Origin of the sequence: Lentzea albidocapillata subsp. violacea (genome assembly GCF_900100275.1) — a bacterium.
Lineage (GTDB): Bacteria > Actinomycetota > Actinomycetes > Mycobacteriales > Pseudonocardiaceae > Lentzea > Lentzea violacea.
This window is the reverse complement of the sequence record NZ_FNET01000003.1, coordinates 224,227-335,697: the sequence shown is the minus strand read 5'-3', so window position 1 is coordinate 335,697 and position 111,471 is coordinate 224,227. Positions and strand designations below refer to the sequence as shown.

120 protein-coding genes (2 of these 120 cut by a window edge) are annotated in these 111,471 nt (G+C 68.8%); 50 read left to right on the top strand and 70 right to left on the bottom strand.

The genetic code is table 11. The annotated features are described in order from the left end of the window. The 3 genes from hutH to BLR21_RS09560 all read right to left on the bottom strand — a co-directional run. Positions 1-310: the start of a histidine ammonia-lyase gene (gene hutH, locus BLR21_RS09570; RefSeq protein WP_090005437.1), read on the bottom strand. It extends 1,199 nt beyond the left edge of the window; the window shows 310 of its 1,509 coding nt (coding positions 1-310); it begins with the start codon at positions 308-310; its stop codon lies beyond the left edge, outside the window. 77 nt (positions 311-387) lie between these two features. Further along, entirely contained in the window at positions 388-1,299 is a 912-nt protein-coding gene (locus BLR21_RS09565; RefSeq protein ID WP_090005436.1) for a hypothetical protein, read from the bottom strand. Next, a complete protein-coding gene (locus tag BLR21_RS09560) occupies positions 1,296-1,823 on the bottom strand; it encodes a SigE family RNA polymerase sigma factor (RefSeq protein ID WP_090005435.1) in 528 nt (175 codons plus the stop codon). The genes BLR21_RS09565 and BLR21_RS09560 overlap by 4 nt, the downstream gene beginning before the upstream one ends. Positions 1,824-1,936: 113 nt before the next feature. Between BLR21_RS09560 and BLR21_RS09555 the strand changes: the two genes are divergently transcribed. From BLR21_RS09555 to BLR21_RS09545, 3 genes are read left to right on the top strand one after another with little or no spacing between them, the layout of a single operon-like run. Further along, positions 1,937-2,722 (top strand): IclR family transcriptional regulator, encoded by a 786-nt coding sequence (locus BLR21_RS09555; RefSeq protein WP_090005434.1) that lies wholly within the window; start codon positions 1,937-1,939, stop codon positions 2,720-2,722. Positions 2,723-2,758: 36 nt separating this feature from the next. After that, positions 2,759-3,178 (top strand): MarR family winged helix-turn-helix transcriptional regulator, encoded by a 420-nt coding sequence (locus tag BLR21_RS09550; protein WP_090005433.1) that lies wholly within the window; start codon positions 2,759-2,761, stop codon positions 3,176-3,178. Positions 3,179-3,188: 10 nt separating this feature from the next. Beyond that, positions 3,189-4,025: a haloalkane dehalogenase gene (locus BLR21_RS09545; RefSeq protein WP_090005432.1), complete on the top strand. Its 837-nt coding sequence runs from the start codon at positions 3,189-3,191 to the stop codon at positions 4,023-4,025. A 26-nt stretch (positions 4,026-4,051) separates the two neighbouring features. On the opposite strand, the gene BLR21_RS09540 is transcribed toward BLR21_RS09545, so the two are convergent. The 4 genes from BLR21_RS09540 to BLR21_RS09525 are packed head-to-tail and all read right to left on the bottom strand — an operon-like array spanning position 4,052 to position 7,331. Then, positions 4,052-4,948 (bottom strand): ABC transporter substrate-binding protein, encoded by an 897-nt coding sequence (locus tag BLR21_RS09540; protein WP_090005431.1) that lies wholly within the window; start codon positions 4,946-4,948, stop codon positions 4,052-4,054. Continuing rightward, a complete protein-coding gene (locus tag BLR21_RS09535; protein WP_090005430.1) occupies positions 4,945-5,607 on the bottom strand; it encodes an ABC transporter permease in 663 nt (220 codons plus the stop codon). The genes BLR21_RS09540 and BLR21_RS09535 overlap by 4 nt, the downstream gene beginning before the upstream one ends. A 6-nt stretch (positions 5,608-5,613) precedes the next feature. Then, positions 5,614-6,252, bottom strand: coding sequence for an ABC transporter permease (locus BLR21_RS09530; RefSeq protein WP_090005429.1), 639 nt, complete (start codon positions 6,250-6,252; stop codon positions 5,614-5,616). Next, positions 6,249-7,331: an ABC transporter ATP-binding protein gene (locus BLR21_RS09525; protein ID WP_090005630.1), complete on the bottom strand. Its 1,083-nt coding sequence runs from the start codon at positions 7,329-7,331 to the stop codon at positions 6,249-6,251. The genes BLR21_RS09530 and BLR21_RS09525 overlap by 4 nt, the downstream gene beginning before the upstream one ends. 132 nt (positions 7,332-7,463) lie before the next feature. On the opposite strand from BLR21_RS09525, the gene BLR21_RS09520 reads away from it, so the two are divergent. Continuing rightward, positions 7,464-9,014, top strand: a complete 1,551-nt coding sequence (locus tag BLR21_RS09520) for a bis-aminopropyl spermidine synthase family protein (protein ID WP_090005428.1) — start codon at positions 7,464-7,466, stop codon at positions 9,012-9,014. On the opposite strand, the gene BLR21_RS09515 is transcribed toward BLR21_RS09520, so the two are convergent. Further along, entirely contained in the window at positions 8,976-12,074 is a 3,099-nt protein-coding gene (locus tag BLR21_RS09515; RefSeq protein WP_090005427.1) for a bifunctional diguanylate cyclase/phosphodiesterase, read from the bottom strand. The genes BLR21_RS09520 and BLR21_RS09515 overlap by 39 nt on opposite strands. Before the next feature lie 302 nt (positions 12,075-12,376). Further along, positions 12,377-13,573 carry an NAD(P)-dependent malic enzyme gene (locus tag BLR21_RS09510; RefSeq protein ID WP_420843865.1) on the bottom strand — a complete coding sequence of 399 codons (1,197 nt, stop codon included), beginning with the start codon at positions 13,571-13,573 and terminating at the stop codon, positions 12,377-12,379. A 332-nt stretch (positions 13,574-13,905) separates the two neighbouring features. On the opposite strand from BLR21_RS09510, the gene BLR21_RS09505 reads away from it, so the two are divergent. Continuing rightward, positions 13,906-14,505 carry a dTDP-4-dehydrorhamnose 3,5-epimerase family protein gene (locus tag BLR21_RS09505; RefSeq protein ID WP_090005426.1) on the top strand — a complete coding sequence of 200 codons (600 nt, stop codon included), beginning with the start codon at positions 13,906-13,908 and terminating at the stop codon, positions 14,503-14,505. On the opposite strand, the gene BLR21_RS09500 is transcribed toward BLR21_RS09505, so the two are convergent. Further along, complete coding sequence (locus BLR21_RS09500) at positions 14,495-14,770, bottom strand: S24 family peptidase (RefSeq protein WP_256334605.1); 276 nt, start codon at positions 14,768-14,770, stop codon at positions 14,495-14,497. The genes BLR21_RS09505 and BLR21_RS09500 overlap by 11 nt on opposite strands. Before the next feature lie 102 nt (positions 14,771-14,872). Here BLR21_RS09500 and sodN point away from each other — a divergent pair, with 102 nt between their 5' ends. After that, the gene (sodN, locus tag BLR21_RS09495; RefSeq protein ID WP_030476597.1) at positions 14,873-15,280 is read left to right on the top strand and encodes a superoxide dismutase, Ni; all 408 of its coding nucleotides are present in this window, start codon (positions 14,873-14,875) and stop codon (positions 15,278-15,280) included. 480 nt (positions 15,281-15,760) lie between these two features. Here sodN and BLR21_RS09490 read toward each other — a convergent pair whose 3' ends face one another. Both BLR21_RS09490 and BLR21_RS42380 read right to left on the bottom strand, forming a co-directional pair. After that, positions 15,761-18,421: an alpha/beta hydrolase family protein gene (locus BLR21_RS09490; protein ID WP_218130818.1), complete on the bottom strand. Its 2,661-nt coding sequence runs from the start codon at positions 18,419-18,421 to the stop codon at positions 15,761-15,763. Positions 18,422-18,697: 276 nt separating this feature from the next. After that, complete coding sequence (locus BLR21_RS42380) at positions 18,698-18,862, bottom strand: hypothetical protein (protein ID WP_176929549.1); 165 nt, start codon at positions 18,860-18,862, stop codon at positions 18,698-18,700. Positions 18,863-18,930: 68 nt separating this feature from the next. Here BLR21_RS42380 and BLR21_RS09485 point away from each other — a divergent pair, with 68 nt between their 5' ends. From BLR21_RS09485 to BLR21_RS09475, 3 genes are all read left to right on the top strand, one after another. Next, the gene (locus BLR21_RS09485; protein ID WP_090005425.1) at positions 18,931-19,527 is read left to right on the top strand and encodes a histidine phosphatase family protein; all 597 of its coding nucleotides are present in this window, start codon (positions 18,931-18,933) and stop codon (positions 19,525-19,527) included. Then, entirely contained in the window at positions 19,527-20,000 is a 474-nt protein-coding gene (locus BLR21_RS09480; protein ID WP_090005424.1) for a GNAT family N-acetyltransferase, read from the top strand. Before BLR21_RS09485 ends, BLR21_RS09480 begins: the two co-directional genes overlap by 1 nt. 126 nt (positions 20,001-20,126) lie before the next feature. Further along, positions 20,127-20,555 (top strand): DUF5684 domain-containing protein, encoded by a 429-nt coding sequence (locus BLR21_RS09475; protein WP_218130817.1) that lies wholly within the window; start codon positions 20,127-20,129, stop codon positions 20,553-20,555. A gap of 54 nt (positions 20,556-20,609) precedes the next feature. Here BLR21_RS09475 and BLR21_RS09470 read toward each other — a convergent pair whose 3' ends face one another. The 4 genes from BLR21_RS09470 to BLR21_RS43640 all read right to left on the bottom strand — a co-directional run bounded on the left by BLR21_RS09470 (position 20,610) and on the right by BLR21_RS43640 (position 22,556). Beyond that, positions 20,610-21,179, bottom strand: coding sequence for a hypothetical protein (locus tag BLR21_RS09470; protein ID WP_090005423.1), 570 nt, complete (start codon positions 21,177-21,179; stop codon positions 20,610-20,612). 33 nt (positions 21,180-21,212) lie between these two features. Continuing rightward, entirely contained in the window at positions 21,213-21,788 is a 576-nt protein-coding gene (locus tag BLR21_RS09465) for a hypothetical protein (RefSeq protein WP_143027667.1), read from the bottom strand. A 118-nt stretch (positions 21,789-21,906) separates the two neighbouring features. Further along, positions 21,907-22,275 (bottom strand): hypothetical protein, encoded by a 369-nt coding sequence (locus BLR21_RS41615; protein WP_143027666.1) that lies wholly within the window; start codon positions 22,273-22,275, stop codon positions 21,907-21,909. A gap of 134 nt (positions 22,276-22,409) precedes the next feature. Continuing rightward, on the bottom strand, positions 22,410-22,556 hold the full coding sequence (locus BLR21_RS43640) for a hypothetical protein (RefSeq protein ID WP_256334583.1): 147 nt from the start codon (positions 22,554-22,556) through the stop codon (positions 22,410-22,412). On the opposite strand from BLR21_RS43640, the gene BLR21_RS09460 reads away from it, so the two are divergent. Then, the gene (locus tag BLR21_RS09460) at positions 22,507-23,298 is read left to right on the top strand and encodes a glycosyl hydrolase family 28 protein (RefSeq protein ID WP_256334604.1); all 792 of its coding nucleotides are present in this window, start codon (positions 22,507-22,509) and stop codon (positions 23,296-23,298) included. The genes BLR21_RS43640 and BLR21_RS09460 overlap by 50 nt on opposite strands. A 109-nt stretch (positions 23,299-23,407) precedes the next feature. Here the strand turns inward: BLR21_RS09460 and BLR21_RS09455 are convergent, their stop codons facing one another. The 3 genes from BLR21_RS09455 to BLR21_RS09445 all read right to left on the bottom strand — a co-directional run bounded on the left by BLR21_RS09455 (position 23,408) and on the right by BLR21_RS09445 (position 25,576). Further along, a complete protein-coding gene (locus BLR21_RS09455) occupies positions 23,408-24,220 on the bottom strand; it encodes an SAM-dependent methyltransferase (RefSeq protein ID WP_256334582.1) in 813 nt (270 codons plus the stop codon). 142 nt (positions 24,221-24,362) lie between these two features. Then, a complete protein-coding gene (locus tag BLR21_RS09450) occupies positions 24,363-25,073 on the bottom strand; it encodes a S1 family peptidase (RefSeq protein ID WP_090005420.1) in 711 nt (236 codons plus the stop codon). Between the two features lie 83 nt (positions 25,074-25,156). Further along, entirely contained in the window at positions 25,157-25,576 is a 420-nt protein-coding gene (locus BLR21_RS09445) for a hypothetical protein (RefSeq protein ID WP_090005419.1), read from the bottom strand. Positions 25,577-25,827: 251 nt separating this feature from the next. Between BLR21_RS09445 and BLR21_RS09440 the strand changes: the two genes are divergently transcribed. Then, complete coding sequence (locus BLR21_RS09440; protein ID WP_090005418.1) at positions 25,828-26,763, top strand: diacylglycerol/lipid kinase family protein; 936 nt, start codon at positions 25,828-25,830, stop codon at positions 26,761-26,763. Positions 26,764-27,008: 245 nt separating this feature from the next. Continuing rightward, positions 27,009-27,263 (top strand): WhiB family transcriptional regulator, encoded by a 255-nt coding sequence (locus BLR21_RS09435; RefSeq protein WP_015104912.1) that lies wholly within the window; start codon positions 27,009-27,011, stop codon positions 27,261-27,263. Between the two features lie 141 nt (positions 27,264-27,404). Here the strand turns inward: BLR21_RS09435 and BLR21_RS09430 are convergent, their stop codons facing one another. Continuing rightward, complete coding sequence (locus BLR21_RS09430) at positions 27,405-28,883, bottom strand: PAS domain-containing sensor histidine kinase (protein WP_090005624.1); 1,479 nt, start codon at positions 28,881-28,883, stop codon at positions 27,405-27,407. A gap of 55 nt (positions 28,884-28,938) precedes the next feature. On the opposite strand from BLR21_RS09430, the gene BLR21_RS44645 reads away from it, so the two are divergent. Continuing rightward, positions 28,939-29,013 carry a 50S ribosomal protein bL37 gene (locus BLR21_RS44645; protein ID WP_369809028.1) on the top strand — a complete coding sequence of 25 codons (75 nt, stop codon included), beginning with the start codon at positions 28,939-28,941 and terminating at the stop codon, positions 29,011-29,013. Positions 29,014-29,086: 73 nt separating this feature from the next. On the opposite strand, the gene rsrA is transcribed toward BLR21_RS44645, so the two are convergent. Together rsrA and BLR21_RS09420 are read right to left on the bottom strand one after the other, a co-directional pair. Beyond that, positions 29,087-29,347 (bottom strand): mycothiol system anti-sigma-R factor, encoded by a 261-nt coding sequence (gene rsrA, locus BLR21_RS09425; protein WP_030476587.1) that lies wholly within the window; start codon positions 29,345-29,347, stop codon positions 29,087-29,089. Further along, a complete protein-coding gene (locus BLR21_RS09420) occupies positions 29,344-30,018 on the bottom strand; it encodes a sigma-70 family RNA polymerase sigma factor (protein WP_256334581.1) in 675 nt (224 codons plus the stop codon). Before BLR21_RS09420 ends, rsrA begins: the two co-directional genes overlap by 4 nt. 50 nt (positions 30,019-30,068) lie before the next feature. Between BLR21_RS09420 and ybaK the strand changes: the two genes are divergently transcribed. After that, the gene (gene ybaK, locus BLR21_RS09415) at positions 30,069-30,545 is read left to right on the top strand and encodes a Cys-tRNA(Pro) deacylase (RefSeq protein WP_090005416.1); all 477 of its coding nucleotides are present in this window, start codon (positions 30,069-30,071) and stop codon (positions 30,543-30,545) included. 7 nt (positions 30,546-30,552) lie between these two features. On the opposite strand, the gene BLR21_RS09410 is transcribed toward ybaK, so the two are convergent. From BLR21_RS09410 to BLR21_RS09400, 3 genes are read right to left on the bottom strand one after another with little or no spacing between them, the layout of a single operon-like run. Further along, entirely contained in the window at positions 30,553-31,095 is a 543-nt protein-coding gene (locus BLR21_RS09410) for a DinB family protein (RefSeq protein WP_090005623.1), read from the bottom strand. Between the two features lie 10 nt (positions 31,096-31,105). After that, positions 31,106-31,717 carry an alpha/beta hydrolase family protein gene (locus BLR21_RS09405; RefSeq protein ID WP_030476582.1) on the bottom strand — a complete coding sequence of 204 codons (612 nt, stop codon included), beginning with the start codon at positions 31,715-31,717 and terminating at the stop codon, positions 31,106-31,108. After that, positions 31,714-32,442 (bottom strand): SOS response-associated peptidase, encoded by a 729-nt coding sequence (locus tag BLR21_RS09400; protein ID WP_090005415.1) that lies wholly within the window; start codon positions 32,440-32,442, stop codon positions 31,714-31,716. Before BLR21_RS09400 ends, BLR21_RS09405 begins: the two co-directional genes overlap by 4 nt. 84 nt (positions 32,443-32,526) lie before the next feature. Here BLR21_RS09400 and aroA point away from each other — a divergent pair, with 84 nt between their 5' ends. From aroA to BLR21_RS09385, 3 genes are read left to right on the top strand one after another with little or no spacing between them, the layout of a single operon-like run. Next, the gene (gene aroA, locus BLR21_RS09395; RefSeq protein WP_090005414.1) at positions 32,527-33,795 is read left to right on the top strand and encodes a 3-phosphoshikimate 1-carboxyvinyltransferase; all 1,269 of its coding nucleotides are present in this window, start codon (positions 32,527-32,529) and stop codon (positions 33,793-33,795) included. A 2-nt stretch (positions 33,796-33,797) separates the two neighbouring features. After that, a complete protein-coding gene (gene rsgA, locus BLR21_RS09390; RefSeq protein ID WP_090005413.1) occupies positions 33,798-34,802 on the top strand; it encodes a ribosome small subunit-dependent GTPase A in 1,005 nt (334 codons plus the stop codon). Further along, the gene (locus tag BLR21_RS09385; protein WP_143027665.1) at positions 34,799-35,254 is read left to right on the top strand and encodes a hypothetical protein; all 456 of its coding nucleotides are present in this window, start codon (positions 34,799-34,801) and stop codon (positions 35,252-35,254) included. Before rsgA ends, BLR21_RS09385 begins: the two co-directional genes overlap by 4 nt. Positions 35,255-35,257: 3 nt before the next feature. On the opposite strand, the gene pruA is transcribed toward BLR21_RS09385, so the two are convergent. Further along, the gene (pruA, locus tag BLR21_RS09380) at positions 35,258-36,886 is read right to left on the bottom strand and encodes an L-glutamate gamma-semialdehyde dehydrogenase (protein ID WP_090005411.1); all 1,629 of its coding nucleotides are present in this window, start codon (positions 36,884-36,886) and stop codon (positions 35,258-35,260) included. Between the two features lie 87 nt (positions 36,887-36,973). On the opposite strand from pruA, the gene BLR21_RS09375 reads away from it, so the two are divergent. Together BLR21_RS09375 and BLR21_RS09370 are read left to right on the top strand one after the other, a co-directional pair. Further along, positions 36,974-37,309 (top strand): VOC family protein, encoded by a 336-nt coding sequence (locus BLR21_RS09375; protein ID WP_420843871.1) that lies wholly within the window; start codon positions 36,974-36,976, stop codon positions 37,307-37,309. Beyond that, complete coding sequence (locus tag BLR21_RS09370) at positions 37,309-38,133, top strand: GNAT family N-acetyltransferase (RefSeq protein ID WP_090005622.1); 825 nt, start codon at positions 37,309-37,311, stop codon at positions 38,131-38,133. Before BLR21_RS09375 ends, BLR21_RS09370 begins: the two co-directional genes overlap by 1 nt. Here BLR21_RS09370 and BLR21_RS09365 read toward each other — a convergent pair. The 3 genes from BLR21_RS09365 to BLR21_RS09355 are packed head-to-tail and all read right to left on the bottom strand — an operon-like array spanning position 38,130 to position 40,685. Beyond that, positions 38,130-38,621 (bottom strand): DUF6912 family protein, encoded by a 492-nt coding sequence (locus BLR21_RS09365; protein ID WP_090005410.1) that lies wholly within the window; start codon positions 38,619-38,621, stop codon positions 38,130-38,132. The two genes, BLR21_RS09370 and BLR21_RS09365, sit on opposite strands and share 4 nt — an antisense overlap. Beyond that, positions 38,618-40,009 (bottom strand): WS/DGAT/MGAT family O-acyltransferase, encoded by a 1,392-nt coding sequence (locus BLR21_RS09360; RefSeq protein ID WP_090005409.1) that lies wholly within the window; start codon positions 40,007-40,009, stop codon positions 38,618-38,620. The genes BLR21_RS09365 and BLR21_RS09360 overlap by 4 nt, the downstream gene beginning before the upstream one ends. A gap of 10 nt (positions 40,010-40,019) precedes the next feature. After that, positions 40,020-40,685: a phosphotransferase gene (locus BLR21_RS09355; protein ID WP_090005408.1), complete on the bottom strand. Its 666-nt coding sequence runs from the start codon at positions 40,683-40,685 to the stop codon at positions 40,020-40,022. Between the two features lie 105 nt (positions 40,686-40,790). Here BLR21_RS09355 and BLR21_RS09350 point away from each other — a divergent pair, with 105 nt between their 5' ends. Continuing rightward, positions 40,791-41,537 (top strand): TrmH family RNA methyltransferase, encoded by a 747-nt coding sequence (locus BLR21_RS09350; RefSeq protein WP_090005407.1) that lies wholly within the window; start codon positions 40,791-40,793, stop codon positions 41,535-41,537. On the opposite strand, the gene BLR21_RS09345 is transcribed toward BLR21_RS09350, so the two are convergent. Beyond that, on the bottom strand, positions 41,538-41,837 hold the full coding sequence (locus BLR21_RS09345) for a hypothetical protein (RefSeq protein ID WP_090005406.1): 300 nt from the start codon (positions 41,835-41,837) through the stop codon (positions 41,538-41,540). It lies immediately after the preceding gene. An 84-nt stretch (positions 41,838-41,921) separates the two neighbouring features. After that, positions 41,922-42,332 (bottom strand): HAD-IA family hydrolase, encoded by a 411-nt coding sequence (locus BLR21_RS09340; protein WP_090005405.1) that lies wholly within the window; start codon positions 42,330-42,332, stop codon positions 41,922-41,924. 69 nt (positions 42,333-42,401) lie between these two features. On the opposite strand from BLR21_RS09340, the gene BLR21_RS09335 reads away from it, so the two are divergent. After that, complete coding sequence (locus tag BLR21_RS09335; protein ID WP_143027664.1) at positions 42,402-42,809, top strand: Rv3235 family protein; 408 nt, start codon at positions 42,402-42,404, stop codon at positions 42,807-42,809. Between the two features lie 205 nt (positions 42,810-43,014). Here BLR21_RS09335 and secA read toward each other — a convergent pair whose 3' ends face one another. Further along, entirely contained in the window at positions 43,015-45,960 is a 2,946-nt protein-coding gene (secA, locus tag BLR21_RS09330) for a preprotein translocase subunit SecA (RefSeq protein ID WP_090005403.1), read from the bottom strand. 364 nt (positions 45,961-46,324) lie between these two features. Continuing rightward, positions 46,325-46,990 (bottom strand): ribosome hibernation-promoting factor, HPF/YfiA family, encoded by a 666-nt coding sequence (gene hpf, locus BLR21_RS09325; RefSeq protein ID WP_090005402.1) that lies wholly within the window; start codon positions 46,988-46,990, stop codon positions 46,325-46,327. 954 nt (positions 46,991-47,944) lie between these two features. Between hpf and BLR21_RS09320 the strand changes: the two genes are divergently transcribed. Then, positions 47,945-48,562, top strand: coding sequence for a ComF family protein (locus tag BLR21_RS09320; protein ID WP_090005401.1), 618 nt, complete (start codon positions 47,945-47,947; stop codon positions 48,560-48,562). Positions 48,563-49,096: 534 nt separating this feature from the next. Here BLR21_RS09320 and BLR21_RS09315 read toward each other — a convergent pair. The 5 genes from BLR21_RS09315 to BLR21_RS09295 form a co-directional block, all read right to left on the bottom strand. Continuing rightward, complete coding sequence (locus BLR21_RS09315; RefSeq protein WP_090005400.1) at positions 49,097-50,836, bottom strand: LpqB family beta-propeller domain-containing protein; 1,740 nt, start codon at positions 50,834-50,836, stop codon at positions 49,097-49,099. Continuing rightward, on the bottom strand, positions 50,833-52,587 hold the full coding sequence (mtrB, locus tag BLR21_RS09310) for an MtrAB system histidine kinase MtrB (protein WP_090005399.1): 1,755 nt from the start codon (positions 52,585-52,587) through the stop codon (positions 50,833-50,835). The genes BLR21_RS09315 and mtrB overlap by 4 nt, the downstream gene beginning before the upstream one ends. Before the next feature lie 10 nt (positions 52,588-52,597). Next, positions 52,598-53,275, bottom strand: coding sequence for an MtrAB system response regulator MtrA (gene mtrA / locus BLR21_RS09305; protein ID WP_030471262.1), 678 nt, complete (start codon positions 53,273-53,275; stop codon positions 52,598-52,600). Between the two features lie 185 nt (positions 53,276-53,460). Continuing rightward, a complete protein-coding gene (locus BLR21_RS09300) occupies positions 53,461-54,291 on the bottom strand; it encodes an SAM-dependent methyltransferase (RefSeq protein ID WP_256334580.1) in 831 nt (276 codons plus the stop codon). 75 nt (positions 54,292-54,366) lie between these two features. After that, positions 54,367-55,011, bottom strand: a complete 645-nt coding sequence (locus BLR21_RS09295; RefSeq protein ID WP_090005398.1) for a dTMP kinase — start codon at positions 55,009-55,011, stop codon at positions 54,367-54,369. 142 nt (positions 55,012-55,153) lie between these two features. On the opposite strand from BLR21_RS09295, the gene BLR21_RS09290 reads away from it, so the two are divergent. Beyond that, positions 55,154-56,122, top strand: a complete 969-nt coding sequence (locus BLR21_RS09290; RefSeq protein WP_090005397.1) for a hypothetical protein — start codon at positions 55,154-55,156, stop codon at positions 56,120-56,122. 124 nt (positions 56,123-56,246) lie between these two features. Here BLR21_RS09290 and BLR21_RS09285 read toward each other — a convergent pair whose 3' ends face one another. Next, positions 56,247-58,289: a TerD family protein gene (locus tag BLR21_RS09285; protein ID WP_090005396.1), complete on the bottom strand. Its 2,043-nt coding sequence runs from the start codon at positions 58,287-58,289 to the stop codon at positions 56,247-56,249. An 85-nt stretch (positions 58,290-58,374) separates the two neighbouring features. Here BLR21_RS09285 and BLR21_RS09280 point away from each other — a divergent pair, with 85 nt between their 5' ends. Both BLR21_RS09280 and BLR21_RS09275 read left to right on the top strand, forming a co-directional pair. Next, on the top strand, positions 58,375-59,229 hold the full coding sequence (locus BLR21_RS09280) for a DUF5753 domain-containing protein (protein ID WP_090005395.1): 855 nt from the start codon (positions 58,375-58,377) through the stop codon (positions 59,227-59,229). Continuing rightward, positions 59,204-59,380, top strand: coding sequence for a DUF397 domain-containing protein (locus tag BLR21_RS09275; protein ID WP_256334579.1), 177 nt, complete (start codon positions 59,204-59,206; stop codon positions 59,378-59,380). The genes BLR21_RS09280 and BLR21_RS09275 overlap by 26 nt, the downstream gene beginning before the upstream one ends. Here the strand turns inward: BLR21_RS09275 and BLR21_RS09270 are convergent. From BLR21_RS09270 to ahcY, 4 genes are all read right to left on the bottom strand, one after another. Further along, complete coding sequence (locus tag BLR21_RS09270; protein WP_090005393.1) at positions 59,364-59,789, bottom strand: Imm1 family immunity protein; 426 nt, start codon at positions 59,787-59,789, stop codon at positions 59,364-59,366. The two genes, BLR21_RS09275 and BLR21_RS09270, sit on opposite strands and share 17 nt — an antisense overlap. Continuing rightward, the gene (locus BLR21_RS09265; RefSeq protein ID WP_176929548.1) at positions 59,786-60,463 is read right to left on the bottom strand and encodes a DddA-like double-stranded DNA deaminase toxin; all 678 of its coding nucleotides are present in this window, start codon (positions 60,461-60,463) and stop codon (positions 59,786-59,788) included. Before BLR21_RS09265 ends, BLR21_RS09270 begins: the two co-directional genes overlap by 4 nt. Before the next feature lie 72 nt (positions 60,464-60,535). Beyond that, positions 60,536-61,003: a hypothetical protein gene (locus BLR21_RS09260; RefSeq protein WP_090005391.1), complete on the bottom strand. Its 468-nt coding sequence runs from the start codon at positions 61,001-61,003 to the stop codon at positions 60,536-60,538. Positions 61,004-61,051: 48 nt separating this feature from the next. Next, a complete protein-coding gene (gene ahcY / locus BLR21_RS09255) occupies positions 61,052-62,515 on the bottom strand; it encodes an adenosylhomocysteinase (RefSeq protein ID WP_090005390.1) in 1,464 nt (487 codons plus the stop codon). 98 nt (positions 62,516-62,613) lie between these two features. Between ahcY and BLR21_RS09250 the strand changes: the two genes are divergently transcribed. Continuing rightward, on the top strand, positions 62,614-65,019 hold the full coding sequence (locus BLR21_RS09250; RefSeq protein WP_090005389.1) for a hypothetical protein: 2,406 nt from the start codon (positions 62,614-62,616) through the stop codon (positions 65,017-65,019). A 10-nt stretch (positions 65,020-65,029) separates the two neighbouring features. Continuing rightward, entirely contained in the window at positions 65,030-65,554 is a 525-nt protein-coding gene (locus BLR21_RS09245; protein ID WP_090005388.1) for a GNAT family N-acetyltransferase, read from the top strand. Here BLR21_RS09245 and BLR21_RS09240 read toward each other — a convergent pair. Next, positions 65,547-66,125, bottom strand: a complete 579-nt coding sequence (locus tag BLR21_RS09240; protein ID WP_256334578.1) for a TetR/AcrR family transcriptional regulator — start codon at positions 66,123-66,125, stop codon at positions 65,547-65,549. The two genes, BLR21_RS09245 and BLR21_RS09240, sit on opposite strands and share 8 nt — an antisense overlap. A 77-nt stretch (positions 66,126-66,202) precedes the next feature. Here BLR21_RS09240 and BLR21_RS09235 point away from each other — a divergent pair, with 77 nt between their 5' ends. Both BLR21_RS09235 and BLR21_RS09230 read left to right on the top strand, forming a co-directional pair. Continuing rightward, positions 66,203-66,682, top strand: coding sequence for a DUF2975 domain-containing protein (locus BLR21_RS09235; protein WP_090005386.1), 480 nt, complete (start codon positions 66,203-66,205; stop codon positions 66,680-66,682). Beyond that, positions 66,682-66,900: a helix-turn-helix domain-containing protein gene (locus BLR21_RS09230; RefSeq protein WP_030476549.1), complete on the top strand. Its 219-nt coding sequence runs from the start codon at positions 66,682-66,684 to the stop codon at positions 66,898-66,900. The genes BLR21_RS09235 and BLR21_RS09230 overlap by 1 nt, the downstream gene beginning before the upstream one ends. Here the strand turns inward: BLR21_RS09230 and BLR21_RS09225 are convergent. After that, positions 66,897-68,132 carry a glutamate mutase L gene (locus BLR21_RS09225; protein ID WP_256334577.1) on the bottom strand — a complete coding sequence of 412 codons (1,236 nt, stop codon included), beginning with the start codon at positions 68,130-68,132 and terminating at the stop codon, positions 66,897-66,899. The two genes, BLR21_RS09230 and BLR21_RS09225, sit on opposite strands and share 4 nt — an antisense overlap. 17 nt (positions 68,133-68,149) lie before the next feature. Here BLR21_RS09225 and BLR21_RS09220 point away from each other — a divergent pair, with 17 nt between their 5' ends. Beyond that, positions 68,150-68,755 (top strand): hypothetical protein, encoded by a 606-nt coding sequence (locus BLR21_RS09220; RefSeq protein ID WP_090005384.1) that lies wholly within the window; start codon positions 68,150-68,152, stop codon positions 68,753-68,755. Here BLR21_RS09220 and BLR21_RS09215 read toward each other — a convergent pair. The 8 genes from BLR21_RS09215 to BLR21_RS09180 form a co-directional block, all read right to left on the bottom strand. Next, positions 68,752-69,207 (bottom strand): MarR family winged helix-turn-helix transcriptional regulator, encoded by a 456-nt coding sequence (locus BLR21_RS09215; protein ID WP_090005383.1) that lies wholly within the window; start codon positions 69,205-69,207, stop codon positions 68,752-68,754. The genes BLR21_RS09220 and BLR21_RS09215 overlap by 4 nt on opposite strands. 25 nt (positions 69,208-69,232) lie before the next feature. Beyond that, complete coding sequence (locus tag BLR21_RS09210) at positions 69,233-70,768, bottom strand: amino acid permease (RefSeq protein ID WP_090005620.1); 1,536 nt, start codon at positions 70,766-70,768, stop codon at positions 69,233-69,235. Positions 70,769-71,618: 850 nt separating this feature from the next. Next, a complete protein-coding gene (locus tag BLR21_RS09205) occupies positions 71,619-72,542 on the bottom strand; it encodes a cation diffusion facilitator family transporter (protein WP_090005382.1) in 924 nt (307 codons plus the stop codon). A 47-nt stretch (positions 72,543-72,589) separates the two neighbouring features. Beyond that, positions 72,590-73,804: a mannose-6-phosphate isomerase, class I gene (gene manA, locus BLR21_RS09200; protein WP_090005381.1), complete on the bottom strand. Its 1,215-nt coding sequence runs from the start codon at positions 73,802-73,804 to the stop codon at positions 72,590-72,592. Positions 73,805-73,823: 19 nt separating this feature from the next. Continuing rightward, positions 73,824-74,888, bottom strand: a complete 1,065-nt coding sequence (locus BLR21_RS09195) for a hypothetical protein (RefSeq protein ID WP_090005380.1) — start codon at positions 74,886-74,888, stop codon at positions 73,824-73,826. 5 nt (positions 74,889-74,893) lie between these two features. Continuing rightward, entirely contained in the window at positions 74,894-75,094 is a 201-nt protein-coding gene (locus BLR21_RS09190) for a Trm112 family protein (RefSeq protein WP_030476541.1), read from the bottom strand. Between the two features lie 10 nt (positions 75,095-75,104). Continuing rightward, complete coding sequence (locus tag BLR21_RS09185) at positions 75,105-76,457, bottom strand: phosphomannomutase/phosphoglucomutase (protein WP_090005619.1); 1,353 nt, start codon at positions 76,455-76,457, stop codon at positions 75,105-75,107. 82 nt (positions 76,458-76,539) lie between these two features. After that, entirely contained in the window at positions 76,540-76,899 is a 360-nt protein-coding gene (locus tag BLR21_RS09180) for a DUF3499 domain-containing protein (RefSeq protein ID WP_189154299.1), read from the bottom strand. A gap of 93 nt (positions 76,900-76,992) precedes the next feature. Here BLR21_RS09180 and BLR21_RS09175 point away from each other — a divergent pair, with 93 nt between their 5' ends. After that, entirely contained in the window at positions 76,993-77,436 is a 444-nt protein-coding gene (locus BLR21_RS09175; RefSeq protein ID WP_030476538.1) for a metallopeptidase family protein, read from the top strand. Between the two features lie 8 nt (positions 77,437-77,444). Here BLR21_RS09175 and BLR21_RS09170 read toward each other — a convergent pair whose 3' ends face one another. Both BLR21_RS09170 and BLR21_RS42375 read right to left on the bottom strand, forming a co-directional pair. Beyond that, the gene (locus tag BLR21_RS09170) at positions 77,445-80,618 is read right to left on the bottom strand and encodes a glycosyltransferase family 2 protein (RefSeq protein ID WP_090005379.1); all 3,174 of its coding nucleotides are present in this window, start codon (positions 80,616-80,618) and stop codon (positions 77,445-77,447) included. A 39-nt stretch (positions 80,619-80,657) separates the two neighbouring features. After that, a complete protein-coding gene (locus tag BLR21_RS42375; protein WP_051769582.1) occupies positions 80,658-80,963 on the bottom strand; it encodes a WhiB family transcriptional regulator in 306 nt (101 codons plus the stop codon). Between the two features lie 245 nt (positions 80,964-81,208). Between BLR21_RS42375 and BLR21_RS09160 the strand changes: the two genes are divergently transcribed. The 4 genes from BLR21_RS09160 to BLR21_RS09145 are packed head-to-tail and all read left to right on the top strand — an operon-like array spanning position 81,209 to position 84,814. Then, positions 81,209-81,964 (top strand): site-2 protease family protein, encoded by a 756-nt coding sequence (locus tag BLR21_RS09160; protein WP_090005377.1) that lies wholly within the window; start codon positions 81,209-81,211, stop codon positions 81,962-81,964. Between the two features lie 33 nt (positions 81,965-81,997). Beyond that, complete coding sequence (cofD, locus tag BLR21_RS09155) at positions 81,998-82,975, top strand: 2-phospho-L-lactate transferase (protein ID WP_090005376.1); 978 nt, start codon at positions 81,998-82,000, stop codon at positions 82,973-82,975. Further along, positions 82,968-84,290 (top strand): coenzyme F420-0:L-glutamate ligase, encoded by a 1,323-nt coding sequence (locus BLR21_RS09150; protein WP_090005375.1) that lies wholly within the window; start codon positions 82,968-82,970, stop codon positions 84,288-84,290. The genes cofD and BLR21_RS09150 overlap by 8 nt, the downstream gene beginning before the upstream one ends. Next, positions 84,287-84,814, top strand: coding sequence for an NUDIX hydrolase (locus tag BLR21_RS09145; RefSeq protein WP_030476532.1), 528 nt, complete (start codon positions 84,287-84,289; stop codon positions 84,812-84,814). The genes BLR21_RS09150 and BLR21_RS09145 overlap by 4 nt, the downstream gene beginning before the upstream one ends. On the opposite strand, the gene BLR21_RS09140 is transcribed toward BLR21_RS09145, so the two are convergent. Then, a complete protein-coding gene (locus tag BLR21_RS09140; protein ID WP_090005374.1) occupies positions 84,811-85,692 on the bottom strand; it encodes a DNA-3-methyladenine glycosylase family protein in 882 nt (293 codons plus the stop codon). The genes BLR21_RS09145 and BLR21_RS09140 overlap by 4 nt on opposite strands. After that, positions 85,685-86,752 (bottom strand): mannose-1-phosphate guanylyltransferase, encoded by a 1,068-nt coding sequence (gene manB, locus BLR21_RS09135; protein ID WP_090005373.1) that lies wholly within the window; start codon positions 86,750-86,752, stop codon positions 85,685-85,687. The genes BLR21_RS09140 and manB overlap by 8 nt, the downstream gene beginning before the upstream one ends. Positions 86,753-86,853: 101 nt before the next feature. Between manB and BLR21_RS09130 the strand changes: the two genes are divergently transcribed. Continuing rightward, positions 86,854-87,240: a hypothetical protein gene (locus tag BLR21_RS09130; protein WP_090005372.1), complete on the top strand. Its 387-nt coding sequence runs from the start codon at positions 86,854-86,856 to the stop codon at positions 87,238-87,240. 6 nt (positions 87,241-87,246) lie between these two features. Here the strand turns inward: BLR21_RS09130 and BLR21_RS09125 are convergent, their stop codons facing one another. From BLR21_RS09125 to BLR21_RS09115, 3 genes are all read right to left on the bottom strand, one after another. After that, positions 87,247-88,101: a glycosyltransferase family 2 protein gene (locus BLR21_RS09125; protein ID WP_176929546.1), complete on the bottom strand. Its 855-nt coding sequence runs from the start codon at positions 88,099-88,101 to the stop codon at positions 87,247-87,249. 21 nt (positions 88,102-88,122) lie between these two features. Next, a complete protein-coding gene (locus BLR21_RS09120) occupies positions 88,123-89,250 on the bottom strand; it encodes a glycosyltransferase family 4 protein (protein WP_090005618.1) in 1,128 nt (375 codons plus the stop codon). Between the two features lie 80 nt (positions 89,251-89,330). Beyond that, the gene (locus BLR21_RS09115) at positions 89,331-90,302 is read right to left on the bottom strand and encodes a glycosyltransferase family 4 protein (protein ID WP_090005370.1); all 972 of its coding nucleotides are present in this window, start codon (positions 90,300-90,302) and stop codon (positions 89,331-89,333) included. 20 nt (positions 90,303-90,322) lie between these two features. Here BLR21_RS09115 and BLR21_RS09110 point away from each other — a divergent pair, with 20 nt between their 5' ends. Genes BLR21_RS09110 through BLR21_RS09095 form a run of 4 tightly spaced genes read left to right on the top strand, consistent with a single transcriptional unit; the run spans position 90,323 to position 95,431 of the window. Next, complete coding sequence (locus BLR21_RS09110) at positions 90,323-91,225, top strand: glycosyltransferase family 2 protein (RefSeq protein WP_256334576.1); 903 nt, start codon at positions 90,323-90,325, stop codon at positions 91,223-91,225. A gap of 57 nt (positions 91,226-91,282) precedes the next feature. Beyond that, positions 91,283-91,834: a hypothetical protein gene (locus tag BLR21_RS09105; RefSeq protein ID WP_090005369.1), complete on the top strand. Its 552-nt coding sequence runs from the start codon at positions 91,283-91,285 to the stop codon at positions 91,832-91,834. Between the two features lie 3 nt (positions 91,835-91,837). Then, entirely contained in the window at positions 91,838-94,324 is a 2,487-nt protein-coding gene (locus BLR21_RS09100; RefSeq protein WP_256334575.1) for a glycosyltransferase, read from the top strand. Next, positions 94,325-95,431 carry a glycosyltransferase family 4 protein gene (locus BLR21_RS09095; RefSeq protein ID WP_176929545.1) on the top strand — a complete coding sequence of 369 codons (1,107 nt, stop codon included), beginning with the start codon at positions 94,325-94,327 and terminating at the stop codon, positions 95,429-95,431. Positions 95,432-95,668: 237 nt separating this feature from the next. On the opposite strand, the gene rfbD is transcribed toward BLR21_RS09095, so the two are convergent. Both rfbD and rfbB read right to left on the bottom strand, forming a co-directional pair. Continuing rightward, on the bottom strand, positions 95,669-96,517 hold the full coding sequence (rfbD, locus tag BLR21_RS09090) for a dTDP-4-dehydrorhamnose reductase (protein WP_090005366.1): 849 nt from the start codon (positions 96,515-96,517) through the stop codon (positions 95,669-95,671). Between the two features lie 4 nt (positions 96,518-96,521). After that, positions 96,522-97,508: a dTDP-glucose 4,6-dehydratase gene (gene rfbB, locus BLR21_RS09085; protein WP_090005365.1), complete on the bottom strand. Its 987-nt coding sequence runs from the start codon at positions 97,506-97,508 to the stop codon at positions 96,522-96,524. Between the two features lie 108 nt (positions 97,509-97,616). Between rfbB and BLR21_RS09080 the strand changes: the two genes are divergently transcribed. The 3 genes from BLR21_RS09080 to BLR21_RS09070 all read left to right on the top strand — a co-directional run bounded on the left by BLR21_RS09080 (position 97,617) and on the right by BLR21_RS09070 (position 101,126). Further along, a complete protein-coding gene (locus BLR21_RS09080; RefSeq protein WP_256334574.1) occupies positions 97,617-99,173 on the top strand; it encodes an LCP family protein in 1,557 nt (518 codons plus the stop codon). 120 nt (positions 99,174-99,293) lie between these two features. Further along, the gene (locus tag BLR21_RS09075) at positions 99,294-100,430 is read left to right on the top strand and encodes an LCP family protein (protein ID WP_256334573.1); all 1,137 of its coding nucleotides are present in this window, start codon (positions 99,294-99,296) and stop codon (positions 100,428-100,430) included. Positions 100,431-100,439: 9 nt separating this feature from the next. Then, positions 100,440-101,126, top strand: coding sequence for a TIGR03089 family protein (locus tag BLR21_RS09070; RefSeq protein WP_090005362.1), 687 nt, complete (start codon positions 100,440-100,442; stop codon positions 101,124-101,126). On the opposite strand, the gene BLR21_RS09065 is transcribed toward BLR21_RS09070, so the two are convergent. Further along, positions 101,107-101,523 carry a DoxX family protein gene (locus BLR21_RS09065; RefSeq protein ID WP_090005361.1) on the bottom strand — a complete coding sequence of 139 codons (417 nt, stop codon included), beginning with the start codon at positions 101,521-101,523 and terminating at the stop codon, positions 101,107-101,109. The two genes, BLR21_RS09070 and BLR21_RS09065, sit on opposite strands and share 20 nt — an antisense overlap. Positions 101,524-101,684: 161 nt before the next feature. On the opposite strand from BLR21_RS09065, the gene BLR21_RS09060 reads away from it, so the two are divergent. Both BLR21_RS09060 and BLR21_RS09055 read left to right on the top strand, forming a co-directional pair. Continuing rightward, positions 101,685-102,191, top strand: a complete 507-nt coding sequence (locus tag BLR21_RS09060; protein ID WP_090005360.1) for a hypothetical protein — start codon at positions 101,685-101,687, stop codon at positions 102,189-102,191. 162 nt (positions 102,192-102,353) lie between these two features. Beyond that, positions 102,354-102,539: a hypothetical protein gene (locus BLR21_RS09055; RefSeq protein WP_090005359.1), complete on the top strand. Its 186-nt coding sequence runs from the start codon at positions 102,354-102,356 to the stop codon at positions 102,537-102,539. Between the two features lie 45 nt (positions 102,540-102,584). On the opposite strand, the gene BLR21_RS09050 is transcribed toward BLR21_RS09055, so the two are convergent. Together BLR21_RS09050 and BLR21_RS09045 are read right to left on the bottom strand one after the other, a co-directional pair. Further along, positions 102,585-103,358 carry an META domain-containing protein gene (locus BLR21_RS09050; protein WP_090005358.1) on the bottom strand — a complete coding sequence of 258 codons (774 nt, stop codon included), beginning with the start codon at positions 103,356-103,358 and terminating at the stop codon, positions 102,585-102,587. A gap of 8 nt (positions 103,359-103,366) precedes the next feature. Then, complete coding sequence (locus BLR21_RS09045) at positions 103,367-104,128, bottom strand: META domain-containing protein (RefSeq protein ID WP_090005357.1); 762 nt, start codon at positions 104,126-104,128, stop codon at positions 103,367-103,369. Positions 104,129-104,252: 124 nt separating this feature from the next. On the opposite strand from BLR21_RS09045, the gene BLR21_RS09040 reads away from it, so the two are divergent. The 5 genes from BLR21_RS09040 to BLR21_RS09020 all read left to right on the top strand — a co-directional run bounded on the left by BLR21_RS09040 (position 104,253) and on the right by BLR21_RS09020 (position 107,074). Next, positions 104,253-104,579 (top strand): ArsR/SmtB family transcription factor, encoded by a 327-nt coding sequence (locus BLR21_RS09040; protein WP_090005356.1) that lies wholly within the window; start codon positions 104,253-104,255, stop codon positions 104,577-104,579. After that, the gene (locus BLR21_RS09035) at positions 104,576-105,055 is read left to right on the top strand and encodes an SRPBCC family protein (protein ID WP_090005355.1); all 480 of its coding nucleotides are present in this window, start codon (positions 104,576-104,578) and stop codon (positions 105,053-105,055) included. Before BLR21_RS09040 ends, BLR21_RS09035 begins: the two co-directional genes overlap by 4 nt. A gap of 91 nt (positions 105,056-105,146) precedes the next feature. Beyond that, complete coding sequence (locus BLR21_RS09030; RefSeq protein WP_090005354.1) at positions 105,147-105,503, top strand: hypothetical protein; 357 nt, start codon at positions 105,147-105,149, stop codon at positions 105,501-105,503. Between the two features lie 107 nt (positions 105,504-105,610). Further along, positions 105,611-106,375 (top strand): GntR family transcriptional regulator, encoded by a 765-nt coding sequence (locus BLR21_RS09025; RefSeq protein ID WP_090005353.1) that lies wholly within the window; start codon positions 105,611-105,613, stop codon positions 106,373-106,375. A 3-nt stretch (positions 106,376-106,378) separates the two neighbouring features. Then, positions 106,379-107,074, top strand: coding sequence for a hypothetical protein (locus BLR21_RS09020; protein ID WP_090005352.1), 696 nt, complete (start codon positions 106,379-106,381; stop codon positions 107,072-107,074). Here BLR21_RS09020 and BLR21_RS09015 read toward each other — a convergent pair. From BLR21_RS09015 to BLR21_RS08995, 5 genes are all read right to left on the bottom strand, one after another. Further along, positions 107,064-108,227: an acyl-CoA dehydrogenase gene (locus BLR21_RS09015; protein WP_090005351.1), complete on the bottom strand. Its 1,164-nt coding sequence runs from the start codon at positions 108,225-108,227 to the stop codon at positions 107,064-107,066. The two genes, BLR21_RS09020 and BLR21_RS09015, sit on opposite strands and share 11 nt — an antisense overlap. Before the next feature lie 78 nt (positions 108,228-108,305). Further along, the gene (gene purE / locus BLR21_RS09010; RefSeq protein WP_256334572.1) at positions 108,306-108,794 is read right to left on the bottom strand and encodes a 5-(carboxyamino)imidazole ribonucleotide mutase; all 489 of its coding nucleotides are present in this window, start codon (positions 108,792-108,794) and stop codon (positions 108,306-108,308) included. Then, positions 108,791-109,978: a 5-(carboxyamino)imidazole ribonucleotide synthase gene (locus BLR21_RS09005; protein ID WP_090005350.1), complete on the bottom strand. Its 1,188-nt coding sequence runs from the start codon at positions 109,976-109,978 to the stop codon at positions 108,791-108,793. Before BLR21_RS09005 ends, purE begins: the two co-directional genes overlap by 4 nt. A 62-nt stretch (positions 109,979-110,040) precedes the next feature. Beyond that, a complete protein-coding gene (locus BLR21_RS09000; RefSeq protein WP_090005349.1) occupies positions 110,041-111,099 on the bottom strand; it encodes a hypothetical protein in 1,059 nt (352 codons plus the stop codon). Continuing rightward, positions 111,096-111,471 carry the final stretch of an ATP-binding cassette domain-containing protein gene (locus BLR21_RS08995; protein WP_090005348.1) on the bottom strand. Its footprint extends 419 nt past the window's final position, so the window shows 376 of its 795 coding nt (coding positions 420-795); its start codon lies off the right edge, out of view; it ends in the stop codon at positions 111,096-111,098. Before BLR21_RS08995 ends, BLR21_RS09000 begins: the two co-directional genes overlap by 4 nt.

Genomic DNA, 111,471 nt, shown 5'->3' with positions numbered 1-111,471 from the left:
GCAGCATCAGCGCCCGCACGACCTCGCGTTCGACCTCGGGACCGGAACCGGCGGCGTGCGAGCGGATCAGCGACCGCTGCAGCTGGGCACGGCGGTCCGGCGGGATGTGCCGGACGGCGAGCGCGCCGAATCCGGTCGAGACGCCGTAGGTGGGGCGTTCGGCCGTGGCGAGCTGTTCGATGTGGCCGCGGGCGGTGGTGACCGCCTCGCGGGCCGCCGCGGTGATCTCCACCGGGGCGCCGTCGCGGGCGACGGCATGAACGTCCTCGAGGGTCAGAGGCTTCGGACCCAGCTCCACCGGTTGTCGCATGAAGACATCACAGCGCTCCGGGGCCGGATCAGCGACCCCGGAGCGCCCGATGGTGTCTGGAACCCCAGACAGGCTGTCTAGAGGCCCTTGCCGATCCAGCCCGTGTCCGGCCCGCCGGCGATCTCGACCTTGTTCACCAGCTCGATCAGCTCGTCGGACCAGGCGCTGGAGGTCGCCGAGATCCACAGGCCGCCGTCCTGAACCGCCACGGTGTTGCCGTTGCGCACGCCCTGCTTGCCGCGCACGGTCAGCGCCTCGTTCGGCGCGGGCAGCTCCGGCCTGTCCGTCGCCACCTGCACGGAGATCGAGTTCCTGCCCAGCGACGAGTGCCACCTGTCCGGCGCGGTGCCGCGCACGAGCTCGGCGTACCTGCCTTCGAGCTTGAACGGCGGCTCGTGGGTGATCTTGGCGTCGGCTCGCACCGACTCGGCCACGCGCAGAGCGACCTCACGTGCGTCGCTCGCCCCGCTCATGGTCACCTCCAGGACGTCCTGCGCCTTCCAGACGACGGTTGCGGCGTCCCCCCTGACCTGCACCCACGCCTCCAGGCCGCGGACATTGGCCGACTCCCACCCGTGGGTGTCCGGCATCCCCCCGAGCGCTCTGATCACGAGGCTCGGATTGCTGTAGGGCGTAGCGCCCGCGGGACCCCATACCCTGGTGGGCGACACGTTCGTGGCGCGAAGGCTCTCGACGAACCCGGACGGCAACCAGTGCGGTGCGTACTTGAACGCGACGCTCTTGCCGTTGTCCTGCACGAGCGCCGCGGCGGCGTCGTTGGCGTTCGGCGGCGTGTACCTGTCGCTGGCGATGACGCCCGCGAAGATCAGGGTGACGACCGCGGCCATGCCGGCCGTGGCGATCAGGAAGATGTTGTTCCGCTGCCTCTTCCGCTTGCGCCGCAGGGCGTTGAGCGTCGGGCCCGGATGCGGAGTGCGTTCGGCCAGCCGGCCGAGTGCCTCCTTGATGAGCTGTTCGGTGTCGTTCACGACAGGCCCTCCCCTATCCGCAACCCGACACCAGCGGGTTCCGGCGTGTGGTCCAGGCGGAGTGTGGCCAGCGCACGCGAGATGTGGCTGCGCACGGTTCCCTCGGCACAACCGAGCATCTGTGCGATCTCCGAGTCCTCGTAGTTCTCGTAGTAGCGGAGCACGACTGCGGCCCGCTGTTTGCGGGGCAGCTTCGCGATCCGCTGCAACATTGCTTCCCGCTCGTCGTAGTGGTGCGTCTTGTCGCCGACGGGCGGGGTGACGGACTCGAGCGTCGTCATGCAGAGAGCGACGTCCTTCGCGGCCCTGCGTCTGCGCCACGAGAGGTACTCGTTGGTCACCATGCGCTTGACGTAGGCGTTCGGGAGGTCGACTGAACCGATGCGGTCCCACTTCTGCTGCGCGCGCAGCAGCACTTCCTGGACCACGTCCTGGGCCAGGTGCGGGTCGCACGTGAGCACGGTGGCGTAGCGCAGCAACGGGGTCACCTGTGCTGCCACGAAGTCATCGAAACTCGGTGTCAATCCCGACCCCCTTCAAAACCGTCACGCCCCTCTAACGCACCTCAGGCCTGTTCTGTTGAGTGTGCCCTGATGTCGTAACGGCGTGGGGTGCATCACGTGGGAAAATCACGGTTGTGGGCAGCAGCAGTGACGTTCCCGCGCTGCGGCGAGGGTTGGCGGTCCTCCGGCTGCTGGCGGGCAGACCGGGGCCCGTCTCCGCGGCGTCGGTCGCGCGCGAGCTGAATCTGCCCAGGTCCACGACCTACCACCTGCTGGCGGAGCTGACCGAGGCCGGCTTCGCGACGCACTTCCCCGAGGAGAAGCGCTACGGCCTGGGCGTCGCGGCGTTCGAGCTCGGCTCCGCCTACCTGCGCCACGATCCGCTGGAACGCCTGGCCCGCCCGCTGCTGCGCAAGCTCGCCGACCGGATGGAGAAGGTCGCGCACCTGGGCGTCCTGCACGGCGCCGAGGCCCTGTACCTCGTCCGCGAGCAGCCACGGCAGCCGCAGTCGATCGTGTCCGACGTCGGCGTCCGGCTGCCCGCCCACCTGACGGCCTCGGGCCGAGCGATGCTGGCGAACCTGCCTCCGGCACAGGTCAGGGCGTTGCTGCCGTCGGTGGCCTCGTTCGTCGACCGCACCGGCCGCGGCCCGCACAACCTGCCGGCGCTGCGCCGGCTGCTGACGCTGGAACGGCGGCAGGGCTGGTCGGTCGAGGACGGGTTCGTGACGGCCGGGTTCGCCTCGGTGGCCGCGCCGGTGTTCGACCACGGCGAACGGCCGATCGCGGCCATCACGCTGACGTTCCGGCACGTCTGCGACACGCCGTGCGGTCAGACGTGGCCGGACATGGCCAAGGAAGTACTCAAGGCGGCCGAGGAACTGACCGTGCGGATCGGTGGGCACGCGGCTTCAGGATAGTAGCCATGTATATAGTAGCCATGTACCGTATCTGCCATGAGCAGTGCGGAACCGACACCCGGGCACCTCGTGTGGCGTCTGGCGATGAAGTGGCGGACGGCCGTTGACCGCGCGTTGGACCCTCTCGGGCTGACGCACGCGCAGTACGTCGTGCTGTCGTCGTTGCTGGCTCTGGACCGGCCGTCCCAACGCGAACTGGCCGATCACACAGGCCTGGAAGCGTTGTACATCTCGAAGCTGGCGCGCTCGCTGGAGGCGTCGGGATTCATCTCGCGCACACGGGACGCCGTCGACACACGGACCGTGCGGCTTGCTCTGACCCCACACGGCCTCTCCACGGTCGAACCTGCCGTCGAGCTGGTCCGTTCACTGCTGGACCGCCTGCTGGAGCCGCTGGGCGACCGGACCGACGCGCTGTCCCGTGACCTGACCGCACTGCTGGCCGTTCCCCTCTGAGGAGCCCCCGATGCCCGCTGTTCCCGTCCTCGACTCCTCGATGCACTACCTGGAGTCCGGCTCGGCGCCGTACGTGTTCCTGCACGGCAACCCGGGCTCGTCCCACTCCTGGCGCAACGTGCTGCCGGAACTGGGTGGCCTGGCACCCGACCTGATCGGCATGGGCCGCTCCGGCAAGCCGGACATCGCGTACTCGTTCGCCGACCACGCCCGCTACCTCGACGCGTGGTTCGACGCCCTCGAACTGGACCGCGTGGTGCTGGTTGGCCACGACTGGGGCGGCGCGCTCGCGTTCGACTGGGCCGCCCGGCATCCCTCGCGCGTGGCCGGCATCGCGTTCTTCGAGACGATCGTGAAGCCGATGACCGGCTCCGAACTTCCCCTGCCCGCACAGGAACGGGTGCGCCGCTTCCGCACACCGGGACTGGGCGAGGAACTGGTGCTGTCCGGCGACGGGTTCGTGCGGCAGGCGTTCACCGGTGGTGTCCGCACACCGGTGTCCGAGGAGGACATGGCGGCCTACCTGACGCCGTTCCCCGACGCCGCGAGCCGCCGGCCGGTGCTGGCCTGGGCGCGGCAGATGCCGTTCGACGGCGAACCCGCCGAACTGGTGCCGCGGATCGAGTCCTACGGCGAGTGGCTCGGCACGTCCGAGGTGCCGAAGCTGCTGGTGACGTTCGAGAACTCGCCGACGTTGCTCATCGGGCCGCGGCTTCAGGCCTGGTGCTCGGAGAACATCGCCGCGCTGGACGTGGTGGCCGTGGGCGAGGCCGGGCATCACGCTCAGGAGGACCGGCCGAAGGAGATCGCGGCCGCCATCGCGACATGGGCCGGCCGGCGGCTCTGAGAGCCGCCGGCCGGTCGTTCGTCAGGTCAGATGCCCGCGGAGGCGAGCCACTCCTTGGCGACCTTCTCCGGTTCCGGCTTGTCCGGCGCCGAGAGCTTCTGGTTCAGCTCCAGCAGGATCTTCGTGTCGAGCTTCTTCGAGATGGCGTTGAGGGTGTCGCGGACCTGCTGCGACGCCTTCTTCTCGTTGATGAGCGGCACCACGTTCTGCGCGGCGAAGACGTTCTTCGGGTCTTCCAGCACCACGAACTCGTTGGCCTTGATGGCCGCGTCCGTCGTGAACAGGTCGGCCGCCTGCACCGTGTTGTCCTTCAGGCCGGCAACGGTCAGCGGGCCGCCGACGTCGAGGGACTTGAACTCCTTGAACTCGCAGGCGTACTTGGCCTTCAGGCCCGGCAGGCCGTCCGCGCGGTTCTGGAACTCCGGCGGGCCGCCGAAGACCATGTCCTTGCAGTACGGCACGAGGTCGTCGATCGACTTCAGGCTGTACTGGGCCGCGATCTGCTTCGTGACGACGACCGCGTCCTTGTCCTCGGCGGACGACTTGTCGAGCACGATGAGGTTCTGCGGCAGCGCCTTCTTCAGCGCCGCGTACACCTCGTCGGAGCCGACTTCCTGCGCCTCCTTGTTGATGTACTTGAGAAGTACGCCGGTGTACTCCGGGATCAGGTCGATCGAGCCGTCCTGCACGCCCTTGTAGTACAGCTCCCGGTTGCCGATGTTGAGCTTCTTGGACACCTTGACGCCCTTGGCGGCCAACGCTTCCGCGTAGATCTCCGCGAGCAGGCGCGACTCGGGGAAGTTGCCCGAACCCACGACGATGGTGTCCGTCGGGGCCGGGTTGTCGGCGCCGCCCGTCAGCGGGTCACCACCGCACGCCGACAGAAGCATCACGGCAGCGACAGCCGTGGCGATGCGCTTCATTTCTTTCCTCCGGTTCCCACTGGACGCAGTCCTGGCGAGACCGTCAGCCTTTGCAGGCCGGCGAACCCCAGGTCGACGAGTACGGCGAGCAGTGCCACGAGCACCGCGCCGGCGAGCATCTGTCCGAAATCCTGCAGGGCGAGGCCGTCGAAGACGAACCTGCCCAGGCCACCGGCGCCGGTGTAGGCGGCGATGGTGGCGGTCGCGACCACTTGCAGTGCGGCGCCGCGGAAACCGCCGTAGATCAACGGAAGCGCGTTCGGGATCTCCACCTGGAGCAGCACGCCCGACTCCCGCATGCCGACGCCCCTCGCGGCGTCGACCGTAGCCGGGTCGACCGCGCGGACGCCGGCGTACGTGCCCGCCATGATCGGCGGGATCGCCAGCAGCACCAGCGCGACGTACACCGGGAAGTCACCGAGGCCCGCCCACAGCACGACGAGGATCAGCACCGCCGTGGTCGGCAACGCCCGCAGGGCGTTCGAGAGTCCGACGATCACGAACCCGCCCTTGCCGGTGTGCCCGACGAACGCGCCGAGCGGGATCGCGATCAGCGCCGCGATCACCATCGTCAGCAGTGTGTAGCCGAGGTGTTCCAGCAACCGCAGTGGAATCCCGGTCGAGCCGGACCAGTGCGCGGGATCGAAGAGCCAGCCCATCTCAGCTCACCTCCCCGCCCGTGCCCACGGCGTGAGCAGCCGTCCGATCAGCAACAGCAGTCCGTCCGCGAGCACCGCCAGCACGACCGTGCCGATCAGGCCCGCGAGGACCTTCGGGGTGTTGTCCGTCTGGTAGCCCTCGGTGAAGAGCTGGCCGTAGCCGCCGAGCCCGACGAGCGCGCCCACGCTCACCATGCTGATGTTCGACACGGTCGCGACCCGCAGGCCCGCGATCGTGACCGGCAGTGCCAGCGGGAAGTCGACGGTGAGGAAGCGCCGCAACGGCCGGAACCCCATCGCGTTCGCCGCGGCGATCACGTTGCCCGGCACCGCGGCCAGCGCGTCCGCGACCGAGCGCAACATCAGCGCGACGGTGTAGACCACCAGCGGCACGATGACGTTGATCTCGTCGAGGATCTTCACGCCGAGCAGCACCGGCGTGATCACGATCAGCGCGATGGACGGGATCGTGAACAGGACGTTGGCCAGCGGGAAGAGGACCGCGCGGGTCGTCTGCGACCGGTTCGCCCACCACCCGAGGGGGATCGAGAGCACGAAACCGATCAGCACCGGCACGACGGAGAGCCGGAGGTGCACCTCGGTGACTTCCCAGAACCTTTCCCAGTTCTCGAAAATCCAGGTCACTTCGGGACCTCACCCGCCGCGCGGGCCTTCGCGAGCGCCTGGATCACGTCGCCGGCCTGGACCACGCCCGTGACCGCACCGGCGCCGTCGACGACCACGCCGAGCGCGGACGGCGAACTGAGCGCCGCGTCGAGCGCGCCGCGCAACGTCGTGCCGTCGTAGAGCGAGCCGCCGGAGATCAGGTCCTGCTCCCTGACCTCGACCTCACCGTCCACACCGGACAACCAGCCCTTCGGCCGGTTCTCCTCGTCGACGACGAGGGTCCAGTCGGTGACGGTGATGCGCTCGCCGAGCTTCGCGGTGTCGATGGGGTGCACCGGCACGTCCGCGTGCAGGAACGTGAGGGTGCGGTAGCCGCGGTCCCGTCCGACGAACGAGGCCACGAAGTCGTTGGCGGGAGCGGCCAGCAGCTCGGTCGGCCGCGCGTACTGCGCGAGGTGCCCGCCCGTCTGGAACACCGCGACGCGCTCGCCGAGCTTGAGCGCCTCGTCGATGTCGTGCGTGACGAACACGATCGTCTTGTCCAGTTCCGCTTGCAGGCGAAGGAGTTCGTTCTGCAGGTCCTCGCGCACGACCGGGTCGACGGCGCTGAACGGTTCGTCCATCAACAGCACCGGCGGGTCGGCCGCGAGCGCGCGGGCGACACCCACGCGTTGCTGCTGGCCGCCGGAGAGCTGCGCCGGGTAGCGCTTGCCGAAGTTCGCGTCGAGCCCGACGATCTCCAGCAACTCCGCCGCACGCGTGCGGGCCTTGCGTTTGTCCCAACCGGACAGAAGAGGGACGGTCGCGATGTTGTCGAGCACGGTCCGGTGCGGGAAGAGGCCCGCCTGCTGGATCACGTAGCCGATGCCGCGCCTGAGGGTGGGCGGGTCGACGGTCAGGACGTCCTTGCCGTCCACCAGGATCGTGCCCGACGTGGGGTCGATCATGCGGTTGACCATGCGCAGGGACGTCGTCTTGCCACAGCCGGAAGGACCGACGAACACCGTGATGGTGCCCGCCTCGACCGTGAGGTCGAGCTCGTCGACAGCGATGGTCCCGTCCTCGAACCGCTTGGTTACGGCCCGGAACTCGATCACCCTTCGGATCCCTCCGGTCGCGACGACCACCCCGATTGGGCCGCCCTGGATGTAGATCCCAACGACCTTAACTCGTTCGGCGTACCCCGGCACAGCGTTCCACCATGTGACGGGCCGTATGGTTTACCGCTTGTGACGATCGATCAGGTCCGGCAGTTGGTAGCGGAGCGCGGCGTGCACGCCCGCAAGCTCCGCGAAGTGTTGTCCCTGCTCAGTGAGGACTGGCACCCGCTGGCAGAACTCGTGCGCCTGCCCGCTGTGCCCCGCCGCACCGTTCAGGACCTGCTCAAGGCCCTCGGCGACGACGCCGAATCTTCAGGCGATCGTTACCGCATCGCTCCCGGCCTGGTCGCCTCGTACCGGTCGGCCTTCGGTGTTTCGGGTGTCCGAGACCACACGGACGTGCTGCGCCAGATCCTCGTGGACATCGCCGACGTCCCGCCGCCTTTGTCCTCGTTGGACCACGTCCAGGCGACGGCCGAGACGGCGCTGAACCGCGCGGTGTGGCTGGACTCGGCGTACGACCTGACGGGCAGGCGCCTGCTGTGCCTGGGCGACCACGACCTGACGTCGCTGGCCGTCGCCGCGGTCAACCCGCACGTGTCGATCACGGTCGTGGACCTGGACGAGCGCCTGCTGGAGTTCATCGACTCGCGGGCCGCCGCACGCGGGCTCGACATTCGAACGTTGCACTGCGACATGCGTTTCGGTCTGCCCGCCTCGGTTCTCGAGTCGTTCGACCTCGTTTTCAGCGACCCGCCCTACTCGCCGGAGGGCATGGGGCTGTTCGCCGGCCGCGGCATCGAGGCGTTGGAGGACATCGCTTCGGGACGTCTGCTGCTCGCGTACGGCTTCTCGGACCGCACGCCGGCCCTGGGCCTGAAGGTGCAGCAGGAACTGCAGAAGCTCGGCCTGGTGTTCGAGGCGATCCTGCCCGCGTTCCACCGCTTCGACGGCGCGCAGGCCATCGGCTCGGCCGCCGACCTCTACGTGTGCCGTCCCACGGGACGTCGCACGGTGTCCGGTGGCACGCGGATCTACACGCACGGCGCGCAGTCCGTGGAGTCGTCCGGCCCGTCGCAGGAAGCTTTGTCCGCGTTGTCGGACCTCGCTCCCCGCCCGGAGTCCTCCCCGCCGCCGAAGCCGCGTCCGGCGGGCTGGGCCGAACCGGTCGGCAAGGGTGCGGCCTCCCTGGCCGTCGACCTGTCGGCGGACCCCGGCCCGTGGCTGCTGCGCACGCTCCTCGCCTCGTCGCCCGCACGGCTGGCCTGCCTCGTGCCGAACAACCACCCGGCGGTGTCGTCGGAGGCCGGGCAGAAGGAACTGCGGGAACTGGTGGCGACCAGGTTCAAGTTGAAGTTCCTGCGCAACAACCCAGATGGCAAAACCACGATCGTCGTCGCCGATCAGGTGCTGACCGGAACGCTGTCGCTGGGCGAGCGCGCGGTCCGCGAGGTCCTGATGAAGGCGCACGGCAAGCTGCGCAACAGCTGGCGTGAGGCGTTGATCACCGCGTCGCAGGGCGTGCTGACCAAGAAGCAGGCATCGGAGATCATCGACAACGCCCCGGTGGGGCAGGACGACCTCGAACTGCGGTTGATCGACCTGCCCAAGCACCGGATCGCGGCACTGCTGCCGGAGATCTCAGCCAGCGCGGGGTATGTGGAGCGGCCCGAGAGCTAGCACCGCGCGGAACTCCTTGGGCGGCACCGGACGCGAGAACAGCCAGCCCTGGTAGGCATCCACGCCGACACCGCGCAGGACGTGGAACTGGGTGGCGGTCTCCACGCCCTCCGCGACGCACTTGCGACCCATCGCGCGGGCCATGTCCACGACGGCGCGGGCGACGGCGAAGTCCGAGGAGTCGTTGCCCACGCCCGAAACGAAGCGCCGGTCCACCTTGATGATCTGGGCCGGCAGGTCCTTCAGGCGGGCCAGTGACGAGTAGCCGGTGCCGAAGTCGTCGACGGCGAACTGCACGCCGCGCTTCACCAGTTCGTCCATCGACTGGCGGACCCGGGACGGCAGGTCGACGAACGCCGTCTCGACCAGTTCCAGCACCACGCGTTCCCACGGGACGCCGGACTCCATGATCGCGGTCGACACGATGTCGACGAACTCCGGATCGCCCGGCACCAGGCCGGCGAGGTTCACGGCGACCGACACCGGGCGGCCGTCGGGCGCGGGCCAGGTCGCGGCCTCCTTCAACGCCGTCCGCAGCACCCAGCGGTCGAGTTCGCGCATCAGGTCGCCCTGCTCGGCGACCGGCAGGAACACGTCCGGCGGCAGCAGTCCGCGATCGGGGTGCGGCCAGCGCACCAGTGCCTCCGCGGTCAGGATGGCGCCGTCGACGCCCACGACGGGCTGGTAGTGCAGCGCCAGGCCGTCGTTCTGCAGGGCCTCGCGCAGCTGGCCTTCGAGGTGCACCTGGCGGTCCGCGGACGCGATCAACGCGGCCGAGGCCAGCGAGACCCGTCCGGCGCCGGCGCGCTTCGCCTCGAACATCGCGGCGTCGGCGAACCTGAGCAGGTCGGCGCCGTTGGCGCGGGATCCGTTCGGCACGGCCGCGCCGATCGAGGCCGAGACCCGGACCAGCTGGCCGTGCACCGGCACCGCGGTCCTCAGCAGCGACGCGACCCGCGTCGCCAGAGCGTCGACGCCACCCACGGCGTCGAGGTCCTCGGCGATGATCACGTACTCGTCACCGGACAGCCGGGCCGCGGTGCAGCCGTCCGGCAGACCGCCTTCCAGGCGTCGTGCCAGGGCGACCAGGAGCTCGTCGCCCGCGTCGTGGCCGAGGGAGTCGTTGACGCGCTTGAAGTTGTCGATGTCGCAGAAGAGGACGGCGACCTTGGAGCGGCCGGGACCCTCCAGCAGCTTGGCGAGGATCTCCTTCACCAGCGCGCGGTTCGGGAGGCCGGTCAGTTCGTCGTGGGTGGCCTGGTGGCGCAACGCCTCGGCGGCGCGGCGGCGTTCGGTGATGTCCAGGAACACGATCAGCCAGAAGCGGCGGCCGTCGTCCTGCACGGACAGCGCGATGTGCAGCTCGCAGTAGACCTTCTCGCCGTCCGGGCGGACGAGGATGCGCTGCGGGATCTTCTGCGTGCGCTCGGCGGCCCACTGCAGGCCGGGCGAGGTGTCCTCGGGATGGGTGAGCTGTTCGGCGGTCATGCCGCGCAGCTGCTCCAGTTCCATGCCGAGCAGGTCGCACAGCGCGTCGTTGGCGTCGACCAGGCGCTCGCCCTCGTCGAACAGGCCGATGCCCACCGGCGTCACGGACACGAGGTCGGTGAACCGCTGCGAGGAACGCTTCATGCGCGTCTCGGCGGCACGTTGTTCGGTGACGTCCTGGGCGGTGCCGACAGCGAGCTGCTTGCCGTGCGGGTCGTGGACGATCATGCCGTGGCAGCGGAAGATCCGCATCGAGCCGTCGTGGCGCACCACCCGGTGTTCGCACTGCACGGCGACCTCGTCGACGGCCAGCTGGCGCCACAGGTCGTCGACCCAGCCGCGGTCCTCGGGGTGCACGAGTCCGAGGTAGGTCTCGTAGTTGCCCACGGCTTCGCCCGGGATGCCGAAGAGCTCGCTCAACATGTCCGACCACACGACGGCGCCGGTCGCCGGGTTCCACTCCCACATGCCCAGGCGCGCGGCCTGCTGCGCGTCGGCCAGCCTTCGGCGGTCCTCGCGCATCTGGCGTTCCAGCGCACGCGCCTCGGTGACGTCCTGGATCGTGCCGTGGTAGCGCTCGATGCGGCCGGACGGCGCGATCTCCGCGCGGGCGCGGCACATGTAGACGCGCTCGCCGACCTCGCTGCGGACCTCGACCTCGACCGGTTCGCCGTCGCTCGCATGCAGCAACGAGTGGCGGATCGCCTTGACGGCCTCGCGGTCGTCCGGGTGCACGCCGCTGAGCAGGTCGTCGTCCGGGTGCATGCCCAGCTCGGCGTACATCTCCATCAGCACTTCGCTGCGGTGCACGGCGCGCGTGCCCGTCTCGTACGCCCAGCTGCCGATGCGGGCGATGCGCTGCGCCTCCAGCAGCCGCGCCCGTTCCTGGGCGAGGTCGGTGGCCGCGCGCTTCGACTCGGTCATGTCGCGGATGTAGCCGGTGATCTTGTCCAGGGCGCCGGCGTCGTCCAGCCTCGCCTCGGCGACGCCGCGGATCCACCGCAGCTGGCCGTCCGGGCGCACGATCCGGTACTCGATGTCGATCGGGTCGCCGGTGATCTCGCGACCGTGCCAGTACGTCTCCACCATCCCGTAGTCGTCCGGGTGCACGACGTCGAGAACGGCCTGCGCGCCCGGCACGACGGTGCCGCGTTCGAGACCGAGGAGCTCGTAGTGCGTGTCCGACCAGACGGTCAGGCCGGTCCGGGGGTCGAACTCCCACGAGCCCAGGTTCGCGACCCGCTGCACCTTGCGCAGCCGGCGCTGTTCGTCGCGCAGCGCGTCCGCGACGGAGGCCAGGTCGGAGACGTCGATCAGCAGGACGGCCTGCAGGCCCGTGCCGGGAACGGCGTGCCGGGCGACGCGCACCGGCAGTTCGGTGCCGTCCGCGCGCAGCAGTCGCAGGTCGGCGGAGTTGCCGAGGAGCAGGTCACCGAGTGCGTGCCCGACGAGGTCGTCGGCGCCCTGCGCGACCGCGAGCTCCACGGCGGCGGGGTTCGCCTGCATGACGACACCCTTGGCGTCGACGAGCAACGACGGTGCGTCGGGCAGGGTCAGGCCGTCCAGTGTCATCGGAGGTTTCCTGTTCTCCGAGACAGCCGTCCGTGCACGGCCGTTCACCACCGTCGCGCGTCCCACCCACTTGGGCACCGGCCCACCCTCTCCCGCATCCACCGCCCGCGGCAATTCAGGTGGGCACGACAACGGCACCCGAACGGCGGCAAACACGAACCCTCTCCTCGGGTGAACACCCGAGGAGAGGGACGGTAGCGCTTCAGAGCGTCATCGCCCACCCCTGCACGGGTTAACGAAAAACCACGTTCGTGGTTCCGGTACCCGTGCACTTGCAAAAGGGTGGCGAACAAACGGGTGGATCAGGCGACTCCGTCGGCCTTCGCGGCCACGGCGACAGCCGCCGCGACCTCGGGTCCGACGCGCGGGTCCAATGCCGAGGGCACAATTCGGTCTGGACCCAAATCATCCTTCGCGACCGCGAGAATGGCATCCGCGGCGGCGAGTTTCATGCCTTCCGTGATCCGTCGCGCGCCCGCGTCGAGAGCCCCACGAAAAATGCCGGGGAACGCGAGCACGTTGTTGATCTGGTTCGGGAAGTCGCTGCGGCCGGTGGCCACGATCGCGGCGTGCCGGGCGGCGACCTCCGGGTGCACCTCGGGGTCCGGGTTCGACAGCGCGAAGACGATCGAGCCGCTCGCCATGCTCGCGATCAGGTCCTCGGAGACCTTGGAGGACGAGACGCCGATGAAGACGTCCGCGCCCCGCAGCGCCACGTCGATGCCCCCGTCGAGGTCACTGGAGTTCGTGACAGCGGCGATCTCCTCCTTGACCGGGTTGAGACCGGCCCGGCCCGTGCGGACGATGCCGCGCGAGTCGAGCAGCGTGATGTCGCCGGCACCGGCGGCGATGAGGATCTTGGCGATCGCGATGCCCGCGGCGCCCGCACCGGAGATGACCACCCGCTGGTCACCGATGTCCTTGCCGAGCACCGTGTTCGCGCCGTTGAGCGCGGCGAGCGACACGACGGCCGTACCGTGCTGGTCGTCGTGCATGACCGGGCAGTCGAGCGCCTCGATCAGCTTCCGCTCCAGCTCGAAGCAGCGCGGCGCGGAGACGTCCTCGAGATTGACCGCGCCGAACGACGGGCGCAGCCGCACGAGCGTCTCGACGATCTCGTCCACGTCCGTCGTGTTGAGCACGAGCGGGATGGAGTCGAGGCCGCCGAACGTCTTGAACAGCGCGGACTTGCCCTCCATGACGGGCAGCGACGCGCTCGGGCCGATGTCGCCGAGACCGAGCACCGCGGTGCCGTCGCTGACGACGGCGACCAGGCGGTGCGCCCACGTGTACTTCGCGGCCAGCGAGGGGTCCTGCGCGATGGCCTTGCTCACTCGTGCGACACCAGGTGTGTACGCGATGGACAGCGCCTTCGGGTCAGCGAGCGAGGCGGTCGCGCCGACCTCGAGCTTCCCGCCCAGGTGCGCGTTGAAGATCTCGTCGTCCGTCAACTGCGTCGGATCGGAGTTCTCGGTGCGGGCTTCGTTCACTGCTGTCACGGCGTCCCTCCTGCGGTGCGGGCGGCGTAGTGGCCCAACATGGGCTCATCACCAAACGGCGCACCGGCCCAGCGTTGTCACGCCGGGTACACGGGGCCTGGAAACTCGGTCGTGCCCTCCGACGAGTTGCGTCGGAGAACCGCCCGAGGGCTGCGGGTGACGGGAAGTGTGGCAGGGTCGCGCGTTGCTGTCTGCGGCGGGGATCACACTTTTTCCGCAGGTCAGAGGGCATGTAGCAAGACGTCCGTCCGGTTTTCTGCACCGACCGGTCGGTTTCTGCAGGCAGGAAGCACCCGATCGGTCAAGAAAAATTGACGCCTTAGAGTGACGCCATGCAGGCGAGTTCGCTGAAAATTGACGGCGCGTTCGAGTTCACCCCTCGGACATTTCCCGACGACCGCGGCGTGTTCGTCTCGCCGTACCAGGAGGCCGCCTTCGTGGAGGCGGTCGGGCACCCGTTCCGGGTCGCCCAGACCAACCACAGCGTCTCCCGGGCGGGGACGATCCGCGGCATCCACTACGCGGACGTGCCGCCGTCCCAGGCGAAGTACGTCTTCTGCCCGCGCGGCTCGTTCATCGACGTGATCGTGGACATCCGCGTCGGCTCCCCCACCTTCGGCCAGTGGGACGCCGTCCTGGTGAACGCCGAGAAGTGCAACGCGGTCTACCTCGCCGAGGGCCTGGGCCACGCGATGATCGCTCTCGAAGACGACACGACGATGAACTACCTCTGCTCCACCGTCTACACCCCGTCCGGCGAACACGGCCTGACGCCACTCGACCCGGCGCTCGACCTGCCGTGGCCACGCGAGCTCGAGTTCCAGCTGTCGGAGAAGGACACCTCGGCCCCCACCCTGGCCGAGGCCTACGAAGCCGGCGTGCTGCCCCGCTACGAGGACTGCCTGACCCTGTACGCGTCCCTCAAAGCCTGAAACCCGGCCTCGGCCATAGTCGAGCTTTGACGACTCCGAGCACCTCCGCAGGTCCGAGGTGTTCGGAGTCCGTGCTCGCGAACGGGTTGTCTCCCACCACGTGCCACCCCCCGTCCACTTCGTGGGAGGCACGCTTCACCGACAGCTGGCCAGGCCGACTCGCCCACCGAACCAGCACAACCTGCCCAGGCCTGGGCACCGCACCCCACCTGACCAGCACAATGTCGTCGTCGCGCAGGGCAGGAGCCATCGACGGACCCCGCACGAGCACGGTGGAGAGACGCGGTCTCAACGATCACCCTTCGATCGGCCGGAGTAAGGTCCTACCTGTCGGAGCATCCACTGTTTTTTCATTCTGGGAGGAACGATGCGACTCGTGTCGCGCATTCTCCGCCCGCGCGTCGAAGCCACCGCGCACTGCGACCTGCCGTGCGGTGTCTACGACCCGGCGCAGGCCCGCATCGAGGCCGAGTCGGTCAAGGCGGTCCAGGAGAAGTACCAGGCCAACGAGGACCCGGAGTTCCGGGAGCGCGCTGTCCTGATCAAGGAGCAGCGCAGCGAGCTCGTCAAGCACCACCTGTGGGTGCTGTGGACGGACTACTTCAAGCCGCCGCACTTCGAGAAGTACCCCGAACTGCACGACCTGTTCAACCGCGCCACCAAGGCCGCGGGTGCGAGCGGCACGAAGGGGTCCATGGACCCGGCTTCGGGCCAGGCGCTGCTCGACCTGATCGCGCAGATCGACAAGATCTTCTGGGAGACCAAGCAGGGCTGAGCCCCGCAACGGTTTCGCTGAACGGCGCCGCACCCAGCAGGGGCGGCGCCGTTCGTCGTTCATTCAGCCCGCTCGGGTTCGCACAATCTGTCCTTCGCGCACACAAACGCGAAGCCGCAGGCGAGCCGTCCTTACCAAACGGGCCAGGCGGTGGGGTCCCATCACGAGTCGCGCCATAGCTCTTGCTGCATGCAAGGAGGGGTGTCAAGCGGACACGCTTTTCGTCCGCTTGACACCCCTCCTTGCATGTGGCCCGCTCTTGGTGCGGCTCGTGATGGGACCCCACCGCCAACGCAACCCTCAAAGCAACGCGCAGCCGCCCAGCTCAACAGGCGTGCCATCTACCTACGTGCGGCGCTACCCCCTGATCAGATTGCCGGGGGTCTGGGGGCAGCGCCCCCAGGGGAAGCACGCAAGGCGACCAGGCCGCCCCCAACCCGACCACCCACAAGAGTCGCGGCAGACAAACCAACCACCCACTTACGCCGCCTCCCCGACCTTGCCGATCACCTCGAAATCCGTCCCGGTGGGCGAGATGCCCTCGAACTTCAGCCTGACCTGCTCCTCACCCTCGGTCTCAGCGTCGGCCACGGTAGGCACCTCAAACTCGACCGAGGTCTCGCCCGCGCGAATGAACGCGTAGAACCCAAGCTGAGTAGCAGACAACGGCCGCGAAGGCAGCGCCTCCTCACCCGAGTTCCGCAGGAGCCACTCCGCATCAACGTCCGTTGTGGACAGTTCAGTCCCAGAGGCAGGCACCACCGGCACCCCGCCAAGCGTGACCGGCGAGTCGACCGGTTCGGACAGGGTCAGCCTCCACTTCAGCGCACCGCCCTCCACCACGCTGTCCGCGACAGGAGTGACCGTCACCTCAGGCGCGGCGTCGTCGTTGCGCACCAGCAGCCCACCGGTCGCAGAACCGACCACTGCGTTGGAGATCGCCAGCACCGACACGGGATGGCGGACGTCGCCGCTCCACTTCGTGTTGCCGGTGTAGGTCACCGGCACCTCGGCGCGGTGCTCGCCCGGCTTGAGCGTCACGAGCCTGGTCGCGGGCTTGTTGCCCGGCTCGTTGTAGAAGAGCCTGATCACGCGGGTGCCGTTGCCGGTCGCGGTGACGACGATGTTGTGGGTCTGCGTGCCTGAGTCGCCCTCGTCGACGGCCGTGACGACGGCGTCGACACGGGCCAGGCGGGTGGGAACCACCGGGACGAGCCCCTTGTCCCAGCCATAGGCGTCGATCAGCCACGCCTCACCGGCCGCAGACGAGGGAACCAGTTCCAGCGAAGCGACGCGGCCTACGCCCGAGGGCAGCGGGACGCGGACTTCCTGTGCCCACAACGAACTCGTGCGGTCCGAGCCGGGTAGACCGGTCACCGAGACGGAGCCGAGCTCGCGCTTCTGTCCACTGTGGTCGGTCACGGAGACCCCGAAGCGGGTGGCCGCGGCGTTCGGCGGGACGGCCAGGCGGAGTGCCAGGTCGCGCGAGCCGTTCAGCGACACCGGCGCGGAAGGCGTGATCACCCCGGCCTGACCGGCGGCTGACCACTTCAGCGCGACCGACAGGCGTTCGGGCTGCGCCACCGCACCGCGGAAGCCGACGAAGTGTGGCGAACGCGTGGTGCTGCAGGCGGCAGCGGCGTCACGGGACGTCTGCTGGCAGATCCGCGCGCTGCCGGACACCTGCGTGGCACCGTCCGGCACCACGAACGGCCTGCGGTCGCCACCGATGGCGTGCGAGAGGACGCGGGCCGGGTCGGCGGACGGCGCGCGGACGCCGGAGCCGTCCAGCAGTGGCAGCACGGACTCGTCGCGGCCGAGGAACAGGCGCGCGGACGCCGCGACGTAGGTGGCACCCATGGCCTGCTGCTGGTCTGCGGTCAGGCGGGTGGGGGCGCCGGGCGTGCACAGCGGGTCCGGCTGCTGGCCTGGCCAGAAGTCGTCGAACGCCGGCGCCTGCGCCTGGCCGGGAGTCCACTCGCTGTTGAAGTAGTTGTGGTTCGCGCCGACCATGTAGAGCGCGCTGTGCAACGCGTCGCCACGGCTCAGGCCGCGCGTCTGGTCCACGAAGATCTGGCCCTGCAGGTCGGACACGTCACCGTCACAACCGGGCAGGAACGTCACCGAGGGAACGTCCGGTGCCGGGTTGTGACCGAAGATCGTGGGGCCGATCAGCACGTCACCGCGGATGTTCCAGCGCACCGGGCCGCTGAACCCGGTGTCGCCGGGCGGCGGGGTGAGGCTGTCGGTGGCGGCGCGGTTGACGCCCTCGCCACCACGGGAGTGGCCCACCAGCAGCACCTTCGTCATGTCGGCGGCCGGTGCGGACTGCACGGCTGCGGGCACGGTGCCCCGGCCGGAGGACCAGTCCGCCCACTTCGCCAGGTGGTGGCGCACCAGCGACGAACGCCCCTGCGCACCCGCGTCGGCGGTCATCGCGTCCTGGGCGTTGACACCGTTGGCGGAGATCGACACCGTCAGATATCCCTGCGACGCCAGCAACTGCTGCGCCTTCAGGTATCCCTGGTGGCTCGGCACGGCCGTGGAACCACTGGGACACGGCCAGCTCATCAGGATCCTGTTCGGATCGGACTTGCTGTAGCAGGTGAAGTGCCTGCCGTGCAGGAAGAGCACGAGCGGCCGCTTGCCCGGCGCACCCTTGGGCGCGACGACGACGGCCTCCATCTCGATCGGCGCCGCGTACTCGGGCAGCTTGATCGGGTCGAGCGCGTACTCGCCGGTGCCGGTGGCGTACGGCCCCGGCGTGCCGGGATCCACGTCCGCCGGTGGCTGCGACGCCGGCAGTTCGGGCACGGACAGCCCGGCCGCCGGCGGCTGCACCACGTCCAGGCGTTTGCCGGCCGACCGCACCTGGAGCGCGGCGGGGTCGGTCAGGGCGGCCTTCAAGGTGAAGGTCCGCAGGTTCGCCGACTCCTGGGCACGCCCCAGGAACCGGTCGCCCTCCCAGAACTCCACGCCCGCGTCGAGCAACGGCATGGGCGTGGAGGTGGTCCACCGGATCACGTCTCCGGAGACGGTCCAGTCGGGCGAGGAAGGTGGTTCCGGCGCGGCCGACGCGGGGAGCGCCGGTAGTACTGCGGCCAGCAGAACAGGTATCAGAAAAGCGACTGTGCGACGCATGTGCGGGTCCCCCTCAAAAAGGACGATCCACTCCGTTCTAGCCATGTCGCACAACACACGGCACGCAATTTCGCCCGGAATCCGCCAATCAAAACGACAACCATCCGGGAGTATTACGCCATTCAGCCCAAGATCGGGCTTTCGTCGTCTTCCGGCTGGAAGACGGTGTCCAGGTCGAGCAGGCGGTCCCGCAGCACGCCCGCATTTCGAGCACACCCGAAATGCGATCGACGTTCGGCTCTCGGGATTTCCGCGCGAATCACGCCCGGTGCAGCCTCACCGCCTTCTGGTGTCCGTGTCGCGCTCGTTCTGGCTCAGCTTGTTCCACGTCGAGGTGAGCTCCGTGCGGATGCGTGCGACGCGAACCCCGAAGGCCTCGCGGATCTCCTGGGCGTCGACCTCGTCGTCGGGGGCGCCGTGGTGGGGGTGCTCGGCGGTCATGGCGCGCTGGGTACCTCGAAGGAGGACTCCCCCAAACGTGCTCCCCGTCACTCCCTAGGATCGAACAGGTGAGCACCCACCTCTACCTGCTGCGGCACGGCCAGACCGAGTGGTCCGAAAGCGGCAGGCACACGGGACGCACTGACATCGAGCTGACGCCCGAGGGCGAGCAGCAAGCACGCCGCGCGGGCGCCACGCTCGCACGGCTCAGAGGCACCGACCAGGCACCCGCACTCGTGCTGACGAGTCCCCGGCAGCGCGCCACCAGGACGGCCGCACTGGCCGGGCTGGAGGTCAGCGCGACGACCGAGGACCTGGCCGAGTGGGACTACGGCGACTACGAGGGCATCACCACGCCGCAGATCCGCGAGCGCGTGGCCGGCTGGACGGTGTGGTCGCACCCGATGCCGAACGGCGAGACGCACGCCGAGGTGCAGGACCGGGCGCGCAAGGTACTCGGCGAGGTGCGCAAGATCCTGACCGGCGGCGACGTCGTGCTGGTCGGCCACGGGCACTTCAGCCGCGTGCTGATCGCGGCGTGGCTCGGCCTCGCGCCGGACCAGGGCGTCCACTTCGGACTGGACCCGGCCGGCATCTGCCAGCTGGGCGACGAGCGGGGCGACCCGCAGGTGCGCAGGCTCAACGTGCCCGCGTGGGAGATGTGATGATCCGGCGGGTCGAACCGCGTGACGTCGACGCGGCCGTGGGCCTGGTCCACGAACTGGCGCTGTACGAGAAGGCGCCCGAGCAGTGCCACCTCACCGCGGAACAGCTGCACACCGCACTGTTCAACGAGAGCCCCGCGCTGTTCGGCCATGTGGCCGAAGTGGACGGTGAGGTCGTCGGCATCGCGTTGTGGTTCCTCAACTTCTCGACGTGGGACGGCGTGCACGGCATCTATCTCGAAGACCTCTACGTCACGCCGGACCAGCGCGGCAACGGTCTGGGCAAGCAGCTCCTGGAAGCGCTTGCCCAGGAGTGCGTCGCGAAGGGGTACACCCGCCTGCAGTGGTGGGTGCTGAACTGGAACGAGCCCAGCATCGGCTTCTACAGGTCGCTGGGCGCCGTGCCGATGGACGAGTGGACGACGATGCGCGTCGCGGAGGAAGCCCTGGTCAGGCTCGGCTCTGCACGCTGAAGGTTGACGGAAGGTCTCAAAAGGCTCACGAAACGGTTATTCCACACAGGACGGGTCCACGACCCTGGCAGCGTCCCCGCACGCCGATCCCCCGGCACAAAGCAAGCGTGGAAAGAAGGAAAGACCGTGGACCCGTCACAGCAGCCGACTCTCACCGAGGCCGACACCGCCGCACTGCTCGGCACGCTCGCCTTCGTCGGCATCATCAGCCTCGTCATCGTCGTCGCGGCCATCGTCGTCATGTGGAAGACCTTCGCGAAGGCCGGCCAGCCGGGCTGGGCCGCGATCGTCCCGATCTACAACCTCTACGTGATGACGCAGATCGGCGGCCGTCCGGCCTGGTGGACCGTCCTGCTGCTGATCCCCGGCGTGAACGTCGTGGTGCTCGCGATCCTGTCGATCGACATCGCGAAGTCCTTCGGCAAGGACGCCGTCTTCGGCATCGTGGGCCTGTGGCTGTTCAGCATCGTCGGCTACGCGATCCTCGGCTTCGGCAACGCGCAGTACCGCGGCCCGGCCGCGCTCGCGGGCCAGCAGGCCGCCTACACGGGCTGAGCAAGATCACGAAGGCCGGTCCGCGAAGTCACCCTGGACTCCGCGGACCGGCCTTCAGCTCATCCAATCAAGCCAAGGAGCCGCCGGGGTACGGGGCACTGTCACCAGCTCGACATCGCAGTCCGATCCCGCTGCCAGCACCACCGTCACGACGACGTCCCCGTGCTCGACCACGAGCCCCTGACGATCGCCGATCCCCAACGCCACACAGCCCACACGCACGCCGTCGATCCGTAGCTCAGCCGGACGCGCCACAGCGGCGTCGGCCACGGCGCGGGCGTCGTCCGCGACTTGCCGTTGTTCGTCGGCCGAACCCGTGTCGGCCGCGTTCGCAAAAAAATACGAAAAGGCACTGCGCAACAGGCTGAGTGGATCACGATCGACCATCCGCGATTCCACCGGACGATGAGTGCGCACGAGCGCCATCCGATTCATCTCGGACCCGACTTGATCCAGGTACTCGGCGTCCACCGTCCACGGCGTTCCGTCGACACTGCCTGTGCCGATCATGCAGACCGAGCCCACCTCAGGACGCGCCAGCACGAGAACGGGGCGGCCGAACTCGGCGAATACCTGAGGCAGGCCCGGAAAGCGGAATTGCTTCCCGGGCTCTGCGTAATCCATGAAACCTACTTTACCAGCGTGCGCAAGCGCTGCTTATGCGGAAATCCACCCGCTGTCCCTCGGACCGCCGGAGTAGCACCACGCCCCGTTGTTCATCTGCACCTTGCTCGCAGTGGGCGTGACTTGCGCGTCGACCGTGCCGACGGCCATTCCCGGCAGATCGCGACTGTCCTGCCAGTGCGTGGAGCCGGGGCCAGGCCGAGGCCCCCAGTCCTGCGAGCTGACACCAGCTGTGTCGATCACGGTGATGTGCCATTCGAAGGCAACCACCGGCAGGATCACGTCCCACGAGGTCTCGAGGCGTGCCACGCGCCGGCCGATACCGTTTACCCGCACCCACGAGTTCCCGCAGTCGCCGTAGAGGCGTCCGCCGTTCTGGCTTTGGGTGCCGACCTCGCCCAGCTTGACCGAGTACTGCCTGCCCTGCTCGTCGGTGCGGATCTCGTACCCGTTCGCCTTGGCGACCTCGGGGTCGAATCCGCCGATCCTCATTCCGACCGAGTAGGTCACCGTCGAACCCTCCGACGCGGACGCGGCCGTCGTCAGACCCAGAACAGAAAGAAATGCCATCGCAGCCGTCGTCGCCGCAATTAATGATCTACCGGACATGTCATCTCCATTAAGTCGAGACAATCACATGCCGACGCACGAAGGGAAGCCCCTAGGATCCAGCGAGTCGACTCAATCAATAGCCCCCCAACCGCCGACGAATTCACCTTGCCAGCAGCTAAACCCGCGCGCACACCGCCAAATGGCGGACACCTTCTTCCAGAACAATCGAATCGGCCTCGCAATGTTCAACTGTTCCGGTCACGCCAGAAACAGATGAGCACCGTCGCCACAGGTCACGAGCCGCGGCCAGATCACACTCCACATCCCCTTTACTTCCGACGCCGACATTCACTAAAATTCCTTCTGAAAAGCTTTTCAGAACTTCAGACGCCGAGCAGCCCGTTCGTCGCACCAGTGTGGGCGTGGCACCGGTGGGCGTGGCGAAGGCGGCCAGCTCCAACGTCAGGACTACGGCGCGAAAAGGCGACGGCAAGGCGATCGACTCGGTCGCCATCGACAGGGCCATCACAGCCGGCAACGGCACCCGTCGAAGTTCCGCCGGGCACATACCTCTCACGCTCGATCCACCTCAAGAGCAACGTCACCATCAACATCCAGCAGGCCGCCCGGATCGTGGCGTCCGGCAGCGGCATCGACGCACCGGTGCCCAACCCCCGCCTACCGCAGGTACCAGGACTTCGGACACAGCCACTTCCGCAACGCCCTGCTGTGGAGTGAGAACGTCGAGAACATCAGCTTCACCGGCAAGGGCGTCATCGACGGCGCCAACAAGCTGGAGACCGGCGAGAACATCCCGGCGGGCAAGGGCGACAAGATGCTATCGCTCAAGTTCTGCAAGAACGTCAACATCACCGACGTGACCTTCAGGGAAGCCGGTCACTTCGCGATCATCACCAACGGCTGCAACGGGATGAAGCTCAATCGCATCACCGTCGACACCCCGGACGACCGCGACGGCATCAACTTCATCAACAGCTCCAACATCGAGTTGTCGAACTCCACCGTCATCTCCAGCGACGACGCGGTGGCGTTCAAGAGCGACTACGCCACCGAGAAGACGTTCCTGAGCGAGAACAACATCGTCCGCGACTCCACCATCCAGTCGACGGAGAACAACGCCGTCCAGTTCGGCTCGGAGACCTGCGGCAGCTTCAGGAACATCCAGTTCCGCAACCTCAAGATCACCGGCGCCTCGAAGGCCGGCCTCGGCATGGTGTCGATGGACGGCGCGGTCATCGAGGACGTCCTCCACGACAACATCCAGCTCACCAGGACCGCCTCACCGATCTATCTTCACGTCGCCAACGCGGCAGCCGCCGCACAGCTCGCCCACCGGCAAGATCCGGAACATCACCTATCGGAACATCACCGGCCGAACCTGACCGCGCCTCGCGACATCCCCGGCGACGCCGAGTACGCGTCGACCGTCTCCGGCCGGTCCAACTCGAAGATCACCGGTCTGACGTTCGAGAACGTGAAGCTGACGGTTCCGGGCGGCCGGCCATCACCACGGGCAGCGTGCAGAACATCTCGCTCAACGGCGTGAAGGTGGAACGCGGCACCGGTGCGAACGACCTGCAATGGCGTAGGAGCAGCGAAACTTCGGTGACCGATAGCACGACCACGAGCGGTCAAGCGCTGCGGGCGAAGAACAGCTAGACCATCCCGACGGCGCCGTACGTCGACGCGTCGGCGGCGGCGGACATACCGGGAAGTTCGCCGTCCGCCCGCCAGTGGGCAGCGAGCACCAGGCCGGGCTCCAGCAGTTTCAGGCCGCAGAGGAACTCCTCCACGTCCTGCTTGGACCGCGGCACGAGCGTCGACCCCATGTCGTCCCCGAGGCTGACCAGCCGGGCGACGAGCTCGGGCTCCACGTCCTTCGTGAGGTGGGTCAAAGCCAGGATGCTGCCTTCGGACAGCGCGGCCTGGTAGCGCGCGATGACGCCTGCGGGCTCGTCGGTGACGTACGGCAGGACGCCGATCATCAGCACTGCAGCCGGCTGGGTGAAGTCGATGAGGCGGCGCGTTTCCGGGTGCCGCAGCACGGCGCCGACGTCGCAGATGTCGGACTGCACGATGGCGGCGTTGAGGTTGTCGCGCAGCATCGTGCGTGCGTGGGCCACGGTCACCGGGTCGCTGTCGACGTAGACGACGTTGCACGACGGGTCGAGCGACTGGGCGACCTCGTGGACGTTGCCGGCGGTCGGGATGCCGCTGCCCAGGTCGAGGAACTGGCGGATGCCGTACTCCTCGACGCACAGGCGCACCACGCGGCGGGAGAAGGACCTGATCGTGCGCGCCATCTCGGCGACGGGAAACCTTTTGATGATCTCCTCGGCCACCACGCGGTCGACCGCGAAGTTGTGCGCTCCGCCGAGGTAGTAGTCGAACAGACGAGCCACATTCGGGCGTTCGGAATCGCCTTTTGTCACCCGCTGCGGGCCGTCCTGCACTGGGCACCTCACCATGCTCCCGAGCGGCGCGAACGCTGGAGGCACGGTAACTGGCTACTCCGTTCGTGTCCATCCACCATTAGTGGTCACGTAGGGTGATGGCCCCCGGCCGGAGCCGGGGGCCATCGCAGGGTTACCGCTGGTCAGTCAGGGTTGGTCACACTCCCGCGTGCTGGGTGATCCAGCTGCGGTAGGGGCCGTGGTTGACGCTGGTGTAGTTGGAACGCGTGGAACGGTCCGACGTCGAGGCGACGCCGACCTGGCGGCCGTTGGCGAACATCGGACCGCCGGAGTCACCGCCGGCCGCGATGCCGTCGACCCTGGTCACCGAGATGGCGACGCCACCGCGGTAGTCCTTGCCGTTGGTGCTCGTGACGCGCGTGTTCGCGACCTTCAGGTAGCGCGACTGGCAGTTGATCTCCGGCTGGTTCGTGCACGTGGCACCCCAGCCGTAGAGCTGCACGGTCTGGTTGGTCCTGACCTGCGCGACGAGCGGGGCGAACGGGCCGGACATCGCCGGCGAGACCCTGGCCAGCGCCAGGTCCGCCGACGGGTGCTTGATGATCCGGTTCGCGGTGACCATCTGGCCACCGGAGTGCTGGTCCAGGCTGCCCGCCCGGAACGTGTACGTGGCACTGCGGGCCACGCAGTGCTCCGCCGTCAGGATCCAGTTGGGGGCGATCTTCGTGGCGGAGCAGTTCTCCCGTCCGTTGGCGAACAGGCGCGCCGCGTACGGGAAGTTCTGCGCGTAGCTGCCGCCGATGATCATCGGCGACATGTCCGGGTTCTCCGGAGCGGCCGTGGCGGTGGCAGGGGCGAGGGAGAGAGCCGTCAGGACGGCGCCCGCGATCGCAATGGTGAAACGCATGGTTGGTCACCTCGGTGAGTGCAGGGAGTGGTTAAGCAACCACCCACAGCTTCACCCGGCCGTGTGACTGTGACCACCCTCCGTTAGTCGGCTTTGTCGCCTTCCGATACGTCGTCCAGGCCCAACGCCCACTTGCGCCCGTCGCGGGTGAACAGGAACACCAGCACGACGACGCAGTAGATCCCGCCCAGCGAACCGAGCAGCGGCTGCTCCGAAGGCCCGTACGCGTACCAGGCACAGCCGATCAGCAGCAGCTGCGTGACGATGACGGGCGTGCGGGCGCCGTGGTGCCCGCGGAACAACATGACCGTCGCCAGGAGCGCTCCGCCGAACCAGATCACGAGCACACCGGCGGCACCGAGGATCGGGCCGGCGGGCGTTGATCCCCCGATCACCCGGATGACGAGCGCGACGGCCAGCGCGATGCCGCCCAGGGCCTGCACGAAGGTGAGCGCGGACGCGATGCGCACCGCGCGCGGCGGCGCCTGGATCCGAGTGGTCACGGGAGACCTTTCATCACGTTCTGTACTGGTCACGGATCGTAGGCCACCCGGTTGGAGGGCTCTCCGAGCACGTCCCACGGAGGAAGATCAAGGGGCCTTCAGCGAGCCGGCGGTCGTCCGGGGTGCACTCGGCTGCGAGGTGAACGCGGTGCTGACGGAGGGGAGATTTACGCCACTTTCGTGAGGCTGTAGCCACCCTGAGGGAGGACATGCGAGCCGCGGATGGTCACGCATTGTCTTACTCTCAAGTAGTGCGCGCTCTTCTCGTGGTGAACCCGCAGGCGACTACAACGACGCCGGCGGGTCGTGACGTATTGGCGCACGCACTCGCCAGCGACGTGAAGCTGGAGGTCATCGAGACCTCCTACCGCGGTCATGCGGCGGACGCCGCCCACCAGGCCGCGGCGGACGGGTTCGACCTGGTCATCGCCCACGGCGGCGACGGCACGGTCAACGAGGTGGTCAACGGCATCCTGCGCGACGGCCCCCGCCCCGAGAAGCCGATGCTGGGCGTCGTGCCCGGCGGTTCGGCCAACGTCTTCGCGGGCGCGCTCGGCATTCCGCGCGACCCCGTCGAGGCCACGCACGTCCTGCTGCAGTCGATCGAGCACGGCACCAGGCGTCGCATCGGACTCGGCCAGGTCTTCGCGGACGTCATCGAGAACGGCCGCTGGTTCACGTTCAACGCGGGCATGGGCCTCGACGCCGATGTCGTCGCCGCGGTGGAACGCAAGCGCGCCAAGGGCCACAACGCCAGTCCCGCTCTCTATTTGAGCGTCGCCCTCAAGGCTTATGCGCAGAACGTGCGCAAGCCGCAGCACTTCACCGTCGAGGTGCCGGACGAGGCGCCGTTCGACGACGTCGGCATGGTGTTCGTGTCGAACACCGACCCGTGGACGTACTTCGGTGACCGGGCGATCCAGCTCAACCCCAGCACGTCGTTCGACGGCGGCCTCGGCCTGAGTGCGTTGAGGACGTTGCGGGTGCCCACGGTCGGGCGCTACGTGGCCCAGGTCCTGGCGACGGGGAATCCGAAGAGCGGGAATCTCGTTCGGCGTGATGACGTGGGTTATGTCAGAGTGAAGTGCGAGGAGCCCGCGAACCTCCAGGTGGACGGAGATTTCCTCGGCACGACCACGGCGGTGGAGTTCCGTGCGGTCGCCGATGCATTGACTGTTGCCGTATAAGGACCTTGACAGTCCGTGATCGGTTCGTGACCGTCTCGGTATCCAGCCGGGATGTACTGCGGTCGAGTGACAGCAGAGCGTGAAACCCCAGGTGAACGCTGTCGATCTTTTGGGTGAGTTCACTCACCGGGTCAGTGGTTACCCCTTGACATCCCAGCCGTTCGTGAAAGCATTCACAAGCACCCCAAACCGACCGCTGACAACCGGCGTGCCTTTGTGCGCGCCTAGGCTGAGGAGTAGTTCCAATGGACTGGCGCCACCGCGCGATCTGCCGCGACGAGGACCCCGAGCTGTTCTTCCCCGTTGGGAACAGTGGTCCCGCGCTGCTTCAGATCGCCGAGGCGAAGACCGTCTGCCGCCGCTGCCCCGTCGTCTCCGACTGCCTCGCGTGGGCACTCGAGAGCGGCCAGGACGCCGGCGTGTGGGGCGGGATGAGCGAAGACGAGCGCCGCGCCCTCAAGCGCCGCAACGCCCGCACGCGGGCCCGCAGCAACGCCTGACCAGGCAGTTAGCCGCGAACAAGCTCTACGGAAAAAGCCCGACACCGTGCCAGGTGTCGGGCTTTTTCTTTTGTTTGCACACCCTCCCGCATGACCACGTGAGACCGCTGAGGCTGGTCGTCACGTGTGCACGGCGTTAGTTTAGCGCCGCCCTCTGAGCGGCACGCGCAGGACCGCCTCTGTACCGCCTCGGGGCCTTCGCCGCAAGCTCAAAGAGCCTCTCAGTTCGGAATCGACAAGGGTCCGAACGATCTGCAGACCGAGCCGATCGGTGCGTTCCAGGGAGAAACCCTGCGGAAGGCCCTTGCCGTCGTCGGTGATCGTCACGTCGAGCCATTTCGCGGACCGCTCGGAGTGCACGACGACCTCTCCGCGCTGGCCAGGGGCGTAGGCGTGCTCGAAGGCGTTCTGGACGAGCTCGGTCAGCACCATCACCAGCGGGGTGGCGATCTCGGCCGGCACGATGCCGAACCCACCCTCACGGCGCACGCTGACCTGCGTCTCGGTGACCGCCACGTCGCTCATCATCGGGATGACCTTGTCGACCACGTCGTCGAGGTCGACCCGCTCGTCGACGCTCATCGACAACGTCTCGTGAACCAGTGCGATCGAGGTCACACGGCGAACGGACTCGGCCAGTGCCTCCTTCGCCTCAGGGTTGCTCAACCTGCGGCTTTGCAGCCTCAGCAGGGCCGCGACGGTCTGCAGGTTGTTCTTCACGCGGTGGTGGATCTCGCGGATCGTGGCGTCCTTGGACATCAACGCGCGGTCGCGGCGGCGCACCTCGGTGACGTCGCGGCACAGCACGATGGCGCCCGCGGCCTGTCCCCGTGGCCTAAGGGGCAAAGAACGGAACAGCACCGCGGCGCCACGGCGTGATTCGGCCTCCATCCGCATCGACGGCTGGCCGTCCAGCGCCTGCCTGATGCGCTGAGCGACCTCGGTGGCGTCGAACGGGTCGCCGATGAGGCTGCGCGTCAACGGCGCCAGGTGCACGCCCACGAGGTCCGACGCGTGCCCCATGCGGTGGTAGGCCGACAGCGCGTTCGGCGAGGCGAACACGACCGCACCGGACGGATCGAGCCTGATCAGGCCGTCGCCGACGCGCGGACTGGTGTGCACGTCCGGCGAGGGTTCGGGCGCGGGGAAGGTGCCGTCCGCGATCATCTGGCACAGGTCGGCCGCACTGCCGAGGTACGAGATCTCCAACGGCGACGGCACGCGCGGCACCGCCAGGTTGGTGCTGCGGCTCAGCACCGCGATGACCTCCCTGCCCAGTCGTACGGGGATGGTCTCGCGCCGCACCGGCACGCCCAGGTGCCAGCGCGGGTCCTCCTCGCGGCAGATCCGCGACTCGTCGATGGCCCGGCGCAGCTGCGGATGGTCCTCCGTGTCGACCTCACTGCCGACGACGTCCTCCGGGTGAGCCGTGGGCGCCGTCGTGGGACGGGCCTGCGCGACGCAGAGGAACCTGTCGTCTTCGAGCGGGACCCACATGACGAAGTCCGCGAACGACAGGTCGGAGAGGAGTTGCCACTCCGCGACGACCAGCTGGAGGTGGTCGACGGCGGCGCCGGAGAGCTTGGTGTGCTCGGCCAGCAGGTCCGTGAGCGTGCTCAGAACTCCTCCATGAGAAACTGGTCGATGAAGCAAGTTCTGATCCTAGGAGACTCCCATGTCGAAGCGTGCTCGCAAGCGCCGCGACCGCAAAAAGGGCGGCGCCAACCGAGGCAAGCGCCCCAACGCCTGAGTGCTGCGAAAGGCCCTGGACACCACCACGGTGACCAGGGCCTTTTGTCTTGCTGGGGTCTTGCTGAGGACGTTCAGTCCTCGGCGCGGATCTCCACGATCGTGGCTCGGATGCGCGCCTTCAGATCGGCGGGCGCGTAGTCTCCGCCACACTTGCGGGCCAGCAGCGCCTTGAGGTGCTCCTCCAGCCCGAACTGTTCCAGGCACGGATGGCACTCGTCGAGGTGCGTCTGCAGTGCCGCGCGCCGGCCCTGGTCGCATTCCTGGTCCAGGAACAGCCAGACCTCGGACAGCACCTCCGAGCAGTCGGTGTCGTGGGGTTCGCCGCAGTTCATGACGCGCCTCCGTTGCTACCGTTGCCGCCTCGGAGGAAACCGCGGTCGCGGGCGACGTCCGCCAGCATGTCGCGGAGCTGGCGACGGCCCCGGTGCAACCGGGACATCACCGTGCCGATCGGGGTGCCCATGATGTCTGCGATCTCCTTGTACGCGAAGCCTTCGACATCGGCGAGGTAGACCGCGATCCGGAACTCCTCCGGCAACCGCTGCAATGCTTCCTTGACGTCGCTGTCGGGCAGGTTGTCGAGTGCCTCGACCTCGGCGCTGCGCAGCCCGGACGAGGTGTGGCTCTCCGCCCGCGCCAGCTGCCAGTCCGTGATCTCGTCGGTCGGCTGCTGGATCGGCTGGCGCTGCTTCTTGCGGTAGCCGTTGATGTAGGTGTTCGTCAGGATCCGGTACAGCCAGGCCTTGAGGTTCGTGCCCTCCGAGAAGGACGCGAACGCCGAGTAGGCCTTGAGGAACGTCTCCTGCACCAGGTCCTCGGCGTCCGCCGGATTGCGCGTCATGCGCAGGGCAGCCGAGTAGAGCTGGTCGAGCATGGGCATCGCGTCGCGCTCGAAACGTGCAGCGCGCTCCGCCGTCGTCTCTGTCGTGCCGGTGGCGGGCACCGCGCTCCCTTCCCACAGGTTCTGGGTCGGGGCTGACTTTACGCGTGACCGCTCAAGCATGTTCGTTGCCACGTTCTCGGTAACAACCGAGGTGCTGGTAGTAATTCCGCATGGCCGGACGTGGGACCCCCGCCACAGCGCTGCTGGACAAGCAGCGGGTGGCGCACACCTTGCACTCGTACGAGCACGACCCCCGCCACGAGTCCTACGGGCTGGAGGCGGCCGAGGCGCTCGGACTGGTGCCGGAGCGTGTCTTCAAGACGCTCGTGGCCGAGGTGGACGGCAAGCTCGCGGTCGGCGTCGTGCCGGTGACGGTGCAGCTCGACCTGAAGGGTCTCGCCGCCGCGCTGAAGGGCAAGAAAGCGAAGATGGCCGTTGTCGCCGACGCCGAGCGCGCAACCGGTTATGTCGCCGGAGGTATTTCACCTCTTGGCCAGAAAAAGCGGCTGCCGGTGGTGGTCGACGAGTCGGCCCTGCAGTTCGGCACGGTGTTCTGCAGCGCCGGCAGGCGTGGCCTCGAGGTCGAGATCACGCCTGCCGACCTGGTGCAACTCACCGGAGCGGTGGTCGCGAAGATCAGCTCCTAGCTCAACGCTATTCGCCCGTCTGGCCGTCGATCGCTTCCCTGATCAGATCGGCGTGACCGTTGTGGCGGGAGTACTCCTCGATCATGTGGGTGAGGATCCACCGCAGACTGGGGACGCGTCCGTCACGCCACGGCGCTCGCTTCGCCGGTTGGCTCAGGTCGCCGCGCCTGAGTGCCTCGATGAGGTCCTTCCGGGCGTCGTCGACAGCGCGCAGCCACAACGCACGCAACTGCTCCGGGGTGTCGTCGGCAGCCGAGCACCAGTCCCAGTCGTTGTCGGCCTTCCAGTCGACGCTCGCCCACGGTTCCAGCGGCTCACGGTCGTGCAGGACGACGCGGAACCACTGCTGCTCCACGTAGGCGAGATGCTTGACCATCCCGCCCAGGGTCATCGTGGACTTCGCGGCGGTCGCGTTGAACTGCTCCGCCGTGAGGCCCTCGATCTTCCACATGAGGGTGGCGCGGTGGAACTCGAGGAAGCCTTTGAGGGTGGCGAGCTCGTCGCCGCCCATCGGTGGTTCTGGCCTGCCCTGCTCATCGAAGACCGTCATGCGCCGCACGTTAGTCCAAGGGACGCAGCACCCGGTCCATCCACTCACCGACATAGCGGCCGACGTCCGCGACCGACGCCTTCAGCGAGTGGTCGCCCTTGAGCAGCACGACCTCACGGTGGTGGGCGTGGCCGGGCTGGCCGAACGGGTCGTTCTCGCCCTGCACGACCAGCGTGGCGACCTCGACGCCGTCCAGCTCGGCCATCCGCGACTTCTCCGGCTTGCCCGGCGGGTGCACCGGGAACGCCAGGCACAGCACCGCCACGGCCTGGCCCTCGACCGAGGTCCGGCAGGCCACGCGCGCGCCCGACGACCGGCCCCCGAACACCAGGGGCAGGCCGTCGAACCAGCGTTCGCCCAGGTCCTCGACCACCGACAGCCACGCCGTGTCGAGCTGGCCGGCCGGCGCCGGGGCACGACGGCCCGCGACGCGGTAGGGCTGTTCGATCAACGCCACGTGCACGCCGACGGAGTTCGCGGCGCGGCACGCGGCGACCAGGTCCGGGGCCTCGACGCCGCCGCCGGCGCCGTGGCCCAGGAGCAGTGCCGCACGCGGTTCGTGGGCACAGTGCAGTGAGGCCCGCGCGGGACCGTGCGGCGTGTCCACCAACAGCGTGGTCATGACAGCTCGAACAACGTGGGTGAGGGCTTCTCGTCTTCGGTGAGCGAGACGCGGTCCATCAGGGACGGCCCGTTGTTCTTCACGCTGTTCACCTCGGTCGACACCGGGCGCAGCTCGAGCGCCTCGACGATCGACGGGTCGGGGGCCAGCAGTTCTGAAGGGTCCAGCGACGTCGGGTCGAGCCACGCCGACCATCGGTCCTGAGGCAGCAGCAACGGCATGCGGTGGTGCACCTCGGTCATCGCGCCGATGGCGTCGGTGGTGAGCACAGCGCACGTCACGGTCGGAACGTCGTCCTTCCACCACACGGACCACAGGCCCGCCATCGCCAGCGACGTGTCGTCCCCGAGCGTGATGAAGTACGGCTGCTTGCGCCCCTCGCCCGGCTGCCACTCGTACCAACCGGTGGCGGGGATGATGCAGCGCCGCTTGATCGCCGACTGCTTGTACGCGGGCTTGGTCAGCACGCTCTCGGCGCGAGCGTTGATCATCTTGGCCGCGCCGGAGAGGTCCTTGGCCCAGTGCGGGACGAGACCCCAGCGCATGACGCGGATGCTGCGTTCCAGCTCCTCGTCCTCGGACTGCCGCTCGACCACGGCCATGACCCGCTTGGTGGGAGCGATGTTGTAGTCGGCCCCCGGTGCCTCGTCGCCGGTCCCGTCCACCGCGTCGAACTCGGCCGCAAGCAGCGCCGGGTCCTTGGTGGAGGCGTACCTACCACACAAATCCGATCACCTCCGAAGTCCCAATTGTCCCACGACCGGAACACCTGTGCGAGCTTGCCGGGGCCGATGCGGGATCATCTGTGCATGACTCAGCACTGGTCAGCCCCCAGCGCGTCCGGCCCAGTCCACTCGACGGTGCCGGTGCCCGGCTCGAAGTCGATCACGAACCGCGTTCTGGTCCTCGCGGCACTGGCCGACGGACCGTCCACGGTCCACGCGCCGCTGCGCAGCCGCGACACGGTGCTGATGACGGCCGCGCTCGCGTCGCTGGGTGTCGGCATCACCGATCGCGAGGACGGCGGCTGGGACGTGCTGCCCGGTCTGCTGCGCGGGCCGGCGGAGGTCGACTGCGGTCTCGCGGGCACGGTCATGCGCTTCCTGCCGCCCGCCGCCGCGCTGGCCGAGGGCGAGATCAGGTTCGACGGCGACCCGCACGCGCGGACGCGGCCGATGAGCACCGTGCTGGGTGCGCTGCGGTCGCTGGGCGTCGAGATCGACGGCGACGCGCTGCCGTTCACGTTGCACGGCACGGGATCGGTGCCCGGTGGCGAGGTGACGATCGACGCGTCGGGCTCGTCGCAGTTCGTGTCCGGGCTGCTGCTGTCCGCCGCCCGGTTCGACAAGGGCGTCACGATCCGGCACGACGGCAGGCCCGTGCCCTCGTTGCCGCACATCGACATGACGGTCGAGACGCTGCGGTCGGTCGGTGTCGGGGTGGACACGAGCGTGCCGAACGTGTGGCGCGTCGAGCCCGGTGTGATCAGGGCACGCACGTGGCACGTGGAGCCGGACCTGTCGAACGCGACGGTCTTCCTCGCGGCGGCCGCGGTGACCGGTGGCGAGGTGACGATCCCGCACTGGCCCGCCGTCACGACCCAGCCCGGCGACGCGGTGCGCGGCATCCTGGAACGCATGGGCTGTGCGGTCGAGGTGTCGGAGCGCGGCCTGACCGTGCGGGGCCCGGCGAAGCTGTCCGGTGTGGACATCGACCTGCGGGACGAGAGCGAGCTCACCCCGACCGTCGCCGCGCTCGCGGCGCTGGCCGAGGGCCGCACGACCATCCGGGGCGTGGCACACATCCGCGGCCACGAGACCGACCGGATCGCCGCGCTCGTCAACGAGATCAACGCGGTCGGCGGCAACGCGACCGAGACCGAGGACGGCCTGGTCATCGATCCCGCTCCGCTGCACGGCGGCGTGTGGAAGGCCTACGCGGACCACCGGATGGCGACGGCGGGGGCGATCATCGGGCTGGTGGTGCCGGGCATGTCGGTCGACGACATCGGCAGCACCACCAAGACGATCCCCGACTTCCCAGGCATGTGGGACGCCATGCTCACCGGGGGCGCGTAGAAGTGAGCAAGCGGGACTGGCGCAAACTCGACGAGTCCGACGTGCGCGTGCGCCCCGGCAAGGGGACGCGCCCACGCAGCAAGAGGCGGCCGGAACACGCCGACGCCGAGACCGCCATGGTCATCGGCGTGGACCGGGGCCGCTGGACGTGCGCGATGGAGTCCGGCGCCGTCGTCACGGCGATGCGCGCACGCGAACTGGGCCGCACCCCCGTAGTGGTCGGCGACCAGGTCGGCATCGTCGGCGACACGTCGGGCCAGCCGGACACGCTGGCCCGCATCGTGCGCGTCGAGGAGCGGACCTCGGTACTGCGCCGGACCGCGGACGACACCGACCCGTTCGAACGGGTAGTCGTCGCGAACGCGTCCCAGCTCATCATGGTCGTCGCGCTGGCGGATCCCCCGCCACGCACGGGTTTCATCGACCGCTGCCTGGTCGCCGCGTATGCAGGCGGCCTGGAACCGGTGCTGTGCCTGACGAAGTCGGACCTTGCCTCGCCGGACTCGCTGCTGGCGCTGTACACCGAACTCGACGTGCCGGTGGTCGTGACACGCTCCGACGAGGAGCCCGCCGAACTGCGCGCCCGGCTGACGAACACGGTGTCGTGCCTCATCGGCCACTCGGGCGTCGGCAAGTCCACTTTGGTCAACAAGCTCGTGCCGGACGCGAACCGCGCGGTGGGCGTGGTGTCCGGCGTCGGCAAGGGCCGGCACACCTCCACCCAGGCCGTCGCCCTGTGGCTGCCCGAGGGCGGCTGGGTCGTGGACACGCCGGGCATCCGCTCGTTCGGCCTCGCGCACATCACGCCGGACGACATCGTGAAGGCCTTCCCGGACTTCGCCGAGGCCGCCGAGGAGTGCCCGCCCGGCTGCGGCCACCTGGGCTCGCCCGAGGACCCCGGCTGCATGCTGGACGAACTGGTGCCGGACGCGCCGGGCCGGTTGACGTCGTTGCGGCGGTTGCTCGCGTCCCGTGCCGGTATGGACGACTACACGGACGGATCATGAGCATGCGCTGGACGTTGCCCCTGCTGGTCGCTCTCGCCGCGTGCTCGGCCCCGGAGGAACCCAAGGCACCGGCGTTCGCGGAGGTCGATCCCTGCTCGCTGCTCGCGTCCGGGGACGCGGGGCAGATGAACGGGTCTCCCACCAGGAGCGAGCGGGCGTGCGACTACCCGTTCGACTCGCTGACCGTCCGCCTCACGCTGCTGACCGCGAAGTACGCGGACGAGTCGCAGAAGCTGCTGGCCGACGGCGGCTACGGCGGGGTGATCGACGACCGTCCGCTCACGCGCAGGTGCGTCGACTCCTCGGGCGAGGTGACGTGCGACGCCGTGGTCGAGGTGCGGGACGGGCAGCTCATCGGGTTGAAGGTCCTGCAGCGCAACCACGACCTCAACCTGGTCGGGCAGGTCACGCAGGGGCTGGCGGCGACGGCGCTGGAAAGGTTGCCGAAATGACCGCTACCCCATGTGCGGGTACCGGTGGTCCGTCTGCGGCACCAGGGTCTCCTTGATGGCGCGCGGGCTCGTCCACCGCTGCAGGTTGTAGATCGAACCCGCCTTGTCGTTGGTGCCGGAACCGCGCGACCCGCCGAACGGCTGCTGCCCGACGACGGCGCCGGTCGGTTTGTCGTTGACGTAGAAATTGCCCGCGGCGAACCGCAACGCCCGGTGTGCCTGGTCGATGGCCGCCCGGTCGCGCGCGAAGATCGCGCCGGTCAGCGCGTACGGCGTCGCGGTGTCGATGGTCTCCATGATCTTCGGGAAGTCCTGGTCCTCGTAGACGTGCACGGCGAGGATCGGGCCGAAGTACTCGGTCGTGAAGATGTCGTGGCGCGGGTCGGTGCCGAGCAGGACGGTCGGGTCGACGAAGTAGCCCACGGAGTCGTCGCACGAGCCGCCGGCGAGCACCTCGACCGAGGTGGAGGCGGACGCCATCAGCAACGCCTCCTTGTGCTTGGCGAACGCGCGGTGGTCGATCACCGCTCCGCCGAACACCGACAGGTCCGTGACATCGCCGTAGGACAACGACTTCGTGACGTCGAGCAGCTGGTCGCGCACGCCGCCCTCCCACAACGACCGCGCGATGTACGAACGCGAGGCCGCTGAACACTTCTGGCCCTGGTACTCGAAAGCACCGCGCACCAGCCCGGTGACGAGCGCCTGGGGATCGGCGGAAGCGTGTGCCAGCACGAAGTCCTTGCCGCCGGTCTCGCCGACGACGCGCGGGTAGGCGCGGTAGTTGTCGAGGTTGCCCGCCATGGTCTGCCACAGCGCCTTGAACGTGCGGGTGGAGCCGGTGAAGTGCAGGCCGGCGAAGAACCTGTCCCGCAACGCGACCTGGCTCAACGCCTGGCCGTCGCCGGTCACGAGGTTGATCACGCCCGGCGGCAGGCCCGCTTCCTCGAGCAGTCGCATGGTGAAGTGCGCGGCGAGCTGCTGTGTCGGCGACGGCTTCCACAGCACCGCGTTGCCCATCAGGGCGGGCGCCAGCGGCAGGTTGCCCGCGATGGCGGTGAAGTTGAACGGCGTGATCGCCACGACGAAGCCGTCGAGCGGCCGGTGGTCCATCCGGTTCCACACGCCCGGCGACGAGACCGGCTGCTCTTCGAGGATGCGGCGGCCGAAGTGGACGTTGAAGCGCAGGAAGTCGATGAGCTCGCACGCCGCGTCGATCTCGGCCTGCTGCACGGACTTCGACTGGCCGAGGATCGTGGCGGCGTTGAGGGTGTCGCGCCACGGCCCCGCGAGCAGGTCGGCCGCCCGCAGCAGTACCGCGGCCCGTTCGTCGAACGGCAGCTCCTGCCAGCCCGGTGCGGCGTGCTGGGCGGCGCGCATGGCATCGGCGACGTCGGAGTTCGTTGCCTGCGCCGTCACGCCGAGAACGTGCCTGTGGTCGTGCGGCTGGACCACGTCGATGCGGTCGCCACCGCCCATCCGCTGCTCACCGCTGATGGTCATCATCAGCTCGTGCGTGGTGCCTTCGAGCTCCGCGATGCGTGCCTGCAGGCTGGCCCGTTCGGCGCTACCGGGTGCATAGGTGCGCACGGGCTCGTTGACCGGTTCGGGTGCAGACGTGACGGCGTCCATTCCCCCATCGTGGCACGCGGTAGTAGGGTCCGTCGGGTGGCGCGGGTGACTGGCATCGGCGGGGTTTTCCTGCGTTCAAGGGATCCTGTGCGCTTGGCCGCCTGGTATCGCGACAACCTGGGCGTGCCGATGAGCGAGAAGGGCACCGTCACCTTCCACTGGCTCGACACGGCGACGAACGAGTACCCCGGCACGACGACGATGGCGTTGTTCGCGCAGGACACGCAGTACATCGGCGAGCCCCACCAGCGCACCATGCTGAACCTGCGCGTGGACGACCTGGCGTCGTTGATGGCCAAGCTGAAGGCACGCGGCGTCGAGGTCCTGCCCGACACCGAGGATTCCGAGTTCGGCATGTTCGGGTGGTGTGTCGACCCCGAGGGCAACCGGATCGAGCTGTGGGAACCCGCGGAGGGAATGTGATGCTGGACGAGGCCGTGCACGCCCTGCGTGAGTGGCAGCACGACGACCTGCCGTTCCAGCTGCACCCCGGGGATCTGGGCTGGTACTGGCGTTTCGGGGCCGAAGCGACGGCCGCGGCGGTGCGGACCTGGCGCAGCGACGGGCGGATCGTCGCCGTCGGGCTGCTGGACGGCGCCGACCTGCTGCGGTTCACGATCGCGCCGGACGCCCGTGCCGACGAGGACCTGGCGCGGCGGCTGGCCGACGACATCTGCACTCCCGAACGCGGCGTCCTCCCCGCCGGGACGGTGTACGTCGAATCCCCGCGGGGCACGCGGTTCCAGGAGTTGATGTTCAAGCGCGGCTGGCAGTCCGACGAGCCGTGGACGCCGTTGCGTCGTGATCTCGGCGCGCCCGTGGCTGATCCGGGTGTGCGGATCGAGGTCATCGGGGCTGATCAGGCGGCTGTGCACGCGGGCGTGATCAGGGCGTCGTTCGAGAAGTCGACGTTCACCGAGGAGCGCTGGCACGCGATGGCCGCCGGTTCGCCGTACGCCGACGCCCGCTGCCTGGTCGCGTTCGACGGAGAAGACGCGGCCGCGGCGGTGACGGTGTGGTCGGCCGGTCCCGGCAGGCCGGGATTGATCGAACCGATGGGTGTGCACCACGACCATCGGGGCAAGGGTTTCGGCAGGGCGATCACCGTCGGCGCGGCGTCAGCGCTGCGAGAACTCGGCTCGTCGAGCGCGCTCGTCTGCACGCCGAGCTCCAACGCGGGCGCCGTCGCCACCTACCGGGCAGCGGGGTTCGACCAGCTGCCCGAGGTGCACGACCAGCGGCGCTAGAGGAGTTCCAGGACGAACGGGAGCTCCTGCGCCGCGTACCAGGCCAGTTCGTGGTCCTCGGCGCTGCCCAGGGCGAACTCCGCGTCCGGGTCGCCCAGGTCCGCCGCGTCGATGACGTCCACGGCCGCGCGCACGTCCTCCTCGGCCTCGGCCGTGTCGAGGTGCACGGCGGCGACGTCCTTCAGGGTGAACGAACCGCCGACCTTCACGACCGAGAAGTCGAGGTCCGGGCGCAACGTCACGTCGTCCATGTCCACCGCGAGCACCGCGCGCCGCGGCTCGGCCTTCTCGTCGGCCGCCAGCAGCCGCAGGGAGGCACGGGCGGCGTCGAGCATCGCCGCGTACTCCAGCTCCTCCGTGTCGCCCGCCGCGTAGGACTCGCGCAACGCCGGCGTCAGCGCGAACGCCGTGCCGGTGATCGGAGCCAGTTCGCCGCTGTCGACGAACGTGCGCAGCATCGGCACCGTGGCCGGGATGTAGACCCTCATGCGCTCGCCGTCCCCATCAGTTCCTCCACCGACTCCTCGACCATGGTCGCGAGAACGTCCACATCGGACATGGCGTCGCGGTCGCCGTTCAAACCGAAGTACACACCGCCGTCGTACGACGTCACCCCGATGGCCAGCGCCTGGTTCTTGGCGAGCGGGACGACCGGGAAGATCTCGGTCATTCTCGCCCCCGCCGCGTACAGCGGCACCTGCGGGCCGGGAACGTTGGTGACGATGACGTTGAACAGCCGGCGGCTGAACGAGCTGGCGGCCCGTGCGCCGAGCGCGTGCAACGTCGGCGGGGCGAAGCCGGAGACCTTCACCAGCGCGTCGGCGGCGACGGACTGGCCGGACTCCTGGTGCGCGCGCATCGCGTGGCTCACGTGGTGCAGGCGGACGACCGGGTTCGGCTCGCCGACCGGGAGGTCGACCAGGTACGCGCTCACGTTGTTGCCCGAGTCCGGGTCGGCCTCACGGACGCTCAGCGGGGCCATCGCGCGGATCGTGGTACTGCCGGTGACGTTCTCGCCGCGGCTGAGCAGCCAGTTGCGCAGGGCGCCGCTCAGGGCCGCGAGCACCACGTCGTTGACCGTGCCGCCGTGCTGCTTGCGGATGGCGCGCAGGTCGTCGAGCTGGGCACGCGCGACGGCGAACCGGCGCTGCGGCGACGTGATGCGGACGTTCAGCGGGGAGCCCGGTGCCGGCGTGGCGGCGGTGCGGACGGCCGAGGCGAGCACGCCGAACGCGTTGAAGACCTTCTCGACCGTGTTGAAGGTGTCGAGGGCGGCGCTGCGCACGTTCTCCACGAGCTCGCCGGGGCTGTGCACGATGTCGGTGACCGCGTCGGCCACGAGCTGCAGCGAACCGGGCTCGGGCTGCGGCATCCAGAGGTTCTCGATGTTGGTGCGCGGCGTCGGCGAGACGTCCAGCATGACCTGGCCGATCTCCAGCGACGCGATGCCGTCGATCATGGCCTGGTGGGTCTTGGTGATGACCGCGGTCTGGTTCTTCTCCAGGCCCTCGACCAGGTAGATCTCCCACAGCGGGCGGGAGTGGTCGAGCGGGCGCGACATCAGGCGCGCGATCAGGTCGTGCAGCTGCGTCTCGTTGCCCGGCTTGGGCAGGGCGCTCCGGCGAACGTGGTAGGTGACGTCGAAGTCCGGGTCGTCGACCCACACGGGGCGTGCGATGCGTCCGGGGACGTGCACGACCTTCTGCCGGTAGCGCGGCACGAGGCTGAGGCGTTGCTCGATGAGGTCAACGAGCTTGTCGTAGTCGAAGCCGGCCTTGGGCCGCCGGAACACCGCCACTCCGCCGACGTGCATCGGCGTCTTGGCGTCCTCCAGGTACAGGAACGAGGCGTCCAGCGCTGACAGGCGGTCCGGCATGCACCCCAGCCTAGTGGCGTCCGCGGTCCATCAGCTTCTGAAGTGCGGCGCGTTCGCGCGGATCGCGGTCGTGCCGCTCCAGCCGGATGCGCGCGGCCTCCGGAATCGCGTCCCTCGCCTCCGGGTCGACGTTGGCCATGAACGAGCGGAGGAACCGCCAGCGCGTGAGCTTCATGACCGGCGCGAGGTGGGCGACGGCGAGCGACACCCAGCTCAGTGCGACGTCGAGCCTGCGGTCGCCCTTGGTGGCGCTCGCCCAGTCCAGGACCACGGGCCCTTCCGGGCCGAGCACGACGTTGCCGGGGTGCAGGTCGAGGTGCAGCAGATTTCCCTCGCCGCTGAGGAAGCCGGGCGCCGGGATGACGTCGAGGCGGTGGTGCAGGTCCGCGAGCTCCTCGCCGAGGCTGCCCGCGAGCCACGGCTTGCGGCCGATCTCCTCGGACATCCGCGGGCCGGGCACGTACTGCATGACCAGTTCGTCTTCCGTGGCCTCGTGCACGCGCGGGACGGGGATGCCGTAGCCACTCAGGTACAGCATCATCTCGGCCTCGCGCCGCAGGTCACGGCCTGTGCGCGTGCGTTTGACGAGCAGCCCGTCGGACCGGATGAACACATCCGAGTCCTGACCGCTCGCGAGATGCTGACGTTGCGCGACGCTGCGCATACCTGACGTCATGTGACGATCATCATCGATATGATCCAAAGCACAAGGGCCGAACGGCTCTAGTGGAGCTCTTCACCCGTTTGAGCCCGCTGTGCCCGCCTCTGTCACCCTCTTCCCGTGGAGATCTCGCCCAAGGACCGCTTCGTCACCGTCTACGGCCGCAAGCCAGTGCTGGAGGCGCTGGACGACCCGGCGCTCACGGTCGACAAGGTGGTGCTCGCCGACACGGCCCGAGGCCCGGCCGCGCGCGAGATCCTCGACGCGGCCCGTACGCGTGGCGTCGCCGTGCAGCGGGCGACCGCGCAGCGCGTGAAGGTGCTGGCCGGCAACGGCAAGCAGGACCAGGGCGTGCTCGCCGACGTGGTCGCGCCGCGCATGAAGCCGTTGGCGCTGGCCCTGGAAGAGGGTTCGCTGCGGTCCGTGCTCGTGCTGGACGGCATCACGACCCCCGCGAACGTGGGCATGATCCTGCGCACCGCGACCGCCGCGGGCATCGACGGCATCGTCGTGCCCCGCCGGGGCGTCGCCTCGATCGACCCGCTCGTGGTGAAGGCCTCCGCCGGAGTGGCTTTCCGCGCGCCTGTTCTGCGCTGCGGCACCTCGGCGGAGGCCTCGGCATTGTTGCGCGCGTCCGGCTATTCGCTCCACGCGCTCGATTCCCACGCGCCCGACACGATTTATTCCGCTTCTTTCCCGCAGCGCGCGGCTTTCGTACTGGGCAGCGAAACGTCCGGAATCACCGAGGGCGTGCGTCCGCACATCACGTCCTGGCTGTCGATTCCGATGGCGGCGGGCGTGGAATCCCTGAACGTCGCGTCAGCGGCGGCCGTGCTCTGCTTCGAGCTGGTGCGCCGGGCTCAGTGATCAAAGCCAGTCGACGTGGTACCCGTTGACCCGCGGGTACCCCAGCAGTGACGTGCACTCCGCCACCGAGGGCTCGCCCCTGACCCGGCCGATCGTCCCGTACTGGTCCCAGACCCCGAGCCCGTTCGTGCAGTGCGCGACGGCCCGGAACCGCCCCGGCCGGCCTTCGTCACAGAAGACCTCGATGGTGCGCCCGTCCCTCAGATAGTCCTCGTAGCAGCCGCGTTCCTGCGCCTGAGCGGGTGATGCAATTGCCGTGGCTGCAATGGCGACCGCAACACAAGCGACAATTCTTCGCATTTTCTCCCCTATTCAATCGACTACCGGCGAATTCAACGCTAGTGCCTGGCCGAAAAAGGGGCAATGACGCGCCGGGGTGAACCCTCAATCGCGGAGTGCGATCGCTAGCAGGATTTCCAGCTCCTCGAGGGTGGACCGTGTCGACCGATGGTGGACACCGACCATGCCCGCCTTGGCGGCCCCCCGGACGTTGACCGCGAGGTCGTCGACGAAGACGCACTCCTCCGGCTTCACGTTCAGCCTGGTCGCCGTGAGCAGGTAGATCTCGGTGTCCGGCTTGACGAGCCCGACCTCGCCGGAGATGACCGCGGCGTCCAGCACCGCGGTCAGCGCGCCGGGCGGCTGCCACCAACCGTCCGCATTGGACAGCAGGGCGGTCTTGAGTCCGTGCTGCCTGGCCTTGCGCAGGGCGGTGAGCAGCGGCGGTTCGGCGGGGTTGTCCTCGCCGGGGTCGGTCAGGACGCCGCCGTAGTCGAGCACCAGGGCTTTCAGCATGGTGGCGACCGTAACCCCACTTTCGGGTGTTCGGTGTCCTGATCTGGTTGCCGGCGCGCCAGGTCAACCATGCCCCCAGTTGTCCGCCGCCTGCCCGCCTACGAACCTCCGGTCGGAGGCCACGCCCGGATCCCCCTGCCCCGGCCGCGCCCGGTGTGGGTCCCGGTGCCGGAGCCACCGTCCCCCGCGCTGGACGCCGCACGGCTGCTCTCGGCGGTGCTGGAGGTGCTGGACGGACGGCGTCCTGCCCGGTTGTTGCGGGAGATCGCGGTGCCCGTACTGGCGGCCCGGCTCGGCGGGTCGGTCCGGGCCCGGACCACGCGGATGGTGCGGCCGCCTCGTGTCTGCCATCCGTCGCGGCTGGTGGCGGAGATGTCGGTGACCCTGCGGCGGGAGGGGCGGGTGCTGGCGGCGGCCGGTCGGGCCGAGCACGCCGGCGGGAGGTGGTGGTTCACGTCGTTCACGGTGCTGGAGTGAAGCGCCGCCGTGGAAGCCGCGCTGGCCCGTGGGCCGCGCTTCCGGCGTATGCGCGGTGGTGGGGCTGCGCTTCGCGGAGCGCGCGCCCTGCTCGCGGGTTGGGGGCTCCGCTTCGCGGAGCGCGCGCCCTGCCCGCGGGTTCCGCCGCCCCAAACGCCGCGTGGGCCGCGTTCCCGGAGGAACGCGGCCCACGTGCGGTGGGGTGTCAGCCCTTCTTGCGGTTGTTCTTCGCCGCCTGGCGGGCCGCCTCGCGGCGCTCCTTGCGGGTGCCGCCCTGCTGGCCGGCCGCGCCGCCCGTCTCGCCGTGCTCGTCGACGCCGCCGTCCTCGGCCGGGCCGCTGTAGCTCAGGTTCTGCTGGCCGGGGCCGCCGAGGCCCTTGCCGCGCAGGGCGGGCGGGATGGCGTTGCCGCTGGCCAGCTGGGCCATGGCCGGGCCTGCGGGGGCGTCGGGCTCCCGCTGGGCCTGCTGCTGGGCGGCCGCCGCGGCGCGGGCACGGGCGCGTGCGCCGCCGCCTCCGCCGTTGCCCGACACCTGCGGGAGGGCCTGCGGGGCCGCGCCCAGGGTCACGGGGACCTCGGGCTCGGCGGGCTCCGGCTCCGCTGCTTCGACCTGGAGGTTGAAGAGGAAGCCGACGGTCTCCTCGCGCAACGCGTCGAGCATCGCGTTGAACATCTCGAAGCCCTCGCGCTGGTACTCGATGAGGGGGTCGCGCTGCGCCATCGCGCGCAGGCCGATGCCCTCCTTCAAGTAGTCCATCTCGTACAGGTGCTCACGCCACTTGCGGTCCAGGACGGACAGCAGGACGCGACGCTCCAGTTCGCGCATGGCACCTTCGCCGACGCGGCCCTCGATGTCGGTCTCGCGGGCGCGGTAGGCGTCCATCGCGTCGTTCACCAGGAGGTCGCGCAGGTACTCGCGCGTGACGTCCTCGTCGGACTCGAGGATCTCCTTCGGGTCCAGCGAGATCGGGTAGAGGGTCTTGAGGGCGGTCCAGAGCTTCTCGAAGTCCCAGTCCTCGGCGTAACCGTCGGCCGTGGCGCCGTTGACGTACTCCTCGACGACGCTCTCGATCATGTGCTCGACCTGGTCGCGGAGGTCCTCTCCGGCGAGAACGCGGTGGCGCTCGGCGTAGATCACCGTGCGCTGGCGGTTCATGACCTCGTCGTACTTGAGGACGTTCTTGCGGATCTCGAAGTTCTGCTGCTCGACCTGGGTCTGCGCGCTGCGGATGGCGCGGGTGACCATCTTGTGCTCGATCGGCACGTCGTCCGGCACGTTCAGGCGCGTCATGACCATCTCGACCATGGCGGCGTTGAAGCGGCGCATCAGTTCGTCCTGCAGGGACAGGTAGAAGCGCGACTCACCGGGGTCGCCCTGACGGCCGGTGCGGCCGCGGAGCTGGTTGTCGATGCGGCGCGACTCGTGGCGCTCGGTGCCGAGCACGTAGAGACCGCCGGCCTCGCGGACCTCGTCGGCCTCCGCCTTGCCCTGGGTCGTCAGTTCCTCGACGACCTTGGCCCACTCGGTCTCGTACTCCTCCGGCGTGGTGACCGGGTCGAGGCCGCGGTCGCGCAGCTCGTGGTCGGCGATGATGTCCGGGTTGCCGCCCAGCACGATGTCCGTACCACGACCGGCCATGTTCGTGGCGACCGTGACGGCACCCTTGCGGCCCGCCTTCGCGATGATCAGCGCCTCGCGGTCGTGGTGCTTCGCGTTCAGCACCTCGTGCGGGATGCCCTTGCGCACCAGCAGCTTCGACAGGTATTCGGAGCGCTCGACGCTGGTCGTGCCGATCAGGACCGGCTGGCCCTTCGCGTGCCTCTCGACGATGTCCTCGGCGACCGCCTCGAACTTCGCCTCCTCGCTCTTGTAGACGAGGTCGGGCTGGTCGGTGCGCCGCGGCGGGCGGTTCGTCGGGATCGGGACGACGCCGAGCTTGTAGGTCTGGTGGAACTCGGCCGCCTCGGTCTCGGCGGTACCGGTCATGCCGCCGAGCTTCTCGTAGAGGCGGAAGTAGTTCTGCAGCGTGATCGTGGCGAGAGTCTGGTTCTCCGCCTTGATCTCGACGCCTTCCTTGGCCTCGATCGCCTGGTGCATGCCCTCGTTGTAACGGCGACCGGAGAGCACACGACCCGTGAACTCGTCGACGATCATGACTTCACCGTTGCGGAGGATGTAGTCCTTGTCGCGGTTGTAAAGCTCCTTCGCCTTGAGGGCGTTGTTCAGGTAGCCCACCAACGGCGTGTTCGCCGCCTCGTACAGGTTGTCGATGCCGAGCTGGTCCTCGATGAACTCCACGCCGAGCTCGGTGACGGCGACCGTGCGCTTCTTCTCGTCGTACTGGTAGTGGTACGACTTCGACTTCTCCTCGATGACCTCGATGCGGTCCTTCTGGGAGAGCTGGGTGACGTCGATGCCGCGCATGCGCGGCACAAGCCGGGCGAACTCGGTGTACCAGCGGGCCGACTGCTCGGCCGGGCCGGAGATGATCAGCGGGGTGCGGGCCTCGTCGATGAGGATCGAGTCGACCTCGTCGACGATCGCGAAGTGGTGGCCGCGCTGCACGCACTCGTCCAGGCTCCACGCCATGTTGTCGCGCAGGTAGTCGAAGCCGAACTCGTTGTTCGTGCCGTAGGTGATGTCCGAGTTGTACGACGCGCGCCGCTGCTCCGGAGTCATCTCGGAGAGGATCGCGCCGACGGTCATGCCCAGGAAGCGGTGAACACGGCCCATCCAGTCCGCGTCGCGCTTGGCCAGGTAGTCGTTCGTGGTGATGACGTGAACGCCCTTGCCGGCGATGGCGTTGAGGTAGACGGGCATGACCGAGGTCAGCGTCTTGCCCTCACCCGTGCGCATCTCGGAGATCTGACCGAGGTGCAGCGCCGCGCCACCCATCATCTGGACGTCGTAGGGGCGCTGGCCGAGGGTGCGCTTCGCGGCCTCGCGGGCCACGGCGAACGCCTCCGGCAGCAGCTCGTCCAGCGACTCGCCCTCGGCGTGGCGCTTCCTGAACTCCTCGGTCTTGCCGCGAAGCTCCGCGTCGGAGAGGTCCACCACCTCGTCTTCCAGGTGGTTGATGTGCTGGGCGATGTTGCGGAGGCGCTTGAGCATCTTGCCCTCGCCGGAGCGGAGCAGTCGGGACAGCACCATCTGGATAGACCTCATCACCTGTATCGCGGCGCGCCCACGTCGGACGCCTTTCCCCTGCCCATCGTAGGCAAGTCGCCAAGATGTGTGCACGGACACAGGCGGATTGGGTTACCCGACCTTGTTCGTGCAGGTCAGGTGCCGTTTCTGCGATCTTCCGCAGTCCGCCTGGCGCCGGTGCCCCCACCTCGGCTACTGGTGTGAAGAACGTACGGGTGCCGCGCAAAGGTTCCTGGCCCGGCCAAGTTCACCTTCACGGTGAACGTCCATGCGCGGAACGGGGCCGGGTGGCCGCAGACGCACGCCGCCGCCCCGCACACGAGGGGTGCGGGGCGGCGGCGGTCGAAGGAACGTGGGTCGAGCGGGGTCAGGCCAGCCTGATCACGCCGTAGTCGAATCCCTTCCGGCGGTAGACGACACTCGGGCGTCCGCACTCGGTGTCGGCGAAGAGGTAGAAGTCGTGTCCGACCAGTTCCATCTCGTAGAGGGCCTGGTCGACGGTCATCGGTTTGGCGGCGTGCTCCTTCTCGCGTACGACGCGTCCGGGCAACTTTTCTTCGAGGCCGTCGTCCCAACGCTGCGTGGGCACTTCCGCCATGCCCTCGTAGTCGGCCTCGGGTGCGTCGAGCACCGCGGTCTTGGCGCGGCGCGACGTCATGCTTTCGCCTGCGGACCGGTCAGCCAGTCCGCTTGTCGCTTCGGCCACCGAGATCGGGGCGCGGGCCCCGTGGTGGACGCGCCTGCGGTCGTGTGACCGACGCAGACGGTTCTCGAGCTTCGCGACCGCAGCATCGAGCGCGGCGTAGAAGTCACCCGCGCAGGCTTCGGAACGGACCACGGGTCCACGTCCCTTGCCGGTGATTTCGACCCGCTGACAGTTCTTCGACTGACGGCGGTTCGGCTCGTGGAAGAGTTCCACGTCGAAGCGGATGACCTTGCGGTCGTAGCGCTCAAGCCGGGCCAGCTTTTCGGCGACGTGAACCCTGTAGTGATCGGGCACCTCGACGTTGCGGCCCTTAACGACGATGTCCATACACGACCTCCCTCGCTTTGTTGCGAGCTATGGCTGGACTGCATTAAAGCGCCGTGGCGATCTTCGATCGCGGATGTGTCGCAGAGGGTCGTCTCCCTCAGCTCTCACGGCGCCAGGGTCATGGGCTGTTCGCCTCCTCCCCGTGGGCCGGGAACGCTGATAGCGGTGCACGTTAGCTTGGGATTCACCGTCGCGTAAGCCCCCTTGCCGGGGGAACGACAAGATTTTTTGATGACTACGCAGCGCGACGACAGCGCGTTGCCGGTCGTTTCCCGAGCGTGCCCCGAACCAAACCTCCCGGCACTCCACTCACCCGAACGGCGCACACCCGAACCGGCACTCGACGGCAGCCTCGCTGCGTCGAACGGGTCCAGTAGCGGCCTCATACCCAGCCAACGGGCGACCCGCGCGTCATGTTCCCGAAACCTGGAAGAGATCGATTCCGAACCTCTCGGCGCCCCCGCCGCACTTCTTCGCACCGAACTGAGCGCCGCGGATGCCCGATCACAGCCCAGTCACGCCTGGCTGAACGGTAGATTTCGCCCAATGGCGGACAAGGCAGTCGATCACCGTTGGCACGGACGTACCGCTATTGTCCAGTAATAACCGCTGGTCAGCTCCATACGTGAATAGTCGTTAACAAGTCAGGGGTGTAGGGCGCACGCCCGAGGCCGCCTCAGGCGCGTGACCGCTCGAGTCCGAGGACGTTGATCGACGGCCTCGTGTGCGGACGTCTCAGTTCTGAAACACCGGCTGCGACAAACGGGGCGAAACGAGTTACTTCGCCTCGCAAGATCGTCACAGAACGCGCGCCGAGCAGGGGATTCCCGCCGCGCCGAACCGTCTCGGAGATCGACAACGTCACCGGAAATTCACCCTGGTGGGCGGTGCCGAAAGACCCCGCCGGGCCCCTCCCCCGAATTTTCTGTCAGACCTCGCCGCCATCCTGAACCCATGACACCTTTCGACCTGCTCGTGCCGGCCACCTGCTCCGGCTGCGGCCGCGCCGGCTCCCAGTGCTGCGCCACGTGCTTCGCCTCGTTCGGCCCGCCCACCCGGCTCCAGGTCCCCGGTGTGGGCCCGCCAGTGTGGACGCTGGCCGCCTATCACGGCGCCGCAAGGGAACTGGTGCTCGCCTTCAAGGAACGAGGCGCACGGCCCCTCGCAGCGTGGTTCGGCGCCCTCGTCGCGGCAGCCCTCGTCGCACTCGGGCCTCCACCGTGGACGCTCATCCCCGCACCTTCCCGCCGCAGCGCCGCGCGGGATCGCGGCGGCGACCACATGCTGCGCATCGCTCGGGAAGCGGAGATCGCCGCCGTCGCACCCGTGCTGCGCCTCGCTGCCGGAGTGGCCGACTCGGTGGGGCTGGGCGCCGGAGCGCGGAGGCGGAACCTGGAGGGGCGGGTGCAGGTCTGTGGTCCGGCGCCGCCGGGCACCACCGTGCTGCTCGACGACGTGGTCACCACCGGGGCCACGGCTTCGGCCTGTGTTCGCGCTTTGCGGCAGGCAGGGGTGCGGACGAACGCGGTGCTGGTGCTGACGTCGGCCCGGCCGCACCGGCCTGGGCAGTGAAGGTCGCGGCGGTCAGGGCCGCAGCGGTCAGGGCCGCGGCAGGCAGGGCTGCGGCAGGCAGGGCTGCGGCAGGCAGGGCTGCGGCAGGCAGGGCTGCGGCAGGCAGGGCTGCGGCAGGCAGGGTCTGAGGTCTGGGTGGCGACGCCTGTGGCCGGGTGGCGTGGGGCCGGTGACGTGGGCTGCGCGACGTGCGGCCGGACGACGTGAGCCCAGGTGACGTGGGGCCGGACGCTTCGGCAGGCGGTGAGATCTCGCAACAACGACTCGCCACGTCGGCACCACCGACCAGCCCGCACCGCACCGCACCGCACCGCACCGCACCGTCGAGCCTGGCCACGCCAACTCGGCCACCAACCAGCCCAAGCGGCGTCAGCCAAGCCACCCGGCGCCGCCCGCGTCAGCCCACCGGCGTCAGACCAGCACCTCAGACCAGCCACCCTCAACCGTGCCGCACGTCGCTGCCCAGCCCCGGCACCGCGCCGTCAGCCCGCCGCCTCAGCCCAGCCACCCCAAGCGGCGTCAGCCCAAGCCGCCTCAGCCCGGGTAGAACACCAGCGCCCCCATCGGCACCCGGATCCCGCTAGACCTCCACACATCAGTGATGTCCGAAGCCGACCACAGCCCCGAAGGGTCCACCACCTGCACCTGACGCGCCGGCGCCGCCGCCACCGAACCCACGGGCACGGTGAGGTTCGACTGGCTGTAGCGGTCCATCCGGTAGCCGTCGGTGTAGACCTTGCTGACCGGCCACGAAGGCAACGAGGAGGAGACCACCAGCACGTCCTGCGAGAGCCAGTCGATCGACTGCACTGCCGAGCCCAGGATCGACGGCTGCAGCTGCCGCGGTGAGCGCAGCGCCACGTCCTGGTCGTTGCGGACCACCGAGGCGATGTAGAGCTTGCCGGCGATCACCAGGGCAGCTCGGGTGCCGTCGCGGGAGAGGCGCAGTTCGCTGATCGAGCCGAACGGCACGATGTCGGTGATGTTGACGCCCTTGGCGGTCCAGCTGCCGTTGTCGGAGCGGGTCACCCTGGTCACCGAGGTGCCGTCTACCGCCGTCCAGACCTCGGTGCCCGGTTCCTTCGGGCCGCTCGAGAGCTGCCACGTCGGTCTCGACAGGGTGGTCGCGACGAGGTCCACTTCGGACAGCTCCTGTTCGAGCTCGCCCACTCGCAGCCGCATTCCGCCGCCGGAGCGGGTGACCACGGCCAGGCGTGAGCCGTCCAGGGACTGTGCGGCGGAGGCGACGCTGTACGCGCCTGTGCCCGCGGGGCCCTTGATCGGGGCGCCGTCGGTCAGCGAACGGACCGAGCCGTCCGCCACGATCATGCCCTGGAGGTTCGCATTCAAGGCCAGCAATGCCTCGCCTGCGGTCGCCGACACGTCGGACGGCCGGTAGTCGCGCTGGTCCGGCAGGATCTGCTGGCCGTCCACCAGGACGCGCACGCGCGAAGAAGTGACGCCCAGGTACGACTTCACGACCTGGGCGACGATCTGCTTGCGCTTTTCCGGGGTGAGGTCCTTGCCTACGTTGGTGAGGTTCACCTCGAGTGCGCCGTCGTCGGACTCGCGAGTGTCCGAGAACTTGTCGGCGTCCGGGCCCAGCGCGCTCACCAACGTGTCGCGGACGGCGTCGCCGGGGCCCGCGATCAGCAGTTCGGTCACGCGCGTCGGGATCGACGTCGCCGGCGGGATCACGACGTAGCGCGGGTCCGGCACCAGCACGGTGAACTCGGGGTTGTAGAAGTACAGCGTGATGCGGCGGTACGTGGTGTTGAAGAGGTTCTGCGGCATGTAGATGCCCGCGGGCGGTTCGGAGATCCGCCACTGGTTCTCGTTGTTGCGCTCGACCTTCACCGGCTTCTGGAAGTCGCCGAGCTGCGGGACGAACGCGTTGTCGCTGCCGAGCCGGCCGATGTACTTGCCTTGCAGGAGAACGGTCTGCGTCTTGTTGTCCTGCGGCGCCTGCGAGGTCGGCACGGTGGAGAAGGCGGTCTCGATGATCGTGGGGTTCTTGGTGTCCCACTTCCGGCTGGCGTCGGGCGTCATGAACGCGCGGGCGGCCGCGTAGTTGTTGTCCGGGTTCGACGTCGCCTCGATGAAGTCGCGCACGAGCGTGAACGGGTCGATGTTCTGGAGCGGTTCCGGCGCGGCGGGGACGTTGGACGCCTTGCTGTCCTTCGACCCGATCGGTTTCGGCTGGGTGTTCGTCGGGATCGCGGCGCACCCGGACAGGGTCACGAGGACGAGCAGCAGCATTGCCAGCCGTTTCACCGCACTTCCTCCGAAACCTCGTCCGACGACGCGGGCGGCCCGTCCACGGGCTCCGCGGGCTGCCAGGTGATCTCCTCTGGCCGCAGCTCGATCTCGCCGGGCTCCTCCTCGACGACCGGCTCCTCGACCACGGTGCCGGGTTCGTGTTCGATCGCGGGCGCCAGCGGCAGCGGGCTCTCGCGCAGCTCCTCGCCGTGCTTGCGGGGCAACGTCAAGCGGAACACGGCACCGTGGCCGGGCTCGCCCCACGCCTCCAGCCAGCCGCCGTGCAGGCGGGCGTCCTCCAGCGAGATCGACAGGCCCAGGCCGGTGCCGCCGGTGCGGCGGTTGCGGGACGGGTCGGCACGCCAGAAGCGGCTGAACACCAGGTCGGCCTCGCCCTTGCGCAGACCGACGCCGTGGTCCCGCACGGTGATCGCGACGGCGTCGTCGTTGCCGCGCATGGTGAGTTCGACCGGCTGGCCCTCGCTGTGGTCGATGGCGTTCGCGAGCAGGTTGCGCAGAATCCGTTCCACGCGGCGCGAATCGAGCTCGGCGACGAGCTCGGAGTCGGGCAGGTCCAGCACCACCGGCGAGTTGGCGCTCGTGGAGATCGCCCGCACCGAGTCGTGCGCGCGACGCGCCAGCACGCGGATGTCTACCTGGTCGGCGGACAGCTCCTCGACGCCGGCGTCGAGGCGGGAGATCTCCAGCAGGTCGCCGAGCAGCGACTCGAACCTGTCGAGTTCGTCCACCAGCAGCTCGGTGGACCGGGCGAGCCCGGCGGGGAACTGTTCGCGCGAGGCGTGCAGGACGTCCGCGGCCATGCGCACCGTCGTCAACGGCGTGCGCAGCTCGTGCGAGACGTCGGAGGTGAACCGGCGCTGCAGCTGGCCGAACTCCTCCAGCTGCTTGAACTGCGCCTGGATCGACTCGGCCATCTCGTTGAACGACTCGGCCAGGCGCGCCACGTCGTCCTCTCCGACGACGTGCATGCGTTCGTGCAGGGTGCCGTCCGCGAACCGCTCCGCGACCTCGGCTGCCTGCCGCACCGGCCGCACCACCTGGCGTGTCACCAGGTTCGCGATCAACGCGAGCAGGACCAGCAGCACGATGCCGCCGACCGCCAAAGTGGACTGCACGACCTCGGCCGTGCGTTGCTCGGCGGTCAGCGGGAAGATCAGGTACAGCTGCATCGAGCGCGCGGACGTGCTGATCGGCAGGCCCACGACGAACAACGTGGTCTGCACGCCTTCGCGCTGCACGGTGTGGATCTGGGTGCCGGAACCGCCGTCCTCGACCATCTCGCGCAGCCCGCGCGGCACGTCGTCGAGCTTGCCGACGGACGGCACGCGCCCCGCGCCGGCGGAACCCAGCCCGTCGGCCAGGACCGGTTCGAACGCGCCGGCACCCGCCGTCGTGGCGTCCGTACCGGCGCCACCGACAGCGAGCTTGTTGATCGCGCTGGTGAACCGCGTCTGCACGCTGTCCGGCCCGGGATTCAGACCGACCAGGTCGGACTGGATCAGGCTGCGCGAGGCGATCGCCTGGCGCACCGCGGCCTCGTCCTTGGTGTTCAGCAGCTGGTTGGTGATCTGCATCTGCAGCACCATGCCCAGCACGAACACCACGGCCGACGAGAGCGCGAGCGTGGACACGACGACGCGCAACTGCAGCGAACGACGCCAGAGGTCACCAAACGCGGACCACCGCTTACGCGCTTCCTCGACGAGGAACTGCGCCTTCGCGATGGCCGGCCGAACGAACTTCATATGTCACCTGTCACGGAGGGCCGGCCTTGTACCCGACACCGCGGACAGTCAACACCACCTCGGGGTGTTCCGGGTCCCGTTCGACCTTGGACCGCAGCCGCTGCACGTGGACGTTCACCAGACGCGTGTCGGCGGCGTGGCGGTAACCCCACACCTGCTCGAGCAGCACCTCGCGGGTGAACACCTGGCGCGGCTTGCGGGCCAGCGCGACGAGGAGGTCGAACTCCAGCGGCGTGAGCTGGATCGGCCTGCCCTCGCGCAACACCTCATGGCCGGGAACGTCGATCGTCAGATCGCCGATCTGCAGCACCTCGGACGGCTCGGCCTCGGTGCGCCGCAGGCGCGCCCGGATCCGAGCCACGAGCTCCTTGGGCTTGAACGGCTTGACGACGTAGTCGTCCGCACCGGACTCGAGGCCCAGCACCACGTCGACCGTGTCGCTCTTCGCCGTGAGCATCACGATCGGCACGCCCGACTCGGACCTGATCGCCTTGCAGACGTCGATGCCGTTCATCCCCGGCAGCATCAGGTCGAGCAGCACGAGGTCGGGCTTGAGCTCGCGCAACGCGGGCAGGGCACGGGCACCGTCGGCGACCACCGCGGTGTCGAAGCCCTCCCCGCGCAACACGATCGTCAGCATCTCCGCCAGGGCGGGGTCGTCATCGACGACGAGCACGCGTGCCTTCATACCCAACATCGTCGCACTGCCGGTCGCGCGTTCGCGCACCGCCCACGTTCCGTTGCTGCTGGTGGCGATGTGCGCTCGTTCGGTAACCGGCCGGAACTGTCGTTCCACGTACCCCACCTCGCCCCGTTTGACCTGTTCGTCGCGGGAGTATCCGCGCGAGGATCACCTTTCGTTACCAAGTGCTCTCAGGCCGTGCGAACGGCGGAGGCCAGCCAGATGCGCGCGTCACCCACCTTCCGGGGGTCGGTGATCGCCGGCACGGCGCGGTCGTGCCGCGCGGCCAGGTCGACCTGGTGCGTCACCGTCGCGTGCCAGCCGTAGCCGTCGAGCCACTCGACGGGGTCCTCCACGTCGGACTGCCAGCGGGCGTCCAGCGCGTCGAACCGCTGGTGCACGGGCTTCATCTGCGGCAACTCGCGGAAGGCGCGGTTGACGTGTTCGAGCGCGAGCGTGCTGCCACGGGCGGACAGCGCGCTCACCCAGTACAGGACCTGCTCGCCCGCGTCCGGCGGCAGGAACATGAAGAGGCCCTCCAGCAACCATGCCGTGGGCCTCTTCGGGTCGAAACCAGCTCGTATCAGCGCTGTCGCCCAGTCGTCCCGCAGATCGCACGGGACGACGACACGCTCACAGGCGGGCTGTGCGAGCTGGTCGCGCAGAGCGTCTTCCTTGAACTCGAGCAACTCGGGCAGGTCGAGTTCGAAGAGTGTCGTGCCCGGCGGCCACTGCAGCCGGAACGCTCTTGTGTCGAGGCCCGCCGCCATGATCACTACCTGGGGTTGCGGCGTGCCGAGGAGTTCGTCGTCGAAATACCGGGTGCGCAGGACGAAGTGATCACCTGCGAGGGTCCGGACGCCGTTCAGGTCGCTCGCGGAGCCGGCGGCCTCCACGAGTCCTGCGGCCAGCGGGTCGTCGAAGAGCCGGTGGAGACGACCTTGCTCGTTGGCGCGGGCGGCAGCGATCAGCACCGCCGTCCGGGCGACACCGATCGGGGTTCGCTGCAGTACACGCTTCAAATTGCGATCTCCTATTCACTCACAGTGACAGCCGGACACTCGATCGTGTCAATCGGTACGCACGTGAGCGACCACTCAAGGAGTGAACAGCGGTTCCAGAAGCGAATGAAAGTTCACGTTTGACCGCCCATCGACCACTTGCCACGGCGAGAGCCAGCCGATGTTCGCCAATCCGTCGTAAACCACGCCGCATCTGGCCTGCAGCGAGCCATCGGATTCGTAAATGTCACGGGCGCGCGACTCGTCGGCCTGCTCCCGCTTCGCCGCCCGTTCGGCCGCGACCTCCACGGGCACCCGCAGCAGCAGTTGAAGATCGGGAACGGGCAGCCCGAAGCGTTCGATCTCGAGCTCGTGCACCCACCGCACGAACTCGCCGTGCTCGTCCTGGTGCAACCGCGCGGCGCTGTACGCGGCACTCGACGCCACGTACCGATCGAGCAGAACGACGTCGTGCTCCTCGAGGTCCTTCCGGATCTCGTCAGCCGCGCCGCGCCGGTCGAGCGCGTAGAGGACGGCCATCCCGTAGACGGAGTCGCTCAGGTCGCCGAGCCTGCCGTAGAGGCCGTCGCGGACCAGGTCAGCGTGCACGCTGACGCCGTAGCGCGGGAACGCGTGGCCGGCCACCGTCCTGCCCTGAGAGGCCAACGCCTCGGTCAGTCCGTTGGCGAGCGTGCGCTTGCCGGCCCCGTCCAGACCTTCGATCACCACGAGCTTTCCCACGCCAGAACCCTAACTGGACCGGTTCCGGCCACTCACACGGCGGCAGCGCGTCCCCCACACGGGCGAAATCCGATCTTTCGATCACCAGAACGAGTGACTACGGTGAACAGTCACACGGCGCGTGTGAAGGGTAGGTGCCGCGGTGACCGCGGATTCCGGGCACGCCGGGTCGGTCGAAGAACCGATCGGGCACCCGACCGGGGGTCTGCCGACCCCCCTCGCCGAGACGCTGCGCTACGGGCCGTTCCACCGCGCATTGCGCGAGTCGATCGCCCACCGGGGCCTCTCGCTCGCACGGCTGCGCGCACATCTCGAACAGCTGGGTGTCCAAGTTGGCCAGTCGACGCTCTCGTACTGGCAACGCGGCTTGCGCCATCCCGAGGTGCCACGCGCCATCAGCACAGTGCGCGCGCTGGAGACCGTGCTGCGTCTACCGCCTTCGTCCTTGTTGGACCTCATCGGCCCGCGCACCGCGAACACCTACGCGCCACGCCCGGTCGCGACCTGGCCCGATCACGCGCCACTGCTCGCAACGTTCGACTCCGTACCAGAGGCCGCCCGGGGCAACGCCGACCTCGAAGTGCTCTCCGTGCACGACACCGTCCAGATAGGCATGCACCGCGAGCAACGCTCCATCACCACGCGGCTGGTCGTGCGCGCGGTGCGTCAGGGACCGGACCGATACCTGGCGATGCACCACGGCGACGACGGCTCGTTGATCGAGAACGCGCTGGTCAGATCCGGCGAAGGCTGCCGACAGGGGCGGCTGCGCCGGGAAAGCGCTTCCCGCAACCTCGCCGTGGAGATGCTGTTCGACCGGCGGCTCGCGGCGGGCGAGGAGCACGTCTTCAGCTTCACGATCGTCGACGACACCGGCAACGCGACCCCAGGGCACTACCGGACGTTCCGCGACACCTGCGGCTCGTACCTCGTGCAGCTCTCGTTCCACCGGAGGGCGATGCCCGCGCGCTGCATGAAGCAGTTCCTGGCCTCGGCCGACGCGACGCCGGTCGACGTCGACGAGCTGGTGTGCGGGCTCGGCGGCGTCGTCAGCGCGTACTTCGGCGACGTCGGGCCTGGGATCGCGGGCATCGCCGTCGAGTGGAGCTAGTCGAGCCCAGTGGCGCGAGGAAAGCGAGGGAGCTAAAGACCGGCGCTCCGAAGAGCATTCCGGTTCCGGAGTTAGAAGGAAGCTCCCTCATGGCCTCGCTGGGACCACGTTAGCGCGATTCGGATCAGTCCGACAGCAGTTTCCCGAGTTCTGCCACCGTGGTCACGGTTCCGGTCTCGTCCTGCGCCAACCCGATGCGGAACACCGGAGCGTCCTTTGTGGATGCCTTGCGGGCGAACAGGTCCCGGAGCCTCGCCACGGTGAAGCACTTGCGCCGCAACGCCGCCGCGGCGATCAGCTTCACGACGTCACGGTTCTCCTCGACCTGGTTGCCCCACGACGTGCCGCGCAGGTAGAGGTGCAGCCACGTGCCGAACCAGTCGTCGCCCTCCCGTTCGAACATCACCGGCAGCGCGACCTTTCCCTTGCCGCGCATGGAAGAGCGCGCCCGCACCGTGCTCGGTTCGAACGGCTTGCCCATCTGGCGGAGATCGCGGCTCATGAACCCGAACATCGACTCGGCGACGTCGTCGAACCCCTCCCCCGAGTAGATGTTCACCTGCGGCACGACGTACTTGGCCTTCAACCCGTCCCGATGCAGGTCGATGAACTCCGTCGCGCCGTCCGTGGCATCGGTGACGTCACCCGAGTAGTACGCACCTTTGCGCTTCAGCCACGTCCAAGACACCTGCCCCAGGTACTCGAATCTCTCGTTGAGCAGCACCGCGGACAGGTCGTAGTCGGTCCGCTTCGCGTGCTGCCGCCAGTGCACGAAGAACCGCAGCACGTCACCTTCGAACCAGAGCTTCGACCCGCGCGGCAGCACACCGAAGCCTTCCTCCGTACCGGAAACGGGCACCACGACGTCGAGCACCTCGTCGTCCACAGCCAGCTCGGAGTAGTCCGGAAGCCGGCGGATCAGCTCGTTCTCGACCACCTCGACGATCTCCGCGACCGCCTTCGGATCGAGCGGCACGCGGTCGTCGTCGGCGATCCACACCCTGCGCGCACGGGTCGCGAAGACGCGCGCGGTGTCCGGCGTCGTGCGGTTCGACAGGTGCTCCAGCACCGAGATGAGCACGCGACCGGACACCTCCGGCACCGCGGCTTCGACGCGCTCGGCGAGGTTGCCCGCCCCGTGCCGGAGCAGCCTGTCGAGCTGCCGCAGCAACAGTCCGGGCGCCTTGGCCAGGACCTCGGCGGCACGTTCGACGTCGTTCTCCGCGAACGCCAGCTCGACCTGCCCGGCGAACGACCGCGCGACCTTCTCCCCGCGCGCCACCGCGAACACGTCCTGCGCCCGCTCGAACGGGTACTCGTGCGGGTGCAACCGCTCACCAAGACGCTTCCACGCCTCACGGTTCTGGCCGACGTCACCGAGCTTGCTCTCCGCCACCTCGTTCAACGCACCGAGCAACGCCCTGCGCTCAGGCCGGCGGAACGACCGGAAGCGCGTCGGCTCCTTGAGCGTGACGTCGCCGCCGGACGCCTCGGCGGCGAGCCGCAGCACGTCGGTGACGGTGTCGATGTCCTGAAGGGGCCGCTGCGCCACCAGCCGGGCGGCGTTGAGGATCGCGCGATTCTCCCGGACGGGCACGTCGAGTTCGCCGTCGGGGCAGAGCACGGCCAGCTCCCCGAGCAACGCCCTGTCGTTCTCCGCCAACGGAATCGGACTCGTGGCGAGCTCCTCGAACAGACGCTGCGCCTCTTCTTCGAGCGTGCCACCGAGATGTATGAGCGTGATGCGGTCCTTCAACGAAGGAATCAGCTCGTCGTGCGCCCGCAACATCTCCTCGTAGGAGTGCTGAACGCGCCCGTACTTCGGCAGGTCAAGGAGGTTGTTCGTCGGCGCGATGCCCTGCTCCAACGCGTCCCGCAGGCACTCCCGCCAGAACGCGAGGGTGTCCGGCACGTTGTGCGGGAACTCCTTGAAGTACGGGTTGTGCTGCCCGCGCGCACCGATCAACTCCTTGACCGCGCGCACGACCTCCGCGGCAAAGTCCTCGGCATCACCCAGGCCGGAAACATGTTCGAGCAGCTCCCGCGAGGCCTTGAAGCCCGACGTGATCAGCGCGGCGTCCAACTGCCTCGCGACGGCGGCACCGTCCCCCGGCGCACCGTCCGAGGCGGGCACGCGCAGGGTCTTCTTGATGATGGTCGTCCGCACCCGGTCAGTAAAACCCGCACGTCAACGCAATTCCACCCGTTTGGGCACGATGTTGTTCGGTCTCCATCGCCTAACGTCGAATTTCATGAACGGCGATCCGTCCACCCCGTACAGCAGTGACCTGGGCGATGAGTTGCGCCAGGTGCGCGAGCGCTTCACGACCTTCCGCGGCAGGAAGATCGCCCGGATGCTCGGGTGGGATCCGGGGAAGGTCTCCAACATCGAGCACGGCAAGGTGCGCGCCACCGAGATCGACATCATCCAGTACCTGGGGAGGTGCGGGCGCAGTCAGGCCTTCATCACGGACTTCCTGGAGCGGTACCGGTCCGCGTTCAACCCCTACATCGTCCAGGTCACGGACAACCTGCGCACGATGGCCATGGCGGAGTCACTGGCGGAGAAGATCACTGGCTACGACCTGACCTACATGCCGGGCCTGTTGCAGACCGAGGAGTACGCGACGGCGCTGTACGTGGCCCGCGGAGTTCTGACTCCGGACATGATCGAAGCCGCTGTGCGTTTCCGAATGGAACGGCAGACCATCCTGCAGCGGCACAACAGGCCAACCTGCGTCTTCTACATCCACGAGAACGCTCTACGGCTCAAGGTCGGCAGCGACCAGATCATGGAAGACCAGCTCATGAGGCTGCTCTTCCACACGCACACCATCCGGATCGTGCCCGCGGCGAGTGGTCCAGCGGGCGTTCTCCTCGCTCACTACGTGCTGTGGGAGTACGAGAAGCGCAGCAGCGTCGCCTACACGCATTCAGACCTCGCGAAGGTGTTCGTGCAGGACGAAGTCGGGGTCAAGCGCTGCAAGTCGATCTTCGCGCGCCTGGATGCGCTCGCTCTGGATGAGGAACAATCGCGGTCGATGGTGGCGGATCTCGCCAGTCGATCGCGGGAGGACCTCAGTGACCGGAGACTGCACCTGGCGTAAGAGCAGCTACAGCGGCGGCGACGCCATCGACGACGACTGCGTCGAGGTGGCGTTCGCCCAGGTCGTGCGCGTCCGTGACTCCAAGAACACCGCAGGCCCCGAGCTGAAGTTCAGCGTCGAGGCCTGGCAGGGATTCATCGAAGCTCGGTAGCCGCTTGCCACGACAAGCCCTCAGGCCGCGTTCCCTCGTTCACCAACAGCTGCCCCAGGGCTTGCCGCACCAGTTCGAGCGGCACCTCCGAGTCAGCCGGGAACTCGTGCGCCGTCCCGTAGTACAGGTAGCGCACGCCGTCCGGGTTGACCTGGGCTCCCTTGCTGAACCACTCGCCATCATCACCGGCGTAGCGAACAGCACCGAACGCGCCGGCCTGGTCAACGCCGACCACCAACTCGTGCGTCGGGTCCTCGTCGGCGGACTCGTCCACGGCGTAGACCGTCGCCGACTGGTAGTCCGGCCCTGCGTTGATCAGCTCAGTCAGAAAGCCGTCGATGTCGTCGTTGGTGCGCAACAAACTCACACCCGCGCCGTGTTTGTACGAAGCCTCCAAGACATAGCTCATGTCTGGGCTTCCTTTCCCCGGTAGGTCTGCTCGCCGCCCGGCCAGTGAATCGTCACGGTTTGACCTGGTTTGAGGATTCTCGACAGAAGGCGGTCACACGACCATCGGCCTTCGTTGCAAGGCTCGTTGTTGACGGCGAGCGTAACGCGCTTCGCGGCCAGGCCCCGGAGCGCCGCCGCGAGCTTGACCTCGACGTGGGCCGCCACCCACAAGGTGCCATGAGCAGGACCGATTCGGAGTTCTGCCAACACAGCGCGGGCCTGTTGCCAGTCGTGCTCGCCGCTGACGATGTCGTGTTCGACGCCGCTCTCGTCGACCCAGATCCCTGACGTCTTGCCACCCTCTCGCTTGGGCAGTTTGCCCAGCAGGCTTGCCCCCTGAGTTCGGCTGGGGACAGGTGAAACGGGGTGAAGCACCTCACTCGTCCGGCCGCTTCCCTCCAAGCGGTTGGCCGCACCGGTCACGCCGGCGTGGATTGCGGACAGCTGACATTGCAGCTGATCAATCCCACTGATGACCTGGCTGAACCAGTCGAGCACCCGATGAAATTCGGCCTGACCGCTTCCCGCCGATGCCTGCTCGATGAGGCTGCGGGCTTCCTCAGCGGCGTCGAGAGCATCCGCCAGTTCCGTGAAAGGCAGGCGCTCCACGCTTGCGCGTAGCGCTGCGATCACGTCTCCGAGTGTCGCCAAACGCCCTCCCCAGCCCGAGCAAGTACACCCGGCCGGCGTTGGGCGGGCAAGACGTCAGCTGAGCCCGTCAGGCACCGGCAGGTCCAGCGCAGCGAGGAACCGCCGAGTCTTCACCTCGACAAACACCTCACCGTCGTCGATCTCGTCGACGTCCTCGGCCTCGTCCCACTCGAACGCGTTCGGATCCTCGTCCTCGGCCAGGAACGCGAGCAGCTCGGCCTGCTTGGCCGGAACGTCACCGGAGCGGGAAAGCGCCCACCACTCGGCCAGGCCCGCGGCCTCCCGCAGGACGTCCGTCGGGTCGGACGCGCTGGGGTTCTCGAAGTACGTGCGCGGCGTCAGGCCCAGGTAGGCGACGCCGGATCCGGTGCCGGCCGGGGCGTAGACGACCGAGGTGATGTCGCTGTCGTGGATGTCGATCCACAGGAACGGCTCCGCGAGGGGCGGCAGTTCGCCCTCGGACAGCGTCTTCCAGGAACCTTGCTCGTAGGCGTATGTGCCGAAGAATCCCACGGTGAACATGAAACAGGGGCCTCCCGCGGCGCGCGCGGGAGGCCCCTGTCAAAGAAGTCAGTAGCGGTAGTGCTCCGGCTTGAACGGGCCCTCGACGTCGACGTCGATGTACTCGGCCTGGTCCTTGGTGAGCTTGGTCAGCTCGCCGCCGAGTGCCTCGAGGTGGATGCGCGCGACCTTCTCGTCCAGCACCTTGGGCAGGCGGTAGACCTCGTTGTCGTACTCCTTGAACTTGGTGAACAGCTCGACCTGAGCGATCACCTGGTTCGAGAAGGAGTTCGACATGACGAACGACGGGTGGCCCGTGGCGTTGCCCAGGTTCATCAGGCGGCCCTCGGACAGCACGATGATCGTGCGGCCCGTCGGGAAGATCCACTCGTCTACCTGCGGCTTGATGTTGTTCTTGCGGATGCCGGGGTAGCGCTGCAGGCCGGCCATGTCGAGCTCGTTGTCGAAGTGGCCGACGTTGCCCAGGATCGCCTGGTGCTTCATCTGCGACATGTGCTCGACGGTGACGACGTTCTTGTTGCCCGTCGTCGTGATGATGATGTCGGCGGTCGGCAGGACCGACTCCAGGCGCGCGACCTGGTAGCCGTCCATGGCGGCCTGCAGGGCGCAGATCGGGTCGATCTCGGTGACGATGACGCGGGCACCCTGGCCGCGCAGGGACTCGGCCGAGCCCTTGCCGACGTCGCCGTAGCCGCAGACGACCGCGACCTTGCCGCCCATGAGGACGTCGGTGCCGCGGTTGATGCCGTCGATCAGCGAGTGGCGGATGCCGTAGCGGTTGTCGAACTTCGACTTGGTGACGGCGTCGTTGACGTTGATGGCCGGGAAGAGCAGCTCACCGGCGGCGGCCAGCTGGTACAGGCGCATGACGCCCGTCGTGGTCTCCTCGGTGACGCCGCGGATGCCCTCGGCGATGTTCGTCCACTTCTTGCCGTCCTTCTCGAGCGACGCGCGCAGCGTGTCGAGAACGATCGCGTACTCCTCCGAGTCGTCCTCGGAGACCGCCGGCACGACACCGGCCGCCTCGTACTGGACGCCCTTGTGGACGAGCAGGGTGGCGTCGCCACCGTCGTCCAGGATCATGTTCGGGCCCTTGCCGTCCGGCCAGGTGAGCATCTGCTCGGCCGTCCACCAGTACTCCGGCAGGGTCTCGCCCTTCCAGGCGAAGCAGGCGACGCCCTTGGGCTCCTCCTCCGTGCCGTGGGGGCCGACGACGACGGCAGCCGCCGCGTGGTCCTGCGTCGAGAAGATGTTGCAGGAGGCCCAGCGCACCTCGGCGCCCAGGTCAACCAGGGTCTCGATGAGGACGGCCGTCTGGATCGTCATGTGCAGCGAGCCGGAGATGCGGGCGCCCTTGAGCGGGTACACCCCGGAGTACTCGCGGCGGAACGCCATGAGGCCGGGCATCTCGTGTTCGGCCAGCCGGATCTCCTTGCGGCCGAACTCGTGGAGCGACAGGTCGGCCACTGCGAAGTCGATGCCGTTGCGGGTCTGCAACCGTTCCGCGGTCATTACGAAGTCCTCCAGGGCACTTCAGCGAGGGTGTCGTCCGACCATACCGCCCGCTGATGCACCACTATGTCCCCCACGTTGGGTGAGGGAGGTCTCGGGTGTTGATTGCCGGCCCGGACACACGTGTCGTCGAACTGCGCGTGCACGGCGTTCAAGGAACGACGCCGCAGACGTTGGTCGACGCCGTTGCGGCCGTGGACGTTGCGGGAGACGGTCTCGGGCGCATCGTGCGCCCGGCTGACAGACTCCGCAGGCCCGCGCCTGGACCAGTTTTGCAGACCGAGGGCCGTCCCATCCCCCGCGTGGTCGAGGGGTATTTGTGGGGCGGAATGACGTCCGGCGGTGTGGCCAAGGCCACGTGGGCGCTGCTCTTCCCGTTCAGCATCGCGAACGTCGCGCACTGGATGCTGCCTCCCGTTCCCGAGCAGAACCTGCCCGCTCACCTGCTCGGCATCGGCCTGCGGTCGTTGTTGCGGGTGTTCGCGCTGCTGCTGACGGCGTTGCTGGTCGCGCAGATCTCGGTGGTCAGCCTGGACCTGCTCGCGGCCCAGTGCCTGCGGCCCGCTACCGCGTGTCTGACCAGCATTCCGGCCGACGTGCGCGCGTTTCCCTGGTTCCGGACCTTCCTGGGGTTGCTGCCGATCCTGGTGGTGATCGCGGTGATGCGGCGCGTCTCGCACGTCGAATGGCGGATCGAGCGCAAGGAGATCGCCGACGCCGAGGAGCAGGAGAAGCAACCCCCGTCCGGACTGCCCGGCGCGCACGTGGCGACCGACCCGGACACGCCGGCGTTGCGGTCGCTGCACATCGTGGCCGCGCTCGCGGTGACGTCGCTGATCGCGCTGGGCGGGCCGTTGCGGCAGCTCACGGCCACCGGCGGCATGGGCGTCGCGATCATGGCGGCGTGGACCGTCTCGCTGGTGCTCATCGGCCTGTCCGTGCTCGGCGTGTTGTTGTTGGACGACCCCACGGGCGGTGCGCCTCATCGCGGCGGACGGTGGTTGCGCGCGGCGTTGAGTCGCAAGCCGCGGCGGTTGCTGCTGATGTTCTCGGTGCTTCTGGTGCTGACGACGCTGGGGTTGCAGAAGCAGTTGCCGTTGCGGGTACCCGGCGCGGACGTGACCGTGCAGGTCGTGGCGTTGCTGATGGCGTTCGTGCTGGTGCTGTTCGGGCTGATGCTGGTGCCCGCCGCACTGCTGGCCCGCAAGACGTGGCGCTCGCTGCCGCGCGAACTGCGGCCGTGGGCCGGTGGCTGGTTCGCGGCGCCGGTGCTGGCGATCGCCGGGCTGCTCGGCGGCGGCTTCGGCGCCGGAGTGGCGTTGCCGGTGCGCAAGGCGCTGGGCGGCGAGCTGGACCTGCCGGTCGGGTACAACTACATCACTCTGCTGTGGGGCGTGGCGGGTGCGTTGGCGCTGCTGAGCATGCTCGCGGTGGCTTCGTTCACCGGCGCCGTGCGCTGGCGGGCGTTCCGCAAGGGCAAGGTGTGGGCGCGCGAGGCTTCGCTGCTGCACTCCGGCCGGATGCGCGATCTCCGCATGGCGACGCGGGCGTGGTGGTGGGCGCGCTGGGAACGCAACCACGGCCATCACATGATCTTGATCATCGCGTCCGTGCTGGTGGTCGGCGCCGTGCTCGCGTCCTTGCTCCGGTTGAGCAACGTGCCGCTGGCGTCGTGGACGTATCCGTTCTCCGCGTTCGGCGTATTCGTGCTCGGCCTGCTGGCCGTGTCGTTGCTGCGTGCGGTGTATTTGGCGGCGCGGCAGCCGGAGTCCGGGCGACGGCTCGGGATCATCGCGGACATCGCGCAGTTCTGGCCGCGTGAGGCGCATCCGATCGTACCGCCCTGCTACGCGCTGAAGGTCGTGCCGGAGCTCGTGGCCCGCGTGCAGGACCACCTGCGCGACCCCGGCACCCGAGTCGTCCTCTGTGGACATTCGCAGGGCTCCCTGCTGGTCGCCGTCGCCGCTGCCCGCCTGCTGGAGGAACTGCCTGCGCACGACCGCGAACGGATCGGGCTGCTCACGGCCGGTTCGCAGCTGCAGTGGGCTTACCCGCGGGCGTTCCCAGCCGTGGTGCCGCACGCGTCGCTGGCCCGGCTGGCCGGTGGGCTGGACGGACGCTGGCGTGCGCTCTGTCGGGGCACGGATCCGCTGGGCGGCGCCGTGACGACGTGGCGGCGGCAGGTGTTCGACGGCATGTTGCTCGGCGTCGGCTATCGCGAGGACGGCTCGGAGGGTGCTTTGGCGCCTGCCCTGCGCGGGCCGACCGGGGCGTTGGTGCTGGGTGGCGACCACTGGCTGCCGGATCCGCAGCGCGGGCCGTTCCCCGGACTGCGGTGGCGGTCCGGGGTGTCGGCGCACTCGGACTACACGTCGGACCCGGAGTGGGATCGGGCGGTGGCGATCGCGGCGGGGCTGTTGCGGGTGGACGCGCCGGAGTCGCCTGCGCTGCCGTTCGCACGGAAGCCGGAAACTCGGTCGCGGGACGTATTGGGCGGCTCCTAGTCTTCCGATCATGCTGACCGGGGATCTTGTTCGACTGCGGCCCGTCGAGCCGGAGGACGCCGACGCGTTCCACCGCTGGCACAACGACGAGGAAGTGATGCGGTGGCTGCAGAGCTACTTCCACTCGTCGCTGGCGTCGGCGCGCAAACGCTTCGCCGACCGGCAGGAGAACTCGTACGAGAAGGTCACCTTCTGCATCGAGACGCTGAAGGACGGCAAGCTCATCGGCGTCGTCGTGCTGCGGGACGCGGATCCGGTCAACGCACGGGCCGAGGTCGACATCTACATCGGCGAGAAGGACCACTGGGGCGGCGGCTACGGCACCGATGCCCTGCGCACGGCGTGCCGGTACGGGTTCGGCACCATGCGGCTGCACTCGATCGAACTCGGCGTCGTGGAGGCGAACACCCGCGCCATCCGGTCCTACGAGAAGGTCGGTTTCCAGGTCGACGGACGGTTCCGGCAGTCGTTCTTCCGCGACGGCGAGTGGCACGACGCGCTGCTCATGTGCGTGCTGAAGGACGAACTCACCTGAGTGCGGGCGCGAGGTGGCCAATCGCCTCGCGCAGGTGGTCCTCGACGGAGGCCGCCGAGACCACGACCAGTCCGGACGGGCGCAGGTCCACCCACCGTTGCACGGCGAGGCGGGCGGCCGCCGACACTGCGGCCGCCAGCACTTCGGCGCCGTGGGTGGACTTGCCGAGCCTCGACGCGATCACGTCGGCGATCGGCGGTTCCAGCTCCGCCACCGAGTCGAGGTAGGCCGCGCGCAACGCCGGTGCCGAGGCGATCAGGGCGAGGGCCTCGGTCGGCGGTTCGCGGTACTGCGCGGCGAACGCGGCGATGATCGAGTCGACCAGTGGCTCGTCGGATGGCCTGGCCCGCAACGCCTCCGCGACCTGGAGCGCGCGGGTCGCCGTGATGCCGGCGACGATCGCGTGCTCGCGGCTGGCGAAGTAGTTGTTGTAGGTGCGTGGCGAGACGTTCGCCGCCTCGGCGATCTCGTCGACGCGCACGTCGTCCACGCCCTTCTCCAGGGCGAGCCGCAGTGCGGCGGCCGACAGCGCCGCTCGGGTCTCGGTCTTCTTGCGCTCGCGCAGTCCCACGGCGATCACTGTAGAGACCTGCCGCGACCCGATCACTACCGATTGACTTTCGATAGATGACTACCGATACTCGATGCATGATTGCTGAACGTTGGGCGGTGACGGCGCTCCGGGTGTTCCTGGTGGCGCTGTTCGGGATCCTCGTCGTACTGGAGACGTTGTCGATCCCCGGCTCCTACGCCCACATGGCGGAGCAGAACCCGGACCAGGCTCATCTGAGGTGGCCCTCGACGATCGTGTCGATCTTCTGGGTCGTGTGCGTGCAGGTCGTGATCGTGGCCACCTGGAAGCTGCTCACGTTGGTGCGCAAGGATCTGATCTTCACCGAAGGCGCGATCAAGTGGGTCGACGTGATGGTGTGGGCGATCGCCGCGGCATGGGTCGTGCTGGTGGGCGTGTTCATCTGGGTCGGCGTCAACGCCGACGACCCCGGTGTGATCGTGTTGTTCTTCCTGTTCACGTCGGCGGTCTCGGTGATCGGGCTCGTGCTCGTGGTGATGCGGGCGCTGCTCAAGCGCGCCACCGAACTGCGGGCTGACATGGAATCGGTGATCTGATGGCCATCGTCGTGCGCATCGACGTCGAGCTGGCCAAACGCAAGATGAGCGTCGGCGAGTTCGCGGAGAAGGTCGGGCTGACCCCCGCCAACGTCGCGGTGCTGAAGAACGGGCGGGCGAAAGCCGTGCGGTTCAGCACCCTGGAGGCCATGTGCCGGGTGCTGGAGTGCCAGCCGGGCGACCTCCTCGAGTTCGTGGACGACGAGGAGTCCGCCTAACCCAGCCGTTTCGCCAGTCGGTCGGCGGCGTCCAGCCGTCCCGACTCGGCGAGCAGGCCCACGGGTGCCAGTACGTAGTCGCGGTCGACGGTGATCTCGGCGGCCTTGAGCACCGGCCGCAGCACCGGGTCGGCCCGCAGCGCCTCGACGATCGGCCCGATTTCGGGCGTGTGCCGGAAAACTCCGCCCGACAACACCAGCAGGCCCGCGCCGTGCGGTCCGAGCTGCCCGTCGACCTGCCGGAGATGCCTGCGCACGGCCAGGATCGCCGCGAACGACGCCAGCTTCACGTCGACGGTCGGGTCGTCCGGCAGCCAGCCGACGTTCTCGGCCCGTTGCTGGGCCTCTGCGGCCAAGTCTTCGGTCGTCAGGCGTTCGGTCAGCGCTTCCTTGACCACACCCGGCGCGGACCAGCGCATGCCCAGATCACCCTCGACGGTGCGGCGGTCCGGCGGCAGCGCGACCGTCCTCTCCAGACCTTCACTGTCCGCTGTGGACACCGCCGAGTACACGTCCGTGGTCGCGCCACCGACGTCGACCACCAGCACGGCACCTTCACGGTCCTGTGCCGCAAGCCGGGAAACGCCCGCCAGCACGGCATCCGGCGTCACGGCCCGCACGAGCTGACGGAACCTCGGGCCTCTCGAAAGCCCCTTGCCGCCGATCACATGCTGCAGGAACGCCGCGCGAATCGCCTTGCGTGCGGGTTCCGGCGCGAGCTGACCGACGTCCGGCAGCACGTTCGGACAGGCCACCACAGTGCGCTTCGCCAGCAGTTCCAACGCTTCCGGCTGCGCCTCGGCGTTGCCCGCCAGCACGATCGGCACGGCCACGCGGGCGAGCTTCGCGGCGTTGTGCAACAGGACCGACCGATCACCGCCGTCCGTGCCGCCGACCAGCAGGATCAGGTCCGGTGCCGACGCGCGCAACGCCCTCACGTCGACCGGGCCCGCGCTGACGTGCACGATCTTGGCGCCCGCGCTGAGCGCGACCCGGTAGCCGGCCTCGGCGCTCACCACCCGTTCCTGGCCGACGACGGCAAGCCTGAGGCCACCGCCAGCCGAGGAGCACGCGAGGATCTCGCCGTCACCGACTTCGGAACGCAGCGCGTCGATGCCCCGCAGCACTTCCGGTGGCGTGGTCGGGTGCTGTCCGGTCCGGACCAGTTCGCCCTCGGGGGTGATGAGAGCGGCCTTGGTCCAGGTGGAACCGACGTCGAGACAGAGGATCACCGGGATAGCTTGCCATCATGAAGCTCACGCCCAAGGTGATCCTCGAAGGCACGCGACTGACCGGCAAGACGGACCTGGCGTTCGCGTTGAACGAGCACCCTCGTCTGGTCGGTCACCGCAGGTACCGGTACCACTCGCCGTTGATCTCGGGTGAGTGGAGCGGCTTCAGCAACGAGCCCTGGGGCCGCGGGCTGATCGACTTCGCGCCGGAAGAGACCGCGCACGCGATGGAGACCTACGAGACGTGGGTGCGGATGTTCGAACTGCAGCGCTACTACTCGTGGATCGTCGACCGGTTCCACCTGTCCACGTTGGCGTACCAGGCGCGGCAGGGGCGCGAGTTCGACTTCGCCTGGCTGGAGGAAAGGCTGAAGCCGCTCAACTTCGCGATCGTGCTGTGCACGCGGCCCGAGGACACGTTCGAGGCGGCACGGGAAGAACGGCTGAGGATCAGCGCGAACCCGAAGCAGTACGTCTCGCTGGAGCCGTTCGTCGAGGAGCAGCACCAACTCCGCGCCCTCGCGGCGAAGTCGATCCTGCCGGTGCTGGAACTGGACGTGACACGGCAGGGCCCGGACGACGTGGCGCGGTGGCTGGACGAACGGGGCCTGCTGACGCTCTAGTCGTCCGCTTTCTCGTGCACGGTCTGCATGAACGACCCGAGCTGCGCGAGCTGCTCCGGCGTGAAGAGGTCGATCAGGTACTCGCGGACCGTGGTGACGTGGCCGGGCGCGGCGGCTTGCAGCAGGGCCTTGCCCTCGTCGGTGAGCACGGCAAGGATGCCGCGTTCGTCGGACTCGTGCGGTTCGCGCCGCACGAGTCCCGTCTTCTCCAGCTTGCCGATCTGGTAGGTCAGCGAACTCTTCGACACCACGACCCTGCGCGCCAGTTCGGTCATGCGCATGCGGTTGCCCGGCTGTTCGGACAGCACGACCAGCACGTTGTACTGCGCGTGCGAAAGGCCCGCGTCGCGCTGCAACTGCTGTTCGATCTGCCTCTCGAGGAGGTGGTACGCCTGGACGAAGTGGTGCCAGGCGCTGCCCTCCTCCTCGGAGAGCCACCGTGCGTTTTCCATGGTGCGCAGGTTAGTTGGTGACGAGCTAGAACCCGGGTTCTTCGCCGTGCTTGATCACCGGTTCGGGCTCGACCTTGCCCTTGCCGGTCTTGCCCAGCACCGAGTTGCGCCGGCTGTAGACGAAGTAGACGACGACACCGAGCGCCATCCAGATGAGGAACCGGATCCACGTGAGCGCGGTCAGGTTCAGCATCAGCCACAGGCAGGCGAGGATCGCGAGGATCGGCACCAGCGGCACGAGCGGCACGCGGAACCCGCGCGGCAGGTCGGGCCTCGTCTTACGCAGCACCAGCACACCCGCGGAGACGAGAATGAACGCGAACAGCGTGCCGACGTTCACCATCTCTTCGAGCTTGCCCGCCGGGAAGAAGCCGGCGGCGACCGCGACGAGCACACCGATGATGATCGTGATGCGCGTCGGCGTGCCGTGGCTGCCGGTCTTGGCGAGCTTGCGCGGCAGCAGTCCGTCCCGCGACATCGCGAACAGCACACGACTCTGGCCGAGCATCAGCACCATGACGACGGTGGTCAGACCGGCGAGCGCACCGACCGAGATCACCGTCGCCGCCCAGTCGACACCGTTGTCCGCGAACGCGGTCGCGAGCGTTGCGCGCGTGCCGTCAGGCTGCGTCCTGAGCCGCTCGTACGGCACCATGCCGGTGATCACCAGCGTGACGGCGACGTACAGCACCGTGACGATGGCCAGCGAGCCGAGGATGCCGCGCGGCACGGCCTTCTGCGGGTTCTTCGTCTCCTCCGCCGTGGTCGCCACGACGTCGAACCCGATGAACGCGAAGAACACGATGCTCGCCGCCGCCAGCATGCCGAGCACGCCGTACGTGCTGCCCGAGTAGCCGGTGAGCAGCGAGAACAGCGACTGCTCGACCCCCGCGTGCGCGGCAGGACCACTTTCGGCGGCCGGCGGGATGAACGGCGAGTAGTTCTCGGCCTTGATGTAGCTGATGCCGAGCACGATCACGAGCAGCACCACCGCGACCTTGATGGCCGTGATAACCGCACTGACCCGCGAACTCAGCTTCGTGCCGACGACCAGCAGCGCCGTAAGCACCGCGACCAGGAGCACCGCACCCCAGTCGAACTTGATGCCGTCGCCCACCTCGGTCTTCACGTCGAAACCCATGAGCCCCAACGTCGTCTGCAGGTAGGCAGACCACCCCTTGGCGACCGCGGCCGAACCGACCGCGAACTCCAGCACCAGGTCCCACCCGATGATCCACGCGGCGAACTCGCCGAACGTCGCGTAGGAGAAGGTGTACGCGCTACCCGCGACCGGCACCGTCGAGGCGAACTCGGCGTAACACAACGCGGCCAGCGCACAGGCGATCGCCGCCAGCACGAACGACAGCGAGACCGACGGCCCCGCGATGTTGCCCGCGGCGCTCGCGGTGAGTGTGAAGATGCCGGCACCGATGACCACCGCGACACCGAAGACCGTGAGGTCCCACGCCGTCAGATCCTTGCGGAGCTTGGTGCCCGGCTCGTCCGTGTCCGCGATCGACTGCTCGATCGACTTCGTGCGCCACAACCCGTTCCCCGGCACGGTGCATACCTCCTTGATGGATCCGATTCGGACCACCCTAGAGGTAACCGCCAGGTGAGATGCCTATAGCTCTTGTCCGCAGGTTGTCCGGCGTTCTGTCTCGACCCGACCGAGCTGCCCTGGCGGGCCGGGCCGGGGCAAGGGAGGGCTGGATGGGCGCGAGGCTGGGCGGGCGCGGGGGTGGGACGGAAGCAAGGCGGGACAGAGCGAGGCAGGGCGGGCAAGACTGGGCCGGGCGGGCAAGACTGGGCCGGGCGGGCAAGACTGGGCCGGGCGGGCAAGACTGGGCCGGGCGGGCAAGACTGGGCCGGGCGGGCAAGGCTGGGCCGGGCGGGCAAGGCGAGGCGAGGCGGGACTGCCGCGCCATCCTCCGTCCACTGCAATGGCGAAGCCGAGGCGTCCCTCCGCACGCGAAGGGCAACGGCGAAGCCAAGCCACCCTGCCGCCCAAGGCGATGGCGGAGCCGAGGCGTGTGAACCTCTCCCTGCCGGTCAAGCGGTAATGACGCAACCAACCCCGGCGATTGGGGCTTTACCTTGAGTGGGCGGGATGCTCCCCTCATGGGCACGGCCGGGCGCTTTTCAGCCCGGCCTTTCCGGCCGTCAAGCATCCCGCCAGAGGCTCAAGGTCAAGCCCCAATCGCTATCGACGCGCAGCGGCGATGACCGGCACCGGCCCGGTACTGCCCGCCCAGCCACCCACGCAAGGCGACCACCCGCACGACAGGCGACCACCCCGCTGGAACGCGACACGCCAACACAAGCCGACCCGCACGGCACCAAGCCGACCCACCCCGAACACGACGAAACCGCCCCAGGCATCACCCAGAGCGGCTTCGACAATCCCGAAATCAGGACGTGGGGACCGCGGACCGGTCCAAATCAGGCTCCAGATAAATCAACCGAGCGTGCGGCACCTTGGCCCGAACCCGCTGCTCCGCATCGTTGATCGCCTGAGCCACCTCGTCCAGCGACAACCGGGACTCCAGCGCGATCTTCGCCGCCACGAGCATCTCGTCCGGGCCGATGTACTGGGTCTTGATGTGGATGACCCGCTGCACCTTGCCGGCGGCCAGCTCGTCGATGATCACGTCGAGGTCCTTGTCGGACGCACCCTCACCGATCAGCAGCGACTTCATCTCGATGATCAGGATGATCGCGATGATGCCCAGCAGCACACCGATGCAGACGGTGCCGAGAGCGTCGAACACCGGGTTGCCGGTGATCATCGTGAGGCTGACACCGAGCAGGGCCAGCACCAGGCCGACCAGCGCGCCTAGGTCCTCCAGCAGCACGACCGGCAGCTCCGGCGTGCGGGAGTTGCGGATGAAGCCCCACCAGCTGGCGTCACCCTTGATCTTCTTCGACTCGACGATCGCGGTGTAGAAGCTGTAGCACTCCAGGCCGATCGCGACGACGAGGATGCCCACCGCGACGAGCGGGCTGGAGAGGCCCTCCGGGTGCTGCAGCTTGTGGATGCCCTCGTACAGCGCGAACACCGAGCCGAGGCTGAAGAGCATCAGCGCCACCACGAACGACCAGAAGTACCGGTCGCGGCCGTAGCCGAACGGATGCAGCTTGGTCGCCCTGCGCTGAGCCGTCTTCTGGCCCAGCAGCAACAGGCCCTGGTTCGACGTGTCGGCGACCGAGTGCACCGACTCGGCGAGCATCGACGACGAGCCGGTGATCAGGAATCCGATGAACTTGGCCACCGCGATTCCGGCATTCGCGACCAAGGCCGCGACGATGGCCTTGGTTCCGCCCCCTGCTGACACGCCTGTCTCCTTGCTGAGAACCAGTCCGGTTTGTCCGGTCGTGAACCTTAGTCTGTTCCGGCCGTGGCGCGGAAAAGTTCAGCGGATTCAACACCATCCGGTCGCACGAGCACCGCCGGGTCCGACGCGGGGAGCCACACGGACTCGCCACGCGCCAGCCGCAACTGCTCGCCACGGACGTTGGTGAGTACCACGACGCCTTCGGTGCAGATCATGATCTGCGGGCCCTCGTGGTTGATCCGGGTCTCGCCGGCCAGGTCCAACCTGGACAGTTCGAACTCCGGCGCGGGCGTGCGGTACACGCGGACGCCGGGCTGAACCTCTTCGCCCAGCAGCACTTCCATGTCACCGCACGTGAAGTCGAGCACTCGCAGCAGTTCGGGCACGTCGACGTGCTTCGGCGTGAGGCCGCAGCGCAGGACGTTGTCCGAGTTCGCCAGGATTTCGATGCCCGTTCCCCGCAGGTACGCGTGCAGGTTGCCGGCGGGCAGGTGGATGGCCTCGCCCGGCTGCAGCACGATGCGGTTCAGCAGCAGGGCCGCGAGCACGCCCGCGTCGCCGGGGTAGGACTCGCCCAGCTCCAGGATCGTGCGGCACTCCAGGTCGAACTCGCCGTGCTCCTTCACGTGCAGCACGCACGCGTCGAGCACCTGCGGGAGCAGCGACGACAGCGACGTCTGCGGCAGCGTGATCAGCATCGTGAACAACGCGCGCAGACCGTCCGAGTCCGGCTGCGCGACCAGCATCTCGGTGTACGGCGAGAGCGCGGGCGCGTCCAGTGTGCGCAGCAACGAGACGGTCCGCGACGGCTCGCGGAACCCGGCCAGGGCGTGGAACTCCGTCAGGGCGCAGACCAGTTCCGGCTTGGCGGCCGGGTCCTTGTAGTTGCGGACCGCGGCGTCGAGCGGAACGCCTCGGCGTTCCTCGGCCGCGAAGCCCTCCGCCGCCTGTGCGGCGGACGGGTGCGCCTGCAGGCTCAGCGCCTCGTCGGCGGCGAGCACCTTGAGCAGGAACGGGAGTCTGCTGCCCCACCTCTCGGCCACGCGCGGGCCGAGCTGGCCGTCGGGGTCCGCCGTCAGCAGGTCGAGCAGCGAGCGCTCGATCCCGTCCGCGCCGCGAACGCGGGACGGGTCGCCGGGGTGGGCGCCCATCCACAGTTCTGCCTCGGGATGGGGTGCGGGCACCTCCTTCCCGAGCAGCTCGGCGATGGCCGTGCGTGAACCCCACGCGTACGGCCTTACCGCGTTGTGCAGCAGGTCCACTTCTAAGTCAGCTCCCAAATCAGTACGGGTTGCCGCCGAGAGTCCCGGCGGCGAGCCCGAGGTACAGCGCGGCCAGTTCGAAGCGGAGTGCGAGCAACGCGGCGCTGACCGCGTCGCCTCCCGCCACCTCGACGGCCGGCTCCAGCACGTCGGCACCCGGCAGGGCGTCCTCGGCGACCTGCCGCACGGCATCGGCCATGGGGCCCTGGCGTACGGCCACCAACAACACGCGCACGAGTCCGCTGCCCGGCTCGTCGTCCGGGTCGGCGAAGAGGTCCGCGCCCGACGTTCCCTGCACCGCCCGGCGGTGCAGCACCGGGCGGGTCAGCGCCTGCGAGTACCCGGAGACGTCGCAGGCCACACCGGCGAACGCTCCCAGCACGCCGGCGCCGTGCACGCCGACCGACGTGGCGACCTCGTCGAGGCCCCACAGCAGCGGCGTGCGGTCGGCGACGCGCAAGGCGAGCGACTTCGCCGGGTTCACGAACGACTCGTGCATCGGGTGGTTGCGCTCGGCCTCCCGGTCGAGCTCGTCCGCGATCAGTTCGACGTCGGCCTTGAGCAGGCCGAGCGAGTGCAGCACCAGCAGCCACGCGGCGAACGCGCGCGGGAAGCTGAAGCCCGGTGGTACGTCGATGCGAGGCGGCAGCAGCACGGCGCGACCGGCGGCCGCCGCGGCGATCGGACCGGAGTCCGGCGCCGTCAGCAGTGTGCGGGCGCCCCTGCGGACGGCCCTGTCGATCGACTCGGCGAGCACCCGGTCGCCAGGGTCCTCGGTGTGCGCGAGCACCACGTCGAGAGCACCCACCCACGGCGGCACCTCGTCGGACACCACGACCGGCACCGAGCAGCCGGGGCCGAGCAACGCCATGACGACGTGGGCGACGGCGACCGAGTGGCCGGGCCGGGTGATGAGCACGACCGCGCGCGGGCGGTCGGAGAAGATCCGCTCCACCCCCGCCTCGGCCGCGGCCTCGGCGGTGGAACGGACCTGTGCCCCCGCCCGTGCGGCGGCGCGCAGCCAGCCGCCCGTGTCCGCGTCGGCGAGGCGGCTCTGGTCGTCGAGCAGCGTGTCGTCGAGCACCTACGTCACCCAGCCGGCGGCGGCTCGACCGCCTCGTCCAGCAGCAGCACCGGGATGCCGTCGCGCACGGGGAACGAACGACCGCACGCGGTGCACGTGAGGAAGTCCGCCTCCGGATCGGACGGCGTACCGACCTGCAACGGCGCGTGCTCGGGGCACGGGCAGGCGAGGATCTCCAGCAACTGCTCTTCGATCTTGACGGCCATGGTGTTCTCCTCAGGCCCGCACGATCGCGAGGACCTCGTCGCTGAGCGCGGCGACGGCCTCGGGAGTGGCGGCTTCGACGTTCAGGCGCAGCAACGGCTCGGTGTTCGAGGCGCGCAGGTTGAACCACGACCCGTCCGCCAACTGCACGGTGAGACCGTCCAGCTCGTCGATCGTGACGCCGTCCTTGGAGCCGTAGGCGTCCTTGATGGCGGCGATCCGACCGGCCTGGTCGTTGACCGTCGAGTTGATCTCACCGGAGGCGGCGTAGCGGTTGTAGATCGCGGTCAGCGTCGACAGGGGACCGTCCTGCTCACCCAGCGCGGCCAGCACGTGCAGCGCGGCCAGCATGCCGGTGTCGGCCTTCCAGAAGTCGCGGAAGTAGTAGTGCGCGGAGTGCTCGCCACCGAAGATGGCGCCGGTCCTGGCCATCTCCTCCTTGATGAACGAGTGGCCGACGCGCGTGCGCACGGGCTTGCCACCGTGCTCGGCGACGATCTCCGGCACCGCGTGCGAGGTGATCAGGTTGTGGATGATCGTGCCGCCGGGGTCCTTCGCGAGCTCGCGCACGGCCACCAGCGCGGTGATCGCGGACGGGCTGACCGGGTCGCCGTTCTCGTCCACGACGAAGCAGCGGTCCGCGTCGCCGTCGAACGCGACACCGGCGTCGGCACCCTCGGCCTTGGTTCGGGCCTGCAGGTCGACGATGTTCTTGGGGTCGAGCGGGTTCGCCTCGTGGTTCGGGAAGCTGCCGTCGAGCTCGAAGTACATGGGGATCACCTCGATGGGCAGGCCCTCGAAGACCTGCGGCACCGTGTAGCCGCCCATGCCGTTGCCCGCGTCCACGACGATCTTGAGCGGGCGGATGTTCTTCAGGTCGACCAGGGCGTTGAGGTACGCCGCGTAGTCGACGAGCATGTTCCGCTCCTCGAACGTGCCGGGCTCGACGCCCTCGGCGTCGGGGACCTGGTTCTCGGCGTCCTGGCGGATCTGCGCGAGACCGGTGTCCTGGCCGACCGGCGAGGCACCCGCGCGGCACAGCTTGATGCCGTTGTACTGCGCCGGGTTGTGGCTCGCGGTGAACATGGCGCCGGGCAGGTCGAGCTGGCCGGACGCGAAGTACAGCATGTCCGTGCTGGCCAGGCCGATGCTGATCACGTTGACGCCCTGCGCCTGAGCACCCTCGGCGAACGCGCGGGACAGCCCCGGAGAGGAGTCACGCATGTCGTGACCGATCACGATGGTCGGTCCGCCGACCAGGCGCGCGAAGGCGGCGCCGAAATCCCGGACCAGGCCGGCGTCCAGCTGTTCGCCGACCACCCCGCGGATGTCGTACGCCTTGACGATGCCGGACAGGTCACGCACGCCGCACACTCCCGAAACTCGCTCTTGACGGCCACTGCCTGGGCAGCCTACCGGCGAGAAGATTAGTGGTGCGTGTGGTCAGTCAGTCCTCGTGCGGATCGGGCAGTACCCGCAGGTGGCCACGCCGATGAGACCCCGCGGGCACGTCGGGCAGCTTCGGGCTCACATCAGCCCGCCCAGCCTCCCGCACGGCCTCTGCCAGGGCCGTCAGGTCGTCCACCGTCGGCTCGGGCGCCGCGAACTCACCCTGATGCCTCACGACCTCCCACCCCCGCGGCGCAGTGAGCCGCAAGGCGTGCTCCTCGCACAGGTCGTAGCTGTGCGGTTCGGAGTACGTGGCAAGCGGCCCGACGACCGCGGTGGAGTCCGCATAGGCGTAGGTGAGCGTGGCGACAGCCGGGTTAGCACACCCGGTTCGCGAGCACCGTCTCACGCTCCGCACGATCGGGGACGATAGCGCGTCCACGGGAGGCTGTGTGTGAGGCACGCTGTGTTTAGTCGTCAGGGGTAGCAACTAGGCTGCTTGGTTGTGGTGATGGCACGGGGTTCTCAGCGGCAGGATTCGCCGCGCCGACGCAACCGCGATCGGCACGGGCGAGGTCTGCGCGGCCCTCTCTACCCGGCCACGCTCCCGGCGGCCCGTTCCCGCGCCGAACGCTTCGACGCCCTGGTCATCGAGGCGCTGGAGCCCATCGAGGCCCGCTGGCGCACCGAACTCACCCAGCTCGACGTGGCCGTCGACGACGTGCCGGACGTCCAGGTGGAGGGCGAGGACGGCGTGGTGGAGGACGGCAACGTCCCCCTGGCCCGCCTGCTGCCGGCAGGCTCGGACAACCGTGCCCGGATCGTTCTCTACCGCCGCCCGCTGGAAGCCCGCGCGAAGGACGGCGCCGACCTGTCCGACCTGGTGCACGACGTCCTGGTGGAACAGATCGCGAACTACCTGGGCCTGGACCCGGACGTGGTGGACGAGGGCTGAGACCCCTCTCACATCGGAACCGGCGCGCCCCGCCGCCGGGTAGGCACCGCGGTCAGCAACGTGAACAACGCCGCCGCAGCCTGCCCAAGCAACAAGAAGTCGCGCAACGTACTGGCCATGGAAACCCGGACCTCGGCCCCGTCAGACGGCAACGGCACCCCGACCAGATGCCCCCAAGCCCGCACCACAGGCACCTGAGCCCCGTCGACGGATACCTGCCACCCGGGCTCGTCCTCGGCGGCCAGCACCAACACCCGCCCCTCCCCGCCTGGCGACACCCGCACAGCCACCTCAGGCAGTGACACGTTCACCGGCGCCACCCCGTCCAGACCGAGCTCAGTCGGCGGCTCACCGCCGGTCCGGGCACGACGGGCAAGGTCAGGCGCCAGCAGAACCCCGGTGTCCGCGACCAGCCGCATCCGCAACACAGGCCGTCCATCCAAGGCACGCGGCGCCTCGGACACCAGTTCCCCGGCAGCCGACCGAATCCGAGCGGACGCCTCCTCGGACGGCAGCACCACGAACGTGACCCCGGACGACGCGGCCTGTCCCAGCGCCACCTTCATCGCCGGCGGCGACCCGTCGAGCAACGACGAGTTCCACCGCCGCAGCCGGGCAGGCGACGACGCCGTGGGCACCAGGTCGTCATCCCCGAAGGCGGGCATCCGACCGGCGACCTGACGAGCGGGCGCCCCGAGGATCAGCACCGAGCGCCCGGTCCGCTCCAGTTCGGCGGTCAGCGACGAGTTCAGCGCGAGCCCGCCACCGGACTTCAACGGCCCGGAACGCAGGTCCAGGAACCCGGCCACCCCCAGACTGACCAGCGTCACCACCCCGACGACGTACACGGCTCGCCGCACCCGAGCCTGCCCGGCCACACCCGGCGCCACCCCGCGCTGACACCCGGCCAGCACCACGCAGACGAGTCCCCAGGCCAGGATCACCAACGGCGCCCCGGGCCAGGCCCCCACCGCGGCCACCGCCGCCAACGCCCCGATGGCCAGCACGACCACCGTCAGGCCCGGCAACATCGAGGCGTTCGGCCGCAGGACGGCGGCGGCGAACGCGGCGGCGACGAAGACGGAGCACACGATCAGGTTCGGCGGTGGCGACTCGAACGCGGCTCCAAGGCCGTTGAGAACCATCTCGGGGTGCTGCAGCAAGACGGCGGGCCACGGCAGAAGCAGCCCCATGGGCAGAAGCACGATCACGAACAGAGCCGCGATCCGGCGCGCACCACCGGTCACCGCGATGAAGCCGCCCAACGAGCCGATGATCACAACTACGTGCGTCAGCGGTGAGAAGGCCCCGAGGACCGCGACACCGATGGCGGTGCCGGAGGCCATCGGCAGCCAGGCGTGCGTGGACGACGCGCGCAAGACCGCATATACGCCTGCGAAGACCACGGGCGTGACGATGTGCACGACGACGACGTCCAGACGACCTTCGGCCACGGCGGTCGTGGCGACCGGCAGCAAGCCGTAGAAGGCAGCCACGACCGCGCGCACGGAACGGCGTACGCGCAAGCCGCGTGACGCGATGTAGGCGGACAACGCGGCGAGGGGGATATCGCCGAGCAACAACAATGCGACGGCGAACGACGGTCCGCCGGGAATCAGGCCCAACACGGCCAACGCAGCGGGAGCGGGCGCCGCGGTGCCACCGAAGACCGGGTGCCAGGAGGACAGGTAGGTCGACCAGACCGACCCCACCGACCCGACCGGGAGCAGCCGGCCACCGGCGAGGTCGAGCCCGAGCCGGGACCAGTTCGCGATCACCGCGACGACCGAGAGCGACAGCAGCAACAGGACCGGGGGCGCCAGCAGCAGGGAGCGCAGCACCCGCGACTGGTCGACCTCGACGAAGACCATGCCGGAGTCGGCACGCGGGCCGGGCGACGGGCGGCGCCGGGGTGAAGGACGCAGCGCACCGGGCAGTGCGGCGTCGACGGGAACGATGACGGGTGGGCGGCGCAGACCGGCGACACGCGGACGACCGCGCGACGCGCCGGCCGGCAGGGCGGACGGGCCGACGAGCCGGGAGTCCACATCGGACGGTTCGAGCCACGCCGAACCGGAATCGGTTGCGGGCAAACGACCCAGCGCGGCGTCGGCCTCGACCCGGCGGCGGATCAGGAAGGCGGCGCCGGCGCGCACCGCGTTGCGCAGCCGGGTGAGTCTGCTGGTGAAGAGGCCGCGCACGACGGCGGAGCCGCGACGGGCGCGCCGCCCCTGCAGCAAACGGCCGCGCGTCAGGAGGTAACGGGCCGCGCCGACCTCGGCGTGTGCGTCCGCGAAACGCCGTAGCAACAGGAAGCCCAGTGCGCGCAGCAGCGACAGGAACAGCAGCCGCGGAACTCCGACGAGAAACGAGGTGGTTGAGCAATTGACCAAGAAAGTGCGCATGCCGTGCGCGCGGTCGACGCCACGAAATGACGGACCAGGCCGTGCCATCGCCGCGTCCAAACGGCGTGAGCCTTTAGTCGCGGCGCGTGCATGTCGCATGCGTGCGACAGGTACGCATAGGACCAAATGACCCGCGCGATTAGCGCGCCAGCCGAAGTCGACATCGTCGCGCAGCAGCGGCATCGCTTCGTCGTATCCGCCGAGAGCGTGCCACACCTCACGTTTGATCAACGATCCCGCGGACGATACGGCGAGAACCTCGGTGCTCTGCTGAAACGATGCGGAATGTTCGGCGGATGACAGACCAGTCTGTCGATGTCCTGAAGAATCCGTCGACAGACCTGCCTCGACGACCAGACGAGAATCCACCCAATCGAGGCACAGCGGACCGAGCACAGCGGCCGCCGGCGACACCTCGGCCGCGGTCAGCAGAGCCGCCAGGCAGTCCGGTTCGGGCGCGCTGTCGTCGTGCAGCAGCCACACCCATTTACCCGGGTCGCCCCACCGTTCGACGGCGTGGTCGACCGCAATACGCAAGGCGGTGCCGTAGCCCGTGCCCCGCGGCGCGGTCAGCACTCCGTCCAGCAGATCTCCCGCCTCCGCCAGGACTTTTGCCGTCCGGTCCGTCGATCCGGTGTCGACCGCGATCACGTGCCGGGGACGAACTCGCTGGCGCCGCAAGGCAGACAGCGCCGTGCTGAGCCACTGGTCGCCGTCGTGGCAGACCAGGACGCACAGCACCGGCGCTGTCCGGAGCCTCGGGTGAGGACTTGTCACGCCCTCAAGTTAAGGCAGAAAGATCACGCTTCTGACCGTCTAGACCACTCGCTTCTTCAGCTTGCGGCGTTCTCTCTCCGAGAGACCGCCCCAGATGCCGAAGCGTTCGTCGTGCTGGAGTGCGTACTCCAGACACTCCGAACGCACCTCGCAGCCCAGGCAGATGCGCTTGGCCTCCCGCGTCGAACCACCCTTTTCGGGGAAGAACGCCTCGGGATCCGTCTGGGCGCAGAGCGCGCGCTCCTGCCAGTCCTGCTCGTCGGCAGGGTCGAACAGGTACGACAGCTCGCCCTGTACGACCGGCTGCGTGACGTGATCTTCTTCGAGCTCTTCGAATTCCTGCATTTCGTCCGCCTCCTCGCCTTCCGCTCTCCCCGGTTGGCGGACGCCAGACGCCGTTCCCACAACGACGAATGACACCGATGTGATTACACCTGCGTCACAGCGGGCGGTCAAGCGGAGTCCACACGTCGGGGGATATTCCCGCAGATGGCCGCAAAAACCTTGACTGACTGCACAGACAGTGATTCAGGTGTCGCAACCGGTCCCCGAACGGCCCACCACGCCAGCCGACACGCCACACTGGAGGGGTGAAGCGATCAGCGGTTCGCCCCAGCCCACTGTTCCTCGGCCTGCTCGCGGCGACCGCCGCCGGAGCCGTGCTCACCCTGCTCGAAGGTGACGTCGCCATCATCTCGGGCACCATCCTCTTCGTACTCGCCGGGTGGGCGGTGACGCTGTGCCTGCACGAGTTCGGGCACGCCGCCGTCGCGTACAAGGGCGGCGATTTTTCCGTACGTGACAAGGGTTATCTGACCCTCGACATCCGTCGTTACACCGATCCGGTGCTCAGCATCGTGCTGCCGCTGGTGCTGCTGGTCATGGGCGGAATCCCTCTTCCGGGTGGCGCGGTGTGGATCAACCACCACGCGCTCCGGTCGAAGAAGGTCGAGTCGTTGGTCTCACTCGCGGGACCGTTCTCGAACCTCGTGATCGGTGTCCTGCTCGCGCTGGTCGTCACGATCTTCTCGCCGCCCGCCGCCCTCGCCGCCGCGATTTCGTACCTGGCTTTGTTGCAGGTGTTCGCGTTCGTGCTGAACATTCTGCCGATTCCCGGTCTGGACGGCTGGGGTGCTTTGGAGCCGTTCCTTCCCTACGAGGCGCAGCGGTTCGGCGCGAAGGCCCGGCCGTGGGCGCCGCTGGTCCTGTTCGCCGTCCTGATCGGCTTCTCCCAGGTCAGCCAGCTGTTCTTCCAGGTGTCGGTCTCGCTGTTCGAGCTCCTCGGCGGTGTGCCCGGTTACGCGGGTGCCGGCGCGTCCGCGTTCATGTTCTGGCGCTACCTGTAAGTGTGAACCGGCACTGTGGAAGCATGGGCGGGCGTGAAGGTCGTAGCACTCGTCGGCGGGGTCGGCGGCGCGAGGTTCCTGCAGGGACTCAAAGCACTAATGGCACTGTCACATAAAGCTCAGGAAGCGGACGTCACGGCGGTGGTGAACACCGGCGACGACGTGTGGATGCACGGGCTGCGCATCACGCCCGACCTCGACACCTGCATGTACACGCTGGGCGGTGGCATCGACGTCGAACGCGGCTGGGGCCGTGAGGACGAGTCGTGGACCGTCAAGGAGGAGCTCGCGGCGTACGGCGCCGAGCCGTCGTGGTTCGGCCTGGGCGACCGGGACATCGCGACGCACCTCGTTCGCACCCGCATGTTGCGCGCCGGCTATCCCCTGTCGGCCGTGACGGAGGCCCTGTGCGACCGGTGGAAGCCGGGCGTGAGGCTCCTGCCGATGTCGGACGACCGGGTCGAGACGCACGTCGTCGTCGAGCTCGACGGTGAGACGAAGGCCATCCACTTCCAGGAGTGGTGGGTCAAGCACCGGGCCGGCCTGCCCGCGCAGTCGTTCGCGTTCGTCGGCGCCGAGACCGCCACCGCCGGACCCGGTGTGCTGGACGCGATCGCCGAGGCCGACGCGGTGATCCTGGCCCCGTCCAACCCCGTGGTGAGCATCGGCACGATCCTCACCGTGCCGGATGTGCGCGACGCGTTGCGCAAGACCGAGGCCGGGGTCGTCGGCCTGTCGCCGATCATCGGCGGGAAACCGTTGCGGGGCATGGCCGACGCCTGCCTGGACGCGATCGGCGTGGAGACCTCCGCCGAGGCGGTCGGGCGGCTCTACGGCTCCCGCAAGTGCTCCGAGGACGGCATCCTCGACGCGTGGCTCGTGCACACCGGCGACCGCGCGGACGTGCCGGGTGTCGCGGTCCGCGCGGTTCCGCTGCTGATGTCCGATGTGGACGCCACGGCGCAGATGGCCCGCGACGCGCTGGAACTGGCCGGAGTCGACGTTGACTGATCACGCCGCGGCGGCGCTCGAGCTGCTGCCGGTCGCCGGCCTGCCGGAATTTCGCCCCGGCGACGACCTGGCCGGCGCGATCGCGAAGGCCGCTCCCTGGCTGCGCGACGGCGACGTGCTGGTCGTCACGTCCAAGGTCCTGTCCAAAGTAGAGGGACGGCTCGTCCGCGTGCCGGCCGATCCCGAGGAACGGGACCGCATCCGGCGCGAGCACGTCGACGCGGAGTCCGTGCGGGTGCTCGCCCGCAAGATGCGCACGCTGATCACCGAGAACAAGCTCGGCATCGTGCAGGCCGCGTCCGGTGTCGACGCCTCGAACGTGGCGGGCGACGAGATCGCGCTGCTCCCCGTGGACCCGGACGGCTCCGCGGCGACCCTCCGCTCCGCGCTGAAGAAGTCGCTGGGCGTCGAGGTCGCGGTGGTGATCACCGACACGATGGGCCGCGCGTGGCGGATGGGTCAGACCGACGCCGCGATCGGCGCGGCCGGCATCCGCGTGCTGCACGACTACGCGGGTTCGGTGGACCAGCACGGCAACCAGCTCGCGGTGACGATGGTCGCGATCGCCGACGAGATCGCCGCGGCCGCCGACCTGGTGAAGGGCAAGCTCGGCGCGGTGCCGGTGGCGGTGCTGCGCGGTTTCGACGTGGTGGACGACGGTTCCACGGCCCGCGACCTGAACCGGCCGGTCGAGGAGGACCTCTTCAGCCTCGGCACGGAGGAGGCGCTGGCCGCCGGCCGTGCGCAGGCCGTGCTGATGCGCAGATCCGTGCGGTTCTATTCGGACGAACCCGTTGATCCGGCTGTCTTGCGGCGGGCCGTCGGTGCGGCACTGACCGCGCCCGCGCCGCACCACACGAAGCCGCTGCGGTTCGTGCTGGTGCGGGAGAAGCGCGCGGAACTGCTGAAGGCCATGCGTGAGCAGTGGGAGACCGACCTGCGCGCCGACGGGTTCACCGACGAGCAGATCGCGCGCCGGGTGCGCCGGGGCGACCTGCTGGTGGAGGCACCGGAGATCGTCGTGCCGTTCCTCGTGCGCGACGGCGCGCACTCCTACCCCGACGCCCGCCGCGCGGACGCCGAGAAGACGATGTTCACGGTCGCCGGTGGCGCCGCCGTGCAGGGCCTGCTGGTGGCACTGGCCGCCGAGGGGCTCGGCTCGTGCTGGGTGTCGTCGACGATCTTCTGCGCCGACGTCGTGCGTGCGGTGCTGGGCGTTCCGGCCGACTGGGAACCCCTGGGCGCCGTCGCGGTCGGGCACCCGGCCGAGCCGCTGACGCCGCGCGAACCGCTGGAAGGGCTGATCGAGCTGTGACACTGCACGCCGACGCCGTCTCGACGCTGAGCCGGTTCTCGGGACAGGACGCCCTGCGCGAGGCCTACCTGGGCTTCCTGGCGGCCCGCGAGGACGCCTGCCGGCGATCCTGCGAGCCGGGCCACCTCACGGCCTCAGCGTTGGTCCTGGACGCCACGGCGGAGCACGCGTTGCTGACGCTGCACCCGCGCGTGGGCCGGTGGCTGCAGCTGGGCGGCCACTGCGAGCCCGAGGACGTGTCCCTGGCCGCGGCGGCTCTGCGCGAGGCGACCGAGGAGTCCGGCATGCGCGGGCTGCGGATCGAGCCGACGCCGATCCACCTCGACGTGCACCCGATCACGTGCTCGCTCGGCAAGCCGACGCGGCACTTCGACGTGCGGTTCCTGGTGCGCGCACCCGTCGGCGCACAGCCGGTGCGCTCCGCCGAGTCGGTCGACCTGCAGTGGTGGCCGCTGGACTCGTTGCCGGACAACGTGGACGACCTGCACCCGCTGATCGAGAGTGCTCTCGCGCGCCTGCGTTAGAACCTGCGGTAGTCGCGCGGCGAGAACCGCGGTGCCCGCCGCGGCCGCCGCAGGCCCGCCGCCTCCAGGTACATGACCGCGCGGTGGCGTTGCGGCTTGTAGGGCTCCAGCAACTCCATCATGCCGTCGTCGTCGCCCGGCGTGCCGGTCAAGGCCCACGTGACGTTCTTGGCGACGTGGTAGTCGCCGACGCTCACGGCGTCCGGGTCGCCCCAGGCTCGTTGCGCCACCTCGGCCGACGTCCAGACGCCGACGCCGGGCACCTTTTCGAGGAGTTCGCGGCTGCGCGTCTCGGCGGCCTTCTCCAGCCGGTGGGCTACCTGCGCGACGTTGATCAACGTCCGGCGGCGGGCGCCGTCGAGCCCGCACTGGTGCCACTCCCAGTCCTGCAGGCCCAGCAACCGTTGCGGTGTCGGCGGGACCTTCAGCGCCTTCGGTCCGGGAGCGCTCTCACCGAACCTGCGGCCCAGCTCGCGCCAGGTGCGGAAGGCCTCGACGCCGGTGACCTTCTGCTCCAGGATCGAGGCGAACAGCAGGTCCCAGACACGTCCGGTGGCGCCGAGCCGCAGCCCTGGCCGTTGCCTGCGCGACTCGGCGATGACCGGGTGGTGCGCGACGAACTCGTCCACCGTGTCGTCCGCGCCGAGCAGGGCGGGCAGGCCGTCGAGCAGCCACGGCCCGCCCTCGCCCCACGCTTCCGCCAGCACCTCACCGCTCGCTCTGGTGATGTGCAGCGTGCCGGGCCCGCACGGCGTGTTCGCCGCGAACCAGACGCCGCCCTCCGCGCTGAAGGACGGGTCGCCTGGCCCGCGGCGCAACCTGCCGAGCACCGCTCCCAGGTCGACCGGGAACGGTGGAGTCCAGGCTCTGCTAGGCATCCGTCGAGAAGCGCACGCCGGCCTCGGGCAACACGACGCCGGGCCACACCCGCGCTCCCCCGATCAACTCACACCGCGCACCGATCACCGCGGAGTCGCCGACCACGGCGTCCTTGAGCACCGCACCGGCCTGCACGAGCGCACCGGCACCCACGATCGAACGCTCGACCACCGCGCCCTCGCCGACAACGGCACCGTCGAACAGGATCGCGCCATCGAGCACAGCGCCGTCCGCGACCGTGCAGTTCGCACCGACCGTGCTGCCGCCCTTGAGCGTTGCGCCCTCGTGCACCGCAGAGCCTTCGAGCACCAAGTAGTCACCCGGCTGCGCGACCGCCGCCGACGGCGCAACGCCGCGCACGAGGTCCGCGGACCCCTGCACAAACGCCTCGGGCTTGCCGAGATCCAGCCAGTACGTGGCGTCCACGTGCCCCTGCAACCTCTTCCCGGCCTCCAGCAGCCCGGGGAACGTCTCGCGCTCCACCGACACCGGCCGTCCGGCGGGAATCGCGTCGATCACCTCACGCCGGAACACGTAGCAACCGGCGTTGATCTGGTCCGTCGGCGGGTTCTCGGTCTTCTCCAGGAACGCCTGGACGCGCCCTTCGTCGTCCGTCGGCACACACCCGAACGCCCTGGGGTCCTGCACCTTCACCAGGTGCAGCGTCACGTCCGCCTCGTGCTTGCGGTGCGTGTCCACGATCCCCGTCAGGTCGACGCCCGACAGGATGTCGCCGTTGAAGACCATCACGTCGGGCTCACGCAGCTTGTCCGCCACGTTGCGAATCGCCCCGGCCGTGTCCAGCGGCACCTCTTCCACCACGTACTCGAGCTCCAGCCCGAGCCTCGATCCGTCCCCGAAGTACTCCTCGAACACCTCGGCCTTGTAACTGGTACCCAGCACCACGTGGGTGATGCCGGCCTCCTTGATCCGCGACAGCAGGTGCGTCAGAAAGGGCACCCCCGCGGTAGGGAGCATGGGCTTGGGAGCGGACAGGGTCAGCGGGCGAAGACGAGTGCCCTTGCCCCCGACCAGCACCACAGCTTCGACGCCGTGCACCTTTTTCCTCCTCCGCGTTACAGCGAGCCGTTCGACGGAATACTCTGACACGAAGCAGATCGTCAGATGGGATCTGGTCCCGGCAAGGAGCTAAATCCGACATGGACCCCCGCGACCGGGCCGACGCCATGCTCGCCCGCGCCCGTGCACGTGGGCGGAACATCGTGACGCCGGACAACATGACGTCCCCGATGGACAGCTCCGACACCCAACAGATCCCTCGCTCGCTGGTCAACGCCGTGGACCCACGCCGAGACCCGGACTCGACCATGATCCTCGCACCCGCCCAGATGGGCCACCAGCAGCCGCAGCGCCCACCGCACCACACACCGCAGCAGCCCATGCCGACGCAGCCGATGCCGCAGCAACAGGCTCCGGCGGATGACGCGGAGATCACGCAGGTGGTCCGGCCGGGCCTGATCCCGACGGTCTCGAACCACCAGCAGTCCCGCAACTCGCTGACGCAACGGCTGAGCGGCGACATGTAGAGGCAGTCAGCGGGCCTTCCGCGTGAGAATCTTCACCCGCAACGCAAGCCCGGCCTTCAGCACCGCCCGGAACGGCGCCCACAACACCCCGGCATGCCGGTCGGCCATGTACCGGTAAGCACTCCGATGGTGCTCCTTCAACATCCGGTCCGAAGACCGGGCGGTCGAGTGGCCCCCGATGTGCGTGACCTCGGCATCGGGCACGTAGACGTTCAACCACCCGGCCGCACCCACGCGCTCCCCGAGGTCGACGTCCTCGAAGTACATGAAGTACCGCTCGTCGAACCCGCCGACGGAGTCGAAAGCCTCACGCCGCATCAGAAAACAGGACCCGGACAACCACCCGGCGGAACGCTCGACCGGAGCCTTCTCCTGCCGATAGGCCCGAGTCCAGGGGTTCGACTTCCAGACGGCACCGAAGAGCGCGTGCCCGGCCCCACGACCCAGCGAGGGCAACAACCGGGCGGACGGGTAGATCTCCCCGGAGGGTTCCCGGATCAGCGGCCCGAACATCCCGCCCCGAGGCCACCGCTGCGCCGCGTCGATCAACGCGTCCACGCTGCCGGGCGAGAACTCGATGTCGGGGTTGGAGATCAGCACCCACCCGACGTCGGAACCCAGCGCCGCGACCCCGCGGTTGGCGCCGCCGCCGTAGCCGAGATTGCCGCCGGTGGGCAGAAAAGTGACGTGGGAATACGAAGCCGCAACGGACTCCGGCACCCCGTCGGTGGACCCGTTGTCGGCGAGGATCACCTGCGCCGGACGGGTGGTGGCCTTCGCAAGGGTGTCCACAAAGGGAGCCAGCGTCTCGCCCGGCGAGTACGTGACCGTCACGACACCAAGTCCGTCGCCGTAGTTCACGCGCGTCACCCTAGCGACGGCTCAACGCCGGCGACTCACCAGCATCGCGCGCTCGTAGGCCAGGCGGTGGCGGTCGGCGCTGACGGCCCACGAGAAGTCCTTGGCCCGCTGCTGTCCCGACGCGGCCAGCGAAGCACGGCGGGCAGGGTCGTCCAGGAGGTCGGCGATCGCGGCGGCGATGTCGCCCGCGCCGACGCCGCAGTACGCGACGGCCTCGCCGCCCACCTCGGGCAGCGACAGGCGCCGGGTAGTGAGCACGCAGGCGCCGCAGGCCATGGCCTCCAGCACGGGCAGTCCGAAGCCCTCGCCCAGAGACGGGTACGCCACCAGCTGGGCGCCGCCCAGGAAGCCCGCCAGTTGTTCGAACGGCAGGTAGCCGGCGCGGATCACGCGGATGCGGTGCGGGACGGAGTCCAGGGCGCGCTCGACCTGGCTGTCCCAGCCGGGCTGGCCCGCCAGCACCAGCGCGGGCGGTTCGGCGCGGCCCACCATCGCCTGCGCGAAGCCGCGGATCAGCGCCGGGACGTTCTTGCGCGGTTCCAGGGCGCCCAGGAACGCGACGTACGGCGCGTCGCCGAGGGACAGGCTGCGGCGCACCGCGAGGACCTCGTCCGGTGACGGCGGGTGGAAGCGTTCGGTGTCCACGCCGTGCTGGGCGATGTGCAGGACGCGGCGGTCGGCCCCGGCGACGCGCACCAGTTCGTCGGCGGTCGCCTGCGACGGGACCACGCACAGGTCCGCGCGCCGCAACGACGCTCGGGTCCAGGCGCGGAAGAAACGGGCCTTCACCGACGAGTGCAGCACCGGGTCGGTGAAGAAGGTGGCGTCGTGCAGCGTCACGACCGAGGCGGCCTTGCCGGCCAACGGGAGCGTGTAGTGCGGTGAGTGCACCACGTCCACGCCGAGGGTGCGGATCAGGCGCGGCAGTGTCGTCTGTTCCCAGGCCAGCCGGGCCGTCCTGGTGGCGACGGCGTCAGCGGCGCGGATCACGCGGGCGTTCGGCGCGATCTTGGTGAACAGCTCCTCGTCGCGCGGCTGGCAGACGACGGAGAGCCTGGTCCCGTCCGCGTCCAGCGCCGCGACGAGCGAATCCACGTAACGGCCGACGCCACCACGGTCTGCGGGGATCGCGGTGGCGTCGATCAGCACGCTGGGCTCGGCGGTCGGCACGATCAGCAAGCGTAATGTCATTCCCTAATGCGTTTAGCGGGAATGCGGCAATCCGATCGTCAACCGTGTGCTCCCCACACCCCCTGTGCCGTCTTTGCCCAGGTGAACTCACTCGCGCGAGTGATCCCGGCGTCGACGGTGTGACGAGGATCCGCCAGAACGGCGCGCAGACCTTCCGTCAACGACGCCAGGTCGCCGCGCCGCACGACGGTTCCGGCGCCGCCCGCGACCTCCACCAGAGCCGGGTCGTCGGAGTGCACGACGGGCACACCGGCGGCCATCGCCTCCAGCACCGGCAGCCCGAAACCCTCCGCCAGGCTGGGCGCGGCGAGCACCGAGGCACCGGCCAGCACCGAGGCGAGCCGCTCATCGGACACCCTGCCGAGCAACGTCACGTGCGGCGCGCGCAGGTCGACGTCGCCCCAGCCCTGCGGACCGACCACGACCAGCGGCACCCGAAGCCGTTCGGTCGCCCGCACCAGCAACCCGAAACCCTTGCGCGGCTCCACGGTGCCGACGGCGAGCACGTACGACGAGGGCAGGTCATCGGCCGGTGAGCCGACCAGCCGCGTCACGCCGTTGGGCACCACGTGCACCGGCACTTCCACACGGACGCACTCCGCCAGTTGAGACGCGACGGCCTGCGTCGGCACCACCAGAGCGCGTGCCTCGCGTGCAGCACGCGCGATCACCTTGCGGTGCCAGGCGACCCCGCGCGGAGTCAGCGTCTCCGGGTGCGTCCACGGCACCACGTCGTGCACGGTGACGACGGCACCCGGCAGCGGCGCGAGCGGCGTCGGGGCGTGCACGTGCGGGCCGAGCTTCGGCGGCAGGCCGCGTTCCCACAACGCCACCAGCGCCCGGCGCGGCAGCCTGATCACGCGGTCGGCGCAGGCCGTCGCCGCGGTCGTCACGGTCCAGCCGGGAGGGGCGTTCTCCCCCAACGCCGCGAGCAACTCCGCCGTGTAGCGGCCGGTCCCGCCGGGGACCGGGGCGTTCAGTTGCTCGGTCAGCACTACTAGCTCGGGCACGTCGCGTACCGTCTCACGCCGTGTCGGCAGTCAGCACCGTGGTGGTCGTGACGTGGCGCGGCCGTGACCACATCACGGCGTGCCTGGACGCCCTCAGGGCCCAGAAGAGTCCACATAGGACGATCATCGTCGACAACGCGTCCGACGACGGCACAGCCGAGCTGATCAGCGGACATGAGGTCGTGAGGCTGCCCCGCAACCGCGGTTACGCGGGCGGGCTCGCCGCCGTTCTCGGCATGGTCGACACCCCGTACGTCGCGTGGCTCAACGACGACGCGGCACCGGACCCGTCGTGGCTCACCGAACTGGAGAGCGCGCTCGACGGCGAACCCGGCGCGGCCGCCGCCACCTCGTCGATCCTGCTCATGGACGGCTCGACGCAGTCCGTCGGCGTGGCGCTGACGGCGGACGGCCACGGCAGGGACGTCATGCTCGCCGGCCGCGAGGTGTTCGGGTTCTGCGGTGGCGCGGCACTGCTCAGGACGGCGGAACTCAAGGCCGTGGGCGGCGTCCCGGCGAGCTTCTTCTGCTACTACGAGGACACCGACACGGCCTGGCGGCTGCGGCTGGCCGGCCACCGGGTGATCTCGGTCGGACCGGCGCGGGTCCGGCACCGGCACGGCGCCAGCACGCGGCCCGGTTCGGCGCTCTTCCACCGCTGGAACGAACGCAACCGGCTGCTGATGCTGCTGCGGTGTGCGCCCGCCTCGGCGGCGTTCACCCAGCTCGCCCGGTTCCTGGTGATCACGGCGTTGCTGCCGTTCCGCGGGAACGTCCCGGACGCGGCGAACTTCCGGTTCGGACTGCGCACCCGCGTGCTGGCGGAGGTGCTGCTCAGGCTCCCCGCCACGCTCGTCCAGCGCCTCATGATCAAGACGGCGGTCTCCCGCGGAAGCGTCTGGCGGGACTGGGCCGGCCGCTGATGGAACCTCCTGCCACCCCCAGGCGTCCCCCGGGACGATGAACATCAGGAAGCAACCGTGAGACGGCCGGTACCACTCATCGTGATCGGGCTCGTCGCCGTCGCCGCCGCGGTCCTGCTGGGTGCCGTCGTGCCCGAGCGGTACGAGCTCGCGGTGCTGGTGCCGTGCTGCCTGCTGTCGATGGCGTTCGCGTGGGGCGTCGGCAAGCTCGGGCCGGCGTGGCTCGTGCTGCCCGCGTTCATGGTCGTGATCCCCGGCACAGCGGTGCTCGTGGGCGACGGTCACCGTGCGTTGATGGACGTCCTCGGCACGCCCCAGACATGCGTGATCACCGGCGTCGAGGACGTCCCGGGGCCGGACAACCCGATCTTCGCGCACCTCGTGACCTGCCCGGACGGCGCCGAGCTGCGGATCGTCGTGCGGGGCGAGCAGGACAAGAGGATGCAGCCCGGTCCGGCCACCGTCCTGCGGCACCCGCTGATGCGGCCGCTGCTCGCCGAACGCAACGACTGGTCCGGGGAGTGGGTCTTCGGGGTGCCTCTTGCTGTCGTCTTGCTCCTGATCTGTGCAACCACACTGCGGGCGCGCAGAGTGATGAGGCAGGCTTAGCGCGTGGATCGAGCCTCACTGCCCGTCGTGTCCGTCGTCGTCGTCAACTACCGCGGTGCGGACGACACCATCACCTGCGTGCGCGGACTGGCCGACGTCGACTACCCGGCGGAGCTGCTCCAGGTGATCGTCGTCGACAACGAGGCGCACGACACCGCACGGCTACAGGCCGCGCTGCCCGGCGTCAAGATCGTCACCTCGCCGGAGAACCTCGGCTTCGCGGGCGGCTGCAACCTCGGCGTCGAGCACGCCACGGGCGGGGTGCTCGCGTTCCTCAACAACGACGCCCGCGCGGACCGGAACTGGATCAAGGCCGCGATCAGGGTCTTCCACACCGAACCGGCGGTCGCCTCGGTCGCGAGCAAGGTCCTCGACTGGGACGGCGAGAAGATCGACTTCGTCGACGGCGGGCTGACCTGGTTCGGCATGGGTTACAAGCGGCACGCCGGGCAGGACGACGACGGCAGCCACGACGGCCCCAAGGACGTGCTGTTCGGCACCGGCTCGGCGCTGTTCGTACGGGCCGAGGTCTACCGGGAGCTCGGCGGGTTCGACGACCGGTTCTTCATGTTCTACGAGGACGTCGACCTCGGCTGGCGGCTCAACCTGCGCGGCTGGCGGGTCCGCTACGAACCGGCGTCGCTCACGTTCCACCGCCACCACGCGTCGATGAGCTCGATCGACCACAGCCGCGAGCTGTACCTGCTGGAGCGCAACGCGCTCATGTCGCTGTACAAGAACTTCTCGGACGAGACGCTGGCCAAGGTGCTGCCGGCCGCGCTCGCGCTGTGCGTGCGCCGGGCGACGGCGCGCGGTGAGATCGACCCCACGCAGCTGGAGATCACCCGCCGCCCGGCCGACCCCGCTGCCGACCGCGAGCCCGTCGGGATGTCGCGCCAGGCGCTCGCCGGGTTCCTCGCGATCGACCAGTTCGTCGAGCTGATGCCGTCGCTGGCCGAGTCGCGCAAGATCGAGCAGGCCGCCCGCCGGTTGTCGGACACCGACATCGTTCCGTTGATGCGCAAGGCGTTGGAGCCCGCCTATCCCCTGCCGCGCTACCTCGCCGCGCACGACATCCTGGTGGACGTCCTCGGTCTCGACGACGTGTTCGGCAAGCCGCGCAAGATCCTGGTGATCACCGGCGACGCGATCTCGGACCGGATGGCGGGTCCCGCGATCCGGGCCTGGCACATGGCCGACGTGCTGTCCGGCGAGCACCAGGTGCGGCTGGTGACGACGAACCCGCTGTGCGCGCCGCCCGACGCACCGTTCGGCATCGAGCGCGCCCGGCCGAAGGAACTGCCGCCGCACGTCGCCTGGGCGGACGTGGTGGTACTGCAGGGGCACGCGCTGGAGATGGTCGCGGAGCTGAAGAAGCTGTCGTCGACCAAGATCGTGGTCTGCGACATGTACGACCCGATGCACCTGGAACTGCTGGAACAGGGCAAGGACAAGCCGGACGACAGGCGCGCCCTCGACCTGGCGGCCGTCACGAAGGTGCTCAACACGCAGCTCGAACGCGGCGACTTCTTCCTGTGCGCGTCGGAACGGCAGCGGCACTTCTGGCTGGGTCACCTGGCCGCGCTGGGCAGGCTCACGCCGACGTTGTACGACAACGACCCGACGACGCAGTCGCTGCTCGGGATCGTCCCCTTCGGACTGTCGGGCAAGCCGCCGCAGCGCACCGGCCCGGCGATCAAGGGCGTCGTGCCGGGTGTCACGGACGCGGACAAGGTCGTGATCTGGGCCGGTGGCGTCTACAGCTGGTTCGACCCGCTGTCGCTGATCGAGGCGATGGACCACCTGCGCCGGCGGCAGCCGTCCGCGAAGCTGTACTTCCTGGGCATGAAGCACCCGAACCCCGAGGTCCCGGACATGGACATCGCCGGCCAGACGCGGGCGTTGTCCGCCCGGTTGGGGCTGACCGGCGAGACCGTGTTCTTCAACGACGGGTGGGTGCCCTACACCGAGCGGCAGAACTGGCTGCTCGACGCGAACTGCGGTGTCACCACGCACTACGAACACGTGGAGACCACGTTCGCGTTCCGCACACGGGTGCTCGACTACCTGTGGGCGGGACTGCCGATCGTCACCACGTCCGGCGACTCGTTCGCGGACCTGGTGCTGCGGGAGGGTTTGGGCGTCGTCGTGCCACCGGAGGACCCGGAGGCACTGGCCGACGCGCTGGAGAAGGTGCTCTACGACGAGGAGTTCGCGGCCGCGTGCCGCGAGCGCATCGCCGTCGTACGCGAACGGTTCACCTGGGAGACGGCACTCGCGCCACTGGCCGAGTTCTGCCGCAACCCCAGGCCCGCCGCGGACCGTCTGCCCGGCTCGGCTCCCATGGTGCGCACACCGGAGCTGAGCACGGGGGACAAGGTGAAGCGGGACCTGCTGCTGGTGCGCGAGTACCTGGACGCGGGTGGCCCGACCGAGTTGGCCAAGCGGGCGACGGGGCGTCTGCGGAAAATCGCGCGTGGTGGCAGGTAAATGGCGAGATCCCGCAAATCCCGAGAACACAAGCCTCTCAGGGTGCTGCTCGACGGCACCCCCCTGCTCGGCAACCGCACCGGAATCGGCCGCTACACAGCGGCACTGGCCGAAGAACTGGCGTCGATGGCGGACTACGTCGACGTGCGGGCGGTGGCGTTCACCCTGCGCGGCTGGCGCGCGTTGCGGACGGTGCTGCCGCACGACGTGACGGCGCGCGGCCTGCCCGTCTCGGCACGGGCGTTGCGCCAGATGTGGCTGCGCGCCCCGTTCCCGCCGGTCGAGATGCTGGCAGGGTTCACCGATGTCATGCACGCCACGAACTTCGTGCTGCCGCCGACGATCCGGGCCGGCCAGGTCGTCACGATCCACGACCTGGCGTTCCTGGACGCGCCCGGTGACCTCCCGCCGTCGGACCGCCGGTTGCCTGAACTGGTCCGGCTTTCGGCTCAACGGGCGGACGTGATCTGCACGCCGACGGCGGCGGTCGCCTCCGTTGTGGCGGACCGGTTCTCCGTGCCGCTGGAAAAGATCATGGTGACGCCGCTGGGCGTCGACACCGCCTGGTTCGCCTCGCGGCCGCCGTCGCCGACGTTGCGCGGCCGGCTGGGGCTGGGTTCGGAGTACCTGCTGTTCGTGGGTGCGGACGGGCCGCGCAAGGGCCTCGAATACCTGATCAAGGCGCACGCGTCCGATCCGTCGCTGCCGCCGCTCGTCATCGTCGGACCGGGCCGGGCCGGCGTGGACGGCCGGGTGCTGCGGACCGGCTACCTGCCGGACGTGCACCTGCGGTCGGTGGTGGCCGGCGCGACGGCTCTGGTGCTGCCGTCGCGGGACGAGGGTTTCGGGCTGCCGGTGCTGGAAGCGTTGGCCTGCAACGTTCCTGTGGTGTGCTCGGACGTGCCCGCGTTGCGCGAGGTCGCCGGTGGGCACGCGCTGCACGTGCCGGTCGGAGACGTGGAGGCCCTGGCCGACGGCCTGGCTCAGGCCGTCGCGGCGCCGACCACCCCCGAGGCGCAGTCCGAACGGCGTGCGTACGCGTCCGGGTTCACCTGGCGGCGGTGCGCGGAGAAGACGGTCGAGGCGTACCGGCTCAGCCGGGCCTGACGTGCGTGCTGGAGGGCGTCAGGAAACCCTGACGCCCCAACGGCTTCACCGAGAGTGCGGCCTCGGTGAACGCTTGTCGAGCTGATTCATCGACACCTGCCGCGAACCCGTGACAACGGCAACGCACTTCAGGAAGCGCTGCCGATCGGAATCCTCTGTCGCGGGACGCTGCGGTGTGCGCCCGGAATCGAACATGCCGAATAGGGTCCCGCATTTGGAACTACCGTGCCAGACCGGTCACTCCAATGGCGCAGCACCGGTACGGGGAGCTACCACCCCTGCCCGGAATGCCTCCGAAAGGGCGCTGCGCCAGTGCGGCAAAGGACGTAGTCCGGCCGCTGCCCACGCCGCGCCCGACAGCACCGAGTAGGCGGGTCGCGGTGCGGGGCGCGGGAAGTCCGCCGTGGTGCAGGGCTGAACGCGCGCGGGGTCGGCGCCGAGCTCCTCGAAAATCGCCTGTGCGAAACGGAACCACGTCGTCTCACCGCCGCCGGTGGCGTGCAGCAACCGCTCGGAGGGCAGTACCGAGGCCAGCTCCAGAAGTCCGGCGGCCAGGTCGTGCGACCACGTCGGCGAGCCGACCTGGTCGTCCACAACGGACAGAGAAGGTCGCGAGGACTCCAGCGCTGCCATGGTCTTCACGAAGTTCGAGCCGTGCACGCCGTACACCCACGACGTGCGCACGACGTACCCGCCCGCATCCAGCACGCGGCGTTCGCCTTCGAGCTTCGTGCGGCCGTACGCGGATTTCGGGCCGACCGGGTCCGTCGTCTCGTACGGCCGCTCGCCGTCGCCGGAGAACACGTAGTCCGTCGAGACCTGGATCATCGGAATGCCAAGGGAAGCGCACGCCTGCGCCAGCAGACCGGGGCCGACGGCGTTGACCTCGAAGGCGCGCTCCTCGTCGGTCTCGGCCGCGTCGACGGCGGTGTACGCGGCGCAGTTGATCACCGCGGAGGCACCGGCCAGGGCGGCGGCCGTCACCTTCGTCACGTCGAGTTCGGCAGAGGACACCGCGCGGACGTCACTGGACAGAGCAGCGAGGTCGTGGCCGAGCTGGCCACGACCACCGGGAACGAGGATCATCGGATCAGCCTTTCACCAGCGCGGCGCGCTCCTTGAGCGGCTCCCACCAGGCACGGTTTTCGCGGTACCACTCGACGGTGTCGGCGAGACCGACGGTGAAGTCGACCTGCGGCGCGTAGCCGAGTTCGGAAGCGATCTTGGAGATGTCGACCGAGTAGCGGCGGTCGTGGCCCTTGCGGTCCTGCACGGGCTCGACGGCCGACCAGTCGCGGCCCGTCGCCTCCAGCAGCTTCTCGGTCAGCTCGCGGTTGGTGAGCTCGGTGCCGCCGCCGATGTTGTAGATCTCGCCCGGCCGGCCGCCCTCGGCGACGAGCTGGATGCCGCGGCAGTGGTCGGCCACGTGCAGCCAGTCACGGACGTTCAGGCCGTCGCCGTAGAGAGGCACGTTCCTGCCGTCGATCAGATTGGTGACGAAGAGCGGGATCACCTTTTCGGGAAACTGGTACGGCCCGTAGTTGTTCGAACACCGAGTGATACTCACGGGCAGTCCGTGAGTGCGATGGAACGCACGGGCAAGCAGATCGGAAGAGGCCTTGGAGGCCGAGTACGGCGAGTTCGGTTCGAGGATGTGCGTCTCGGTCCAGGAGCCGTCCTCGATCGAGCCGTAGACCTCGTCCGTCGAGACGTGCACGAACTTGCCCACGCCCGCGTTCAGGGCCCCCTGCAGCAGCGTCTGCGTGCCCAGGACGTTCGTGAGGACGAAGTCCGCCGAACCCGTGATGGACCGGTCCACGTGCGATTCAGCCGCGAAGTGCACGACCACGTCGATGCCGCGCATCTGCTCGGCGACCACATCGGCGTCGCAGATGTCGCCCTGGACGAACTCGAACTTGCCCGCGACCGGCGCGAGGTTGGTCTCGCTGCCCGCGTAGGTGAGCTTGTCGAGCACCACGACTTCGGCACCGGCGAACGCCGGGTAGGACCCGCTCACCAACTCCCGCACGTAGTGCGAGCCGATGAAACCGGCCCCACCTGTCACCAGTACGCGCATGCCATTTCCTCCCGTGGTGTATCCCGGCAGCAGTCTGTCACCTACCTGATCGCTGCAACCCACAGCAACGTCACGTCGTGTGACTTATAAACGACTAAACTTAGTGTGGTGGGGGAGGAAACGGCTGTGGAAGGCAGGAGTCTGCGCGTCGGTGTGGCCGGAAACCGGCCATCGGCGGCCCTTCGCGCTTTCCTGGTGACAGGGAAGATCTTCGTGGCCCTCGTCTCGACAGCTGTGCTTCTCGTCACGTCGTACGGCTGGAACAAGCTGCGCACGGCGAACGAGGGGATCGTGAAGACCGAGGTCATCTCGGACGAGCTCACCAAGCAGGGGCCCAAGCCGCTCGACGGCGCGGTCGACATCCTGCTGGTCGGCATGGACAGCCGCACGGACGCGCAGGGCAACCCGCTGTCGGACGAGGTGCTGGCCCTGCTCAACGGCGGCATCCCCGACGGCGAGCAGAACACCGACACGATGATCCTCGTGCACATCCCGGTCGACGGGACGCGCGCGGTCGCGATCTCGTTCCCGCGTGACGCCTACGTCGAGATCGCGGACGGGTTCGGCAAGCACAAGCTCAACTCCGCGTTCGCCCGCCAGCGCAACACGGTCGACCAGGAGCTGCGTGCACAGGGCGTGACGGACGAGGCACGCATCCGCACCGAGTCGATGGCCGCCGGCCGCAAGACGCTGATCAAGACGATCGAGGGCATGTCCGGCGGCGCGGTGCGCGTCGATCGGTACGCCGAGGTCAACCTCGCCAGCTTCTACGAGGTCACCAAGGCCATCGGCGGCGTCGAGGTGTGCCTGAACGAGCCCACCTCCGACCGCGACTCCGGTGCGAACTTCCAGGCGGGCCGGCAGACGATCGAGGGTGCGGCGGCGCTGTCGTTCGTGCGGCAGCGCCAGAACCTCCCCGGCGGCGACCTCGACCGGATCGTGCGCCAGCAGGTGTTCATCGGGGCCCTCGCGAAGAAGGTGCTGTCGACCGGCACGCTGACCGACACGAGCAAGCTCAACGGGCTCGTCGAGGCCGTGCAGAAGTCCGTGATCCTCAGCTCCGGCTGGGACATCACCACGTTCGCCGAGCAGATGCAGGGCCTCGTGGGCGGCAACTTCGAGTTCAAGACCATTCCGGTGGGCGACCCGACGGACACGTACAGCGACGGCAACGTGCTGCCGGTGAACCCGGCGGAGGTCCGCAGGTTCCTCACCGGCCTGGCCGCGGACAAGAGCACGTCGAGCACCCCGCCGACGACGGGCACGAGCCTGCCCGCGCCGCCGAACTCCGCGATCACCGTGGCCGTCTACAACGCGGCGGGTGTGCAGAATCTCGCGTCGCGGGTGATGAACACGTTGACGGCCAAGGGTTTCCAACGCGGCCCGGTGGCGTCGGCCACACAGAACAGCGACACCACGGTCGTGCGGTACGCGGCCGGCGAGGAGGGCTCCGCCCGCAAGGTCGCCGCGGAACTCGGCCCCGGCGTCGGCGTCGAGGAGGACCCGTCCGTCCGAAAGGGACAGATCCAGGTCTTCGTCGGCGGCGACTACGAGGCGCAGGACGACTCGAACGTCGATCCGCAGGGCGTTCCCGGCACGTCGACGGCCGCGAGTTCCAGCAGCACCCCGCCGATCACGGCGGGCGGACTGGTCTGCGTGAACTGAAACCCCCGGCGTAACGCTCTTCCGATAGTTACGCTGAGCACGCAAGTCCAGTCCACGGAGGGTCAGACGTTGAGCACTGCCGCACGCGCGAAGAAAACCGCACGGGTCACAGGCCGTACGGTGATCGCGCTACTGGCCGTGACGACGTTGGTGTTCTCCGGTTACTTCTGGACCGCGCTGCGGCTGGTGAAGCAGAACACCAACACCACGCAGATCCTCCAGGTGCTGGAGGACATCCCGAACTCGCCGCCGGTCGAGGACGGAGCGATCGACATCCTGCTGGTGGGCAGCGACAGCCGGACGGACGCGCAGGGCCGGCCACTTCCCGCGGACGTGCTGCGCAAGCTGCGCACCGAGGGCACCGACACGGTGAACACGGACACGATCATCGTGATGCGCGTGCCCCGCAACGGCGGCAAGGCGAGCGCGATCTCGATTCCGCGCGACACGTACGTCCCGATCGCCGGCTACCGCGAGGACAAGATCAATTCCGCGTACGGCGCGGTCAAGTACCTGACCGCCGAACGGCTGCAGGCCGAGGGCGTGAGCGATCAGCAGGAACGCGAGCGCCAGTCGGACGAGGCCGGGCGCAAGGCGCTGGTGCAGGCGGTGCAGGACCTGACGGGAATGCGCGTCGACCACTACGCGGAGATCAACCTCTACGGCTTCTACCTGCTGACCGAGGTGATCGGCGGCGTGCAGGTGTGCCTGAAGGCGGGCACGTCGGACCCGAACTCCGGCGCGAACTTCCGCGCGGGCCAGCAGACGATCTCGGGCGGCGACGCGCTGTCGTTCGTGCGGCAGCGGAACATGCCCGGTGGTGACCTGGGTCGCATCGCGCGGCAGCAGGTGTTCATGTCGCAGGCGATGAAGCAGTTGCTGTCGGCGGGCACGTTCACCGATCCGGGCAAGATGAGCGGGCTGCTCGACGCGATCTCGAAGTCCGTCGTCGTGGACCAGAAGCTCGACCTCGCGACGCTGGCGACGCAGGCGCAGGGCCTCGCGACGGGCAACGTGGAGTTCGCCACGATCCCGGTGACGAGCATCGACGCCCGCAACGAGCGCGGGCAGAGCATCGTGACGGTCGACCGCGAGGCGGTGAAGGCGTGGGTGGCTCAGCAGATCGGCGAGACCCCGAAGCCCGCTCCCTCGCCGACGACCCCGAGTACTCCGTCGCGGTTCGGTCCTGAAAAGCTGCTCTCGCTGGACGGCCACGCTGTCGCAGCCGCCCGACAGGATGTGCCCTGCGTTGACTAGGAGTGCCGAGTGAGCGTGACCGAGATCCTCTTCACGCCCTTGCTGAAGGCCGATCCGGGTCGTCCGCTGATCACGCACTACGACGACGCGGCGGGCACGCGGATCGAGCTCTCGCGGGCGACGGTGAAGAACTGGGCCGCGAAGACGGCGAACTGGCTGCGCGACGAGCACGACGTCGAGCCCGGTGACCCGGTGGCGGTGCTGCTGCCCGCACACTGGCAGACCGTGGGCCTGCTGCTCGGCGCCTGGTGGTGCGGCGCCCGCGTGGTCAGTGCGGGCTTCTCCGCTGCGAAGGTGGCCGTGGTGCCGCCCGGCGGCACGGCGGACGCGGACGTCGTGGCCGTGGCCTCGTTGCACCCCATGGGATTGGGCTCCGGCGCGCCGGTCGACTACGCCGACGACGTGCGCGTGCACGGCGACGACTTCATGCCGTGGGCACCGGTCGCGGGCTCGACGCCGGCACTCGACGAGTCCACTGTGGATGAAGTCGTCGCCCAGGCCCGCGAACTGGGCACCGCGCTCGGCACTGAACCGCGCGTGCTGTCCACTCTGGAGTGGGACTCGCCTTCCGCTGTGCTGGAAGGCTTTCTGGCCGTGCTCGCGGCCGGTGGCTCACTCGTGCAGGTGAGCAATCCCGACGCGGGCCTGCTGGCCGCGCGCCGGGAGAGCGAGAAGGTCACGCGGCAGCTGGGTTGAGCACCTTGTTGTTCTTGAACAGCACGCGGTCCAGCGCGTAGGCGCCACCGTTGAAGCCGAGCGCGAGAGCGGCGGCGCCGAGCACGATCACCAGTTCCGCACCACCCTCGCCGAGCAGGCCGTTCGGCAGGTGGACGAGCAGCCACGCACCGAGCATGTCGACGGCGAGCAGGATGCCGGCGATCGGCAACGCCACCCCGGCGATCAGCGCGAGGCCACCGGCGAGCTCGACGGACGCGGCGAACCACGCGGACAACGACGGCAGCGGCACGCCCATCTTGTCGAACGACCCGGCGGTGCCGGCCATGCCGAACTCGGTGAACTTCTGCCAGCCGTGCGCGACGAACACGATGCCGACGGCGATGCGCCCGATGAGTGCGGCGACGTCCTTGACCATGATGTTTGCTCCCCGATGCGGTCGTTCGGCTGTAGGTCGTTCAGCCTCGAGGCCAAACTAGTACAGGTTTGAACAACCTCATGGTTTCGACAGGAAGCCAACAGCGAGTCGTTAGGTTCGCAGGTCTGGTACATGTACAGGGACGGTTTCCGGGGGGTTCGATGGGTCAGTACGCCTACTTCGCGCTCGTGGGCCAGTGGGACACGGTGAAGAACCCGTTCACCGTCGTGCGCACGGGTGGCGAACACGACGAGGTCTTCTCCACCAGGCTGCGGTGGGAGCAGACCGATCTGCTGCAGCGCACCGACTCCATGCGCGGTTATGACGATGTCGTGCCGATCAGCGAGAAGGAGGGCAAGCGCTTCGAGACGATCCAGGCGAAGCGGGTCGAGGAAGAGGAGCGCAGCTGGAAGAACCGCTCGTACTTCGCGATCGTCAGCCGTTCGGACACAGTGGACAATCCGTACACCGTCGTGCGCTCTGGCGGCGAGTACGACCAGTTTTTCGGCGTCAGGCTGACGTGGTTGCGGACGGATCTGCTGTACCGCATCGACTCGGGGCGCGAGTACTACGACGCCGTCCCGATCAGCGCGGAGGACGGCAAGCGCTTCGAAGCGATCCAAGCGAAGCGGGTCGAGGAGGAGCTGCGCCGGCAGGCGGAGTCGTGACTCGTCGCAGCTGACGCAGTTGCACAGGCCAGGTGTGATGAGTGTTGAACAACGCGTGCCACATAGTGGTTCCTGGGGATGCACGAGTGGTAGCCGATCAGCGCGTAGTACCTGTATGTCCTGGCCATCGCGGTTCCTCAGCTACTTCGCGGTCGACGGCTCGTGGGTGGTGAGTTCCCCGAGGGGTTCACCACCAGCCTCGACGGGGACTGCACCGACCTGCCGGATCGCATCAGGATGGGCCGGGACGGCCACGAGGTAGTGGAGATCAGCACGGAAGACGCCACGCGCTTCGAGACGACCCAGGCCCGCCGGGTCGAGGCCGTCCGCAAGCGCGACGGCAACTGATTCACCCTGCGAACCGGGCCGGGCACTCCGCCCGGCCCGGTTCCGTCATTTCCGGAGCTTCAGGCCGGACCCTTCGGCGTTCATCAGAGTCATGGTGTCGCGGTCGATCTCGAAGGTGACCTCGCCCAGTTCGAGCGTGTCGCGGATGGCGCCGTCCACCTTCATCTTGTCCTCCCCGCACATCATCGCGGTCATGACGAGGCTGCTGTCGAACGTGATCCTCTGACCGTCCACTTCGTACTTCTCGGCGCCCGTGACGTCGGTCGACCCGCTGTTGCAGCCGCCCTGCACGTAGATGAAGCCGTTCTTGAAGGAGATCGTGCCCGTCACGCCGTCCGGCACCGACGACACGACGTCGTTCTTGATGATGCCTTCGACGGTCCAGGTGACGCCTTCCAGCGGTGCCTGGGGTTCCAGCGCGAGCACGATCTCGGCGTTCGCTCCGGTGAGCACGAGGTTCGAGCCGTCGAGCCTCCAGGACGGCTTCCCGCTGAGCAGCTTGGACAGCCACTCGTCCTGCTCATGCAGGCCCTGGGCGGGGCAGGCCATGTCGGTGGTGCTGAGGTCGGTCACCGTGAGCTTGCCGTCGTCGAGCTGCACCGGGCCCTGCATCTGGTTGCAGCCGACGTTGGCGAGCAGCCTGCTGCGGGCGGTGAACCTCAGTTCCACCTTCGTGCCTGCGACCAGGGTGCGCGGCTGGCCCTGTTCGGTGACGGACGTGGACGTGAACACCTTGCCCTGCACGCCGTTCCCTCCTCCCCCAGCGGATCCACATGCGGTGACGAGCAGGACGACGGCGATGAGCAGCCGGGAACCCATGTGCGGCCCTACTTCCCGAGTTTCAGGCCCGCGCCGGACGCGTTCGTCAGGCTCAGCGTGGCGCGATCGATCTCGTGGGTGGCCTCGCCGTTCTCGAACGTCGCACGGACGGCGTTCTCCACCTCGTCCACCGGGCCGCATGACCTCAGGGTGCTCGCTCCCAGCTTGGCCTTGATCGTCTGGCCGTCCAGCACGTACGGCGTTTCGGCGCCGTTCAGGTTGCAGCCGGTGTCCACGAGCATGTTGCCGCCCTTGAAGGTGATCGTGACCTTCACCCCCTCAGGTACGGACGAGACGGCGTCCTGGGTGACGAGGCTGTTGACGGTCCAGATGCCCTCCAGGGTGGCGGGCTGTTCCGGCGCGAGCACGATCTCCGAGTTCGAGCCGGTGATCACGAGGTTCGCGCCGTCGAGCTTCCAGGACGGCGTCGCGCCGAGCAGCTTCGACAGCCACTCGTCCTGCTGGTGCAGTTCGGGTTTGGGGCAGCCCATCGCGGTCATGCCGAGTTCGCCGACGGCGAGCCTGCCGTCGTCGACCTGCACCGGGCCCTGCATCTGGTTGCAGCCGGCGTTGGCCATGAGCCTGCCGTCGTCGGTGAACCGCAGTTCCACCCGCGTGCCCTCGACCATGGCGCGCGGCTTGCCCTGTTCGGTCACGGAGGACGAGACGTACACCTTGCCCCGCAGGTCGGCGCCCTGGCCCGCGGAGGGGCTGCCACAGGCCGTGGTGACGGCCAGGAGCAGGACGGCGAGCGCGATTCGGTAGCTCATGCCGGTAGGACGGAACGTCGTGGCGTTGGGGTTGCCCGAAGGCGAGGCTCCTGGGGGTTGACAGTAGACGCGGCCGGCGCTCTACTTAACCCAGAGGTTAGATAACCAAGTGGTTAGGTACGTGATGGACCAGCTGAGCTCCACCTTCGCCGCACTGGCGGACCCGACCCGCCGGGCGATCCTCGCGCGGCTCACCGAGGGCCCGGCAACGGTGAAGGAGCTCTCCGAGCCGTTCGACATCAGCGGCCCGGCGATCTCCAAACACCTGCGCGTGCTGGAGAAGGCAGGCCTGATCACCCGCGGCAGGGAGGCCCAGTGGCGTCCCTGCCGGCTCGACGCGACACCGCTGGAGGAGGTCGCCGTGTGGGCTGAGAACTACCGCCGCTTCTGGGATGCGAGCTACGCACGCCTGGACGCACTCTTGACCGAGATGAAGGAGAACGAGAAATGACCACGGTGAAGTTCGGCACGACCGTCACCCTCCCGTCCGACACCGAGATCGCGATGTCGCGCAGGTTCGACGCGCCCGCTTCGTTGGTGTGGAAGGCTTTCACGACGCCTTCGTTGCTGCGCCGCTGGCTGCTCGGCCCGGACGGCTGGGAGATGCCGATCTGCGAGGTCGACCTGCGCGTGGGCGGCAAGTGGCGCTACGGCTGGGCGCAGCCGGACGGCTCCGGCGCGTTCGAGATGCACGGCGAATACACCGAGGTCACCCCACACTCGCGCCTTGTGAACACGGAGATCTTCGAGGACAACCCGCCGGCCATCACGACGGTCTCACTCGTCGAGGAGGACGGCCGCACGACGATGACCACCACAATGCGCCTGGTGTCACAGGAAGCACGGGACGCGGTGCTGGCGTCCGGCATGTCGGACGGCGCGGGCCGCAGCTACGAGCGCCTGGGCGAGATCCTGGCATCCCTCTGACAGTCCACTGTGGCTGTTCTCCCTGCGTAATCACCTTTTGTGGCACCGTTTCCCCCGGTCGGGTTGCGGACTCGTGGTTACCTTCGGGCGCATGGGACGTTTCTTCGTGGCTCTGGCCATCATGCTCGGCTTCGCCGTGCTGTCCGCTCCCCTCGCTCACGCAGCCCCGGGCACCCGCTGGGAAATCACCCCGTGCGCGTCCGGCACGAAGGCCCTGTGGCTGCCGCGCGTCGACAAGTTCGGCACGGACCTGTCCTGCACGACCGAGGAAGCCCGTTCCGCGGCGGTGAAGGCGGCCAGGGACAGCGGCAGTTTGACGCGGATGGCGAACGTGGCCATCGCGTTCTCGCAGCAGCTCGCCGACAAGTCGCTGACCGCCGCCTCGCCCTGCGTGCTGGGTGCCAAGGGGGCTGTGGGGGAGGCGATCGGCACCTGCGTGGCCGTGTGATCGCGCAGGCACGAACTCGCGGCTGATCGGCCTGCTTCGCTGCTGCCTCGCTCACTCCGGGTAGCTTGGTGCGGTACAGAACCAAGCACCCGCCGAGGAGGTAGCTCGTGACCGACAACGCCCAGCCAGGGCGGGTTGGCTATCGCGAGATCGCGGACGACCTCCGGCGGCAGATCGACTCCGGCGAGCTGCCGCCCGGCAGCAAGGTACCGGGCGAGAACGACCTCACGAGCCGATACGGCGTCGCGAAACTGACCGCACGCCATGCTCTCGATGTGCTGAAGACCGAAGGCCTGATCGTCGCGAAGCGAGGGTCGGGAACGTTCGTTCGCGAGTTCAAGCCGATCAGGCGCGTGTCGCCGGACCGGTTGCGGGCGAGCAACTCGTGGGGCTCGGGCCAGCCGATCTGGGCGACTGACGTCGGCACACGCCCGAGGACAGAGAACGTCGCTGTCGACGTTGAGCTGCCGCCCACCTCTGTTGCCGAGGTGCTCGGCCTCGACAAGGGCGCACGCGTGGTCGTCCGGCGCCGTACCTACATGGTCGACGACAAGCCTGTGCAGCTCGCGACGTCCTACTACCCGGAAGCACTGGTCGCGGGATCCGCGATCAGCGAGATCAACACGGGCGAGGGCGGTGCCTACGCCAGGCTCAGGGATCTGGGCTACGAGCCGGTCAGATTCCGCGAAGAGTTGCGGATCCGCATGCCGCGCGAAGCCGAGCGCAAGGCTCTCGACATCACCCAGGACACGCCGATCATCTTGATCGTGCGAACGGCGTACACGGCCGATGACCAGCCAGTCGAGGTCAACGAGATGGTCCTCGACTCGGCGGCGTACATCCTCGAGTACAAGTTCACGTCGCAGGACTGACACTTGCGCTTCTATATAGAACTGCGCTTCACTGGCGAAGCCAAGTTCTATATAGAGATTGGGCGTCGCATGTCGAGCATCATCGCGCCGTACATCACCGCGTGGAGCGCCGAACAGGATCTGCCGTGTGTCCTGGTGGAGCGGCCTGACCACAGCATCGGGTACGCCAACGAACTGCTGAGCGACCGCGATCGGCACGGTGTGTTGTGGCGCCAGACCGCACTGCGGCACCGAATCGGACGACCCGAGTTCGCCAGGGTTCATCCGTCACGCCAGCGGCGGGCAATGGAACTGTTGCTGTGTCAGGTTTGTGGCGGGTCGGCGGACCGGAATGACGACGGTGTCCTGTGGCTGCAACGAGATTGCCGCGACGACTGGCCACAGTGGCCGAACGGGATGGCTTCGGTGGAGCCGCCGGTGTGCGTGCCGTGCGTACCGATCGCGAGGCGCATGTGCCCTGCGCTGCAACGGGGAGCTGTGACGGTCCGCGTGAGGGACTGCCCGGTCGTCGGTGTCCGGGGCGTGTTCTACAGGCAGAGCGTGCTGGCGCCTACAGCCGCCAAGGCAGGGAACTTCGCCTTCGACGATCCTGCGGTGCGTCGGGTTCTTGCCTCTGCGCTGATCCGCGAGCTGCGCGGCTGCGTCATCGTCCCGCTCGAAGAGGTGAGCGGGACGATGACTCGAAGCCTCAGCCGTTGAGCACGGCGCGCGACATGACCACGCGCTGCACCTGGTTCGTGCCCTCGTAGATCTGCGTGATCTTCGCGTCCCGCATCATCCGCTCGACCGGGAAGTCGCGCGTGTAGCCGGCGCCGCCGAAGAGCTGCACCGCGTCCGTCGTGACCTCCATGGCCACGTCGGAGGCGAAGCACTTGGCGGCGGCGGTGATGAAGCCGATGTTCGGCTCGCCGCGCTCCGCCTTGGCGGCCGCCACGTAGACCATGTGGCGGGCTGCCTCGATCTTCATCGCCATGTCGGCGAGCATGAACTGGACGCCCTGGAAGTCCGAAATGGACTTTCCGAACTGCTTGCGGTCCTTGACGTACGCGACCGCGGCTTCCAGTGCGCCCTGGGCGATGCCCACTGCCTGGGCGCCGATGGTCGGGCGGGTGTGGTCCAGGGTGCGCAGAGCGGTCTTCAGGCCTGTGCCCGGCTCGCCGATGATGCGGTTGGCGGGGATCGTGCAGTTCTCGAAGTAGATCTCGCGGGTCGGCGAGCCCTTGATGCCGAGCTTGCGTTCCTTGGGGCCCACCGAGAAGCCCTCGTCGTCCTTGTGCACGACGAACGCCGAGATGCCCTGCGACTTCTTCGGTGCCTGCGGGTCCGTCACGGCCATGACGGTGTACCAGGTGGACTCGCCTGCGTTGGTGATCCAGCACTTGGTGCCGTTGAGCACCCAGTGGTCGCCGTCCAGCAGGGCCCTGGTGCGCATCGAGGCGGTGTCGGAGCCCGCTTCGCGTTCGGACAGTGCGTACGACGCCATGGCCTCGCCCGAGGCGATGGACGGCATGACCAGCTGCTTGAGCTCGTCGGAGGCCGCGAGCAGGATCGGCATGGTGCCGAGCTTGTTCACCGCCGGGATCAGCGAGGACGACGCGCAGACGCGGGCCACTTCCTCGATGACGATGCACGTGGCGACGGAGTCGGCGCCCTGGCCGTCGTAGTCCTCGGGCACGTGGACGGCCGCGAAGCCTGCCTTGACCAGGGCGTTGTGTGCCTCTACCGGGAAGCGCTCGTTCTCGTCGACCTCGGCCGCGTACGGCTTGATCTCCTTCTCGGCGAGCGAGCGGACGGCCTCTCGCAGCGCCTCGTGCTCCTCGGCGAGCTGATAGGTGCCGAAGCTCGGGTTCACCTTATTACCTCCCAGTAGCGAGTACTCGGCACGATGTTAGCGCTCGTTCACGTCGGGCGCCGCTGTGCTGTTGAGCACTCAGAGGGACTTCTGCAGGGCCGCGTCCTTGTCTAGTACGAGCTGCTCGAGTTCTGCCTGGAAGCGGGCCATGCGCTCCTGCAACCCGGCATCCGAGGAGGCCAGCATGCGGACGGCCAGCAGGCCGGCGTTGCGCGCGCCACCGACTGAGACCGTGGCGACCGGGACGCCCGCGGGCATCTGCACGATCGACAGCAGCGAGTCCATGCCGTCGAGGTACTTCAACGGCACCGGAACGCCGATCACCGGGAGCACGGTGGCGGAGGCGACCATGCCGGGCAGGTGGGCGGCGCCGCCCGCACCCGCGATGATCACTCGCAGGCCGCGGGACGCGGCCGACGTCGCGTAGTCGAGCATGCGCTGCGGGGTGCGGTGCGCGGAGACGACACTCACCTCGAACGGCACGTCGAACTCGGCGAGCGCTTCGGTGGCCGCCTTCATCACCGGCCAGTCCGAGTCGCTGCCCATGATCACGCCAACCTGAGTCACTCCGCGCTCCCGTGAATGTCGTATCCGTCTGACCAAACGCCCGTGGACAGCCAGTCGGCGGCGAGCCGCGCGCGCCGGCGGACCTCGGGCATGTCGTTGCCGAGGAACGTCACGTGCCCGATCTTGCGGCCCGGCCGTTCCTCCTTGCCGTACAGGTGCACGTGCACGTCCGGGTACCGGGCGAACAGGTGGTGCACGCGCTCGTCCGGACCCATCGCAGGCACATCTGAAGCCCCGAGGACGTTCGCCATCACGACGGCCGGCGCCATCAGGTCGGTGCGGCCGAGCGGGTAGTCGAGGACGGCGCGCAGGTGCTGCTCGAACTGCGACGTGCGGGCACCCTCGATCGACCAGTGGCCGGAGTTGTGCGGGCGCATCGCGAGCTCGTTCACGACCACGCCGGTCGCGGTCTCGAACAGCTCGACGGCCAGCACGCCCACGACGCCCAGCGCGTCGGCGACCTTCAGCGCCAGCTCCTGGGCCCCGGCTCCGTCCAGCGCGGGCGCGGGTGCCAGCACCTCGACGCAGATGCCGTCGGACTGCACGGTCTCGACGACCGGCCACGCCGCGCCCTGCCCGAACGGCGAGCGCGCCACGACGGCCGCCAGCTCGCGGCGCATCGGCACGCACTGCTCGACCATCAACGGCGTGCCGGACTCCAGCAGCTCGGGGACGACCCGCTCGGCGCTCTGCGGGGTGTTCAGCATCCACACGCCACGCCCGTCGTAGCCGCCGCGGATCGCCTTCAGCACGCACGGCCAGCCGTGCTCCGCACCGAAGCGCAGCACGTCGCGAACCTCGTGCACCTCGGTGAACGGCGGCACCGGCAGGCCCAGCTCGGCCAGCCGCACGCGCATCTTCAGCTTGTCCTGCGCGAACTGCAGCGCGTCCGGGCCGGGATGCACCTTCACGCCCTCGGCGACCAGCGCGCGCAGGTGCTCCTGAGGCACGTGCTCGTGGTCGAACGTGACCACCTCGCAGCCCTTGGCGAACGAGCGCAGCGCTTCGAGGTCGGTGTGCTTGCCGAGCACCACCTCCCGCGCGACGAGCGCGGCAGGGTCGTTCTCGGAGACTGCGAGCACGCGCAGCGACTGCCCGAGCGGGATCGCGGCCTGGTGCGTCATGCGGGCGAGCTGCCCGCCGCCGATCATTCCGACGACGGGGAGACGGGTACGAGAGTCCACGGTTCAGGCATTCTACCTGCGGCTACAGCGACACCCACCACCACGCCCAGCTCGCGCCCGCACTACCCCTCGGCCTTGGTGGCGGTGGAATCCGACGCGCTCTCCTCACCCGAAGCGGACTCCGGCTTCTCGGCAGGCGCAGGCTCGGCCCCCGGATCGACCGCGGGCGTGGGGGCGGACTCGACCGCCGCTCCGACCAGGACCGCGGCCGGAGCGGAAGCGGCGACCTGCGACGGCTTCCCGATGCGGCGGTGCGAGCGGGAGGGCTTCCACCCGCCGCCGTGCCGCATCAACCGGAACACGAGCAGGAACAGCCCCAACGCCAGCAGCGCACAAATGACGAACTCGATGATCTGGAACGTCGCGATCCGCTCGACCGGCTGGTATTCGACGTACGTGCCGATGGCGGCCTGCTCGTTGCGCATGCAGGTGTTCGTGTTGATCGCCTGCATGCACTTGTCCAGCACGCTCACCGGTTCGAAGTCGGGGCCGACGAAGCCGTTGCCGAGCTCAAGTCCGCGGTCCGGCACGACAGGGGTGTTCTCCCAGCGCACGATCACGCGTTCCGGCGGCAGGTAGTAGTCGCGCGCCACCACGGACACGAGGACGCGCGCGAGCATGAAGAACACCAGGGTGCCCGCGACCGCTGTCATGACGTGCCTGGTCAGCAGGCCGACGAGCACGCCGACCGCCAGCCCGAGGACGGCGTAACCGGCCTGCACGAGCGGGTTGGCCTCGAACGAGGACCACGACCTCCTCGTGCCGACGTAACCGTCGCCGGTTCCGACGAGCGCGCCCAGCAGGACGGCCAGGACGCCGAACACGAGCAGCTTGCCGCGCAACCACTGCACGGGCGTGACGTCCTGGCCCCAGGCCACGAAGTAGGTACGTTCCTCCAGCTCACGGGCGATGAGCGGCGCGCCCCAGAACATGCCGATCACGCCGCCGAACCCGAGCTGCACCATGAGGGCGTAGAAGCCGACGATCGGCATCGTGACCGCCCCGCCCTCGTACTCCGTCGAGACGAGGCCGTACACGGCGAGCAGGGCGACGGCGGTGACGCCGATGATGGGCCAGCGGTGCTGACGCCAGGTCAGCCAGATGATCGAGTCCAGTTTCACGCCGCACGCTCCAGGTGCGCCACGACCAGCTCCTCCAGCGTCACGTACCGCGCGGTCCACGGCTCGTCGATCCGCGTGCCGCCAGAACGCACCAGGTACGACGACTGCGATCTGCCGTGCTTCGCGAGCACCACGGGCCCCTCCACGGGTGATTTCGAGGCGTGCGGGCCGGTGTAGAGGACGTGCTCTTCCAGCAGCTCGTCCGTGTCACCGTTCACCAGCAGCCGTCCGCCGGACAGCAGCAGCAACCGGTCGGCCACGCCACCGATCTCGGCGACGACGTGCGTGGAGAAGACCAGCGTCATGCCTTTGTCGTTGACCTCGGTCAGCAACTCCCGCATGACCTTGTGGCGCGCGAGAGGGTCCAGTTCG

Bases quoted from the DNA above. Each gene is read 5' to 3' on its own strand.
- BLR21_RS09550 (WP_090005433.1), top strand. From the start codon at position 2,759: ATGAGCAGTGCGGAACCGACACCCGGGCACCTCGTGTGGCGTCTGGCG.
- BLR21_RS09545 (WP_090005432.1), top strand. From the start codon at position 3,189: ATGCCCGCTGTTCCCGTCCTCGACTCCTCGATGCACTACCTGGAGTCC.
- BLR21_RS09540 (WP_090005431.1), bottom strand. From the start codon at position 4,948: ATGAAGCGCATCGCCACGGCTGTCGCTGCCGTGATGCTTCTGTCGGCG.
- BLR21_RS09535 (WP_090005430.1), bottom strand. From the start codon at position 5,607: ATGGGCTGGCTCTTCGATCCCGCGCACTGGTCCGGCTCGACCGGGATT.
- BLR21_RS09515 (WP_090005427.1), bottom strand. From the start codon at position 12,074: ATGACACTGGACGGCCTGACCCTGCCCGACGCACCGTCGTTGCTCGTC.
- BLR21_RS09505 (WP_090005426.1), top strand. From the start codon at position 13,906: ATGCAGGCGAGTTCGCTGAAAATTGACGGCGCGTTCGAGTTCACCCCT.
- sodN (WP_030476597.1), top strand. From the start codon at position 14,873: ATGCGACTCGTGTCGCGCATTCTCCGCCCGCGCGTCGAAGCCACCGCG.
- BLR21_RS09490 (WP_218130818.1), bottom strand. From the start codon at position 18,421: ATGCGTCGCACAGTCGCTTTTCTGATACCTGTTCTGCTGGCCGCAGTA.
- BLR21_RS42380 (WP_176929549.1), bottom strand. From the start codon at position 18,862: ATGACCGCCGAGCACCCCCACCACGGCGCCCCCGACGACGAGGTCGAC.
- BLR21_RS09480 (WP_090005424.1), top strand. From the start codon at position 19,527: ATGATCCGGCGGGTCGAACCGCGTGACGTCGACGCGGCCGTGGGCCTG.
- BLR21_RS09470 (WP_090005423.1), bottom strand. From the start codon at position 21,179: ATGGATTACGCAGAGCCCGGGAAGCAATTCCGCTTTCCGGGCCTGCCT.
- BLR21_RS09465 (WP_143027667.1), bottom strand. From the start codon at position 21,788: ATGTCCGGTAGATCATTAATTGCGGCGACGACGGCTGCGATGGCATTT.
- BLR21_RS09455 (WP_256334582.1), bottom strand. From the start codon at position 24,220: ATGGTGAGGTGCCCAGTGCAGGACGGCCCGCAGCGGGTGACAAAAGGC.
- BLR21_RS09450 (WP_090005420.1), bottom strand. From the start codon at position 25,073: ATGCGTTTCACCATTGCGATCGCGGGCGCCGTCCTGACGGCTCTCTCC.
- BLR21_RS09435 (WP_015104912.1), top strand. From the start codon at position 27,009: ATGGACTGGCGCCACCGCGCGATCTGCCGCGACGAGGACCCCGAGCTG.
- rsrA (WP_030476587.1), bottom strand. From the start codon at position 29,347: ATGAACTGCGGCGAACCCCACGACACCGACTGCTCGGAGGTGCTGTCC.
- BLR21_RS09420 (WP_256334581.1), bottom strand. From the start codon at position 30,018: ATGCTTGAGCGGTCACGCGTAAAGTCAGCCCCGACCCAGAACCTGTGG.
- ybaK (WP_090005416.1), top strand. From the start codon at position 30,069: ATGGCCGGACGTGGGACCCCCGCCACAGCGCTGCTGGACAAGCAGCGG.
- BLR21_RS09410 (WP_090005623.1), bottom strand. From the start codon at position 31,095: ATGACGGTCTTCGATGAGCAGGGCAGGCCAGAACCACCGATGGGCGGC.
- BLR21_RS09405 (WP_030476582.1), bottom strand. From the start codon at position 31,717: ATGACCACGCTGTTGGTGGACACGCCGCACGGTCCCGCGCGGGCCTCA.
- aroA (WP_090005414.1), top strand. From the start codon at position 32,527: ATGACTCAGCACTGGTCAGCCCCCAGCGCGTCCGGCCCAGTCCACTCG.
- BLR21_RS09385 (WP_143027665.1), top strand. From the start codon at position 34,799: ATGAGCATGCGCTGGACGTTGCCCCTGCTGGTCGCTCTCGCCGCGTGC.
- pruA (WP_090005411.1), bottom strand. From the start codon at position 36,886: ATGGACGCCGTCACGTCTGCACCCGAACCGGTCAACGAGCCCGTGCGC.
- BLR21_RS09370 (WP_090005622.1), top strand. From the start codon at position 37,309: ATGCTGGACGAGGCCGTGCACGCCCTGCGTGAGTGGCAGCACGACGAC.
- BLR21_RS09365 (WP_090005410.1), bottom strand. From the start codon at position 38,621: ATGAGGGTCTACATCCCGGCCACGGTGCCGATGCTGCGCACGTTCGTC.
- BLR21_RS09360 (WP_090005409.1), bottom strand. From the start codon at position 40,009: ATGCCGGACCGCCTGTCAGCGCTGGACGCCTCGTTCCTGTACCTGGAG.
- BLR21_RS09355 (WP_090005408.1), bottom strand. From the start codon at position 40,685: ATGACGTCAGGTATGCGCAGCGTCGCGCAACGTCAGCATCTCGCGAGC.
- BLR21_RS09345 (WP_090005406.1), bottom strand. From the start codon at position 41,837: ATGCGAAGAATTGTCGCTTGTGTTGCGGTCGCCATTGCAGCCACGGCA.
- BLR21_RS09340 (WP_090005405.1), bottom strand. From the start codon at position 42,332: ATGCTGAAAGCCCTGGTGCTCGACTACGGCGGCGTCCTGACCGACCCC.
- BLR21_RS09335 (WP_143027664.1), top strand. From the start codon at position 42,402: ATGCCCCCAGTTGTCCGCCGCCTGCCCGCCTACGAACCTCCGGTCGGA.
- secA (WP_090005403.1), bottom strand. From the start codon at position 45,960: ATGGTGCTGTCCCGACTGCTCCGCTCCGGCGAGGGCAAGATGCTCAAG.
- hpf (WP_090005402.1), bottom strand. From the start codon at position 46,990: ATGGACATCGTCGTTAAGGGCCGCAACGTCGAGGTGCCCGATCACTAC.
- BLR21_RS09320 (WP_090005401.1), top strand. From the start codon at position 47,945: ATGACACCTTTCGACCTGCTCGTGCCGGCCACCTGCTCCGGCTGCGGC.
- mtrB (WP_090005399.1), bottom strand. From the start codon at position 52,587: ATGAAGTTCGTTCGGCCGGCCATCGCGAAGGCGCAGTTCCTCGTCGAG.
- mtrA (WP_030471262.1), bottom strand. From the start codon at position 53,275: ATGAAGGCACGCGTGCTCGTCGTCGATGACGACCCCGCCCTGGCGGAG.
- BLR21_RS09280 (WP_090005395.1), top strand. From the start codon at position 58,375: ATGAACGGCGATCCGTCCACCCCGTACAGCAGTGACCTGGGCGATGAG.
- BLR21_RS09270 (WP_090005393.1), bottom strand. From the start codon at position 59,789: ATGAGCTATGTCTTGGAGGCTTCGTACAAACACGGCGCGGGTGTGAGT.
- BLR21_RS09260 (WP_090005391.1), bottom strand. From the start codon at position 61,003: ATGTTCACCGTGGGATTCTTCGGCACATACGCCTACGAGCAAGGTTCC.
- ahcY (WP_090005390.1), bottom strand. From the start codon at position 62,515: ATGACCGCGGAACGGTTGCAGACCCGCAACGGCATCGACTTCGCAGTG.
- BLR21_RS09245 (WP_090005388.1), top strand. From the start codon at position 65,030: ATGCTGACCGGGGATCTTGTTCGACTGCGGCCCGTCGAGCCGGAGGAC.
- BLR21_RS09235 (WP_090005386.1), top strand. From the start codon at position 66,203: ATGATTGCTGAACGTTGGGCGGTGACGGCGCTCCGGGTGTTCCTGGTG.
- BLR21_RS09230 (WP_030476549.1), top strand. From the start codon at position 66,682: ATGGCCATCGTCGTGCGCATCGACGTCGAGCTGGCCAAACGCAAGATG.
- BLR21_RS09220 (WP_090005384.1), top strand. From the start codon at position 68,150: ATGAAGCTCACGCCCAAGGTGATCCTCGAAGGCACGCGACTGACCGGC.
- BLR21_RS09215 (WP_090005383.1), bottom strand. From the start codon at position 69,207: ATGGAAAACGCACGGTGGCTCTCCGAGGAGGAGGGCAGCGCCTGGCAC.
- BLR21_RS09190 (WP_030476541.1), bottom strand. From the start codon at position 75,094: ATGGCCGTCAAGATCGAAGAGCAGTTGCTGGAGATCCTCGCCTGCCCG.
- BLR21_RS09175 (WP_030476538.1), top strand. From the start codon at position 76,993: ATGGCACGGGGTTCTCAGCGGCAGGATTCGCCGCGCCGACGCAACCGC.
- BLR21_RS42375 (WP_051769582.1), bottom strand. From the start codon at position 80,963: ATGCAGGAATTCGAAGAGCTCGAAGAAGATCACGTCACGCAGCCGGTC.
- BLR21_RS09140 (WP_090005374.1), bottom strand. From the start codon at position 85,692: ATGCCTAGCAGAGCCTGGACTCCACCGTTCCCGGTCGACCTGGGAGCG.
- BLR21_RS09130 (WP_090005372.1), top strand. From the start codon at position 86,854: ATGGACCCCCGCGACCGGGCCGACGCCATGCTCGCCCGCGCCCGTGCA.
- BLR21_RS09095 (WP_176929545.1), top strand. From the start codon at position 94,325: ATGGCGAGATCCCGCAAATCCCGAGAACACAAGCCTCTCAGGGTGCTG.
- rfbD (WP_090005366.1), bottom strand. From the start codon at position 96,517: ATGATCCTCGTTCCCGGTGGTCGTGGCCAGCTCGGCCACGACCTCGCT.
- rfbB (WP_090005365.1), bottom strand. From the start codon at position 97,508: ATGCGCGTACTGGTGACAGGTGGGGCCGGTTTCATCGGCTCGCACTAC.
- BLR21_RS09065 (WP_090005361.1), bottom strand. From the start codon at position 101,523: ATGGTCAAGGACGTCGCCGCACTCATCGGGCGCATCGCCGTCGGCATC.
- BLR21_RS09060 (WP_090005360.1), top strand. From the start codon at position 101,685: ATGGGTCAGTACGCCTACTTCGCGCTCGTGGGCCAGTGGGACACGGTG.
- BLR21_RS09050 (WP_090005358.1), bottom strand. From the start codon at position 103,358: ATGGGTTCCCGGCTGCTCATCGCCGTCGTCCTGCTCGTCACCGCATGT.
- BLR21_RS09045 (WP_090005357.1), bottom strand. From the start codon at position 104,128: ATGAGCTACCGAATCGCGCTCGCCGTCCTGCTCCTGGCCGTCACCACG.
- BLR21_RS09040 (WP_090005356.1), top strand. From the start codon at position 104,253: ATGGACCAGCTGAGCTCCACCTTCGCCGCACTGGCGGACCCGACCCGC.
- BLR21_RS09035 (WP_090005355.1), top strand. From the start codon at position 104,576: ATGACCACGGTGAAGTTCGGCACGACCGTCACCCTCCCGTCCGACACC.
- BLR21_RS09030 (WP_090005354.1), top strand. From the start codon at position 105,147: ATGGGACGTTTCTTCGTGGCTCTGGCCATCATGCTCGGCTTCGCCGTG.